The organism is Rhizobium mongolense subsp. loessense, from assembly GCF_900099775.1.
Classification (GTDB): Bacteria; Pseudomonadota; Alphaproteobacteria; order Rhizobiales; family Rhizobiaceae; genus Rhizobium; species Rhizobium loessense.
In genome coordinates this window covers 1063766-1175796 of sequence record NZ_FMTM01000001.1, presented here as the reverse complement: position 1 = coordinate 1175796, position 112031 = coordinate 1063766, and the positions used below count along the sequence as shown (strand labels likewise).

The 112031-nt window shown below is 60.2% G+C and carries 112 protein-coding genes (2 of these 112 running past the window's edge); 40 read left to right on the top strand and 72 right to left on the bottom strand.

All coding sequences use genetic code 11. The features are described from left to right. From BLP23_RS05895 to dnaN, 3 genes are all read right to left on the bottom strand, one after another. Nucleotides 1-308, bottom strand: partial view of a histidine phosphatase family protein gene (locus BLP23_RS05895; RefSeq protein WP_092583916.1) — the 5' portion only. Its footprint begins 280 nt before the window's first position; only the first 308 of its 588 coding nucleotides appear in the window; it begins with the start codon at nt 306-308; its stop codon lies beyond the left edge, outside the window. A gap of 1 nt (nt 309) precedes the next feature. Further along, on the bottom strand, nt 310-903 hold the full coding sequence (gene pmtA, locus BLP23_RS05890; protein WP_092583915.1) for a phospholipid N-methyltransferase PmtA: 594 nt from the start codon (nt 901-903) through the stop codon (nt 310-312). Between the two features lie 112 nt (nt 904-1015). Next, nucleotides 1016-2134 (bottom strand): DNA polymerase III subunit beta, encoded by a 1119-nt coding sequence (gene dnaN, locus BLP23_RS05885; RefSeq protein WP_092583914.1) that lies wholly within the window; start codon nt 2132-2134, stop codon nt 1016-1018. A 243-nt stretch (nt 2135-2377) separates the two neighbouring features. Between dnaN and rsmI the strand changes: the two genes are divergently transcribed. The 5 genes from rsmI to BLP23_RS35060 all read left to right on the top strand — a co-directional run bounded on the left by rsmI (nt 2378) and on the right by BLP23_RS35060 (nt 6025). Further along, a complete protein-coding gene (rsmI, locus tag BLP23_RS05880; protein ID WP_233426631.1) occupies nt 2378-3298 on the top strand; it encodes a 16S rRNA (cytidine(1402)-2'-O)-methyltransferase in 921 nt (306 codons plus the stop codon). A 31-nt stretch (nt 3299-3329) separates the two neighbouring features. Beyond that, complete coding sequence (locus BLP23_RS05875) at nt 3330-3647, top strand: hypothetical protein (RefSeq protein WP_139187033.1); 318 nt, start codon at nt 3330-3332, stop codon at nt 3645-3647. A gap of 61 nt (nt 3648-3708) precedes the next feature. Then, nucleotides 3709-4212, top strand: coding sequence for a cupin domain-containing protein (locus BLP23_RS05870; RefSeq protein ID WP_039843655.1), 504 nt, complete (start codon nt 3709-3711; stop codon nt 4210-4212). Nucleotides 4213-4307: 95 nt separating this feature from the next. Next, a complete protein-coding gene (gene gshB / locus BLP23_RS05865; RefSeq protein ID WP_092583912.1) occupies nt 4308-5255 on the top strand; it encodes a glutathione synthase in 948 nt (315 codons plus the stop codon). Between the two features lie 353 nt (nt 5256-5608). Further along, nucleotides 5609-6025: a hypothetical protein gene (locus BLP23_RS35060; protein WP_324613720.1), complete on the top strand. Its 417-nt coding sequence runs from the start codon at nt 5609-5611 to the stop codon at nt 6023-6025. A gap of 169 nt (nt 6026-6194) precedes the next feature. Here BLP23_RS35060 and cysK read toward each other — a convergent pair whose 3' ends face one another. Together cysK and BLP23_RS05845 are read right to left on the bottom strand one after the other, a co-directional pair. Then, nucleotides 6195-7157 (bottom strand): cysteine synthase A, encoded by a 963-nt coding sequence (gene cysK / locus BLP23_RS05850; RefSeq protein WP_092583910.1) that lies wholly within the window; start codon nt 7155-7157, stop codon nt 6195-6197. Between the two features lie 133 nt (nt 7158-7290). Continuing rightward, nucleotides 7291-7908 carry a LysE family translocator gene (locus tag BLP23_RS05845; RefSeq protein WP_092583909.1) on the bottom strand — a complete coding sequence of 206 codons (618 nt, stop codon included), beginning with the start codon at nt 7906-7908 and terminating at the stop codon, nt 7291-7293. Between the two features lie 103 nt (nt 7909-8011). Here BLP23_RS05845 and BLP23_RS05840 point away from each other — a divergent pair, with 103 nt between their 5' ends. Further along, nucleotides 8012-8572, top strand: coding sequence for a cysteine hydrolase family protein (locus BLP23_RS05840; RefSeq protein ID WP_092583908.1), 561 nt, complete (start codon nt 8012-8014; stop codon nt 8570-8572). Here the strand turns inward: BLP23_RS05840 and BLP23_RS05835 are convergent. Then, nucleotides 8559-9455, bottom strand: a complete 897-nt coding sequence (locus BLP23_RS05835; RefSeq protein WP_092583907.1) for a DMT family transporter — start codon at nt 9453-9455, stop codon at nt 8559-8561. The genes BLP23_RS05840 and BLP23_RS05835 overlap by 14 nt on opposite strands. Nucleotides 9456-9563: 108 nt before the next feature. On the opposite strand from BLP23_RS05835, the gene BLP23_RS05830 reads away from it, so the two are divergent. Beyond that, nucleotides 9564-10028: an Lrp/AsnC family transcriptional regulator gene (locus BLP23_RS05830; RefSeq protein ID WP_407691767.1), complete on the top strand. Its 465-nt coding sequence runs from the start codon at nt 9564-9566 to the stop codon at nt 10026-10028. A 25-nt stretch (nt 10029-10053) separates the two neighbouring features. Here BLP23_RS05830 and BLP23_RS05825 read toward each other — a convergent pair whose 3' ends face one another. Beyond that, on the bottom strand, nt 10054-10953 hold the full coding sequence (locus tag BLP23_RS05825) for a GNAT family N-acetyltransferase (RefSeq protein WP_092583906.1): 900 nt from the start codon (nt 10951-10953) through the stop codon (nt 10054-10056). Beyond that, nucleotides 10950-11420 carry a dUTP diphosphatase gene (gene dut / locus BLP23_RS05820; RefSeq protein ID WP_092583905.1) on the bottom strand — a complete coding sequence of 157 codons (471 nt, stop codon included), beginning with the start codon at nt 11418-11420 and terminating at the stop codon, nt 10950-10952. The genes BLP23_RS05825 and dut overlap by 4 nt, the downstream gene beginning before the upstream one ends. 90 nt (nt 11421-11510) lie before the next feature. Here dut and BLP23_RS05815 point away from each other — a divergent pair, with 90 nt between their 5' ends. Then, nucleotides 11511-13094, top strand: a complete 1584-nt coding sequence (locus tag BLP23_RS05815) for a peptide chain release factor 3 (protein WP_092583904.1) — start codon at nt 11511-11513, stop codon at nt 13092-13094. A gap of 7 nt (nt 13095-13101) precedes the next feature. On the opposite strand, the gene BLP23_RS05810 is transcribed toward BLP23_RS05815, so the two are convergent. Next, nucleotides 13102-13488: a RidA family protein gene (locus BLP23_RS05810; RefSeq protein WP_092583903.1), complete on the bottom strand. Its 387-nt coding sequence runs from the start codon at nt 13486-13488 to the stop codon at nt 13102-13104. Nucleotides 13489-13570: 82 nt separating this feature from the next. On the opposite strand from BLP23_RS05810, the gene BLP23_RS05805 reads away from it, so the two are divergent. Next, nucleotides 13571-14098, top strand: a complete 528-nt coding sequence (locus tag BLP23_RS05805; RefSeq protein WP_092583902.1) for an Lrp/AsnC family transcriptional regulator — start codon at nt 13571-13573, stop codon at nt 14096-14098. Here the strand turns inward: BLP23_RS05805 and BLP23_RS05800 are convergent, their stop codons facing one another. Further along, nucleotides 14099-15037, bottom strand: coding sequence for a threonine/serine dehydratase (locus BLP23_RS05800; RefSeq protein WP_092583901.1), 939 nt, complete (start codon nt 15035-15037; stop codon nt 14099-14101). 50 nt (nt 15038-15087) lie between these two features. Here BLP23_RS05800 and BLP23_RS05795 point away from each other — a divergent pair, with 50 nt between their 5' ends. Continuing rightward, nucleotides 15088-15390, top strand: coding sequence for an ArsR/SmtB family transcription factor (locus BLP23_RS05795; protein ID WP_092583900.1), 303 nt, complete (start codon nt 15088-15090; stop codon nt 15388-15390). 9 nt (nt 15391-15399) lie between these two features. Here the strand turns inward: BLP23_RS05795 and BLP23_RS05790 are convergent, their stop codons facing one another. After that, nucleotides 15400-16296, bottom strand: a complete 897-nt coding sequence (locus tag BLP23_RS05790; RefSeq protein ID WP_092583899.1) for a LysR substrate-binding domain-containing protein — start codon at nt 16294-16296, stop codon at nt 15400-15402. A gap of 113 nt (nt 16297-16409) precedes the next feature. Here BLP23_RS05790 and BLP23_RS05785 point away from each other — a divergent pair, with 113 nt between their 5' ends. Beyond that, nucleotides 16410-17117, top strand: a complete 708-nt coding sequence (locus tag BLP23_RS05785; RefSeq protein ID WP_092583898.1) for a glutathione S-transferase family protein — start codon at nt 16410-16412, stop codon at nt 17115-17117. 25 nt (nt 17118-17142) lie between these two features. Here BLP23_RS05785 and betC read toward each other — a convergent pair whose 3' ends face one another. Together betC and BLP23_RS33000 are read right to left on the bottom strand one after the other, a co-directional pair. Beyond that, the gene (gene betC, locus BLP23_RS05780) at nt 17143-18657 is read right to left on the bottom strand and encodes a choline-sulfatase (RefSeq protein ID WP_092583897.1); all 1515 of its coding nucleotides are present in this window, start codon (nt 18655-18657) and stop codon (nt 17143-17145) included. Nucleotides 18658-18677: 20 nt separating this feature from the next. Further along, entirely contained in the window at nt 18678-18842 is a 165-nt protein-coding gene (locus tag BLP23_RS33000) for a hypothetical protein (protein WP_407691766.1), read from the bottom strand. Nucleotides 18843-18953: 111 nt separating this feature from the next. Here BLP23_RS33000 and BLP23_RS05775 point away from each other — a divergent pair, with 111 nt between their 5' ends. Beyond that, entirely contained in the window at nt 18954-19874 is a 921-nt protein-coding gene (locus BLP23_RS05775; RefSeq protein WP_092583896.1) for a choline sulfate utilization transcriptional regulator, read from the top strand. Here BLP23_RS05775 and otsA read toward each other — a convergent pair. The 6 genes from otsA to BLP23_RS05745 form a co-directional block, all read right to left on the bottom strand. After that, the gene (otsA, locus tag BLP23_RS05770) at nt 19855-21228 is read right to left on the bottom strand and encodes an alpha,alpha-trehalose-phosphate synthase (UDP-forming) (RefSeq protein WP_022713424.1); all 1374 of its coding nucleotides are present in this window, start codon (nt 21226-21228) and stop codon (nt 19855-19857) included. The genes BLP23_RS05775 and otsA overlap by 20 nt on opposite strands. A 44-nt stretch (nt 21229-21272) precedes the next feature. After that, complete coding sequence (gene otsB, locus BLP23_RS05765) at nt 21273-22070, bottom strand: trehalose-phosphatase (protein WP_092583895.1); 798 nt, start codon at nt 22068-22070, stop codon at nt 21273-21275. A 37-nt stretch (nt 22071-22107) separates the two neighbouring features. After that, entirely contained in the window at nt 22108-22509 is a 402-nt protein-coding gene (locus BLP23_RS05760; RefSeq protein ID WP_092583894.1) for a GFA family protein, read from the bottom strand. 7 nt (nt 22510-22516) lie between these two features. Next, the gene (locus tag BLP23_RS05755) at nt 22517-24013 is read right to left on the bottom strand and encodes a S10 family peptidase (RefSeq protein ID WP_092583893.1); all 1497 of its coding nucleotides are present in this window, start codon (nt 24011-24013) and stop codon (nt 22517-22519) included. Between the two features lie 99 nt (nt 24014-24112). Then, on the bottom strand, nt 24113-25402 hold the full coding sequence (locus tag BLP23_RS05750) for a CynX/NimT family MFS transporter (RefSeq protein WP_092583892.1): 1290 nt from the start codon (nt 25400-25402) through the stop codon (nt 24113-24115). After that, nucleotides 25399-26076, bottom strand: coding sequence for a FadR/GntR family transcriptional regulator (locus tag BLP23_RS05745; RefSeq protein ID WP_092583891.1), 678 nt, complete (start codon nt 26074-26076; stop codon nt 25399-25401). The genes BLP23_RS05750 and BLP23_RS05745 overlap by 4 nt, the downstream gene beginning before the upstream one ends. Before the next feature lie 520 nt (nt 26077-26596). On the opposite strand from BLP23_RS05745, the gene BLP23_RS05740 reads away from it, so the two are divergent. Next, nucleotides 26597-27406 carry a class II glutamine amidotransferase gene (locus tag BLP23_RS05740; protein ID WP_092583890.1) on the top strand — a complete coding sequence of 270 codons (810 nt, stop codon included), beginning with the start codon at nt 26597-26599 and terminating at the stop codon, nt 27404-27406. Here the strand turns inward: BLP23_RS05740 and coaBC are convergent. Both coaBC and BLP23_RS05725 read right to left on the bottom strand, forming a co-directional pair. Then, complete coding sequence (gene coaBC / locus BLP23_RS05735) at nt 27393-28604, bottom strand: bifunctional phosphopantothenoylcysteine decarboxylase/phosphopantothenate--cysteine ligase CoaBC (RefSeq protein WP_092583889.1); 1212 nt, start codon at nt 28602-28604, stop codon at nt 27393-27395. The two genes, BLP23_RS05740 and coaBC, sit on opposite strands and share 14 nt — an antisense overlap. Before the next feature lie 433 nt (nt 28605-29037). Continuing rightward, nucleotides 29038-29802: an SDR family oxidoreductase gene (locus tag BLP23_RS05725; RefSeq protein WP_092583888.1), complete on the bottom strand. Its 765-nt coding sequence runs from the start codon at nt 29800-29802 to the stop codon at nt 29038-29040. A 121-nt stretch (nt 29803-29923) separates the two neighbouring features. Between BLP23_RS05725 and BLP23_RS05720 the strand changes: the two genes are divergently transcribed. Beyond that, a complete protein-coding gene (locus BLP23_RS05720; protein ID WP_092584291.1) occupies nt 29924-30829 on the top strand; it encodes a LysR family transcriptional regulator in 906 nt (301 codons plus the stop codon). A gap of 1 nt (nt 30830) precedes the next feature. Here BLP23_RS05720 and BLP23_RS05715 read toward each other — a convergent pair whose 3' ends face one another. Next, complete coding sequence (locus BLP23_RS05715; RefSeq protein ID WP_092583887.1) at nt 30831-31703, bottom strand: LysR family transcriptional regulator; 873 nt, start codon at nt 31701-31703, stop codon at nt 30831-30833. Nucleotides 31704-31815: 112 nt separating this feature from the next. Here BLP23_RS05715 and BLP23_RS05710 point away from each other — a divergent pair, with 112 nt between their 5' ends. Further along, entirely contained in the window at nt 31816-33054 is a 1239-nt protein-coding gene (locus BLP23_RS05710) for an MFS transporter (RefSeq protein ID WP_092584290.1), read from the top strand. Next, nucleotides 33051-33434 carry a VOC family protein gene (locus BLP23_RS05705; RefSeq protein WP_092583886.1) on the top strand — a complete coding sequence of 128 codons (384 nt, stop codon included), beginning with the start codon at nt 33051-33053 and terminating at the stop codon, nt 33432-33434. Before BLP23_RS05710 ends, BLP23_RS05705 begins: the two co-directional genes overlap by 4 nt. A 35-nt stretch (nt 33435-33469) precedes the next feature. Here BLP23_RS05705 and BLP23_RS05700 read toward each other — a convergent pair whose 3' ends face one another. From BLP23_RS05700 to ubiE, 8 genes are all read right to left on the bottom strand, one after another. Beyond that, nucleotides 33470-35131: a urocanate hydratase gene (locus BLP23_RS05700; RefSeq protein WP_092583885.1), complete on the bottom strand. Its 1662-nt coding sequence runs from the start codon at nt 35129-35131 to the stop codon at nt 33470-33472. 14 nt (nt 35132-35145) lie between these two features. Next, nucleotides 35146-35490 (bottom strand): TfoX/Sxy family protein, encoded by a 345-nt coding sequence (locus BLP23_RS05695; protein ID WP_092583884.1) that lies wholly within the window; start codon nt 35488-35490, stop codon nt 35146-35148. A 4-nt stretch (nt 35491-35494) separates the two neighbouring features. Then, nucleotides 35495-36592 (bottom strand): DUF917 domain-containing protein, encoded by a 1098-nt coding sequence (locus tag BLP23_RS05690; protein ID WP_092583883.1) that lies wholly within the window; start codon nt 36590-36592, stop codon nt 35495-35497. Continuing rightward, nucleotides 36573-37853, bottom strand: a complete 1281-nt coding sequence (locus tag BLP23_RS05685; protein ID WP_092583882.1) for a Zn-dependent hydrolase — start codon at nt 37851-37853, stop codon at nt 36573-36575. The genes BLP23_RS05690 and BLP23_RS05685 overlap by 20 nt, the downstream gene beginning before the upstream one ends. Beyond that, complete coding sequence (locus tag BLP23_RS05680) at nt 37850-39232, bottom strand: dihydroorotase (protein ID WP_092583881.1); 1383 nt, start codon at nt 39230-39232, stop codon at nt 37850-37852. Before BLP23_RS05680 ends, BLP23_RS05685 begins: the two co-directional genes overlap by 4 nt. A gap of 28 nt (nt 39233-39260) precedes the next feature. Then, nucleotides 39261-40844 carry an aromatic amino acid lyase gene (locus BLP23_RS05675; RefSeq protein ID WP_092583880.1) on the bottom strand — a complete coding sequence of 528 codons (1584 nt, stop codon included), beginning with the start codon at nt 40842-40844 and terminating at the stop codon, nt 39261-39263. A 95-nt stretch (nt 40845-40939) separates the two neighbouring features. Continuing rightward, nucleotides 40940-42514, bottom strand: coding sequence for a 2-polyprenylphenol 6-hydroxylase (gene ubiB / locus BLP23_RS05670; protein ID WP_092583879.1), 1575 nt, complete (start codon nt 42512-42514; stop codon nt 40940-40942). Nucleotides 42515-42519: 5 nt separating this feature from the next. Then, nucleotides 42520-43296, bottom strand: a complete 777-nt coding sequence (ubiE, locus tag BLP23_RS05665) for a bifunctional demethylmenaquinone methyltransferase/2-methoxy-6-polyprenyl-1,4-benzoquinol methylase UbiE (RefSeq protein WP_092583878.1) — start codon at nt 43294-43296, stop codon at nt 42520-42522. Between the two features lie 151 nt (nt 43297-43447). Between ubiE and mutM the strand changes: the two genes are divergently transcribed. From mutM to BLP23_RS05640, 5 genes are all read left to right on the top strand, one after another. Next, the gene (gene mutM / locus BLP23_RS05660) at nt 43448-44338 is read left to right on the top strand and encodes a bifunctional DNA-formamidopyrimidine glycosylase/DNA-(apurinic or apyrimidinic site) lyase (protein ID WP_092583877.1); all 891 of its coding nucleotides are present in this window, start codon (nt 43448-43450) and stop codon (nt 44336-44338) included. 10 nt (nt 44339-44348) lie between these two features. Beyond that, nucleotides 44349-45122, top strand: a complete 774-nt coding sequence (locus tag BLP23_RS05655; protein WP_092583876.1) for an enoyl-CoA hydratase — start codon at nt 44349-44351, stop codon at nt 45120-45122. A gap of 193 nt (nt 45123-45315) precedes the next feature. Further along, nucleotides 45316-45594, top strand: a complete 279-nt coding sequence (gene rpsT / locus BLP23_RS05650; protein ID WP_092583875.1) for a 30S ribosomal protein S20 — start codon at nt 45316-45318, stop codon at nt 45592-45594. Nucleotides 45595-46464: 870 nt separating this feature from the next. Further along, nucleotides 46465-48018: a chromosomal replication initiator protein DnaA gene (gene dnaA / locus BLP23_RS05645; protein ID WP_092584289.1), complete on the top strand. Its 1554-nt coding sequence runs from the start codon at nt 46465-46467 to the stop codon at nt 48016-48018. Nucleotides 48019-48139: 121 nt separating this feature from the next. Further along, a complete protein-coding gene (locus BLP23_RS05640; protein WP_092583874.1) occupies nt 48140-49222 on the top strand; it encodes a saccharopine dehydrogenase family protein in 1083 nt (360 codons plus the stop codon). On the opposite strand, the gene BLP23_RS05635 is transcribed toward BLP23_RS05640, so the two are convergent. The 4 genes from BLP23_RS05635 to gcvA form a co-directional block, all read right to left on the bottom strand. Then, complete coding sequence (locus BLP23_RS05635; RefSeq protein ID WP_092583873.1) at nt 49219-50340, bottom strand: ABC transporter substrate-binding protein; 1122 nt, start codon at nt 50338-50340, stop codon at nt 49219-49221. The genes BLP23_RS05640 and BLP23_RS05635 overlap by 4 nt on opposite strands. Further along, nucleotides 50337-51068 carry a siderophore-iron reductase FhuF gene (gene fhuF, locus BLP23_RS05630; RefSeq protein WP_167363830.1) on the bottom strand — a complete coding sequence of 244 codons (732 nt, stop codon included), beginning with the start codon at nt 51066-51068 and terminating at the stop codon, nt 50337-50339. Before fhuF ends, BLP23_RS05635 begins: the two co-directional genes overlap by 4 nt. 28 nt (nt 51069-51096) lie before the next feature. After that, entirely contained in the window at nt 51097-53283 is a 2187-nt protein-coding gene (locus BLP23_RS05625; protein WP_092583871.1) for a TonB-dependent siderophore receptor, read from the bottom strand. Nucleotides 53284-53408: 125 nt separating this feature from the next. After that, nucleotides 53409-54293 (bottom strand): transcriptional regulator GcvA, encoded by an 885-nt coding sequence (gene gcvA / locus BLP23_RS05620; RefSeq protein ID WP_092583870.1) that lies wholly within the window; start codon nt 54291-54293, stop codon nt 53409-53411. 211 nt (nt 54294-54504) lie between these two features. On the opposite strand from gcvA, the gene BLP23_RS05615 reads away from it, so the two are divergent. Continuing rightward, nucleotides 54505-55419: a DMT family transporter gene (locus BLP23_RS05615; RefSeq protein WP_092583869.1), complete on the top strand. Its 915-nt coding sequence runs from the start codon at nt 54505-54507 to the stop codon at nt 55417-55419. Nucleotides 55420-55422: 3 nt separating this feature from the next. On the opposite strand, the gene hemW is transcribed toward BLP23_RS05615, so the two are convergent. Genes hemW through rph form a run of 4 tightly spaced genes read right to left on the bottom strand, consistent with a single transcriptional unit; the run spans nt 55423 to nt 58420 of the window. Then, nucleotides 55423-56625, bottom strand: a complete 1203-nt coding sequence (gene hemW, locus BLP23_RS05610; RefSeq protein ID WP_092583868.1) for a radical SAM family heme chaperone HemW — start codon at nt 56623-56625, stop codon at nt 55423-55425. Between the two features lie 9 nt (nt 56626-56634). Beyond that, on the bottom strand, nt 56635-57279 hold the full coding sequence (rdgB, locus tag BLP23_RS05605) for an RdgB/HAM1 family non-canonical purine NTP pyrophosphatase (RefSeq protein WP_092583867.1): 645 nt from the start codon (nt 57277-57279) through the stop codon (nt 56635-56637). A gap of 8 nt (nt 57280-57287) precedes the next feature. After that, the gene (locus tag BLP23_RS05600; protein ID WP_092583866.1) at nt 57288-57704 is read right to left on the bottom strand and encodes a VOC family protein; all 417 of its coding nucleotides are present in this window, start codon (nt 57702-57704) and stop codon (nt 57288-57290) included. Further along, nucleotides 57701-58420 (bottom strand): ribonuclease PH, encoded by a 720-nt coding sequence (rph, locus tag BLP23_RS05595; RefSeq protein ID WP_028739408.1) that lies wholly within the window; start codon nt 58418-58420, stop codon nt 57701-57703. The genes BLP23_RS05600 and rph overlap by 4 nt, the downstream gene beginning before the upstream one ends. Before the next feature lie 184 nt (nt 58421-58604). Here rph and hrcA point away from each other — a divergent pair, with 184 nt between their 5' ends. Further along, nucleotides 58605-59693, top strand: a complete 1089-nt coding sequence (gene hrcA / locus BLP23_RS05590) for a heat-inducible transcriptional repressor HrcA (protein WP_092584288.1) — start codon at nt 58605-58607, stop codon at nt 59691-59693. A gap of 101 nt (nt 59694-59794) precedes the next feature. Further along, complete coding sequence (gene grpE, locus BLP23_RS05585; RefSeq protein ID WP_092583865.1) at nt 59795-60427, top strand: nucleotide exchange factor GrpE; 633 nt, start codon at nt 59795-59797, stop codon at nt 60425-60427. A gap of 37 nt (nt 60428-60464) precedes the next feature. On the opposite strand, the gene BLP23_RS05580 is transcribed toward grpE, so the two are convergent. Further along, nucleotides 60465-61409 (bottom strand): nucleoside hydrolase, encoded by a 945-nt coding sequence (locus BLP23_RS05580; protein ID WP_092583864.1) that lies wholly within the window; start codon nt 61407-61409, stop codon nt 60465-60467. A gap of 270 nt (nt 61410-61679) precedes the next feature. On the opposite strand from BLP23_RS05580, the gene BLP23_RS05575 reads away from it, so the two are divergent. Both BLP23_RS05575 and BLP23_RS05570 read left to right on the top strand, forming a co-directional pair. Beyond that, nucleotides 61680-62105, top strand: a complete 426-nt coding sequence (locus BLP23_RS05575; RefSeq protein ID WP_022713463.1) for an Hsp20 family protein — start codon at nt 61680-61682, stop codon at nt 62103-62105. 47 nt (nt 62106-62152) lie between these two features. Further along, the gene (locus BLP23_RS05570; protein ID WP_022713464.1) at nt 62153-62410 is read left to right on the top strand and encodes a BQ00720 family protein; all 258 of its coding nucleotides are present in this window, start codon (nt 62153-62155) and stop codon (nt 62408-62410) included. 10 nt (nt 62411-62420) lie between these two features. Here BLP23_RS05570 and trmB read toward each other — a convergent pair whose 3' ends face one another. The 16 genes from trmB to BLP23_RS05490 form a co-directional block, all read right to left on the bottom strand. After that, nucleotides 62421-63122, bottom strand: a complete 702-nt coding sequence (trmB, locus tag BLP23_RS05565; RefSeq protein ID WP_092583863.1) for a tRNA (guanine(46)-N(7))-methyltransferase TrmB — start codon at nt 63120-63122, stop codon at nt 62421-62423. After that, a complete protein-coding gene (metK, locus tag BLP23_RS05560) occupies nt 63119-64372 on the bottom strand; it encodes a methionine adenosyltransferase (protein WP_092583862.1) in 1254 nt (417 codons plus the stop codon). The genes trmB and metK overlap by 4 nt, the downstream gene beginning before the upstream one ends. A gap of 180 nt (nt 64373-64552) precedes the next feature. Next, the gene (locus BLP23_RS05555; protein ID WP_022713467.1) at nt 64553-64972 is read right to left on the bottom strand and encodes a helix-turn-helix domain-containing protein; all 420 of its coding nucleotides are present in this window, start codon (nt 64970-64972) and stop codon (nt 64553-64555) included. Between the two features lie 150 nt (nt 64973-65122). After that, the gene (lnt, locus tag BLP23_RS05550; RefSeq protein WP_092583861.1) at nt 65123-66727 is read right to left on the bottom strand and encodes an apolipoprotein N-acyltransferase; all 1605 of its coding nucleotides are present in this window, start codon (nt 66725-66727) and stop codon (nt 65123-65125) included. 78 nt (nt 66728-66805) lie between these two features. Then, the gene (locus tag BLP23_RS05545) at nt 66806-67939 is read right to left on the bottom strand and encodes a hemolysin family protein (protein ID WP_092583860.1); all 1134 of its coding nucleotides are present in this window, start codon (nt 67937-67939) and stop codon (nt 66806-66808) included. Next, a complete protein-coding gene (ybeY, locus tag BLP23_RS05540; RefSeq protein WP_092583859.1) occupies nt 67936-68451 on the bottom strand; it encodes an rRNA maturation RNase YbeY in 516 nt (171 codons plus the stop codon). Before ybeY ends, BLP23_RS05545 begins: the two co-directional genes overlap by 4 nt. Then, nucleotides 68451-69503, bottom strand: coding sequence for a PhoH family protein (locus BLP23_RS05535; RefSeq protein ID WP_092583858.1), 1053 nt, complete (start codon nt 69501-69503; stop codon nt 68451-68453). The genes ybeY and BLP23_RS05535 overlap by 1 nt, the downstream gene beginning before the upstream one ends. Before the next feature lie 18 nt (nt 69504-69521). Next, nucleotides 69522-70943: a tRNA (N6-isopentenyl adenosine(37)-C2)-methylthiotransferase MiaB gene (gene miaB, locus BLP23_RS05530; protein ID WP_092583857.1), complete on the bottom strand. Its 1422-nt coding sequence runs from the start codon at nt 70941-70943 to the stop codon at nt 69522-69524. A gap of 49 nt (nt 70944-70992) precedes the next feature. Continuing rightward, nucleotides 70993-71790: a lyso-ornithine lipid O-acyltransferase gene (locus BLP23_RS05525; RefSeq protein WP_092583856.1), complete on the bottom strand. Its 798-nt coding sequence runs from the start codon at nt 71788-71790 to the stop codon at nt 70993-70995. Between the two features lie 30 nt (nt 71791-71820). After that, complete coding sequence (locus BLP23_RS05520; protein ID WP_022713474.1) at nt 71821-72249, bottom strand: Fur family transcriptional regulator; 429 nt, start codon at nt 72247-72249, stop codon at nt 71821-71823. Nucleotides 72250-72286: 37 nt separating this feature from the next. Then, entirely contained in the window at nt 72287-72781 is a 495-nt protein-coding gene (locus BLP23_RS05515) for a GNAT family N-acetyltransferase (protein WP_092583855.1), read from the bottom strand. 2 nt (nt 72782-72783) lie between these two features. Next, on the bottom strand, nt 72784-73443 hold the full coding sequence (gene tsaB, locus BLP23_RS05510) for a tRNA (adenosine(37)-N6)-threonylcarbamoyltransferase complex dimerization subunit type 1 TsaB (RefSeq protein WP_092583854.1): 660 nt from the start codon (nt 73441-73443) through the stop codon (nt 72784-72786). 77 nt (nt 73444-73520) lie between these two features. Beyond that, on the bottom strand, nt 73521-74087 hold the full coding sequence (locus tag BLP23_RS05505) for a NifU family protein (protein WP_092583853.1): 567 nt from the start codon (nt 74085-74087) through the stop codon (nt 73521-73523). A gap of 124 nt (nt 74088-74211) precedes the next feature. Then, nucleotides 74212-74703, bottom strand: coding sequence for a universal stress protein (locus BLP23_RS05500; protein ID WP_092583852.1), 492 nt, complete (start codon nt 74701-74703; stop codon nt 74212-74214). 77 nt (nt 74704-74780) lie between these two features. Beyond that, entirely contained in the window at nt 74781-75845 is a 1065-nt protein-coding gene (gene trpS / locus BLP23_RS05495) for a tryptophan--tRNA ligase (RefSeq protein WP_092584287.1), read from the bottom strand. 90 nt (nt 75846-75935) lie between these two features. After that, nucleotides 75936-76394, bottom strand: coding sequence for a VOC family protein (locus BLP23_RS05490; protein ID WP_233426630.1), 459 nt, complete (start codon nt 76392-76394; stop codon nt 75936-75938). Between the two features lie 329 nt (nt 76395-76723). Between BLP23_RS05490 and BLP23_RS05485 the strand changes: the two genes are divergently transcribed. After that, nucleotides 76724-77149, top strand: a complete 426-nt coding sequence (locus BLP23_RS05485; protein WP_092583850.1) for a YcbK family protein — start codon at nt 76724-76726, stop codon at nt 77147-77149. A 16-nt stretch (nt 77150-77165) separates the two neighbouring features. Here the strand turns inward: BLP23_RS05485 and murJ are convergent, their stop codons facing one another. The 4 genes from murJ to mutS form a co-directional block, all read right to left on the bottom strand. Then, nucleotides 77166-78740: a murein biosynthesis integral membrane protein MurJ gene (gene murJ / locus BLP23_RS05480; RefSeq protein WP_092583849.1), complete on the bottom strand. Its 1575-nt coding sequence runs from the start codon at nt 78738-78740 to the stop codon at nt 77166-77168. Continuing rightward, complete coding sequence (locus BLP23_RS05475; RefSeq protein ID WP_092583848.1) at nt 78737-81634, bottom strand: [protein-PII] uridylyltransferase; 2898 nt, start codon at nt 81632-81634, stop codon at nt 78737-78739. Before BLP23_RS05475 ends, murJ begins: the two co-directional genes overlap by 4 nt. A gap of 111 nt (nt 81635-81745) precedes the next feature. Then, complete coding sequence (locus tag BLP23_RS05470) at nt 81746-82021, bottom strand: hypothetical protein (RefSeq protein WP_092583847.1); 276 nt, start codon at nt 82019-82021, stop codon at nt 81746-81748. A 9-nt stretch (nt 82022-82030) separates the two neighbouring features. Beyond that, the gene (mutS, locus tag BLP23_RS05465) at nt 82031-84757 is read right to left on the bottom strand and encodes a DNA mismatch repair protein MutS (protein WP_092583846.1); all 2727 of its coding nucleotides are present in this window, start codon (nt 84755-84757) and stop codon (nt 82031-82033) included. Between the two features lie 111 nt (nt 84758-84868). On the opposite strand from mutS, the gene BLP23_RS05460 reads away from it, so the two are divergent. Beyond that, a complete protein-coding gene (locus tag BLP23_RS05460; protein WP_092583845.1) occupies nt 84869-87151 on the top strand; it encodes an NADP-dependent malic enzyme in 2283 nt (760 codons plus the stop codon). Nucleotides 87152-87360: 209 nt separating this feature from the next. Here BLP23_RS05460 and BLP23_RS05455 read toward each other — a convergent pair whose 3' ends face one another. From BLP23_RS05455 to BLP23_RS05435, 5 genes are all read right to left on the bottom strand, one after another. Further along, nucleotides 87361-88239, bottom strand: a complete 879-nt coding sequence (locus BLP23_RS05455; RefSeq protein WP_208603129.1) for a l-ornithine N(alpha)-acyltransferase — start codon at nt 88237-88239, stop codon at nt 87361-87363. A 99-nt stretch (nt 88240-88338) separates the two neighbouring features. Then, a complete protein-coding gene (locus tag BLP23_RS05450; RefSeq protein WP_092583843.1) occupies nt 88339-90576 on the bottom strand; it encodes a hybrid sensor histidine kinase/response regulator in 2238 nt (745 codons plus the stop codon). Nucleotides 90577-90631: 55 nt separating this feature from the next. Beyond that, nucleotides 90632-91135 carry a signal peptidase II gene (lspA, locus tag BLP23_RS05445; RefSeq protein WP_092583842.1) on the bottom strand — a complete coding sequence of 168 codons (504 nt, stop codon included), beginning with the start codon at nt 91133-91135 and terminating at the stop codon, nt 90632-90634. Further along, nucleotides 91132-91992, bottom strand: a complete 861-nt coding sequence (locus BLP23_RS05440; protein ID WP_092583841.1) for a TrmH family RNA methyltransferase — start codon at nt 91990-91992, stop codon at nt 91132-91134. The genes lspA and BLP23_RS05440 overlap by 4 nt, the downstream gene beginning before the upstream one ends. Beyond that, on the bottom strand, nt 91989-93086 hold the full coding sequence (locus BLP23_RS05435) for a class I SAM-dependent methyltransferase (RefSeq protein WP_092583840.1): 1098 nt from the start codon (nt 93084-93086) through the stop codon (nt 91989-91991). The genes BLP23_RS05440 and BLP23_RS05435 overlap by 4 nt, the downstream gene beginning before the upstream one ends. 116 nt (nt 93087-93202) lie before the next feature. Here BLP23_RS05435 and BLP23_RS05430 point away from each other — a divergent pair, with 116 nt between their 5' ends. Further along, a complete protein-coding gene (locus BLP23_RS05430; RefSeq protein ID WP_092583839.1) occupies nt 93203-93655 on the top strand; it encodes an SRPBCC family protein in 453 nt (150 codons plus the stop codon). Between the two features lie 23 nt (nt 93656-93678). After that, on the top strand, nt 93679-94113 hold the full coding sequence (locus BLP23_RS05425; RefSeq protein ID WP_092583838.1) for a GNAT family N-acetyltransferase: 435 nt from the start codon (nt 93679-93681) through the stop codon (nt 94111-94113). 7 nt (nt 94114-94120) lie between these two features. Here BLP23_RS05425 and BLP23_RS05420 read toward each other — a convergent pair whose 3' ends face one another. The 3 genes from BLP23_RS05420 to sppA form a co-directional block, all read right to left on the bottom strand. Continuing rightward, nucleotides 94121-94453 (bottom strand): LapA family protein, encoded by a 333-nt coding sequence (locus BLP23_RS05420; RefSeq protein ID WP_092583837.1) that lies wholly within the window; start codon nt 94451-94453, stop codon nt 94121-94123. 111 nt (nt 94454-94564) lie between these two features. Further along, nucleotides 94565-94864, bottom strand: a complete 300-nt coding sequence (locus BLP23_RS05415; RefSeq protein WP_022713495.1) for an integration host factor subunit beta — start codon at nt 94862-94864, stop codon at nt 94565-94567. 29 nt (nt 94865-94893) lie between these two features. Then, on the bottom strand, nt 94894-95844 hold the full coding sequence (gene sppA / locus BLP23_RS05410; RefSeq protein ID WP_092584286.1) for a signal peptide peptidase SppA: 951 nt from the start codon (nt 95842-95844) through the stop codon (nt 94894-94896). 219 nt (nt 95845-96063) lie between these two features. Between sppA and lptC the strand changes: the two genes are divergently transcribed. The 6 genes from lptC to ptsN all read left to right on the top strand — a co-directional run bounded on the left by lptC (nt 96064) and on the right by ptsN (nt 101235). Next, on the top strand, nt 96064-96729 hold the full coding sequence (lptC, locus tag BLP23_RS05405; protein WP_092583836.1) for an LPS export ABC transporter periplasmic protein LptC: 666 nt from the start codon (nt 96064-96066) through the stop codon (nt 96727-96729). A gap of 14 nt (nt 96730-96743) precedes the next feature. Further along, a complete protein-coding gene (locus BLP23_RS05400) occupies nt 96744-97349 on the top strand; it encodes an LptA/OstA family protein (RefSeq protein ID WP_092583835.1) in 606 nt (201 codons plus the stop codon). A gap of 39 nt (nt 97350-97388) precedes the next feature. Continuing rightward, nucleotides 97389-98177 (top strand): LPS export ABC transporter ATP-binding protein, encoded by a 789-nt coding sequence (lptB, locus tag BLP23_RS05395; protein ID WP_092583834.1) that lies wholly within the window; start codon nt 97389-97391, stop codon nt 98175-98177. 156 nt (nt 98178-98333) lie between these two features. Continuing rightward, the gene (gene rpoN / locus BLP23_RS05385) at nt 98334-99872 is read left to right on the top strand and encodes an RNA polymerase factor sigma-54 (RefSeq protein WP_092583833.1); all 1539 of its coding nucleotides are present in this window, start codon (nt 98334-98336) and stop codon (nt 99870-99872) included. A 255-nt stretch (nt 99873-100127) separates the two neighbouring features. Further along, a complete protein-coding gene (gene hpf / locus BLP23_RS05380; RefSeq protein WP_022713501.1) occupies nt 100128-100700 on the top strand; it encodes a ribosome hibernation-promoting factor, HPF/YfiA family in 573 nt (190 codons plus the stop codon). Nucleotides 100701-100770: 70 nt separating this feature from the next. Continuing rightward, nucleotides 100771-101235 carry a PTS IIA-like nitrogen regulatory protein PtsN gene (gene ptsN, locus BLP23_RS05375; protein WP_022713502.1) on the top strand — a complete coding sequence of 155 codons (465 nt, stop codon included), beginning with the start codon at nt 100771-100773 and terminating at the stop codon, nt 101233-101235. Nucleotides 101236-101310: 75 nt separating this feature from the next. On the opposite strand, the gene BLP23_RS05370 is transcribed toward ptsN, so the two are convergent. The 3 genes from BLP23_RS05370 to BLP23_RS05355 form a co-directional block, all read right to left on the bottom strand. Next, nucleotides 101311-103644: a methyl-accepting chemotaxis protein gene (locus tag BLP23_RS05370; protein ID WP_092583832.1), complete on the bottom strand. Its 2334-nt coding sequence runs from the start codon at nt 103642-103644 to the stop codon at nt 101311-101313. A 231-nt stretch (nt 103645-103875) separates the two neighbouring features. Further along, on the bottom strand, nt 103876-104775 hold the full coding sequence (locus tag BLP23_RS05360) for a ribokinase (protein WP_092583830.1): 900 nt from the start codon (nt 104773-104775) through the stop codon (nt 103876-103878). A gap of 50 nt (nt 104776-104825) precedes the next feature. Continuing rightward, complete coding sequence (locus BLP23_RS05355; RefSeq protein ID WP_092583829.1) at nt 104826-106049, bottom strand: DNA recombination protein RmuC; 1224 nt, start codon at nt 106047-106049, stop codon at nt 104826-104828. A gap of 206 nt (nt 106050-106255) precedes the next feature. Here BLP23_RS05355 and BLP23_RS05350 point away from each other — a divergent pair, with 206 nt between their 5' ends. The 4 genes from BLP23_RS05350 (at nt 106256) to truA (ending at nt 110791) form a co-directional block, all read left to right on the top strand. Then, on the top strand, nt 106256-107752 hold the full coding sequence (locus BLP23_RS05350) for a globin-coupled sensor protein (RefSeq protein WP_092583828.1): 1497 nt from the start codon (nt 106256-106258) through the stop codon (nt 107750-107752). 86 nt (nt 107753-107838) lie between these two features. Beyond that, nucleotides 107839-108357: a peptide deformylase gene (gene def / locus BLP23_RS05345; protein ID WP_092583827.1), complete on the top strand. Its 519-nt coding sequence runs from the start codon at nt 107839-107841 to the stop codon at nt 108355-108357. Nucleotides 108358-109052: 695 nt separating this feature from the next. Then, nucleotides 109053-109988: a methionyl-tRNA formyltransferase gene (gene fmt / locus BLP23_RS05330; protein ID WP_092584284.1), complete on the top strand. Its 936-nt coding sequence runs from the start codon at nt 109053-109055 to the stop codon at nt 109986-109988. Continuing rightward, complete coding sequence (gene truA, locus BLP23_RS05325; protein ID WP_092583826.1) at nt 109988-110791, top strand: tRNA pseudouridine(38-40) synthase TruA; 804 nt, start codon at nt 109988-109990, stop codon at nt 110789-110791. The genes fmt and truA overlap by 1 nt, the downstream gene beginning before the upstream one ends. A 24-nt stretch (nt 110792-110815) precedes the next feature. Here the strand turns inward: truA and BLP23_RS05320 are convergent, their stop codons facing one another. Together BLP23_RS05320 and dapE are read right to left on the bottom strand one after the other, a co-directional pair. Beyond that, nucleotides 110816-111412: a hypothetical protein gene (locus tag BLP23_RS05320; RefSeq protein WP_092583825.1), complete on the bottom strand. Its 597-nt coding sequence runs from the start codon at nt 111410-111412 to the stop codon at nt 110816-110818. Beyond that, nucleotides 111399-112031 carry the 3' portion of a succinyl-diaminopimelate desuccinylase gene (dapE, locus tag BLP23_RS05315; RefSeq protein ID WP_092583824.1) on the bottom strand. The gene runs 561 nt beyond the window's last position, so 633 of the gene's 1194 nt are visible here — the last part of the coding sequence; its start codon lies beyond the right edge, outside the window; it ends in the stop codon at nt 111399-111401. The genes BLP23_RS05320 and dapE overlap by 14 nt, the downstream gene beginning before the upstream one ends.

Genomic DNA, 112031 nt, shown 5'->3' with positions numbered 1-112031 from the left:
GGATGCGCGAAGAACCAGTCGGCAGCTTTCTCGAATTCCGGTGGCGGCAGGAACCCTGTTGCGGACCGGTCGTTCTCATACATGCCATGTCTGATTTCGATGGCCACGCCTGCCGTCGCAGCCAGTATTTCCGCGGTCTCGATGGCTTTCGTCTCGTCGCTGGAAATAATACGGCGCAGTTGCCTCGCCCAGCTGCTTTCAGCCGCCTTGCGCGCGCGAGCCTCGCCGATCTCGGATAAACCCCATTTGGGCACCGCGACGTTCGGATCGATTTTCACTTGCGGGTGGGTGATGTACAGCCCGTACATATCAGCTGCGTCGGTAGATCCAGAGCTGGGCCGGCGGGATATTGCGGACGATGAAATCGAAATGCTGGATGTGGTAGCGCTCCGGCCGTGCGATGATCGGCGAGACCGGACCATAGGAAATCTGCACGACCGGCCTGCCTGCCGGAATACGGTCGAGCAGACTTTCGAGAAGCGCAATTCGCGCCTGCATCGGGAAGTTGAGCAACGGCACAGCCGAAACGACGGAATCGAACGTCTGATCCTTGAGGTGACCGAGCGTCTTGTCGATGTCGAAGGCGTCGCCATTGATGAAGCGGACACGGGGGTAGAGGCGGACGAGATGCTCGTAAAAATCCGTCGAATATTCGATGGCGACGAGATTTTCCGGCTTCACGCCGCGCCCGAGGATCGCCTTGGTGATCGCGCCCGTGCCGGGACCGAGTTCAAGAACCGGGAGGCCGGAATTCAGGTTGATGACGCTTGCCATCTTGCGGGCGGTGATGGAGGAGGTGGGAACGATGGAGCCGACGGTTTTCGGCCCCTGCATCATGCCCTTGAAGAAACGGATTTCTTCATCGAACTTCTTGCCGAGCCGTTCTTTCAGCCGCAACGCCATGCCGTCCTCCACGAATAATGTACCGCTAGGTATCTATTTGCCATCCTCTGGCGCAAAAACAAGACCAAACGTCGCAATCGGCAAACTTTACCGCGGCAAATGCGACGTGCGTTTACACGCGCATCGGCATCAGAACGTAAAGTGCATCATCGCCGGCGGTATCGCGAATGAGCGTCGGCGAGCCTGCATCGGCAAGCAGAAAAATCGCCTGATCGCCGGAAAGCTGCGCCGTGATGTCGAGCAGATATTTGGCATTGAAACCGATTTCCATGGAATCCGTGTCGTAACCGACGGCGACTTCTTCCGTCGCGCTGCCGGAATCCGGATTGTTGACGGTGAGCAGAAGCTGGCCATCTGAAAGTGCGAGCTTTACGGCGCGACCGCGCTCGGAAGAAATCGTCGAAACGCGGTCGACAGCTTGGGCGAATGTTGTGCAATCGACGCGCATTTCCTTGTCGTTGCCGGTGGGGATCACACGCTGGTAATCCGGAAAGGTGCCATCGATGAGCTTGGAGGTCATGACGATCGAGTCGATGGCGAGGCGGATTTTGGCATCTGAGACTTCGACGGTGACCATCGCATCGGGATTGTCGACGAGCTTCTGCAGTTCACCGACCGTCTTGCGCGGAATGATGATGCCAGGCATGCCTTCGGAGCCGGAAGGCGCCTTCACGTCGGCACGCGCGAGGCGGTGGCCGTCGGTCGCAACCGCGCGAAGCTTCAAGTCGCCGTCGCTTTCGATCGTGTGGAAGAATATGCCGTTCAGATAGTAGCGCGTTTCTTCGGTCGAGATCGCAAACTGCGTGCGGTCGATCAGCATCTTGAGATCGGCTGCCTTCAGCTTGAAGGAATGCGTGAACGTGCCGGCGGTCAGATCCGGGAAATCGGATTCGGGCAGGCACTGCAGCGAGAATTTCGAGCGGCCGGACTGGACAGCCATCGAGCCGCCATCCGTCGACGTTGCCAAAAGAACTTCCGAACCGTCCGGCAGTTTGCGCACAATGTCGTAAAGGAGATGCGCCGGAACCGTTGTGGCACCGCCCTGCTCGACATTGGCTGGCGTGGCTTCAGTCACTTCGAGATCGAGGTCCGTCGCCTTCATGTCGAGGTTCTGGCCATCGGCGCGCAGCATGATATTGGACAGGATCGGGATCGTGTTGCGACGTTCGACCACGCGGTGAACGTGGTTCAGCGACTTCAAAAGGTTTGACCGCTCAATAGTTATACGCATGGGATGCTACCGCTTTCGACCGTTACTGCCCCAGCGCGCAAAACGCGCCGGAAGATGCTGTCCGGCTCCGGGCCGGAGGAGTGGACAGGCAAAATGGCAGAACTTTGCTGACGAATGCAAGGGGTGCGAGACGCAGCAGCGCTGCAATTGCCGTTTTCCGGGACAATGCTCACAGAAATCCGAACGCTTGCTGCGGGCCAAACGCCCGCGCATAAAGGCAGAGAGCCAAAGGAGCCATCGAAATTGAATAATGAGGAAACAGCGGGCGAGGGCGGCAGGCAGCGCGGCTATCGCCTGCACAATGTCGCCATCCCGGCCCGCCCGCTGGAAGCGGCGCTTTATCTTGTCGCTACGCCGATCGGCAATCTGGGCGATATCACATTGCGGGCACTGGAAACGCTGGCGGGTGCCGATGTGCTCGCCTGCGAGGATACGCGCGTGACCCGCGTTCTGCTTGACAGATACGGCATTCAGAACCGGCCCTTTGCCTATCACGAGCATAATGCCGATGAGGCCGGTCCGCGATTGCTGCAGGCTCTGGAGGCGGGCAGGTCAGTTGCACTTGTCTCCGATGCCGGGACGCCGCTTGTCTCTGACCCCGGTTATCGCCTTGCACAGTCGGCGATCGAAGCAGGATACCGTGTCGTTCCAATTCCGGGAGCATCGGCACCGCTTGCCGCGCTTGTCGGCTCGGGCCTGCCGAACGACGCCTTTTTGTTTGCGGGGTTCCTCCCGGCAAAGGACAAAGCGCGGCGCGAACGGCTGGCGGAATTTGTCGCCGCTCCAGCGACGCTCCTCTTCTTTGAATCGCCGCACCGGATCGGCGCGACACTGGCTGCTGCTGCCGACGTGCTCGGGCGCACCCGCAGGGCGTCCGTTTGCCGCGAACTGACGAAGACATATGAGGAGTTTCGCCGCGGCACGCTCGGCGAGCTTGCCGCGCATTATGCTGAAAACCACAATGTGAAGGGCGAGATAGTGCTCGTTGTCGGCCCCCCGGAAGAGCGGCCGGCGGACGAAGCGGATGTTGGAGCCATCCTTGCCGACCTTGCGACTTCCATGCCGACGGCAAAGGCAGCCGCCGAAGCAGCACGCGTCACCGGATTGCCGCGCAAGGAACTCTACCAGCGCTTGCTTGATATGAAGGCCAAGGAAGGACGATAGCTACGACCATTGGCTGGCGAAAGATACATCGGTGACCGTCGGCATTCGGGCGGAGAATCTGCGGATGGCAGGTACAAACGAATATGCGATGCCAGTGATGGTGGAATATGTCGAAGAACTCGGCTCGCAGCGGCGCATGCATGGTCTTTCGGGCGATCAGCCGCTGACGGCGGTCGTCTCCCGGACGGTGCTGGCATTGGAACTGCGTTTCGTGATCACGCCGCACATTTCTTCGCGCATGGCAAGCACGTCGGTGCCGGTGCTGCAAAGACTGCCCATCATCCGGCAGTCGCAGACGGCGTATCGTACAGGTTTGAAATGGATTGCTAAAATTTTAACGGCCGCTTGAACGCCTCCGTTACGAGTCTCTGCTATTCCGCAATGATTGGGGTAGTAAATTTGGGGGGTCCATGGCCATGAAGCTCATGCTCGCAAGCGCAGTCGCAATGGCCGCGCGTTCGCTGCCGTATGCGGTCGCGCCAACACGCGGCAGGAATTTCGTCGCACACTCCAGCGACCACCTGCCGATGAAATCGACGCCGATCAATCCTGACTGGATTGTCGATGGCAACCCGCAGGCGCGCACGGCCGAACATTCCCGCGGCCATGACGACGCATCGCTCACGGCGATCTGGGATTGCACAGCCGGCGAATTCCGCTGGTTCTTCGGTTGGGACGAGACGGTGATGATCCTCGAAGGCGAGGTGCACGTCACCGCCGAAGACGGAACGGAACGCACGCTGCGCGCCGGTGACGTTGCGTTTTTCGCCGGCGGCACATGGGCAAACTGGCGGGTGGACAACTACGTCCGGAAGGTCGCTTTTCTACGTAAGCCCTTCCCCAGGCCTGTGGCAATCCTCTACCGGCTTCGCAACCTATTGCGCAGCAGCGGCCAGCAGGGCCTCGCGGCCTGAAAATCCTTGATGCCCGCACCTGGAAGTCCTTGATTGGCCGTTGCGTTTGCTTTGCTTGCGACCTACATCTGTCCGGCACTCACTGAGGGACGGAAATGGCCAAGATCAAGAACGTAGCGGTCCAGATGGACCATGTCGCGGGCATCAACATTGCAGGCGATTCTACCTTCGCCATCAGTCTCGAGGCCCAGGCCCGAGGCTACAAGCTTTTCCACTATACGCCTGAGCGGCTGAGCCTCCGCGACGGCAAGCTTTACGCTTCCGTCGAACCGATGCTGTTGCGCGACGTGAAGGGCGATCATTTCGAGCTCGGTGCGCCCGAACGGGTCGATCTTTCGACCATGGATGTCGTGCTGCTCCGCCAGGATCCGCCCTTCGACATGGCCTACATCACCTCCACGCATCTCTTGGAGCGCATTCACCCGAAGACGCTCGTTGTCAATGATCCGGCCTGGGTGCGCAATTCGCCGGAGAAGATCTTCGTCACCGAATTTGCCGATCTCATGCCGAAGACGCTGATCACCAAGGATGTGGCCGAGATACGCCGCTTCCGCGACGAGATGGGCGATATCATCTTGAAGCCGCTTTACGGAAACGGCGGTGCCGGCGTCTTCCACTCGACGAGGGACGACCGCAACCTGTCCTCGCTGCTCGAAATGTTCGGCCAGCTCTTCCGCGAACCCTTTATCGCCCAGCAGTATCTTCCCGATGTCCGCAAGGGCGACAAGCGCATCATTCTTGTTGACGGCGAGCCGGCAGGCGCGATCAACCGGGTTCCGGCCGACCACGACAGCCGCTCCAACATGCATGTCGGCGGCCGCGCGGAAGCGACCGAGCTCACGTCGCGTGAAAAGGAAATCTGCCAACGCATCGGCCCGGCTCTCAGGGAACGCGGCTTCCTGCTCGTCGGCATCGATGTCATCGGCGACTATATGACCGAAATCAACGTCACGTCGCCGACCGGAATTCGCGAGGTCCGCAAGTTCGGCGGCGCTGATATCGCAAGCCTTCTCTGGGATACGATCGAGCGCAAGCGCCCATAAGCGTTCCGGCTTCTGTTCCCTTTCGTTCACGCCCTACAACCCGCTGCAACCTGACTGCAGCTGAGACGTGAACCCGCTCCCTTATTGTTATTGCCGATCTCCCGAAGGAAGCTCGCACTTCGGCCTATGATTGGTCTTGGCCTGAAGGGGCTCGGCGCTATGCCGGCGGATGCGCTTGCCGATTTTATCGTGCTTGGCGAAGTGCTTTTTCAAAGTGTTATCTTGAGTCATGAGGCATGCCGAAGCGGTGCCGCGGGCGTCGCGCGTGCTGTATATCCGATGGGTCTCGAGTATCTGCAACAAACACTCCTGGGTCGGCGTTTAGTAGAAATAAGGTAAACGAAGGCGAACCAATGCCCTACAAGCGGTACGGCTTAGAGGAAAACTCCGACGGCACTTGGCGTGTGATAGACTACCGCGAAGGAAAGGCCGCGGAAACGGACGGAGCGGTTCTCGATCGGTTATCCCACGATACGGCGAGCAACCTTGAATTTATCCTTAATGCACAAGACAAGGGAATGGAAAAGCGGAAGGGGAAGAGGAGGGCTAAGGCCTCGCCGCAGCACCCAAAGGAACACCTCATGGCAACCGCGCGGTATAGCCATCGCAAGAACTTAAACATCTACTGGACGGTAGTCGATGCAGTTACCGGACAGGCGGTCGTGATCGATGGGGTGGTCATGGATATGCTCACCGAAGAGGATGCCGAGGAGTTGGTCGATCGGCTGAACCGTAAGGATGAGGAAGGGAAACCGTTTAGTCGTCCCTGAGCCGCCCCTGAATAGTGCCACGCCGCGGAGAAGTTGCAGTTCTCAGCCCGCGGCTATCACAGCGCACTCAAGGTGGCGCGGAAGCAGTTTCCTATCATATTGCCGGCGAACGGCTGCGGCGGCGGCCCGACGGAGAAAGGGCGCCGAAGCGCCCGATTTTTGCCGAAGGTCAGTTTCCAAGACCCTCGAAGAGGGCAGTCGAAAGATAGCGCTCGGCGAAGGATGGGATGATGACGACGATGTTCTTGCCGTCATTTTCCTCGCGGCTGCCGATCTTGATTGCCGCCGCCAGTGCCGCGCCTGAGGAAATGCCGACCGGAACGCCCTCAAGCCTGGCGACCAGACGCGCCGTTTCCATCGCCTGCGCGCTGTTGATTGTGACGACTTCGTCATAAATCTTCGTATCGAGGATCGCCGGGGCAAAGCCGGCGCCGATGCCCTGGATCTTGTGCGGCCCCGGCTGACCGCCGGAAAGAACCGGAGATTCCTCGGGCTCCACGGCGATTACCCTAATGCCCGGCTTCTTCGACTTCAGAACCTGGCCCGCACCGGTGATCGTGCCGCCGGTACCGATGCCGGAAACGAGGATGTCGACGGCACCCTCCGTATCGTTCCAGATTTCCTCGGCCGTCGTCTTGCGGTGGATTTCCGGGTTTGCCGGATTCTCGAACTGTTGCGGGATGATGGCGTCGGGAAGCGTTGCGGCAAGTTCCTCCGCCTTGGCGATTGCGCCCTTCATCCCCCGCGGCCCCTCGGTCAGTACGAGTTCGGCGCCGAGCAGCGCCAACATCTTGCGGCGCTCGACGGACATGGTTTCCGGCATGGTGAGAATCAGTTTGTAGCCCTTGGCGGCGGCGGCAAAGGCGAGCGCGATGCCGGTATTGCCGGAGGTCGGCTCGATGAGGGTCGTCTTGCCAGGCGTAATTTTGCCTTGCGCTTCGAGGCTTTCGATCATGGCGACGCCGATGCGGTCCTTGACGGAAGCAATCGGATTGAAGAATTCGAGCTTGGCGAGCAGATTGGCCTTCACGCCCTTTTCCTTGGCCAGCTTGTCGAGGCGGACGATCGGCGTATCGCCGATGGTTTCCGTGATCGACGAGTAGATGCGGCCGCGGCCCGGTTTTCTCGACATGGTGCGCTCCCTTACTGATTGTTGCGCGAGAGAATAGGGTCAAAGGGCGAAGCAGGCCAGTGGGGCTTGATCCACGGAAGCGTCGTCCGAGAGAAAAAATCGTTTGGAAACGATGCTTTGCCGAATGATTTTTTCAGGCTGCGCGCGCAGCGATAAAGGCTGCGGTTCCGGCCAGGATGCTCGCCGCAACCCGGTTGAGCGCTTGCAGCGAGCGCGGCTGTTTCAGCATCGTGCGGGCGCGCGACGCAAGCAGCATGTAAGGGATCAAAACCAAAAGCAGCACAACGAAGGTTGCGACCAGAAGCATGCCGTATTCTCGAAGGCCGATCTGGTTGATGTCGATGAGCGTCGGCACGAGGGCGACGTAGAAGAGCATCGTCTTCGGGTTGCCGAGCGTCACCAGAAGGCCGGACAGGAAGGATATGCCGATGCTGCTCGATCTGCGCGCGACAATATCCTGCGGCAAAAGACCTGCCGTCCAGAGCTTGTAGGCAATGTAGCAGAGGTAAAGCACGCCGGCGAATTTGATGAACAGGAATATTCCGGTAAAGGTCTGCGCCACGAATGCAAGGCCGAGGATCACCGCCGTCAGGTACGTGATGTCGCCGAGAACAAGGCCGAGACCCATGAAGAAGGTCTCGCGAAAATTCGAGCCGAGCGCGCGGGCGACGATCGCGGTGATTCCGGGTCCGGGAATGATCGCAGCGATAAAAAGGGCGCCGCTATAGGCAAGCAGGGCTGCAACGGTCATCTTGCTCTCCTCAGGAGCTTCTCTTACTGAAGCTACAGTCCGCTTTCAAGATGAAGTCACACGCTCGAATCAGATAGAAGTGCGCCGAAAGGGAAGAAAGCCGATGACAACCGGACTGCTGCTGATCGATGTTCAGAATGCCATCTTGAAAGGCCTTGGAAGCACCGCGCGCCAGCCTTTGATCGACAAGACGCTAGACGAAACGGTAGCGCGTCTTGCAGAGGTTCTCCAAAAGGCCCGCGCGGTCAATGCACCGGTCGTCATCGTCCAGCACGACGGACACGCATCCCACCGCCTTGCGGAAGGCAGCCAAGGCTGGCAGTTGCGCGACGAGATTGCGCCTCAAGATCGCGAGATCGTCGTGCACAAGCGCAGCTGCGACTCGTTTTTCGAAACCGATCTCCAAGCGCGCCTCAAGGAGAACGGCATCACCAGGCTGGTGGTCGGCGGCTGCATGACCCAGTTCTGCGTCGATACCACCGCGCGGCGCGCTGTTTCGCTCGGCTACGATGTGACGCTGATGTCCGACGGACATATGACGGCCGACATGGGCGAACTCCGCTTCGAACAGATCATTGCCCACCACAATGCCGTGCTCGACGAGTTTGATGCCGGCAGCCACGAAATCCGGCTTGCAGCGGCCGCGGCGATCAATTTCGGATAGGCCGCAGCCAACGCCCAGGCGTCCAACCGAGATTCATTCCCGCTGCCGCAATGAGGATGATTGCCGCACCGAGGATCTGCAATGGCTGCAGTGCGCGGCCAAAAGCAAGGCCGTCCACTGCGATCGCAACGATCGGGTAAATGAAGGAAAGTGCGCCGGTGAGATGTGTCGGCAGCTTCTGGATTGCGCCGTAGAGCAGTACATACATCAGGCCGGTATGGACGACGCCCATCGCCACCAGGATGCACCACGATCCGGCTGTTACAGGCAGGTCCGAAAAGTCGGTCACGGGCGCCAGCATGAGAATGCCGGTCGAAACCTGAATGAGCGCGATCAGGTGCGGCGGCGTGCCCTTCAGCCACTTTGCAGCAAGAGCCGCCAGCGCATAGAAGAAGGCCGCTCCAAGGGCCAGCACAATACCCAGCCCGTAGCTGCCTGAAATGCCGCCCGCCTCAGGTTTGGCTTCGACAATCGCCACCATGCCGGTAAAGGCGAGCGCCAGCCAAAAGAGTTTCGCCAAAGTGATCTTCTCGCGGAGGAATGCGGCGCCAAGCGCCAGCAGCATGAAGGGTTGGGTATTGTAGACGGTGGTCGCGATCGAGATCGATGCGTGCGAATAGGAGGCGAAAAGCAGCAGCCAGTTCGCCACGATGGCGATCCCGCCGAGCACGGCGATGCCAAAGGTTCTCGGCGAGAGGAGGCCGGGTTTCAGGAATCCGAGAGCGCCGCAAATGACAAGAAGGCTCGCAGCACCAAACAGGCAACGCCAGAAAACAACTCCGCTCACAGGCTGGCCGGACATGACGACGAACCAGCCGATCGTCCCCGAAATCACCATTGCGGCTGTCATCTCAACTGTGCCTTTACCTATATCGTTCTGCATCGCGATCTCCTTTTTGTGTCTTGGAGATTATTGTGTTTGGATACCAATCTCTATAATCTGCAATGCGTGATAATCGAATTTATCCTAATAATGAAAGGTAAACTCGCGTTGGCGGCTAACGAAGCATCTCGCCTGGACAGCATCGACCAGCGGCTCCTCGATGCGCTGGCGCAGAACGCGCGTATTTCGCTAAAGGAGCTGGCGCAAGTGGCCAACCTCTCCTCGCCAAGCGCGGCGGAACGGCTGCGCAGGCTGGAGGAGCGCGGCATCGTCACGGCTTTCACGATCGATATCGATCCGTCTGCGCTTGGCTATCCGCTACAGGCAATTGTCCGCGTCCGGCCGCTACCGGGACAGTTACACCTCGTCGAGCGCATCATCCAGGAGACGCCGGAATTCATCGAATGCGACAAGGTGACCGGCGACGATTGCTTCATCGCCCGTCTCGTCGTCCGCTCGATGGGAGAACTCGACGGTATTCTGGACAAGGTGGCTGAAAAGGCTGAGACCAACACCTCGATGATCAAGGCTTCCCCCGTCAAACGCCGCCTGCCGCCGCTTTCGAGCCGCTGAATGGATGCCTTGCGAACCGTTCTGTCTAGAAGTCCCCCATCGGCGAGAGCATCGCGGGCGACGCAGGCGCGAGATCGGTCGTACCGCGGACCATGAAGGCCGTACCGCTGTCAAAGGCGAGAGCCTCTCCTCGCCAGTCAAGCTTATCCGGCGAAAAGAAGACGTCGACGTGTTCAGGCCCTTCGCCGAGTCTGCCAAGGATGACGGCAAGCGGCGGAATTTCCGTAGCGACGACGTCGAGCAGGCTGAAGCGGCCAGCCCCTCCGGCTTTCCACGCGATGGCGGCTTTCTCTGCATCGAGCCAGCTCAAACGAATCTCGGGATCGAGTTGGGTATTTACGAGAAACATTGCCGCATTGCCCGAAACAGCCAGCACATCCGAAACCGGTGCCCGCGTCTTCAGCGCCTCCTGCAGCAAAGCGAGATCGGCCTTATTCCATGGATCGAGCTGTCGGGCAGGTCTTGTCGCGGAATGTGGTTTCGGTGCTGCCCCGCAGTAACGGTGCATCGGCAGGCTGCGGAAGCCGTAGGGTTCGTAGAGCAAAGGCTTGTCGGTATAGAGCACGATAGCCTCGAACTGCCGACTCTCGCACCATTCAAGCGCCTTACAGGTCACGTCGCGGTAAAGCCCGCGTTTGCGCCATGGCGGGCGAACCGCGCCGGATTGAAAGGCGGCCGCGTTGATCTGACGGCCGTTGACGACGAGTGGCATGGCAAAGGCGGATAGATTGGCGGCAAGCGTGCCGTCGGCGGCAAACCAGCCGAAAGGCATGCTTGTCGGATCCGGGCCACCGAGCACTTGAAGCGGCCCGATATCGATGCCGAATGTATCGTCGAGGAGAGAGACAAGCGCTGCCCATGCTGCCGGATCGTCGAAATAGTCCTGACGAAAGGTCAGCCCGGCACTTTCGAACGACTTGCTCACACGCCGGTCGAGCCGAAGCCGCCGGCGCCGCGTGCCGTGCTCGTGCTTTCTGTGATCTCTGCAACGCGCACCTGAGTGACCGGCGCGATCACCATCTGCGCGATGCGCATGCCGCGCGTGATTCCGAACGGCTCATCGCCGAGATTGACGAGCAGCACCTTCACTTCGCCGCGGTAGTCGCTGTCGATCGTGCCGGGAGTGTTGAGGCAGGTGATGCCGTGCTTGAAAGCGAGGCCGGAACGGGGCCGAACTTGCGCTTCGTAGCCATCGGGAATTTCGAAGATGAAGCCGGTCGGCACCAGCGCGCGCTTGCCGGGCGCGAGCGTCATCGGCTCGTTCTCGGCAACGGCTGCCCGAAGGTCCATGCCCGCAGCACCGCTCGTCTCATAGGAGGGCAGGTCGAGACCTTCGCCATTGGGCAAACGGACAAGGTTGAGCTGCGGACGGATGTCATTGTGAATGGTCATGCGACATTACTTTGCGCCGGGACGCCCAAGGTCAATTGCAATGGCGGGCTTTAATCGCTAGATACGCCGCAATTCCACAGGATTCACATCATGGCCGAAAGTCTCGCCGAGGCGGTTTCTCGCCGCCGCACATTCGCTATTATCGCGCACCCGGACGCGGGCAAAACCACGCTCACCGAAAAGCTGCTTCTGTTCGGCGGCGCAATTCAGCTCGCCGGCGAAGTCAAGGCGAAGAAGGATCGCATTCAGACCCGGTCGGACTGGATGAAGATCGAGCGCGAGCGCGGCATCTCTGTGGTGACCTCCGTCATGACCTTCGAATATGACGACAACGTCTTCAACATTCTCGACACGCCCGGCCACGAAGACTTCGCGGACGACACCTATCGCACGCTGACAGCTGTCGACGCTGCCGTCATGGTGATCGACGCCGCCAAAGGCATCGAGCCGCGTACGCTGAAGCTCTTTGAAGTCTGCCGCATGCGCGATATCCCGATCATCACCTTCATCAACAAGATGGACCGCGAAAGCCGCGATCCGTTCGAAATCCTGGATGAGGTGGAGGAAAAACTGGCGCTCGACACCGCGCCGATCACCTGGCCAATCGGCCGCTCCAAAACTTTCTGTGGCTCATATCACCTGGCCACAAACACTGTGCGCGGTTCAGATACCGAAGTGGAAGCAACACCGGTCAACGGACCTCAGAGCGTCGCTGATCGGTTGCCGGAAAACGAGCGGGTTGCCTTTATCGACGAGACGGAACTGGCGATGGAGGCTTGCCGGCCCTTCGACCGCAAGGCTTTCCTCGAGGGTCACATGACGCCGGTCTTCTTCGGCTCGGCGCTCCGCAATTACGGTGTCCGCGATCTCATAAACGCGCTCGGTGAATTCGCCCCGCCGCCGCGCGACCAGATAGCCGATACCCGCAAGGTGCATGCAAGCGAAGACAAGATGACGGCCTTCGTCTTCAAGATCCAGGCCAATATGGACCCCAACCACCGCGACCGCATCGCCTTCGCCCGCATCTGCTCCGGCAAGCTGGAACGCGGCATGAAGGCACGCCTCGCGCGCACGGGCAAGCAACTGGGTCTCACAGCGCCGCAGTTTTTCTTTGCCTCGCAAAGACAGCTCGCCGATACCGCCTATGCGGGCGACGTCGTCGGTATTCCGAACCACGGCACGCTGCGCATCGGCGATACGCTGACGGAAGGCGAAGCGCTGGTGTTCCAGGGCGTGCCTAACTTCTCGCCGGAAATTCTCCGTCGCGTCCGTCTTGAAGACGCGATGAAGGCGAAGAAGCTGAAGGAGGCCCTGCAGCAGATGGCCGAAGAAGGGGTCGTGCAGCTCTTTTCCCCGGAAGACGGTTCGCCGGCGATCGTCGGCGTCGTCGGGGCTCTGCAGCTCGATGTGTTGAAGGAGCGCCTGCAGGCGGAGTACGGCCTGCCGGTCTCTTTCGAAATGTCGCGCTTCTCAGTCTGCCGCTGGATATCGTCCGATCAGCCGGCGGACCTCGAAAAGTTCCTGACGGTCAAACGCGGCGATATCGCCCGCGATCTCGACGGCGACCCAGTGTTCTTGGCGCAGGACAGCTTCTCGCTGCGCTACGAGGCGGAGCGCTATCCGGCAATCAAAATGGTCCCAATCAAGGAGTATCACGTCGCCAAGGCGGCGTGATTTCCACTTACGCGGCGGCAATGATCTCGATTTCGACCAGCCACTCCTCCTGCAGCGTTTCGACGACGATGGCTGTTGTGGGCACCCGACGCGCTCCGAGCGCCGCCACCCGCGCAATCTGGTTTGCCTCGGCAAAGGATGCATCGCGCAGGTAGCTGGTCAGCCGCACGATGTTGTCTGCGGTCATTTGTGTCTCTGCCAGAATTCGCCTGAGGTTCGACCAGATCAGTTGGAGTTGTGAGTCTAGATCGACGCCGGCTGCGCCAGCCTCATCAAGGCCCATCGTTCCGCTAACGAAAACAAGACGGTCAGGATGGCGCACCTCCATGGCATGCACGTAATCAGACGTGGCTGTGTAGATGCCGTCGTGAGGATTGCGAACGATCATTTCCATTTCTGCTCCTCTGGAATTTCATATGGCTTTTCAGCTATTTTGCCGAATAAAGTTCGGCTGGAAAGTGCAGGAGTAGGAACCGATGGAAAATACAGAAGGCATTCGGCAAAAGCGGCGGCACAGGGCCTCCCTCGATCCGTTCGACCGAAAGATATTAGCCGCTCTCGCCGCCGATGCGGGTCAGAGCTATGCCGTACTGGGAGACAGGGTAGGGCTTTCTCCGCCGTCGGTGCACGAACGGGTCAAGCGGCTGAAGCGGTCCGGTGTCATCCGGGATGTGGTCGCCCGGCTTGATGGCACAGCAGTCGGCAAGCCGCTGTTGGCCTTCGTGCATGTGGAGGCGGCGGGTTGGGGCAAGAGCGAACGGCTGATGCAGATCAGCCGGTTTCCGGAGGTGGAAGAGATGCACTCGGTCGCCGGGGATGCCAGCATGATCCTCAAGGTGCGGTTGGAAAATCCGCAGGCGCTCGAGTTTCTCCTCGGCCAGATTCATTCCGTGCCGGGCGTCAGCGGCACGCGCAGCTATGTCGCGCTTTCCACGTATCTCGAGCGGCCGGTACAGGCGCAAGTCACGGCCGAGTGGCCCTCTGTGCCGTTGCCGTCGGAATAGTCAGTCGAATTTCACGGCAGCCGTGTTGGCGCCGCAGACCAAGACGCAGACGCGTTCATTCCGTTCCGGAACATATTTACCGGAAAGCAGGGCTGCGAATGCCGCTGCACCTCCGGGCTCGGCAACGACCCTCGCCCCTTCCCATAGGGCGTTCTGAGCAGCACGGATTTCATCGTCCGTTACCAGCACCGGCGGCTGCACGAACTGCTGCGCGAGAGGAAACATCAGTTCACCAACCCGTTTCGGGGCAAGCGAATCTGCCGCAATGCCACCTGCCGGAGCATCCATTGGTTTACCCGCCCTGAAGGCCTCGTAGAGGGTCGGCGCTCCATCGGATTCCACGGCCACGATCTTCACCCGGCCGCGAAACCAGGCAGCGATGCCGCCGACCAATCCGCCGCCGCCGACCGCGACCAGCAACGTGGTGATGTCCGGCATGTCCTCCTCGATCTCCTTGCCGAGTGTTCCCTGACCGAGCAGCGTCTCCACCTGGTCATAGGCATGTATGGCAAGCGCGCCGCTTGCCCGCTCATGGGTCTGGCTCGCCGCGAGCGCATCGGCATAACGCTCTCCGCCGATGACCAGATTGGCACCGTAGGCGTGGATTTTCTCAGCCTTGGCAGGCGAGGTGACGCTCGGCACGAAGATGGTAGCCGGCACGCCAAGCCGCGATGCGGCATAGGCAACGGCCGCGCCGTGGTTGCCGCCGGAGGCTGCCACGATGCCGGCTTTAGGCACCTCCCGCGTAAGGAGGTGGGAAAAGGCGCCGCGTGCCTTGAAGGAGCCGGAATGCTGCAGGCATTCGAGCTTGAGATCGACCTTGATGGCCGCTCCGCCGAAATCCTGCATGTCGACGCACATTACGGGTGTGCGACGGATATGTGGGCGGATCAGTCCTTCGATTTCGGCAATGCGTTCGGCAGAAAGGGCGATCGGCATGCAGGCTCTCCATGGATTGACAATATTTCGTTACTTGGCAAAATGACGAAATGCAAGATGTAGATATTCTGAAAGCCTTCGCCAATGAACGACGCCTCGTCATCCTTGAATGGTTGAAAGAGCCGCGGAAGCATTTTTCGCCTCAGGTGGATGGCGACCTAGAGGACGACGGTGTCTGCGCCGTGCTCATCGCCGAAAAGCTGGGAATAACTCCGGCAACGCTTAGCGAACATATGCGTATATTGGTGCAGGCGGAGCTGCTACACGCAAAACGTATAAAGCAATGGATCTTTTATCGGCGCAATGACGACCGCATCGCGGCGCTGAAGCAGGGGCTTTTTGCACACATATGATCGGAGGGGTCACGGCTGCCCCAGCCGCTCGCTTATGAAATCCACCACGGCGCGCACTGATGGCAGTTGGCCGCGCCGGTGCGGCAGGAGCACCGTTGTCGTGATGTTGCCCGCCGTCCATTCTGGCAGGATACGGATCAATCGCCCTTGCTCTATGGCCTCTCGGCAGACGGAAGTCGGAAGAATGGTGATTCCCATTCCCGCCGCCGCGGCCCTCAGAAGGACGAAAGGTTCGTCAGCCGCCATCACCGGCGGTGGCTTGACCAGCGTTTCGTCCCCTGCGGCGGAGAAAAGCCGCCATGCCGTCTCGGTGAGGCTGGGCATGACGGCAGCATGTGCCACGAGATCCTCCGGCCTTTGTGGAGCCCCGTGCCTGTCGACATAGGATGGCGCGGCGACGAGAAGAAATTCATGCTCTGCCAATTTACGCTGCACGAGGCTTGAATCGGCAAGCGGCAGCTGATGGCTGCGCAATGCAATATCGAAGCCCTCTTGTACGATATCGACGAAGCGATCGGTGACATGCAGAAAGACCTTAAGCTTCGGATATCGGACCGCCAGGTCCGGCAGATGCTCGGCCAGCATGAACTGCGAAGCCGGCACCGAGGCCGTGATGCGCACGGTGCCGTTCGGCTCGCCGAGGCGTGACCGGACAATGCTTTCCGCCATCTCCGCTTCGATGACTGACGCCTGCGCGTGCTCGAAGAAATCGCGTCCCAGATCCGTGAGTGAAAAGCTGCGCGAGGTGCGTTGGATCAGTCGCGCGCCCAGCTTCGCCTCCAGTTCCGCAACCCGCTTGCTCACCGTGGATTTGGGAACGCCGAGGCGCCGTCCAGCGGCCGTGAAGCTGCCGCCTTCGACTGCGTGAACGAAAAGGTTGAGATCGTTGAGATTAAAGGAGTTCAACTCAATCTTCCATACTTGTAGACTTTGATGTGCATTTTGAGCAGCTGTTCGTCGATCGTCCACAAAACGATATTCTGATCGTGAATTCAGTTCAATCTCGAAAGGAACGAGGAATGTCTCCGATTTTGTTTTACGGCGTGCCGGAAGGCTGCTCTTTTGCCTCCATCGTCGCACTCGAATGGTCAGGCGAGCCCTATCGTTTGTGCCGGATCGAGATGCCGGAAGTCGTCTCGAGCGAAGGCTATGGGCGGATCAACGCGATCGGCGAAACACCTTCGCTCATGCTTGGCGATGGCCGGATCATCAGCGAGAGCATGGCAATCCTCAACCACATCGCTTCCGGCCACATCCGCAACGGTCTCGGCTTTGCACAGGGCAGCGCCGAGTTTGATAGGCTGAACCAGATGCTCGCCTATCTCAACACCAGCTTTTTCAACGCATTCAGCTCGCTCTGGTACACGATCGAGCATGAGCTGGAGCCGGATGCCAGGAAGGCGCTGACCGCTTATGGCGTTGCCAAGGTCGAGAAGGTCCATACGGAACTCGAGCAACTTCTTGGCGGGCGCAAGTGGCTGCTTGGCAAAGGACCGAGCCTTGCCGACGCATATTTCGCCGGCATCGCACGCTGGAACGACTTCCATAATGTCGTGGATCGCAAGCAATTCCCGGCACTCAACAGCCTCTATGAAAGGCTGCAGGAAAATTCAGCAGTGCGCTTTGCCCTGGCGATCGAACACGAAGAACCGGCTGAAAGCACAGGTGGCTTTCGTGGCCATGTCACGCTAGAGGAAGCGCTCGGCTATCTGAAAAACGCAGCCTGATGCCTTGCAAAATTATCCGCGCGGGTCACTCCCCGCGCGGATATCGCTGGTTCTCTTCCAGAACGTTAAGGTCCATGTGGTTGCGCATATAGCGTTCCGAGGCCTTTTGCAGCGGCTGGTAGTCCCAGGGATAATAGGCGCCATTGCGCAGCGCTGCATAAACGACCCAGCGGCGTGCCTGACTTTCCCGCACGGATTGGTCGTAGTGTGCGAGGTCCCAGCGCCTATTTGCCTGTTGGGTCAATGCCGTGAGCGTCGCGGTATGGGCCGGGTCCGTAGCAAGGTTCTTGAGCTCGTGCGGATCGGCATCGAGGTCAAAGAGCATCGGCGGGTCTTTTTCGCAGAGCGACAGCTTGTAGCGCCTGTCGCGCAGGCAGACGAGCGGCGCGATCGAGCCTTCCGCAGCATATTCCATCGGCACCGGGCCGCGACTGCCGGTGCCCGTGGCGAGGGGGGCCAGATCCTCGCCGTCGGTCCATTTCTTGAGCGAACTTATGTCGAGACCGGCAAGTCCCGCCAGCGTTGGCGTCACGTCCAGCGTTGAAACCGGCTGATCGATTCGCGCTGCCTTCCAGCCGGGTGCGGCAATCATCAGCGGTACCCGCGCCGAACCGTCGAAGAAGCACATCTTGAACCACAGCCCGCGTTCGCCGAGCATGTCACCGTGGTCGGAGACAAACAGGATGATGGTGTTATCCGCCATCCGTCCGCGCTCGAGCACGTCGAGAATCTCACCGATTTTCTCGTCCACATAAGAGATACTCGCGAAGTAGCCCCTGCGCGCCCGGCGGATGTGTTCGGGCGTAATGTCGAAAGCCTTGTAGTCGCAGGCCTTGAGCAGGCGCTGCGAATGCGGATCGAGCTCATCGAACGGGATTGGTCCGATCTCGGGGTCGAGCGCCGGGCAGTCTTCGTAGAGATCAAAAAATTTCCGCCGTGCCACGTAAGGGTCATGCGGGTGCGTGAAGCTGACGGTCAGACACCATGGACGCTCGTCCTGCCGGCGCGAAAGATCGTAGAGTTTGCGGGTCGCGTGGTAGGCGACCTCGTCGTCATATTCCATCTGGTTGGTGATTTCGGCGACGCCGGCGCCGGTGACCGAACCGAGGTTGTGATACCACCAGTCGATGCGCTCTCCGGGTTTCGTATAGTCGGGCGTCCAGCCGAAATCGGCGGGATAGATATCGGTCGTCAGCCGCTCCTCGAAGCCGTGAAGTTGATCTGGCCCGACGAAATGCATCTTGCCGGAAAGCGCTGTCTGATATCCGGCGGCCCGCAGATGGTGCGCGTAAGTCGGGATATCGGAGGCAAATTCGGCGGCATTGTCATAGACGCGTGTCCGGCTGGGGAGTTGGCCCGACATGAAGGAGGCTCGCGCCGGAGCGCAGAGCGGGCTTGCCGTATAGGTGTTGGCGAAACGCACGGAACGCTCCGCCAATGCCTTCAGATGCGGCGCGTGAAGAAATTCGGCCGGTCCGTCCGGAAACAGCGTTCCGTTGAACTGGTCGACCATGAGAATGAGGATATTCGGGCGCGCCATGTGGTGTTTATCCTTGGAAATTAGAGACCGAGCGAGCTTTTCACGGCATCAGCAGCAGGCTTCCCCGTAAGCGTGGTGACGCCAAGGAGCCACGGATCGATGGTCTTTGGATTTGCCTTCAGCCATGCAGCTGGAGCGGCACCAGCAAGGAGAGAGAAGAGGAGGCTGGCAGCGAACCGGTTCATGGGCGAATTCTTTCCATTGCGGTTCCCCTGTTATTCGAGCAATTTATTGAACACCAGGTTAGTTCCCCTTGTGAAGCTGGCTTTTTTCAATAGGTAATCAAAGGATTTCTTATGGCAGAGCGACCAATTGACCTTGGATGGGTTCGCGTATTTGCCGCGGTGGGGAAAATGGGCAGTCTCTCGTCTGCGGCCGGAACGCTCGGCCTGACCCAGCCTGCTGTCAGCTATCAGATCCGCCGCCTGGAAGAGCACCTGGGCGTCAGCCTCCTTCAGCGACAGCACCGCGGTGTCGAATTGACAGCGGAGGGCCGCAGGCTTTTCGACGTTACTTCTCGCGCGGTTGACGATATCGACATGCTGGTGCGCAGTTTCCGCAGCCAATCCGAACGTCCGGCGATCAGGCTGAGGACGGATTACGCCTTCTCATCGCTCTGGCTGATCCCACGTATGCATAGCTTCCGCCTGCTTTATCCCGAAATGGACATCCAGATCGTCGCGACACAGCGCATGGAGCACGGCCCGCCGGATGGCGACATTGCCGTCGTCTTCGGAACGCGGCAGGAATTCGGCAGCAACGCGACGCTCCTTCTGCCAGAAAGGGTCGTCCCGATTTGCACCCAAGGCTTTCTGGATCGAAACGGCCCCTTTTTCGATCCGTTCGAGATTGCCAGCGCGCGTCTTCTGCATCTCGATACGCGCGCACCGTCGCCGTGGTTCGATTGGAAGAGCTACCTCGCCGAGCTCGGCATCAATCGTGATGCGGCCGTAGGGCAGGGCGAGCTCAGTTTCAACACATATTCGCTTGTCGTCCAGGCGGCGATCGGCGAGCAGGGGCTGGCGATCGGCTGGATGGGTCTGGTCGATTCGCTGCTCTCGTCGCGTATGCTGGTTACAGCCGGGCCGATGTTGGAGGCCACGGACCGCGGCTACTGGCTTTTGCCGCCGAAAGCGCAGAGTGCGGAGACTGATCGGCTTGCCGCCTGGCTGATCTCCGAGGCCGGCATAGACGCGCTCAAGGCGCAAGATCTTTGAGAAAGTCCCGGCACCAGCGCGACACATCGTGTTCCAGCAAATGGTCCATCATCATCTGCCAGCGCTCTTTCCGCTCTTCCAGCGGCATGCTGAGCGCCCTCGCCATCGCGTTTGCCGTACCCTCGATGTCGTAGGGGTTGACCAGCAGGGAGCCTTTCAGCTCGCGGGCAGCACCGGCGAAGCGCGAAAGCACGAGCACGCCCGGATCGTCCGGGTTTTGCGCGGCTACATATTCCTTGGCGACAAGGTTCATCCCGTCCCGGAGCGGGGTCACCAAACCGACTTTGCCGAGCCGGTAGAGCCCCGCAAGAATGTGGCGTCCCACGGATCGGTTGATATAGCGTATCGGCACCCAATCGACGGCGCTAAGAGCGCCGTTCACCCTGCCGGCCTGCTCGGCCACGGTGCGTTGCATGGCTTCGTATTCAGGCACTTCGGAGCGGGACTTCGGGGTGATCTGCAGATAGGTGACGCGCCCCTGCTGTGCCGGATTGGCCAGGATGAAGCGCTCGAAAGCGTCGATGCGCTGCGTGATTCCCTTGGAATAATCCAGGCGGTCGACGCCGATGATCAGGCTGCGGCCCTCGATGCTTAGACGCGCTTTTTTGACCATGCTGTTGCTCGCGGCCCTTTGGGCGAATTCGGCAAAGGCTGCAGTCTCGATGCTGATCGCATAGGCGCCGCCCTTGAAAGTCCGACCATGGGAGCTGTAGCGGCCTTCGCCGAGTTCGTCGCCGATGCCTTCCCGTCTGAGACAACCGGCGAAATTCTCAAGGTCGTGATCCGTCTGAAAGCCGACAACATCGTAGTGCGAGAGGCCGCGCATGATCTGCTCGTGAACCGGCATTGTGAAGAGCACGTCCGCAGGCGGCCATGGAATATGGAGGAAGAAGCCGATGCGGTTCTTCAGGCCCATTTGACGCAGTTCCGCGGCGAGCGGGATCAGGTGGTAGTCGTGCACCCAGATGAGGTCATCGGGTTCGATCAGCGGCGCCAGCCGATGAGCGAAAAAACGGTTGACGCGGAAATAGCCGGCCATCTCCTTGCGGCCGTATTCCGCAAGATCCAGACGGTAGTGGCAGATCGGCCAGAGAACGCGGTTGGCAAAGCCGTGATAGTATTCTTCCACATCGGTATCGGTCAGATCCGTCAGTGCATAGGTGATGTTGCCTTGCTGCAGCCGTGCAAGCGGCTGCGGCTCATGTTCGCCGCTCGATTTTCCCGACCAGCCCATCCATATGCCGCCGCGCTCTTCAAGGGCTGCCTTCAGGGCGACGGCCAGTCCGCCGGCGGGCGCAATGCCGCCCTTGTCGGGAACGGGCACGCGATTGGAAACAATGACGAGACGGCTCATGCCAGTTCCTTTCATGCAATAAAATACGTCGGGTGCTCAAATCTTCACGAGGCCAATGTCTCGATGATGCCGCGCAGAGCTTCGGCAGAAGGGATGGAGCCGCGCGCTTCGCTCGCAGGCGAAAGCGGCCCGACGCGGATCGAATGGCCGCCAAGCCGGTTGACCGTGCGAAACATCGCTTCGTCGGTCACATCGTCCCCGATCGCAATGGCGCGTCTTCCGGCAAAGACCGGATGTGCGAGAAAGGCTTCGACCGCGTTGCCCTTGTCGGCGCTGGCCGGGCGAATTTCGATCACCATCTTGCCGTGCTGGATCGTCCAGTTCGGTCCGGCTCGACTAAGCGCCTGTTCCATCAATGGTTCGAGTTCGAGCTCCCTGTCCGGGGCAAGCCGATAATGTGCGGCGACCGCTGCTCCCTTATCCTCGATCAGAACCCCCGCCCAACCTGCAGTCTCGGCGGCGAGATCCGCCTTCAGCCGCTCGAATTGCGCTGTTACTTCGGCTTTGCGCAGGCGTCCGTCCGGGTCGCGCCGCTCGGCACCGTGAAGTCCGGCGATCGGAAAGTGGAACGGCGAAAAAAGCTGGTCGGCATAGTCGAGCCCCCGGCCGGTCACGAGGGCCAGCGCACCTCCGAGCCTTGTCGCCAAGGCGTCGAGATTTGCCGGCAGCGACGGTGGAACGACGATGTCGTCGGGCGTCTCGGCCAACTCGAGCAAGGTCCCATCGATATCCATGAAGAGAGCCCATTTTTCCGGCTCGGCGGAGAGAACAGCGAGAATAGAGTCTTCCCCTGAAACCGCATCCGGTTTCGAGGCGCTGAGAGACTGCTTCTGGTATGACATGAGGCTCTATCTATGTCAGGCCCCGCTTCAGGCAACCCTAACTTTCTGTTTCGAAGCGGGGCAGGGCTTCGATATTGCCGGTCCAGGGCAGCGCGGAGCGGCACCAGATCTGCTTGCGCGGCGGCAGTTCGGCCCGCTCATTGATCGTGCCGACGCGGATGCCGACGAAGGCGGTGTCCTCTCCCATGCGATAGAGATGCGAGCCGCAATCAGGACAGAAGAATTGCCGGCTGTATGCTCCGCTTTCGCCCTGCTTGACGTAGGTTTTCGGCGTACCGCGAAGAAGCCGGAAATCTTCCTGTCGCGCAACCGTGCTGACGCGATAGGCCGTCCCCGTCAGCCGTTGGCAATCCGTGCAATGACAGATGCTGACGCGCTCCGGATCGATCTCGGCCTCATAGGCAATCGCGCCGCAATGGCATCCACCGGTAACGTGCATCTGCTCCTCATTCGGCTATCTGCGCCGCCGGATGCTGACCATAGAAGGCCTTGGCATCAGCGGTAAAAGCGGCCCGCGCCTGCGCATTGGTGTAGAACATATGGCCGCCGCGATAGACGTCCAGGCTTACACGGCCTCGCGTCAGGCTCTCAGGCAGATGGTCCACGACATAACGGCTGACCCCATAGGGCGTAACGATATCGCTGTAGCCATGTGCGATCAGCAAATGAAAGCTTGGATTGGAACCCAGCAATTCGCGGATATCGTCCGTTATGCTCGCCTGCAGCCGTGAGCCGCTGCCGTGTCCACCGCCCCATTCCCACTGACGGCTGACGTCGCTTTCGAGTAGCGTATAGGTCATCTCGGTCCTGAAGCCGAGCTCGTTGCGTGCGTAATCGGCAAAAGCGCCGCCATAAGCACGGGTAAAGCCGTCGAGGACCGCATCATCGCCACGATCGGAATCTGACTCCGGATAAGGGTCGGGCGTTGCGAACGAGGCATCGTAGGGGCTCATCACCTCGCCCTGCTGCTTGGCGGAATTCTTGGCAAAGGCATTGCCCAGGAAGCCGCGGTTTCGGGCGACGACGTCTTCGGGAATGCCGGTCATCGTCGAGACCTTGCCATAGAATGCCTTCGCAGCGTCCCCCGCCGGAGCTGGTCCCGCCAAGGTCGTCAGATATTCGCCGAGCGCGAACTTCTCCGCGTCTCGCTGCGCATTTTCGTCGAAGGTCTTGCGGCGCTCGGCTTCAGCGGCGGCGAGGGACGGGAACTCGAGAGCAGCCCCAAGCGCAAACCGGTCTGCATTGAACATCAGCTGGCCCTCAAGCAACGGCGACAGCATGACCGCGCCGGCGATGATGATGCCTTGGCTTTGCCGAAGGGCAGCGGCGACCTTTGCGGCACGGAAACCGCCGTAGCTTTCGCCGAGAAGATATTTTGGTGAGCCAGAGCGATTTTTGTGCGCGACATAAAGCGCGATCGCCTTTGCAATGCTCTGCGCATCGGCGTTGACGTTGTAGTAGTTCGAAGCGTCGTCGGCTTTCGCCGTGCGACTCCATCCTGTGCCGATCGGATCGATCAGCACGAGATCGGTGAAATCGAGCCAGCTCTGCGGATTGTCGACGAGCTTCGCATTTGCGCCGTCCCGGGCCTGCGGACCGAAATCCAATATGCGCGGCCCGACGAGCCCAAGGTGCAAAAATGCGGAAGCCGCGCCCGGACCGCCGTTGAAAGCGAAGGTAATCGGCCGGTTGGCCGCACCCCCCTTGGCGGTATAGGCGGTGTAGAATATCGCGCCGGTCCGAGCGCCGTCCTGCCCGAAGAGATCGAGCGTGCCCGCCGTCGCCGTATAGGCGAACCTGCGGCCGCCGATATTTTTTTCATGCTGGGTCACGGAATCGGACGGCAACAGCTTCAACACGCCGGGCCGTTCCTGGGCATTCGAGACGGCAGGTGCGGCGAGAGCCAGCAGCGCGAACAGGATGGCGGCAGATCGGAACGACACTCTTTCCTCCTGGGCGATGGAACGCGATCATAGATAGCGTAACATCGGCCATCTCGCAGAGGTATCAAGAGATGGTGATGCGCAGGTGAGGAAAGACGCTTAGGGCTTCTTGGTCTCGCGCGCCTTGACGTGCAGCGCACGTCCTGCATTCCAGCCGTTGAGCGCGGCTCCAAATCCGAGCAGAACGAAGAGTACTGCGCACCAGGCAAAGCTTCCGGTTGTGCCGCGAATGAGCCCGACGATCAGCGGTCCGACAGCGGCCAGCAGATAGCCGACGCATTGCGCCATGCCGGATAGGTGAGCTGCGACATGCGGATCGCGCGAGCGCAGCACGATCGTTGTCATTGCCACAGCAATCAGGCCGCCTTGTCCTATTCCCTGCAGCACTGCCCAAAGCCAGACGGTCGAAAGCGGCGCGAAGAGCAGGCCAAGCAGGGCCGCCACGGCAATGACGCACAAAGCAGCGTTGATCAGCCGCTGGTCTTTGCCGCGTACGGCAATCTGCGGTGCCACGAGGCAGGCGGCGGCCTGCACCATGACTGATACCGAAACGATGGCGCCGGCAGTCACGCCGTCGAGGCCGCGCTCGCGCAGGATCGGCACGAGCCAGCCGAAGACGCAATAGGCGAGCGCTGATTGAAGGCCCATGAAAAGGGTGACCTGCCAGGCAAGCCGGTCCCGCCAGAGGCCCTCGACCCGGAAGCCGCTTCGCCGCGTCCGAGCCGGAATTCTCAGAACCTGCGGAAGCCAGATCAAGGCGACGACGAAGGCGGGCAATGCCCAGGCGGCAAGAGCGCCCTCCAGCGATCCGTCGAGCGAGTGCTCGATCGGCAGTGTGAAACCGGCAGCGCTCGCTGCGCCGGCGCAGAGCGCCATCGTATAGCATCCGGTCATCAGCGCTGTGCGATCGGCGAAGTCGCGCTTGACCAAGCCAGGAAGCAGGACGTTTCCGACGGCGATACAAGCGCCAGCAAGCGCGGTTCCGAGAAAGAGAAGCGGAACCGAGGATAGCCCGCGCATGGCCGTGCCGAGTGCCAGCAGCACGAGCACGCCGAGGAGCGTTCGCTCGGCACCCAATCGCTGTGCCAGCTTTGGCGCGAGCGGCGAAAAAGCACCCAGGCAAACGACGGGAAGCGTAGTCAGCAGGCTCGCGCCGAGGGCTGACAGGCCAAGCCCCGCGCGAATTTCCGGCAGCAGCGCGGATGCGCTCGAAAACACGGGGCGAAGGTTGAAGGCGATGAGGACGAGGCTGACACCGAGAATGAGACGGCTTGCCACGGTCGACTGTGCCGGAGCCTGCGGTGCGGGAATACTGTCTGCCTCGGCATCGATCAACTGCTCGTCGATAGCCTCGAGAGCCTCGGCTGCATCAGAAATGGGGGTGGTCACGAGAGAATCATCCGTTCAAGGGCGGCAAACACCGGCTTCATGAAGCGGCGTACGGCGGCATCCGCTCTTGCGGGGTGACCGCTCTCGATGGCATCGATGATATCGGCGTGCGCTTTCATGTCGGGCTCGGGAATATCCTGTCCGAGCGTTGCCTCGATGGTTTCGGCAATCGAGGCCGAGAAGAAGTCATAGATCTCGATCATCGCCCGGTTGCCGGCGGCAGCGATGATCGCTTTGTGAAAGGCAAGATCGCGCTCGACGAAGGCCCCCTTGTCGCCCCCTTCGTAATTGCCGCGCTTGGCCAGCAGGTCGCGCAGCAGAGTTATAATTTCCGGCGTCTGCCGCAACGAGGCGAGGCGGGCTGCCTCGACGTCCAGGGCGCAGCGCGCTTCGAACTGATCGCGCAGACTTGCCCGCCGGGCCATCGTCAGTGGTCGACTGGCATCCCTCGTCGAAAGGACGTAGGTTCCGGAGCCTTGTCGCGTTTCGAGCAGGCCCTGAGAGACAAGCACGCGCACGGCCTCGCGGATCGTGCCCCGGCTGACTGCCAGCGAGGCGGAAAGAGCGGCTTCGTTCGGCAGCTTGTCGCCGACACTCCATCGCTTTGCGAGGATTTCGCCGCGGATCGCTTCAATCGCGGTCTCGGCCAGATTTGTCTTGTTGAGCGGCTGCATGTCATATTCATAAAGTCATCTGATGACTTTATGAATATGACATGGCTCGGTTGCCGTCAAAGAGATTCTGCAAAAATAAAAAAGGGCCGCCTCAGCGACCCTTTCCATGAGTTTGGCCTGTAGCTGGCCTGGACCGTCAAAGCGGCCCCAGGAAGGCGGGGATTAGAGCGAGGGCTGCCTCGCTTTCGTCACCTCTCCCATGCCTGTTACGAGGTCCGAAATCTCACTAGACATTGGATCACCTTCCTTTCGTTCTGTTGCTGATGCTTAAAAGGTAAGGAAAAATTTCGATGATGCAAGAGAAATCCTTGCGATGACGGCTGTGACACAGCCAAGAGGCAATGTTCACAAAAGAAGATGCGTGCTCAACGAATGTGATCGCCTGAAGTGTTTCCAACCCGCATGCCGCCTTGCAAAATTTGTAATCGTTAAGTTTTTATTCACCATCGCGCTCGACAATCGATCGGGCATTTCCAACCAGTCCCGTCGCCAGGACGACGGGTTACGGAGTCAGAAAAGCATGTGTCGCTGGGCAGCCTATCGTGGAGACCCCCTCTATCTCGAGGAGCTGGTTTCCTCGCCCGCCCACTCGCTCATCGAACAATCCCATTGCGCCACCCGCGCCAAGACCGCAACAAACGGCGATGGGTTCGGTATTGCCTGGTACGGCGACCGGCCGGAGCCGGGCCGCTACCGCGATATCCTTCCCGCATGGTCCGACTGCAATTTGAAGAGCCTGGCGCGCCAAATCCGCTCGCCGCTTTTCCTGGCCCATGTGCGCGCAGCCACCGGCGGCGGCACACGGCGCGACAATTGTCATCCGTTTACGCATGGGAATTGGTCTTTCATGCACAACGGCCAGATCGGCGGCTTCGAGCGCCTGCGCCGTTCCATGGAGGCAATGCTCGATGACGAGCTCTTCAACGTCCGCAGCGGCACGACCGATTCCGAGCTGATGTTCCTGCTCGCCCTGCAATTCGGTCTGTGCCGGGCGCCGCTTACCGCGATGGCGGAGATGGTAAGCTTCGTCGAAGGGCTTGCTGAAAACATCCTGGGCCACGCCCATGTGCGTTTCACCGCCGCGTTTTCCGACGGTCGCTCGCTCTTCGGCATTCGTTATGCGACCGATCGAAAGGCGCCGACACTTTATGCCTCACCGATGCGCCAGGGACATTGCCTTGTTTCCGAGCCGTTGAACGACGACATCGATGCATGGGCCGAGATACCGGACGGCAGCGCCGTCACGATTGGCGAGAACGGCATCGAGGTCGCCGCCTTCAAGCCGGAAAAGCGTATCAGCGCAGCGGCGGGTATCGCTATCCCTGCCTGAAGCGTTCGGCGATCAGCGCCGCCAGCTTTTCCGCAACCTCTTCCTTGCCGAGATCGGGCCATTGCTCGACGCCGCTTCGGCTAATCAGTTTCACGCTGTTGCGCGTGCCACCCATGACGCCCGTCGCCGGCGAGACGTCGTTCGCAACGATCAGGTCGGCGCCCTTGCGCTCGAGCTTCGCCTTGGCGTTGTTTTCGACATCCTGCGTCTCGGCCGCAAAGCCGATCACCAGCCTCGGCCGCATCGTGTGGTGGCCGACCGCCTTCAGGATGTCCGGGTTTTCGGTCAGCGCCAGCGTCGGGATGGATTCGCCTGGATGCTTCTTGATCTTCTGATCGGCGGCAGAGGCCACGCGCCAGTCGGCTACCGCTGCCACCATGACGGCAATATCGGCCGGCAGCGCAGCGAGCACCGCATCGCGCATTTCTTCGGCGCGCTCGACATGGATCGTCCTGACGCCGACGGGATCGGCAATTGCCACCGGTCCGGAGATGAGTGCGACATCCGCACCGAGCTTGGCAAGTGCTGCGGCAATCGCATGCCCCTGCCTGCCGGAAGAACGATTGGCGATGTAGCGCACGGGGTCGATTGGTTCGTGGGTCGGTCCCGAGGTGACGATCGCCTTGCGTCCGGCAAGCGGCTTCGGCCCGTCGTCAAGTAACGCTTCGGCGGCGGCAACGATCTCCAGCGGCTCGGCCATGCGGCCGATCCCTGCCTCCTTGCTCTCCGCCATCTCGCCTGCCATCGGGCCGACGAAACGGATACCGTCACCTTTCAGGATGTCGAAATTCCGTTTCGTCGCCGCGTGCGACCACATCTTCGGGTTCATCGCCGGCGCGGCAAGAACCGGCCTGTTCGTCGCGAGCAAAACGGTCGAGGCCAGGTCATCCGCGAAACCGTTTGCCATCTTGGCCATCAGATCGGCCGTTGCTGGTGCGATCAGGATGAGGTCGCAGTCGCGAGCAAGCCGGACATGGCCCACATCCTGTTCGTCCTGCCGCGAAAAGAGATCGGTGAAGACGTGGTCTGCGGCAAGAGCGCCGACAGCAAGCGGCGTCACGAATTCCTGCGCGCCCTTCGTCATCACCGGACGCACCGAAGCACCGTACTCGCGCAGGCGCCGGATCAGGTCGAGGCTCTTGTAGGCCGCGATGCCGCCGGAAATGATGAGCAGGATGCGTTTGCCTTTGAGAGCCATGGCCTTCTATCCGTCGCCTTGTTGACCACTGCCGACCCTAAGCCTTTGGCGGATAACATGCAATCACCGCAGTACTCTGCGACCATTCGCGGTGAAGATCGCAATCGCAAGCCAGACGCCGCCGAGTTGGAGAATGGAGCCGCCTGCTTCCGCGACCGTCGGCAGGCGTTTCTCGAAAAACAGGCCAAAGACCGTTTCTGCGAACGATCAACTGTGCGGCAAGCGCAAGCGGCAGCCGTTTTGATGCGATCGTCCAGAGTAGCCTCGCAAGCCAAGCGCCCGCAAGGCGCATCGCTAGCGCCCAGACAAGACGTCGGAAAAGATCGAGACATTCATCCAACAGATGCCGAGGCCGATCAAGATCAGCGGTATGGCGAGCCGCCACCAGGCGACGGAGTGGTCGGCGAAGTTGGCGAAGATGATCGCGTTGCGGCTAGGTGCGCGTGATTGAAGCGCCGCCGTCGAGCAGCGAAGCCGTGCCTGTTACGAAGCTCGAGTCGTCGGAGGCGAGGTAGAGGACGGAGCGGGCGATCTCTTCCGGCGTTGCGACGCGCTTCAGTGCGTGCAGGTTGGTGATGAAGCCCTGTTTGTCCGGCGTATCGTTCATCTCGCGATACATGTCGGTATCGACTGCACCGGGCAGGATGGCATTGACGCGGACATTCTGCGCGCCGAATTCGGCGGCAAGCGCCTGCGTCAGGCCGATCAGGCCGGACTTGCTGGCGGCATAGGCGGCGACGCCCGGGAAAGCGAAGCTGTAGCCGACGAAGGTGGACGTGAAGATCACCGAACCGCCGCCGCGTTTCGCCATTTCCGCGATCTGGTGTTTGGCGGCGAGGAAAGAGGCGGTGAGGTTGACCGCCAGAGCTTGGCTGAAGCCTGCCTCGGAAACGCCCGTGCTCGGACCAGCTTCGCCGAGCATACCGGCATTGTTGAAGGCGATGTCAAGCTTGCCGTAATATCGGATCGCGGCAGCGACAAGTGCCTTCTGATAGTCTTCCGAGCGCACGTCGCCAATGACAGCTACGGCTTCGCCGCCGGCCCGCTTGATTTCCGCGGCGAGGCTGTCGAGTTCTGCCTGGCGGCGGGCGCCGACGACGACCTTGGCGCCTTCAGCGGCGAAAAGCTTTGCCGTCGAACGGCCGATGCCGGAGCTTGCGCCGGTGACGATTGCGACTTTGTTGTTCAAGCGATTCATTGTTCCATCTCCTGGTTGGGAGGGACAGCCTCTGCGGCCCCGTTCGACAAGATGGCATTTTCCATGCGTTCGGATTAGTCTTCAGATGATGGAACTCGAATTCGGAAATACCGAACGAACGATGATCAAGATCGAAGGGATAGTGGCTTTCGTCGCAGTGGTGGAATCAGGTTCCGTGAGCGAGGCTGCTAGGCGCCTCCGCATATCGAAATCCGTTGTCAGCGAAAGACTGGCGGATCTGGAAAAGACGCTCGGCGGCATGCTGCTTCACCGCACAACACGAAAGTTGACGCTGACGGAGGACGGCACGGCCTTTATGGAGCGTGCACTTCGGATCGTGCATGAGATAGAGGGGGCCGCAGCCGACATGGCCGAGCGCCGCGGTACGCTCGCCGGTCCCTTGCGAATTGCAGCACCCGTCACCTTCGGTCGCATGCATCTTGGTCCGGCCCTCTATCCGTTTTTGGCAAAGCACCCCGAAATCGCGCTGACGCTGGACATTGATGACCGCCGTGTGGACGCTTCGTCGGAAGGCTACGACGCCATTATCCGCCATGGGCCGATCGCCGATTCGCGCCTGGTGGTCTGGAAGCTCTCGCGCAGCCGCCGTGTGCTGACGGCTTCGCCAGCCTATCTCGACCGCCACGGGACGCCGACGACATTAGCCGATCTCGATGCTCATCGAGGCCTGTTCTACACCAATCGTGGCATCGCAGACTGGCGCTTTCAGACCCCGACGGGTGCAATCGTCGTGCGTGCGAAGCTGGCGATGGGTATCAACAATGGCGACATGCTTCGCGATGCGGCAATTGCTGGTCTCGGGATCGCGCTGCTGCCGACCTTCATTGCAGGTCCGGCAATCCGCGACGGCAAGCTCGTCGAGATTGATGTCGGCTACCGGCCCGAAGCCGAGTCCATCTACATGGCACATGCGCAAGGCCGCAACCCTTCCGCCAAACTCCGCGCCCTAGCCGATCACCTGAAAAATGCCTTCGGCGATCCGCCTTATTGGGATCTTTCAGGCTAAGTCAAAGCAGGCTCATCAGATTTTCCGTCACCGGCGAGCGTTGCGTCTTCAGCACCGCGAGGGCCAGCCGCGCGACCGCAGGCGGCCCGTCGATTTGCCGGTAGGCGACGCCATCGAGCCTGATCTGTGCGATCGATGCCGGAACGATCGACACTCCGAGCTCTGCCGCAACCAGATTGACGACAGAGGAAATCTGCGGCGCTTCCTGTGCCACCGTCAGCTCGAAACCCGCCTTCCTGCAGGCGAGCACGACATCGTCGAAGAGGCTGAGGCCAACCAGCCGCGGGAAGAGAATGAACGGCTCATTTGACAGCAGTGCCAGGGACAGGCGCTCGGACTTCGCCAGCGGATGGTTTGCGGGCAGGGCAACCACCATCGGCTCGTCATCGAGACGTTTCAGGCGCACGCCCGGCGGATCGTCGAGGCTCGGGCGCATGAAGGTCGCATCCAATTCGCCGCGATTGAGTTTCTCCATCAGTGCCAACGTATTCATCTCCGTCAGAGACAGTCGTACTTCCGGCCACCGCGCGCGAAACCGCCTGATCGTCGCGCTGACAACCGGATTGAACGCGGAGGAGGCTGTAAAGCCGAGCGCCAGCTTGCCCGTCTCGCCGCGATTGGCACGCTGGGCGGCAAGTTTCGCCTTCTCGGCAAAAGCGAGTGACGCCTTGGCTTCACCGAGAAACGCCTCGCCCGCCGCCGTCAATTCCGCGCCATGCGGCACGCGGTGAAACAGGGCCGCGCCTATTTCCGTTTCGAGATCGCGGATCTGCTGGCTGAGCGGCGGCTGGCCGATGCCGAGTTTCGTTGCGGCCCGCGTAAAATTGCCTTCCTCCGCGACCGCCAGAAAATAGCGGATATGCCGAAGCTCCATGCGGTATCTCCAAAACCTATCAAAAACGTCAGTTCCATATATTGGACAGCTTGTGCCCTTCTGGCTAGATGTATGGAGAAAGGCTTGAGCCATGCACAAGACCGCAGCCAGAATGAGCGACATTACCCCGATCGAAACACCGGCGGCGTCCCCGGCGAAAGAATATCTGCAGCGTGGCACGGCTTCTTACCGCCGAGCCAGTCTTGCACTCTTTCTCTCAGGCTTTTCCACCTTCTCGTTGCTCTATTGTGTCCAGCCGCTGTTGCCGATCTTTGCGGACGAATTCTCCGTCAGCCCCGCGCAAAGCTCGCTTTCGCTTTCGCTGTCGACGGGCTTTCTCGCCATTGCCATTATATGCGCAGCCGCCATCTCGGAAGGTCTTGGCCGCCGCAGCCTGATGTCAATCTCCCTCGTCGGTGCGGCGGCACTGACGATTGCAGCGGCCTTTGTGCCCGACTGGCACCTGCTGCTTGTCATCCGTGCCCTCCAGGGCTTTGTCCTTGGCGGCGTTCCGGCCGTTGCGATGGCATATCTCGCGGAAGAAATCGACCCGCGCGGCCTTGGCGCTACAATGGGACTTTATGTCGGCGGCACGGCCTTCGGCGGCATGTCCGGCCGGGTACTGACCGGTATCTTCGCGGAATACCTGACCTGGCGGCCGGCGATGTTTCTGATCGGCGCGATCGGCTTGGCTGCGGCAGGCGGCTTCATTGCGCTGCTGCCCGCCTCGCGCAATTTCATCCGCCGCCCGGGCTTCGATCCGAGGTTTCATCTGAAGGCCTGGCTCGCGCACATCCGCAATCCGGCGCTTCCGTTCATTTTCGCCATTGCCTTTCTGGCCATGGGCTCCTTCGTCACCATCTACAACTATGCCGGCTTCCGGCTTGTCGCAGCACCCTATGACCTGACGCAGACCGGACTCGGCTTGATCTTCACCGTCTATCTCTTCGGCATCGGCGCCTCTTCGGTCGGTGGCATACTGGGTGATCGCTTCGGCCACTTCGCTGTCCTTTTGACGGGAATTGCAATTACCGCCGTTGGCAGCGCCCTGACGCTTTCCGCCTTCCTGCCGGTCATCATTTTCGGCATTATCGTGCTCACCAGCGGCTTCTTCATGAGCCATTCGATCGCAAGCGGCCTCGTCGGGAAGCTTGCCCGAGGCACGAAGGGGCACGCCTCGTCGCTCTATATGCTTGGTTATTACCTCGGTTCGAGCGTCATGGGCTCGGCAGGCGGCTGGTTTTTCGCCATCGAAGGCTGGACAGCGGTCGTCTTCTTCACGCTCGGCATGCTGGCCCTCGCCTTTGCGGCGGCCTGCGCCGCGCGCAGCCTTTCGAGGAGAAAATTTTGATCCGCATCAGCCACCTCGATCACCTTGTCCTGACCGTCGGCGACATCGAGGCGACGTGCGAGTTCTACCGCCGAACCCTCGGCATGACCGTGGAAACATTCGCAAAAGGCCGCAAGGCGCTGAAATTCGGCAATCAGAAGATCAACCTTCACCAGGCCGGCCGCGAGTTCGATCCCAAAGCCAACCAACCGGTACCGGGTTCGGCGGATCTCTGCTTTATCGCCGAAACAGCACTCGCCGATGTCATCGCGCATCTCGAAGCAGCAGATGTTGCGATCGAGGAAGGACCCGTCGAACGCGCCGGCGCCACCGGGACGATCCGCTCGATCTATTTCCGCGATCCGGACGGCAATCTCATCGAGGTATCCAATCCCATCTGAGGGAATCCCTAGGTCAAGGCGCCTGGTCTTGCGTGCTAACTCAATCGAATATACGGCACATCCTTTTTTTGCACTTCGTCCAGCGCTTCCTCGTATCCGGCATCCGCATAGCGCATGACGCCGAGCGCCGTGTCGTTGGTAAGCGCATGATCGAGCCGCTCGTCGGCGGCCTCGGTGCCGTCGGCAACGACAGTCACGCCGCAGCTGGTCATGTAGCCGGCATAGCCGCCTCCGCCGGAATGGACGACGACGAGGTCAGCCATCGAGGAGCAGAGCATCATCGCATCGATCAGCGGCCAGTCGGCAATGGCATCGGAGCCATCCTTCATGCGCTCGGTCATGATGTTTGGATGCGCCATGGCACCGGCATCGAGATGGTCGCGGGAGAAGGCGACAGCGCCTTTCAACTCTGCGCTTGCGACCAATTCGTTGACGCGACGGGCAAGCGCGGTGCGCTCGCCATGGCCCAGCCAGGCGATCCGCGCCGGCAGGCCCTCGAAAGGCACATGCTCGCGGGCAAGCCGGATCCAGTTGGTGATGATCTTGTTATCCGGGAACATTTCGAGCAGCAGATCGTCGATCCTTGCAATGTCGCTTGCTTCTCCCGACAGCGCCATCCAGCGGAAGGGACCGATAGCGCGCGCGAAAAGCGGGCGCAAATAGGCTTCGGTGAAGATCGGAATGTCGAAGGCATTGGCAACGCCGCCTTCTCTGGCCTGTGTACGGATCAGGTTGCCGTTGTCGAAGACCTCGGAGCCCTTCTTCTGGAATTCCAGCATCGCCGTCACATGTTGAACGATCGAGGCGCGGCTTGCCGCCATCAACTGGCCCTGGCCGTCGTCGCGAAGTGCCTTGACCTGGTCAAGGCTCATGCCCTTCGGAACATAGCCGTAGACGAGATCGTGTGCCGAGGTCTGGTCCGTCACGATGTCCGGCGTGATGCCGCGCCGGGCGATCTCTGGATAAATCTCGGCCGCATTGCCGACGAGGCCGACGGACAGTGCGCGCTTTTCCTTCACGGCCGTGTCGATCATTTGTAGTGCGGCATCAAGATCAGGTGCAATCTCCTGCAGATAGCCGACTTGCTGACGCTTCTTTGCCCGCTCCGGATCGATATCGACGCAGAGGATTGCAGCTCCCGCCATGCGTCCAGCAAGCGGTTGAGCCCCTCCCATGCCGCCAAGGCCGGCGGTGAGCACGAAGCGGCCGAAGAGGTCGCCGCCGAAACGCCGCTCGGCAATGCGCATGAAGATTTCGTAGGTTCCCTGGATGACGCCCTGGCTGCCGATATACTGCCAGGCGCCTGCCGTCAGCCCGCCCCAGCAGATCAGCCCCTTGCGCTGCAATTCGTAGAAGACTTCGGCCTTCGCCCACTGTCCGACGATATTGCAGTTCGCCATGATGACGAGTGGTGCCTTGGCATGAGTCTTCACCAGGCCGATCGGCTTGCCGGACTGGATCAGCAGCGTCTGGTCCTCTTCCATCTCGGTCAGAGCCTTGACGATGCCCTTGTGCGCCGCCCAGTTGCGCGCCGCCTTGCCGAGCGCGGCATAAACGACGAGATTGTCAGGGTCTTCGCCGACGGCAAGCACGTTTTCGAGGAGGCGCAGCAGCGCCTCTTGCCGCCACCCCTTGGCCCGCAACTCCGGCCCGCCAGGAATCGGAAATTTCGGATGACGTGGATTGGGCTTCGGCATGGGGATGTCCTTCCTCAAGTCCTGTCTTGTTGTTTCACCTGCAGGGTTTGCACATAGTCGAGTGCGGCATTTAGCAGATGCTTGCGCAGCGCATCGTCGCCATAGACGCGGGCGTCCGCGCGAACCCAGCCCTGCATCGCCCGTTCGCCTAAGATCATCTGGACGACGCCTGGCAGCTCCAGCGCCCAGCCGTCATTGCCTTTGCCGAGCCGGACCAGCATGCCATCTTCTCGCGCACCACAAAGAAGGTTGCCGTTCAGCAGAAAGGCCCAGCCGCCGAACATCGGCTTTTCGCTGAGACCGGGCAGGCCGCCGAACTCTTCGCGCAGCAGTTCCTCAAGGCCACCATCTCGTGCCATCGCGTCAGGCCCTTGCCGCCAGGGCGTAGCGCGCAATCTCGATGCCCATTGCCTTTTCCACGGGCGGATAAACGGTCGGATCGAGCACGCTTGCGGAAAGCGGTATGATCTCCATCGGCACATGCAGGATGAAGACATGCATACCCTCCTTGAGCTGGCCGACGCTGAGCGGCTCACCGTCTGGAGAAAGCGTCGTGATGACCGACGGAAAAGTTGCCATGCGCGCTCCGTCGGCGTCGTCGACAGCCATGTACTCGTTCATCACATGCATCGTCACGGCCTTGGTGCCGGAGCCGACGACGATCGTGCCGATATCGAAGGCTTCCTTGGTGTAGACGACGTCCTTCTTGGCAATCACGCCTTCTGCGAGGATGCTGCCGCCGGTTGTCTTGCAGATTGCATCGATGACGGCGGGTCCGTCCTTCTTTTCCGCCGCAATGATCGCTTCGCCGAGGGCAAGCGCCATCGAGATGCCGCCGAGTGCTGCATGCTTGCGCACATACGATGTCCGCACCGGATTGCGGCAGCTGGCAATGAAGCCGCCCGATTGGTCGGAGGCAGCGCGGAGGATCGGCGAGATCTTCGCGGTCGCACCCTTCACCACGAGCTCGATGTAGCGGTTCTCCGCGCGGTTGCCGCCGACCGCCGTCTGGATCATCTGCTCCGGTGAGCCCGCCATGCCGATCGAGCCCATGTCGCCGGTCGGATGTGCTCGGATATCACCGACGGCATCGACAACCTTGGTGCCGAGAATTGCCGAGGGCAGCCAGCCGTTCAGCGTCGAGGATTTTCCGTTCTGCCCGATGATAAGCCCAGAAAGCCTTTCGCCAAGTTCGTCCTGCAAGAGCTGCACGGCCTTCACATAGTCGATGCCTTGCATTTCCCAAGGTGTCGTGGAAGCCGGCGCACCGATTGCCGCTGCTGTCGCGATCCAGTCGGCGTCCTTCAATTCATCGACGGAAACGAGCTCCGGCTTGCCGATACTGACCGCGGCATATCCCAGCATCCGGCCGTGATCGGCCCAGCCGCCGCCGCCCGCTGCATAGACCGAGCCGCCCTTGACCGCCGCCTCGACGTCTTTCTCAACGAGTATGCGCCCCATCCTCAGCCTCCTTTTCCAACGTTCTGTCCATCTCGCGCACAGCCGCAAAAAGCACGGCAGCGCCAAGTGCGATGTCGTCGTTCTTTGCCCATTCGTCGGCCGAGTGGCTGCGTCCTTCCTTGCATGGCACGAAGATCATCGCGGCCGGTGCGACCTTCGCGATCCATGCCGTATCGTGCCCTGCGCCCGACGCCATGCGTCGATGTTTGGCACCGACGGTTTCACAGGCCTTTTCCAGCGTCTTCAGCAGGGTGGGATTGCCGGGTGTCGGATAGTTGTCGGATACGCGATTGGGTGAGTTGATCATGACGCCGTGGGCGATCGCAAGCTTGATGACATGTGCATCGAGCCACATACAGAAGGCTTCCATGTCGCTGCGAATTTCCGCGCGCCCGTCGATGAGCAGAACCACCTTGGAAGGCACGACGTTAGCCGCATTCGGCTCGATCCGGAATTCGCCAACGGTCGCTGCGAAATGACCCGGCGTCTTCGCCCGCTCCGCTGCCGCATCGCGGATATCGAGCACCAGTTGCGAGGCCGCCACCAGCGCATCCGCGCGGGCATCCATCGGCGTCGTTCCGGCATGGTCCGCCCGACCCTCGACGGTGACTTCAATCCGGGTGATGCCCGCGATCGCCGTCACGATGCCGATATCCTTCTTCTCATTCTCAAGCACCGGCCCTTGCTCGATATGCAGTTCGAGGAAGCCTTTGAGGTCCGGACGCCGCTGCGCGAGAAGCGTCTCCGGATCGCCGCCGACACCAGAGATGCCTTGTGCCAGATCGCGGTCGCCGCTCTTGCGCGCAAGCCAGGCTTCGGGAAGTTGTCCAGTCATGCCGCGGCTGCCGACGCATGAAACGCCGAAGATGCTGACCTCTTCCGCAAGGAAATCGACGATTTCCAGATCATGCTCCAGTGTGATCGCCTGGTCCTTGAGCGCGCGGGCGACTTCCAGCGCCGAGATTACACCGGCGATACCATCAAAGCGTCCGCCGTCCGGCACCGTATCGGAATGCGAGCCGACCATAATCGTGCCAAGACCTGGTTTTGTCCCTGGACTGCGCCCGATCAGATTGCCGGCGGCATCGATGCGCGTCTCCAGCCCGGCCGCCTTCATGCGCGTTTCGATATAGGCGCGGCCGTCAAGAAAGAGCGGCGAGAAAGCCCGGCGTGTCCATGGATGATCGGGTTCGGTGATCTTCGCCAGCGCATCGATATCCTCGGCGATGCGATCGGCGTTGACGGGCAGGTTGCGGTTCATGCAGCTTCTCCGGAAATGATCTGACGCGGCAGAGGGCGGACGAATTTTCCCGTGCCGGGCTCTGCAAGCACCTTCATACCATCGGTTATCTGGCTGCCGCGCAGATATACTGCCGAAATCGTCCATGGCAGACGGATGCCGTTATAGGGGCTCCAGCCGACGACATTGTTGCCGTTCGCGGCAGCATCATAGACGGCTTCGCGCGGTTCAAGCACGACGATGTCGGCATCCTTGCCGGGCGTCAGCGCGCCCTTGATGTGGTCGAGGCGGAAATGTTTCGCCGGATTTCCCGCCATCAGTTTCGCAGCCCACGAGAGCGGGATGCCTCGTTCGAGCGCACCTTTGACGAACAACGGCACCATAACCTCGAGCCCGGGCACGCCGGAGGCATTTGCCAGCATATCCGGATTGGTCTTGCGATTTTCCGACCAGCTTACATGATCGGTCGAAACCAGCCAGACGTTGCCTTCCGCCACTTTCCGCCACAGCGTTTCCACCTCGGCGCGTGGCCGGATCGGCGGATTGATCTTTGCTTTTCCGCCGAGGCGCCGCACATCGTTTTCCTCGTCAAGCGTCAGGTAGTGAATGCAGCATTCGACCGTCGCCTCGAACCCGTCGCGGCGGTAGGCGCGGGCGATGTCGTAGCCGCGGCCGAGCGAGCAATGAACGACATGCGCCGGGCAGCCTGTATGGGCCCCGGTCTCGAAGATCGTGTGCATGGCAAGCAGCTCTGTGATCGGCGGACGCGAGAGACCGTGCGCGCGCCAATCCGTCACGCCGCTTGCCTTGACCTTCTCCATGTAGGTGCGCACTGCCTCATCGTCTTCATTGTGGACACCGGCCGTCAGCCCGGTCGGCGTGATCGCCGCAAAGCATTCGTCGAGAAGGGCGGGGGGGATGCGCGGGAAACGCTTCGGATCGGTCCCGAAAGTCGAGAATTTGAACGCGGCAACGCCGGCATCCGCCATTTCGCGGATTCGGGCCGCACCTTCTTGCGGATTGACCGTGCCGTAGAGCGCGAAATCGACACGCGCCTGAGGGCTCGCGTGATCGATCTTCTTCTTCACCGCCTCGGCCGAGCAGACGAGATTGCCTTCGTCATAGGGCATGTCGACGATCGTCGTTACGCCGCCAGCCGCCGCCGAACGCGTCGACCAGATGAAGTCCTCCTGGTCCTTCTGGGAGAGCGAATGCACTTGCGCATCGATCGCACCCGGCAGGACCAGCGCCTTGCCGAGCAGATGCCGCTCCCTGGCCGCAGGCGGCACGCCGATGCCGACCTCGGCGATCTTGCCATTGCGGACTGCAACATACCCCTCTTCGAGGATGCGCTCCGGCAGCACGACGGTGCCCTGCAGAACGAGGTCGAAATCAGCCATGCTGTTCCTCCGCTTGCGGTTCAAAAGCTCAGATGACGAGGGCGTCCTGCGTCAGTCTCCGTTCGATGCGCTCGAGCGAGCCAAGCGCGAAGAAGTCGTCGAATGAGGCGATCGGCACCTGCTCGATCAGCTTCGAAGCGAATTCGTCGGATCCGAGTTCTTCCTCAATCGCTTCGACCTCGGCCGAAAGCGGCCGGTCTACGGTGTAGAAATCGGCGTGCTTGCGGACGACATCGTAGATCATGCCCGCAACGCCCTCGGGCCGGTCGCCTAGAATGTCGGCCGCCTGTGCTGCCAGCAGGGCCTCGAGGGCAGCAAGACGCTTCAGCGCCTGCATCTGCCGCTCGAAGCGCTCGATGACCAGCGGCAGGAAAGCCGCTTCGTCCTCAAGCCCCGCCGCAACCACCAGCGACTGGGCAGATACCGGGTTGGACATGGAAAGCACGCGTGAAAAGATCTCGCCGGCGAGCTTGATGATCGGGCCGAAACCAGTTGCGATTCGGCCTGGCGGCACGAGGTTCACCGGAAGGTCGCGCCGCTGCCCGTTGCCGAGCAAGACACAGCGGTTGAAGGCGTTGCGCGCCGCATGCGCCATGCACAGTGCCGCCGATTCCAGCAGGATCGTCACATCGAGGGGCAGCGAACCGCCGGACGTCATCACCCGGCCCTCGACCACAACCGGGTTGTCGTCAGAGCGGCCGGTGGCAGCAAGGATCTTGTGACCGGTCGAGAGCAGGTTTTCGATCACGGCGCCGAAGACCTGCGCGATCATGCGAAGGCTGAGCGGATCCTGCACGTGGGTTGCGACCGGCCATTCCCAGGCGTCGGAGGCATTGCATAGCCACGAACCGATCAGCGCTTCGCGCGGGGTCCCGACATGGCGCACCGCCCTCCAGGGATCGCGGGAAGCGCCAAGCGCACCGGCCGCCATCATACCGGTTGCGAGCAGAATGCGGATCGAAGCCGCCGCATTGCGCGTTGCCTCGGCGGCGGCTGCAAAGCTCACGGCATTGATGCTGAGCGAAGCGAGGCTGTCGCGCGGCGCCATGGTGACCGGTTCCAGCCCCGCTGCCCTGAAGGCATCGGCCGCTTGCATGCGCTTGCCGCGATAGACGGCTTCGCCGACGCCGGTCAAAACAGCGCCGATCTGTCCCATGAGCCCGATATCGGCGCAACCGATCGAGCCCGTGCGCCGCACGAGCGGGATGAGGTCGGCCCTGAGCAGCCGCAGATAGGTTTCTATGAGTTCCGGCGTACACCCGACCTGGCCCGTCAGCGCGGTATTGACGCGGATGGCCATGGCATTTCGCACGACAGCGCTGGAAAATGGTGTGCCGGTGCCGAAGTGATGGGCCCGCACGAGGCCGAGGTTGAAGGTGTCGAGTTCCTCCGCCGACCATTCGACATCCTTCATCGCGCCGACCCCGGTGGTGGAACCGTAAACGGGAATGCCAGCCTGGATCGCTTCCTCGACGACGGAACGTGCGATCTCCACGCGTGCCATGCCTGTCGCCGAAGCAGAAAGCGCTACCCTGCCGGAGCCTATCCTTACCATCTCGGCAAAGCCGAGTGGTTGGCCGGAAAGTTCGATGCCGGGGCGTTCATGCTTCATCTGCAGGTCTCCTTGAATGCGAGACTAAGCGAGCACTGCGCATTATGAGATATCCCAAATGCCGAACACAGCATGTAATTGTTTGTGCCTGAGCCTCAGCTCAACATCCAGGCTATATAGAGAAGCGTCAACGCGATAATCCAGAGCGCCAGGCGGCCGGACCGGCTGTAGCGTGCCTCGGATTTGCCGATCGCATCGGCCGTTTCGGCGTCAAAGCGCAGTCCATGCTCGCTCATATGCAGCAGCTGATGATGGAATTTCTCGGTCTGCGCAGCGATTTCCGGAACGGCTTCTGCAAGCTTCACGGCAGCTTTCAGTCCATCTTTGAGGTCGGTGACAACCCGCTTCGGACCGAGATTGTTGCGGATCCAGTCGCCGACGACCGGCTCCGATGCCTTCCACATGTTGAAACGCGGGTTCAGCATGCGCGATACGCCTTCGACGACCACCATGGTCTTCTGCAGCATGACCAGTTCAGGCCGGGTCTGCATGTCGAAAAGTTCCGTCACCTCGAAGAGCAGCGTCAACAGCTTGCCCATCGAGATCGTTTCAGCAGGCTGGCCGTGGATCGGCTCGCCGATCGCCCGGATTGCCTGCGCGAAACTTTCAACATTGTGATGGCCTGGCACATAGCCCGCCTCGAAATGGACCTCGGCAACACGCACGTAATCGCGCGTAATGAAGCCATAGAGGATCTCGGCGAGGAAGCGCCGTTCCTTCTTTCCGAGCCGGCCGACGATGCCCATGTCGACGGCGACGATCATGCCGCCTGAATCGACGAAGAGATTGCCGGGATGCATGTCGGCATGGAAGAAGCCGTCGCGCAGCGTGTGGCGCAGGAACGATTGGATGAGGACATCGGCAAGCGTGTTGAGGTTGTGCCCGGCAGCGCGCAGCCCCTCGACATCGGACATCTTGACGCCGTCGATCCACTCCATCGTGATGACGTCGCGGCCCGTGCGTTCCCAGTCCACCTTCGGAACGCGAAAGCCTGGATCCTGTCCCGTGTTTTCGGCGATCTCCGAAAGTGCAGCCGCCTCAAGGCGCAGGTCCATCTCGACTTTGGTCGACTGCTCGAGCGTTTTTGTTACTTCAACCGGCCTCAGCCGCCGGCTCGAGGGCATGAAGCGCTCCTGCATACCGGCGACGAGATACATTGCCTCGATGTCATGGGCGAAACGCTGCCGCACACCGGGGCGCACCACCTTGACGGCGACCTTCCTGCGGCCATTGGGGGTGTTCACCTCTGCAGGATGCACCTGCGCAATAGAGGCTGCGGCAATCGGATCGTCGAAAGTCGCATAAAGCTCTTCGATCGGGCGACCGAGCGAGCCTTCGATACTCGCCTTTGCCGCCGCAATCGGGAAGAAGGCCATCCGGTCTTGAAGCTGCGAAAGGTCGTCGGCGAATTCGACGCCGACGACGTCCGGCCTGGTCGCCAGAAACTGACCGATCTTCACATAGGAAGGTCCGAGCCGCTCGACTGCCTGGGCCAGCCGATCGCTGCGTTTCTTCGCTTTTGCGCGGCTGCGCGCAAACAGCCCGACAAAGGATTTCGCAAGGCTTACGGAAGGCGGCAGGCCTTCCGAAGGCAGCGCCGAAACAACGCCCTCGCGCACCAGAATCCAGCCGACCCGCACGAGCCGTAAATATGCTCCGAAAGCACTCATTTAGATCAAAGCTTCCAGCCCGAGTGCAAGGCCGCGATGCCGCCGGTGTAGCTGGTGTAGGTCACGCGCGAAAAGCCGGCTTTACGGATCATTTCCGCGAAATTTTCCTGGTTCGGGAACTTGCGGATGGATTCGACAAGATACTGATAAGGCTCGGCGTCGCCGGTTATCGCCTTGCCGAACCTCGGAATGGCGTTGAAAGACCACGCCTCGTAAACCTTGTCCAGAAGCGGCATGTCCACTTCCGAAAATTCCAGCACGAGCAGCCGGCCGCCGCGCTTCAGCACGCGATAGGCTTCCGAGAGCGCCACGTCGATGTGCGGCACATTGCGGATGCCGAAGGCGATCGTATAGGCATCGAAGGTGCCGGCCTCAAAGGGCAGGTCCTCTGCATTGGCCTCGATGAAGGTGAGATTGTCGGAGAGTCTCTTCTTGTCCGCCCGCTCGGCGCCGACGCCGAGCATGGAGCCGTTGATGTCGAGCACGGTCGCATGCGCCATGCGGTTCGATGCTTCGACGATACGAAAGGCGATATCGCCCGTGCCGCCGGCAACATCCAGCACTTTGTAGCCCGGTTCCTTGCGCGGATTAAGCGCCGCAACCATCGCATCCTTCCAGACGCGGTGCATGCCCATCGACATCACATCGTTCATGATATCGTAGCGTTTGGCGACCTTATGGAAGACGTCGTTGACGAGACCCTGCTTCTCACCACTCGGCACCTCGCGGAAGCCGTAGGATGTTTCCATGCCGCCATTGGCGGAAGTACGGCTTTCTGACATCGGACTACTCCGTTACTCGAAATCGGTACCGCGACCATAGCGAAAGGCCGCTTGAGACGCTATCTGTGGAGGCGGGTAATACCCGCGGCTTACTGGCGCTATAACCCACATCGTCCGCAGTTGAAACACGTTTAAATACAGATGGGTTAAGATGCCGGAATTGCCAGAAGTCGAAACGGTGAAGCGTGGTCTTTCGCCCGCCATGGAGGGCGCACGCATCGAGAGGCTGGAGCTTCGCCGCGGTGATCTGCGCTTTCCCTTTCCGGCAAATTTCGAAGACCAGGTTAGTGGCCGCACCATTATCGGGCTTGGCCGCCGCGCTAAATATCTGCTGATTGACCTCGACAGCGGCAAGACCATCATCTCCCATCTCGGCATGTCTGGCTCCTTCCGCATCGAGCAGGGGCCAGTCAGCCAAACGCCAGGCGATTTTCGCCACGAGCGGTCGAAGGACGAGAAGCATGACCATGCGATTTTCCATCTGGAAGGCAAGGGTGGTGAGCGCCGCGTCATTTATAATGATCCACGGCGCTTCGGATTCATGGACATCGCCGATCGCTGCGAGCTTCAAAACAATCCCTTCCTTTTCGGCCTCGGGCCGGAGCCGACCGGTAACGAACTGAGTGCCGCCTATCTGGCAGAACGCTTTGCGGGAAAGGCACAGCCCCTGAAGGGCGCCCTGCTCGACCAGAAAAATGTTGCTGGCCTCGGCAATATATATGTGTGCGAAGCGCTCTGGCGCGCGCACCTGATGCCGGCACGCGCCGCCGGAACTCTGGTCACCAAAACCGGAAAGCCGAAGGAGCCGCTTAATCTTCTCGTCGCGTCCATCCGCAGCGTCATCGCCGATGCGATCAAGGCCGGTGGCTCGTCACTTCGCGACCATATCCAGACCGACGGCTCGCTCGGCTATTTCCAGCATTCCTTCTCGGTCTATGACCGCGAAAGTCTGCCTTGCCGCACACCCGGTTGCGGCGGTACGGTCTCGCGCATCGTGCAAGCAGGACGTTCCACCTTTTATTGCCCGGACTGCCAGAAATAGGGAGACAAGCATGGCCTATGAAACGCTGATCGTCGAAACCCGCGACAATGTCGGTCTGATTACGCTGAACCGGCCGCAGGCACTGAATGCGCTGAATTCCACGGTACTCAAGGAACTGCAGCAGGCCTTTGCAGATTTCCACGCCAACGAGGCGATCGGTGCGATCGTTCTGACCGGATCCGAACGCGCTTTTGCAGCCGGCGCCGATATCAAGGAAATGCAGCCGCTGCAGTTTGCCGATATGTATAAGGCCGAATTCATCAGTGGCTGGGACGAGATTGCCAAGGCCCGCAAGCCGGTGATCGCTGCCGTCAGCGGCTTCGCCCTCGGGGGCGGCTGCGAACTGGCCATGATGTGCGACTTTATCATAGCGTCGGAAACTGCAAAATTCGGTCAGCCTGAAATCACGCTCGGCGTCATCCCCGGCATGGGCGGCTCGCAGCGCTTGACGCGTATGGTAGGCAAGTCGAAGGCCATGGACATGGTGCTGACCGGCCGGATGATGGATGCGGGGGAAGCGGAGCGTGCCGGGCTCGTTTCGCGCGTGGTCGCGCCCGAGCGTCTGCTCGACGAAGCGCTGGCGGCGGCCGCCAAGATTGCGTCGCTGTCGCAGCCTTCGGTGCTGATGGCCAAGGAGGCGGTCAATCGGGCGCTGGAAACCACGCTGGAGGAGGGCCTGCGTTTCGAGCGCCGGCTGTTCCACAGCCTTTTCGCAACGGAAGATCAGAAGGAAGGCATGGCGGCCTTCATCGAGAAACGCAAACCGGCCTTTAAACACCGCTGATCTTCATTCCACGGAGAAAGGCGGCGTTTCCTTGAAAATGCGCGTTGACGCGGGCCGGCTTTAGAGTTATATGCCCGCCCACGGTTCGGGAAGCCGATCAGGTTTTCCGTTTATGCTCCCGCATTGCTGAAGATTGTGGCCGCAGGGCCCGCGGTGATGGTGGAGTTTGTTCGAATTCTTGAGAGAGGCATCCATGGCCAATACAACTTCGGCGAAAAAAGCGACCCGCAAGATCGCCCGCCGTACCGACGTCAACAAGGCTCGTCGCTCGCGCGTTCGTACTTTCGTTCGCCAGGTCGAAGAGGCACTTGCAGCTGGTGATGCTGCCAAGGCAAAGGAAGCCTTCCTTGCAGCGCAGCCGGAACTCGCGCGTGCTGCAAGCAAGGGCGTCGTTCACCCCAACACGGCATCACGCAAGGTCTCGCGGCTCGCTGCCCGTGTAAAGGCTCTGTCGGCGACTGCGACCGCATAATCTTTCATTAACAAATTGATCGTTATGATTAGCCCGGTAATTAAGCCGGGCTTTTTCGATTCCGGCGATCATCTCCGGATTGGTTAATTTGGCGACTGTTTCGTGTCACTGAGGTGACATGAAAAATTGTTTAAAATCAAATAGTTGCGCAAGGATGTTTCGAGCTTGGGCGACTCTTCTGCGTTCCGGCGGGCTTAGTTGTGAGTCAAGCGGATTTTTATTTTTTTTCTTTCAATGCGTGTCCAAAATACCCACTTCGGGAATCTCCTTGATTCTCCTGCGATTCTTTTTTGACATTGGCGTGACGCCCAAAAACGGGCCCCGGAGTCAATGGTCGCTTCTTAATTTTGCGTAAAATTCATCATTGATATCCGCAACCGATCCTGCCTAAATGACTTCCAGCAAAGGGCGCGGACATCACCTGCAAAGGCTCAGTCTAAACTGCCACACCGGCAGGGCGATGAGTTTGTGTCATTTGTCACGGAGTAGCTATCTCTCCGTTTTTTCAAGCACTTGAGCTATTTGCGCCGGGACCGTGGCTGGTCACGGAACGAAGATGCTTTGTGCGCTCGGCGGCTCCATGTTCATGGGAGCTGAAGGGGATGGGGACAGTAAAATTTGCGTTCGGGCAGGCTGGCCGGAAAACGAGGTCCGGTAGCCGGCTTGGCGCGGCGAGCATGACGGAGGCCGCATGAAGGCGGTATCCGCCACGGCTCTCTGCGTCGGTCTCGATTTGCGGGACAGTGTTTGTGTGAACCGGCATGCATGATGGTCCATGAAAGGGCCGCCAGCATGCCAGAACGGGGAAAATTGATCGGGCGGCTGTTTGACTGATGTCCGCCCGGTGAAATGAATTTGGAAGGCGGCATGATGCAAATGAATTCATTGACGACGGGTGCTCTTGAAAATGGGGATAAGGCACCGCAGGCGTTTGGCTCTATTTGCCCGGATGCGGCGGGGGAAAAAGGAGACATGAAGCATGGCATACTTTTCGAGCGTGTTGGTGCGCGTCTGAAGGCCCAGGTCGGTCCGGACGTTTATGCAAGCTGGTTCGCACGTCTGAAGCTGCATTCGGTTTCAAAGAGCGTCGTGCGTCTTTCGGTTCCCACTACATTTCTCAAGTCGTGGATCAACAATCGTTATCTTGATCTCATCACCAGCCTTTTCCGGCAGGAAGATGCTGAAATCCTGAAGGTGGAAATTCTCGTCCGCACGGCAACGCGTCCCGGCATGAAGCCGATGGACGAGGCGGCTTCCCAAGAGCCGGTCTCACCGGTCACGCCAATGCGTCGCCCCCTTGCTGCTCAGCCAGCTGGTCAGGCGGTTCAACAGGCCGTTTCGGCCGCCGCTGCCGCCCGTCCCGCGACGCTCGGCCAGCCACTGTTCGGTTCGCCGCTCGACTCGCGCTTCACCTTCGACACCTTTGTTGAAGGCAGCTCGAACCGCGTTGCGCTTGCTGCGGCAAAAACAATTGCGGAAGCAGGGCAGGGCGCGGTGCGCTTCAACCCGCTTTTCATTCATTCGAACGTCGGTCTCGGCAAGTCCCACCTTCTGCAGGCGATCGCCAACGCAGCGGTTCAGAATCCGCGGGCCCTGCGTGTCGTTTATCTGACGGCCGAGTATTTCATGTGGCGTTTTGCAACGGCAATCCGGGACAACGATGCACTGACGCTGAAGGACTCGCTCCGCAATATCGACCTTCTGATCATCGATGACATGCAATTCCTGCAGGGCAAGATGATCCAGCACGAGTTCTGCCACCTGCTGAACATGCTGCTCGACAGCGCCAAGCAGGTAGTGGTTGCCGCCGACCGTGCGCCTTGGGAGCTGGAATCGCTTGATCCGCGAGTACGTTCCCGTCTGCAGGGCGGTGTGGCGATCGAGCTTGATGCGCCGGACTACGAGATGCGCCTCGAGATCCTGAAGCGCCGCCTGGCTGCGGCCCGTCTGGAAGATCCATCTTTAGAAATCCCGGCCGAACTGCTCTCGCACGTCGCCCGCAGCGTAACGGCAAGCGGCCGCGAACTTGAAGGCGCCTTCAATCAGCTGATCTTCCGGCGCTCCTTCGAGCCGAACCTGTCGATCGAGCGGGTCGACGAACTGCTTGCGCATCTGGTCGGCTCCGGCGAGCCGCGCCGCGTGCGCATCGAAGATATCCAGCGCATCGTCGCACGCCACTACAATGTGTCCCGCCAGGAGCTGGTTTCGAACCGCCGCACGCGCGTCATCGTCAAGCCGAGGCAGATCGCCATGTATCTGTCGAAAACGCTGACGCCGCGCTCCTTCCCGGAAATCGGCCGCCGCTTCGGTGGACGCGACCATACGACAGTGCTGCACGCGGTACGCAAGATCGAGGAGCTGATTGCAGGAGACACCAAGCTTTCGCACGAGATCGAGCTTTTGAAGCGCCTGATCAACGAATAATCGGCGATCCTCCACCTGAAATTTGCGGCCGGAAGCAATTCCGGCCGTTTTCTTTTATTGGTTTTTTCCATACAGCCTCACGAAGAGCGCCGCGGCTTCGACGGCGCATGGGAGGGTAAAGATGAGTTTTAAGAGGATCGTCGTTCTCGGACTTGGTAAGGTCGGACGGCTTGCGGCAACGCTTTTGCATGAGGGCGGCTTCGACGTGACGGGCGTCGATGCGCAATTGCCGCCGGCCGAGGTGCCGTTCACGTGCCGCGTCGGCGATGTTTCCAACTCGGCCTTTGTGACGGAGCTGCTATCCGGCGTGGAAGCAGTGCTCTCCTGCCTGCCGTACCATCTCAATATCGAGCTTGCGCGGGCTGCCCACCTGGCAGGCATCCATTATTTCGACCTGACGGAAGACGTTCCGACCACCAATTTGATCATCGAACTCTCGAAGACGTCGCGTGGCCTGATGGCGCCGCAATGCGGACTGGCGCCGGGCTTCGTCGGCATTGTTGGTGCAAGCCTTGCCGATGGGTTCGACCGTTGCCGCTCGATCCGCATGCGTGTCGGTGCTTTACCGCAGAACCCGACGGGCTTGTTGGGCTATGCCTTCAACTGGTCGCCGGAAGGCGTCGTCAATGAATATCTCAACGATTGCGAGGTCATCGAAGGCGGTGTGCGCAAGTTCGTCTCGCCGATGGAATGGCATGAAACGATCTATGTCGAGGGCGTCAAGCTTGAAGCCTTCACCACGTCTGGCGGGCTCGGCACGATGTGCGATACGCTCTGCGGCAAGGTCGACAATCTCGACTACAAGACGATGCGCTATCCGGGCCATATGGACCTGATGAATTTCTTCTTCCATGAGCTGCTGATGCGGGAGCAGCGAAAGCTGGCCGGCGAAATCCTGACCAATGCCAAGCCGCCCGTCGACGACGACGTGGTCTATGTCCATGTCGCGGCCGAAGGCACGCAGGCAGGAAGCCTCCGCCGCAAGGAGTTCGTGCGCGCTTATTATCCGATCGAGATTGCCGGCGCGCGCCGTACGGCGATCGCCTGGACGACCTCGGCATCCGTCGTCGCCGTCATCGAAATGGTCCGCGACGGCCTGCTGCCGGCAACGGGCTTCCTGCATCAAGAGCACATCCCGCTTGATGTGTTCCTGCAGACGCCAACAGGCAGCCTGTTCAAGGCGAGCGCCTCAAGCCGCCACTAGGCCGTGAGGCTCGTCCAATAGGCGCCTTCGAAGGGCACCGCGGCAAAACGTTCGTTGATCTCGGCAAGACTGCTTGCCGGATCGACGTCGTCGAAAAGTTCGGGCCTGACCCAGGTCGCCACCGCTTCGGCTGCCAGAATGTTCAGCGGCACGGCATTGAAAAAATTCCACATACCGTGCACTTTGCCTTCGCGAACCGCCTTCAGCGGGGCAAGATTTGGCATCTTCACCGTTTCACCGAGCGAGCGCTGGGCTTCCGATGGATCGACGCCTGGACCGATGGAAAAGGCCGTATAGGTGCCGCCGGGTGATCCGGTAGCAATGTAGACATCGGGATCGGCTGCGAGGATATATTCCGCAGTCACCGGTCCGCCCTGGGGTGGAAGGTTCTTGGCGGCGGCGTTGCGGCCGCCTGAAAGGGTTATCAATTCACCGAGCCCAGTGCGGCCGATTGCCCAGCTTCCGCGGACATCGCTTGGAAAGGCATCCATCAGCACGACGGGGCCGCTGTCCATCGCCGCCTTGGCTTTGATGCGATCAAGCCGCGTCTCGAAGAACCTGGCAAAATCTTCGGCTTGCTCATTCCGCTCGAAAATCCGGCCGAGGAGGCGCATGTCGCGCGGCGTGGTCTTCAGCGGGTTGCGATTGAAATCGACAACAACGACCGGCACACCGACGGTGTCGAGATACTGTATCGCACGCTGGCCGAGTTCGCTGTCGGCCTGCCACATGGCCATGATCGCAAGGTCGGCATTAAGCGAGAGCGCCGCCTCGAATGACAGTCCATCCGCCTGGCCGTTGCCGACGAAAGGCACGTTCTCGATCGCCGGAAATTTCTTTCGGAAGGCCTCATAAATAAAGGGATTGTCTCCCTTCATGTCGTTTGCCCAGCCGGCGAGCAGGCTGACGGGATCGGGATGGATCAGCGACAGCGCGACAAGGTTGAATCCTGTCCCAAGGATTACGGCTTCCGGCTTTTTCCTGATCGTCACCTTGCGGCCGATCGCATCCGTGATGGTGAGCGGCCAGGCAGATTGCGCTTTTGCAACATGCGGAGCACAAAGAACGACGGAAGCCACGGCGAGCAGATTTCGTCGTGTCATGAGACGCTCGGTCATTGCGGGTTCCTCTGGCTCGGCAATGCGCAGAGTTTGCCGCAGCTTGGAATTCCGGGAAGCATGTATCGAAGGCAGCAGATCTTGCGCCGTGCGACCTGCTTACCCTCTTCATCCAGATAGCTGACGCAGCCGCAAAACGGGTTTACGCCGCCATCCGGCAGGTAGCCGCGCACAAAGAGCGGAAGGTCGGGGCCGCCTGATGGTTCTCCTCCAGTCAGCCGCAATGCATAATCGATATAGACGGCAGCGTTGTTCCAGCAGAGCTTCGCCGAGATGCCGCAAGCCTGCAACCGCAGGACGGCCTCGCCAAGGTGGGTTTCGAGCAGGGGACCCACGGCCGTGAAACCTTCGGTCTCGACCTCGCTTTCGATCGTGCCGGCATGCGGGACGCCGAAGGCGCGCGGCAGGCCGTTGTCCTCCAATGCGATCGTCATCTCTTCGAATCCGACCGGAAGCGCCTGGCCGCCCAGGCGCCGGGCAAGCAAGTAGGGGATAGAAAGAGCGGAGAAATAATAGAGCGACCACATGGAAACGACGGCGCGCCGGTCGCTGCCGCCGGATAATTCCGCATAGCGATCAATCGCGCGCTGAAAGCCTCCGTCCCGGAAAAAAGCAGGCAATGACACGCCGCCGGTAAGCTCCTTGCTCATCATCATCTTGTCCCGGCACCAGGCATGCTCGCCGGAAAAGGCGGACGATAGGCCAAGCGGCGCGCCCTCCATTGTCATGTTTCGATGCGACGCGCTTGCCATCGGCCTACCAAGTGTAGCGCAGCGTGCCGATCACCGAGCGGCCCTGGTCGCGGTAGCAGAAGCCTGCCGAGCAGACGGGTTCGCGGCGGTCGAATAAATTGGTGGCGTTCACCTGCAGGCTGAGACCGTCGTACTTCTTGTCGAGTGCAGCAAAGTCGTAGCTGACTGCTGCATCGAAAAGCACGCGGGCGCTGTTTTCCCTCGTGTTTTCGTCATTGCCGTAGCTCTTGCCGATGTAGCGGGCGCCGAGGCCGACGCCCGTTCCATAAACCGGGCTGCTTTCCTGGAATTTGTAGTTGGCCCAGAGCGATGCCATATGCTTCGGCACGGAGGAAACATAGTTGCCGACGGTGCCCGTCGGGCCTTCGAGGATCTTGGCGTCCGTAAAGGTATAGGACGCGACCAGCGACAGGCCGTTGTCGAGGCTCGTGTTCGCCTCGATCTCGAGGCCACGGGAACGAATCTTGCCACGCTGGACCTGAATGTTTTCTGGGCCGCTCGGCAGATTCACAACCTCGTAATAAAGACTGTTTTTCTGATCGATATTGAATAGGGCGGCAGAAAGCATCGTATTGCTTTCCGGTAATAGGTATTTGACGCCAATCTCTTCCTGTTCACTCTCGGTCGGCTTGAAGGGAGCGTTGGTCTCCCTGTTGATACCGGCATTCGGCGCAAAGGCGGTCGAGTAGCTGATATAGGGCACGAGGCCGAAGTCGGTCTCGTAGCTCAGACCGATCCGGCCGGAAAATTCCTTGTCCTTCTGAGAGATGGTGTCCACTGTATCTGCAACGAGATCGGTATTTTCCGTATCAGTCCAAACCCAGTCGTAGCGCCCGCCGAGGGTCAGCAGCCAGGCGTCATAGCGCATCTGGTCCTGCAGGTAGGTGCCGGCCTGCCACTGGTCCTGGACGGTGCGGGTCTGGAAGTCGATGTGCGGGACTGAAGCGCCTGCGTTCGGATTGTTGGTATCAAGCGGCGGCGAGACGCCGCGGCCGTCGAGCGAACGCCAACGAAGCCGGGTCAAGTCGAGGCCGGCAAGCAGCGTATGGTCGATATCGCCCGTGTCGAATTTCGCCTCGAGCTGGTTGTCGATAACAAAGGCCGTCAGGCGTTCGTCAAACGTGCCGGCGCTGCGATCCAAAAGCGTTGGATCGACCGCATTTGGTGCGTAGGCAAAGGCCCAATCGGTGTCGATGTTCAATGTCGAAAAGCGAGCATTCTGACGGAAGACGAAGGTGTCGTTGAGCCTGTGTTCGAACTCATAGCCGATGCGGCCCTGGTTCTGAACAGAATCGTTGAATGCAGGGTTACCCGCGAAATAGTCCGTCACTTCGCCGGTGACTGGGTCGTTGTAGTAAGCGGCCGTGCCACCCGTCTTCGTGCGCGAATATTCGCCGAGGATGGTAAGCTTTGTGTCCTCGTCCGGCTTCCATGTGAAAGCCGGCGCGATATAGACGCGGTCGTCCGGAACGCTGATCTGCTCCGTATTGGCGTCACGATAGAGGCCAGTGAGGCGATAATAGAAGGGATCGCGGTCGTTGACAGGGCCGGAGAAATCAAATTGGCCCTGGTAGCGCTGCTCCGTGCCGTATTGCAACTGGAGTTCATGATAGGGGTCTTCCGTCGGGCGCTTGGTGATCAGGTTGTAGAGACCGCCGGCGCCGGAGGCGCCATAGAGAGCCGACGAGGGGCCGCGCAGAATCGAAACACCCTCAAGGCCGTAGGGTTCGGTCTTGAAGAGAGAAGAGCCGGCGCCGGGCTGGCGCAGGTTGTCGCGAAAAACACCCGTGTAGGTGACGTCGAAGCCGCGCACCGCGAAGCTGTCGAATCGTGGATCGAAACCATAAGCACCCACGCGCGTGCCAGGCGTGTAGGCGAGCGTGTCGAGCAGCGTTTGGGGGTTGCGGTCCTTGAGTTGCTGTTCCGTCACGGACGAGATCGACTGCGGCGTTTCGATGAAGGGCGTGTCTGTCTTTGCACCTGTTGCGCTGCTCTTGCCGACATAGCCATCCGCCTGGATGACACCGCCGCTGCCGCCCCTGACGACGATCTCCTTTAGCACTGTCGCGCCATCATCCGGCTGGTTTTCAGAGGCCGCGTCCTGCGCAGCGGTGGGAAGGACGAGAAGGGCCATGGCGGCGCCGGTCAGTGCGGATGCCCGCAGCGACCTGGCAAAAACATGTATTTTCATCAGCTTACAACTCTTGGCGGTTCACTTCATAATTCATGAGTGTAATAGTCAACAAAAAGCCGGATGAAAACCCTTTTTATGAGTAAATCTATCCACTTTTTTTGGGGAGGCGACCGCGAGGATCGTCAGCTCTTCGCTTCCGAAAGCAACCAACGCCGGAAGGCCGCGACGGCCGGGCGTTCGAGTGCGGCCCCCGGATAGACGAGATGAAAGGCGAGGCGGCTCGCAACGCCAAGCGGGAAGGGGGCGGCCACGGCGCCTTCGGCGAGTTCCTTCTCCAGAAATGACCGCCGCATCAGTGCAAAACCGAGGCCAGCCTTCATAGCTTCGTAGGCGCCATTGCCATGCATGAAGATCGGGCCGCGCGAGGCGTCCACCTTGGTCGCCCCTGCTGCCTCCAGCCAGAGCTTCCAGTCGTGACGGTAAACATCATGGATCAACTGGAAGCCGGCGAGCGTGTCTGGCGAAGGGTGGTCTCCAAGCTGCGCCGCCAGCCGTGGAATGCAGACAGGCACCAGCTCATCATCCACTAACCGCTCGCTGACGAGGCCGTCATAGCCGCCGAGCCCGTGCCGGATGGCTAGATCGATGCCGTCGCGTTGAAAGTCGAGCACGCGATGCGAGGCACTGATGCGCACGTCGATCTCCGGATGGATCTCCTCGAAACGCCCGAGCCGCGGAACCAGCCAATAGGTCGCGAAGCCTGCCGTGCAGGTGACGTTCAGCACAGAGCCGCGTGCCCGCGCCGCAATCGCAGCCGTCGCCTCTCTCATCAGCCGGAAGGCGGTCTGCAGTGTGGCGAAGTAATCCGCGCCCTCGACTGTGAGGGCGAGCGCCCGCGTCTTCCGCTCAAAAAGCCGTACGCCGAGTGCGGCTTCCAGATCGCGGATCTGCAGGCTGACGGCGCCGGGCGTCACATGCAGCTCCTTGGCTGCCAGTGTCATGCTGAGATGCCGCGCTGCAGCTTCGAAAGCCCGTAGGGCCGAAAGGGATGGCAGAAATTCGCTCATGGTTTAGTCCAGCTAAAGCATATGCCGAAAAAGACTCGTTTGCCGAAGTGGGATTATAGAAATAATATCAGAACGAAAGCGATCACTAAACAGAATCGTGAAGCGACATTCATCGAGCAAAAATCGTAGTTGGCCGTAACTGGTGCGCAAGAAACGGGTGGCGAAATCATCCGCCGTATCGTAAGCCCGCGAACAATGAAGGGAGAAAGACATGCAGAAACAAATGGGCTTGGCCGAATGGAGTATGCTTTTGGTCCTGTCCCTCCTTTGGGGCGGCTCCTTCCTCTTCAACGGCATTCTCGTCAAGGCACTGCCGCCGTTTACGATCGTCACGGGCCGCGTGCTGCTGGCAGCGCTCGCGCTCAATATCATCGTGCGGCTCATGGGTCATACGATGCCGCGCGACGGCAAGAGCTGGGTCGCCTTCTTCGGCATGGGTGTGCTGAACAATATGATCCCTTTCTGCCTCATCGTCTGGGGCCAGACTCACATTGCAAGCGGCCTTGCCTCGATCCTGAATGCCACGACGCCGCTCTTTACCGTCGTTGTTGCCCATATCCTGACCACCGACGAGAAGATGAGCGGTCACCGCCTGATCGGCGTGCTCGTCGGCTTTGCCGGCGTGGCTTATATGATCGGCTTCGATGTGCTCCATGATCTCGGCTCGAATGTTCTGGCGCAGCTCGCGGTCCTTGGTGCTGCCATCTCCTATTCCTTCGCCGGCATCTGGGGCCGCCGTTTCCGGGCGATGAGCATGCCGCCGCTGCTGCCGGCCGCAGGCCAGGTCACGGCCTCCACCATCTTGATGCTGCCGATCGCGCTGATTGCCGACCGTCCATGGGCATTGCCCGCTCCTGGTATCGAAACCTGGCTGGCGCTGCTCGGTCTCGCACTGCTTTCGACCGCCATCGCCTATGTGCTTTTCTTCCGGGTTCTCGCAACGGCGGGCGCAACGAACCTTGCGCTGGTGACCTTCCTCATTCCTGTCAGCGCCATTCTGCTGGGTACGGTCATCCTTGGCGAGCAGCTGCAGGCAAAACATCTGATCGGCATGGCGACGATCGCGGTCGGCCTTGCGGCGATCGACGGGCGGTTGATGTCGCTTGGGAAAAGGCGGGCAGCCTGAGGCTCAGCAGGCGAGATCGGCGACGACCGAATCGAGGATCAGCATGCCCGACGGCGTGCAGCGAAGTCGGGAATTGCCGATCCGCTCGATGAAGCCGTGCTCCAGCAGAAACTCTTCGCGCTTCGGATCCGGATCCCGGCCGGACAGCTGCTGCCAGCGGGCAAGATCGACGCCTTCCTTCAGCCGCAGCCCCATGAGCAGCAATTCGTCCGCCTGCTCGTCATAGCCGAGCCGTTCCTGCTCCAGAATGCCATGCCCGTCGCGCTCGACAAGCTCGAGCCAGGTCTCGGGCTTGCGCTCGGTCGCCGTTGCGATCTTCTCAGGCCCGCGCGTCAGGCGGCCATGTGCGCCGGGGCCGATCCCGGCATAGTCGCCGTAGCGCCAGTAGGTGAGGTTATGGCGGCTCTCGGCGCCGGGCCGCGCATGGTTGGAAACCTCATAGGCCGGCATACCCTCGCGCGCCATGATCTCCTGAGTCGCCTCGTAGAGGATCGCCGATTGGTCCCCATCCGGCACGATCAGTTTGCCGGCTTTGTGCAGGCCGTAGAAAGGCGTGCCCTCCTCGATCGTCAGCTGGTAGAGCGAGAGGTGATCGACCGCGTATGAGATCGCTTCCTTCAACTCCTTTTCCCATTCTTCGACGGTCTGGGCGGGACGGGCATAGATCAGGTCGAACGACATGCGCGGGAAGATGTCGCGCGCCAGCTTGATGGCCTTCAGTGCATCGGCGACGTCATGCAGGCGGCCGAGGAATTTCAGATCCCGGTCGTTCAGTGCCTGAACGCCGAGCGATACGCGATTGACGCCTGCGGCGCGATAGCCGCGGAAGCGCTCGGCCTCCACGCTCGAAGGATTGGCCTCCATCGTGATCTCGATGCCGTTCGGCACATGCCAGTGCTTGGAGATACCGTCGAGAATGGCCGAAACCGTTGCTGGGTGCATGAGCGACGGCGTGCCGCCGCCAAGGAAGATGCTCGTCACCGTCTTTGGTCCACTCATCTGGCGAACGGCGGCCATCTCCTTCAGGAAAGCAGCGGCGAACCGCTCCTGGTCGACCGGCTGATGACGGACATGGCTGTTGAAGTCGCAATAGGGGCACTTCGCCGCGCAGAAGGGCCAATGCACATAGACCCCGAAACCGGGCTCGCCGGTATCGGGCAGAAGCATCGCATCGCGCGTCAAGCTTGGCGTATCGAGAATCTCCACGAACCGACCTTACGCTTCCAGGCAGGTTTCGACAAAGCGTTTGAATGCGCGCGCCCGATGCGACAGGGCCTGCGGCTTGCCAATGTTCCAGCCGTGCTTTTCCTCGGCATTCATCTCGCCGAAGGTGATGTCGTAACCTTCCGGTTGGAAGACCGGATCGTAACCGAAACCCTGGGTACCGCGCGGCGGCCAGACGACCCTACCTTCCACCTCACCGCGGAAAAGCTCCGTATGGCCGTCTGGCCAGGCGAGGCAGAGCACGCTGACGAAGCGTGCGCGTCGTTGCTCCGGCTTTGTGGCCCCGGCTTTCTCCAGCGCCTGGTGCACCTTTTCCATCCCCATTGCAAAGTCGCGCGTGCCGTCTGCAGTCTCGGCCCAGTTGGCCGTATAGACGCCCGGATCGCCACCAAGCGCATCGATCACCAGTCCAGAATCGTCGGAAAGCGCCGGCATTCCTGCTGCCTTGGCAGAGGCGAGAGCCTTGATCGTCGCGTTTTCCTCGAAGGTTGTGCCGGTTTCGTCAGGCTCGAGGAAGTTGAGGTCCGCTGCCGATTTGGCGGTAAAGCCGAGCGGTCCGATCAGATCCTGGATCTCGCGGATCTTGCCGGCGTTGTGGCTGGCGACGACGATCGTCTTCGTTTCAAGCGTGCGCATGGTCGGTCCTATTCAATGCCCCAGATTCTGGCTTCGGCGCATTCGAGGCTGTTTCCCGCGGGATCGCGGAAATAGATCGAGCGGCCGCCATTCGGCCAGTGGACTTCGGATTCGATTTCGATGCCCGCGGCTTTGAGCTTCACCGCCATGGCATCGATGTTCTCACCAGACACCCGGAAACATGCGTGGCCCTGACCTTTCGTGCCGTGGGGCGGCACCTGCAGGGCGTCGGCCGCTGGCGGTTTCACCGTTTCATCGGGGTTGAAGATCAACAGCACGCCTTGCCCGCAGCGGAAGAATACATGCCGGTTTGCGGCGCGCGTGATCTTGGCAAGGCCGAGCACGCCTTCGTAGAAAGCCTCGGCCTTGTCGAGATCCTTCGCATAAAGCGCGGTCTCCAGCATGCCTTCCAGCAGGGCAGTCATCCGGCGATGGCCTGTTTCTGCATGTCGACGAGCTCAACGATGCCGGTTTTCGCCAGTGTCATCAGCGCGGCAAATTCCCCGTCCGTGAACGGTGTGCCTTCGGCGGTCCCCTGAATTTCAACGATGCCGCCCGCGCCCGTCATGACGAAATTCGCATCGGTTTCGGCAGAGGAATCTTCAAGATAATCGAGGTCGATCACCGGCTGGCTGGCGAATATGCCGCAGGAAATCGCAGCGACATGATCCTTGAGCACGCGCTCGACCTTGATCATGTTGCGGGTTTCCATCCACTTCAGGCAGTCGTAGAGCGCAATCCAGGCGCCCGTAATGGAGGCCGTGCGCGTACCGCCGTCGGCCTGAATGACGTCGCAGTCGAGCGTGATCTGGCGCTCGCCGAGTTCCTTGAGATCGACGACGGCCCGAAGAGAGCGGCCGATCAGGCGCTGGATTTCCTGTGTGCGCCCGCCCTGCTTGCCGGCGGCGGCCTCGCGTTTCATGCGCTCGCCGGTTGCTCGCGGCAGCATGCCGTATTCGGCCGTGACCCAGCCCTTTCCAGTGTTGCGCAGCCACGGTGGCGTCTTGTCTTCCAGGCTTGCGGTACACAGCACATGCGTATCGCCAAATTTGACGAGGCACGAACCTTCCGCATGCTTTGAAAAATTGCGCTCGAAAGTGACTTTGCGCATCTGGTCGGTTTTTCTGCCTGAGGGCCGCATTGTGATCTCCTGAAGCACGATGCAGAAAACCGTGAAGCGGTTCTCGCAAAACATCATGCATGCTTGAATGGTGTCGACCGCTTCTACGATTGGCCGCAGCCATTTGCAAATTCCCTTTTGCTACGAGGGCGAGAACGGCTATATTTTAAGGATCGTCATCAGCAGCGCAGGTCTAAGGAAGTTCATGGGGTTCAGGTCGACGTCGGTTTCGGATGCCGTTGCTGCGCTGGATGAACGCTCCAAGGAAATCTTCCGCCGCATCGTTGAAGGCTATCTGGAAAGTGGCGAGCCGCTCGGCTCGCGCAATCTCTCCCGCCTTCTGCCAATGTCGCTATCGCCCGCGTCGGTGCGCAACGTGATGAGCGACCTGGAAGAGTTGGGCCTGATCTACTCGCCGCATGTCAGCGCCGGACGCCTGCCGACGCAGGGCGGCCTTCGCTTCTTCGTCGATGCCTTCATGCAGGTCGGCGACCTTTCCGCCGAGGACCGTGCGAATATCGACCGCCAGGTTCGCCCCGAAAGCCGCGACAATCCGGTTGAATCGATGATGAACGAGGCAAGCCGGATGCTGTCGGGCATTTCGCGCGGCGCAGGGCTCGTCATCACCTCAAAGAGCGATCCGGTCCTTAAGCATGTCGAATTCATCCGCCTGGAGCCCACCAAGGCGTTGGCGGTGCTGGTCGGCGATCACGATCAGGTCGAAAACCGCATTATCGAATTGCCGGCAGGCGTTACGTCGTCGCAGCTGACGGAGGCCGCGAACTTCCTCAATGCCCATATGTCCGGGCAGACATTGCCGGAATTGCGCAAGCAGCTCAGTCGCTTAAAGGAGAACGTCCGCCACGAGCTCGACGCGTTGTCCCGGGATCTCGTCGAGCGCGGTATCGCGGTGTGGTCTGGCGATGCGGATGAAGGCAAGCCGCCGCAGCTTATTATTCGAGGCCGATCCAATCTGCTCGAGGGCCTGGCGGGCGCGGAGGACCTTGATCGGCTCCGCATGCTCTTCGATGATCTCGAAAAGAAGGACAGCCTGATCGAGCTGCTGAACCTTGCCGAAACCGGTCCGGGCGTGCGCATCTTCATCGGGTCTGAGAACAAGCTCTTTTCGCTTTCCGGCTCGTCGCTGATCGTTGCGCCCTATCGCGACGATGACGACCGCATTGTCGGCGCCGTCGGCGTCATCGGGCCGACGCGGCTCAATTATTCACGCATCGTGCCGATGGTGGATTACACTGCCCAGCTGATATCCCGGCTTGCGCGCGGCACGCTATAAAAGACCCGGAATGTTTTCTTCTTTGTCACGCAGACTTGATTTTTTGCGGTCAAAGCTCGATATCGGGCGCATCCCAAGAGAACCCACTACCGGAGACCGTCATGACTGACGAAACGACGAAAAACGGATCTGACGCTGCCGCGGCTGAAGCCGCAGACGACGTTGCCGCAAACGTCGAGAACGAAACCACGGTGGAAGCGCCGCGCCAGCCGGATCCGCTTGAAGTGCTCAAGGCCGAAAATGCCGAGCTGCGCGACCGCTATCTGCGCCTTGCCGCCGAAATGGACAATCTGCGCCGCCGCACGGAGCGCGACGTGAAGGATGCAAAATCCTACTCAGTCGCGGGCTTTGCGCGCGATATGCTTGCCGTTTCGGACAATCTGCGCCGCGCGCTCGATGCCATCCCGGCCGAGGCGAAGGAAGCGGGCGAGACGGGCCTCGACACTTTGATCGAAGGTGTGGAGATGACGGAGCGCTCCATGCTCTCAGCGCTTGAGCGCCACGGCGTCCGCAAGTTGGATCCGATCGGCCAGAAGTTCGATCCGAACTTCCACCAGGCGATGTTCGAGGTTCCGAATGCCGAAGTGGCGAATAACACCGTCGTCCAGGTCGTTCAGGCAGGCTTCACGATCGGCGAGCGCGTTCTTCGTCCTGCAATGGTCGGCGTGGCCAAAGGCGGCCCGAAGGCAGCGGATGCAGACCTCAACACAGCGTTCACCGAAAAGGACGCCTGACCTTCGTCTCAGGCGCCTTTCATAATCAGTGAGAAAATCAGATGCGGGCGAAGCGCTCGATCAGCAGATCGAAGAAGCCGTCCGCATCCACATAGCGCATCACCTTGGCATTGCGCTTGCGGTCGGTCACATGCCACCAGTCGACCACCGTCATGCCCACGGTCAGCTCCGACTTCACCTCGATCTCGACATTGCAGTCACGGCCCTTGAAGAGCTCAGGCTTCAGTAGGTAGGCGACGACTGCCGGATCGTGCAGAGGCCCACCGTCCGAGCCATACTTCTCGACGTCGAAGCGCTCGAAGAATTCCAGCATTTCGACCATAGCTTTGGCCGGTGCCGTGCCGAGATCGGCCATGCGCTTCACGCGATCCTTCCGTGTCAGCAACTGATGCGTCACATCGAGCGGCATCATCACGATCGCTATGCCGGAACGAAAGACGATGTCGGCTGCTTCCGGATCGACATAGATGTTGAATTCGGCGGCGGGCGTTATGTTGCCGCCCTCGAAGAAGCCGCCTCCCATCATCACCAGTTCACGGATGCGCGGAATGATGTCTGGCGCCTTTTTCAAGGCCATGCCGACATTGGTGAGCGGTCCCAGCGTGCAGAGCGTCACCGTGCCTTCCGGCTCACGGCGAAGCGTCTCGATGATGAAGTCGACCGCGTGCTGTGCCTGCACAGGCATCGTCGGCTCATCGAGCTCCGGTCCATCGAGGCCGGTCTTTCCGTGCACGTGCTCGGCGGTGACCAGCTTGCGCGCAATTGGCGCGTCGGCGCCTGCGAAAACCTTCGTGCCGGTCCGTCCGCAGAGCTCGCAGACGATGCGCGCGTTGCGGCTCGTGTAGGAGAGCGGCACATTGCCTGCGACGGTCGTGATGCCGAGCAGCTCCAGCTCTTCGGGACTGCCGAAGGCAAGCATGATGGCCGCTGCATCGTCCTGGCCGGGGTCGGTGTCGATGATGATCTTTCTGGGGTTCGCCATTGCGTTGCTCCGTCTCAAGGTGCACGTTCTCGTGGCAGGCACCATTCGTTTATTTTTCCGTCGCAGATCGGCGCAGCCGCTGCGGTCGACGATGTGATGCGAGCCGCCATGATCTTTGTCAAGCAAGGGCCTCAGTCCAACCGTCTTAAATTCATGTGACTGCGATGGGCCGCATATGTCTTGCGCGAAAGGCACACACTTCCCATATTAACGACGTCCGGATGCTACGCTTAGGTCCGGAAAGGTCGCTTGCATCAAGGACTTTGACAGATGAGCCGCATGACACCTTTCGCCAGCCCGCTGCTTCTGGGCTTCGACGCCATGGAAAAGACGCTTGAACGCATTTCCAAGGCAAGCGACGGTTACCCACCCTACAATATCGAACGTATTGCCCCCGGCCAGGGAGCGCCTGAGCGCCTGCGCATCACGGTCGCCGTCGCCGGTTTCAGCGAAGATGAGCTGGACGTTACGACGGAAGAGAATCAATTGTTGATCCGCGGCCGCCAGGTCGAGCATGGCGAACATGAATATCTCTATCGCGGCATTGCTGCGCGCCAGTTCCAGCGAACCTTCGTGTTGGCAGACGGCATGCAGGTTCTGGGCGCCAGCCTCAAGAACGGATTGCTTGCCGTCGATCTCGTCCGTCCGGAACCGGCGCGCATGGTGAAGAAAATTAACATTTCGGTCTCACAGTAGGACAACGGCCCATTCGGCTGTTGGTCCCTTCTCCCGGAGGTACAGGAATGTTGATGAAAGAAGCGAATTCTCACCTGACCAAGTCCGAACTTGCCGGTATCGGCAACGGCGAGGTCGCCTATATCCGCAAAATGCGCAACGACGAGGTTTCGAAGTGCTTCCCCGAAGCACCGGATATCGATCCGAGCGTGGACCTTTGGGCTCTTTTCGGCGCAGACGGAACGCCGATTCTGCTCACGGACAATCGCTCCAGCACCTTCTTCAAGGCGGCTGAAGACGAATTGAAGACGGTCAGCCTGCACTGAAGATGCAGGCTTAGACCCTTTTGAATGTCAGATAGGCGGAGGATCTGCCCTCGCGCCGGGCTTTGGCCTCGTAGCGTGTGCTCGGCCAGCCCTCATAGGGCGTCAGCCAGTCGGCAGCGTTTTCCGCAAGCCAGTCGAAGCCGCCGTGATCGCGGCACTTCAGCAGCGTCCAATTCACGTAAGTATCGATGTCCGAGGCAAAGCAGAAGAGCCCGCCCGGCTTCAGCACGCGATGGAAACGGTCGAGATTGGTCTTGGAAACGAAACGCCGTTTCCAATGTTTCCTTTTGGGCCAGGGATCGGGATAGAGCAGATCAATGTGATCCAGGCAGCCGTTTGGTAACCAGTCGAGCAGCTGCGTTGCATCGTCATCATAGACGCGGATATTCTTTGCACCCTTCGTCTCGATGCTTGCCAGCAGTTTCTGCATGGAATTGATGAAGGGTTCGACGCCGATGAAGCCGGTCGAGGGCATTTCCAGCGCACGGTGGATCAGATGTTCGCCGCCGCCGAAGCCGATTTCCAGGCGCAGCCGTTCAGCCGGAACCGGAAAGAGGTTTTTCAGCGGCTCTGGTGGAGCCGCCGAAAGGTCGATGAGGAATGCCGGGAGGAGGGTGTTCAGTCTTTCCGCCTGATGTTCGCGGAGAGCCTTTCCCTTGCGGCGACCGAAGAATGCCTCGGTCGCGCGCCCCCGACGCTCCATATCCGTCATGCTGCTTCCCGGAGCTTTACGGCTTCCTTCAGCGCCTTGACGAGGTCGGTGCGCTCCCATGAGAACGAACCGTCACGGCCAGCCTTCCGGCCGAAGTGGCCGTAGGCCGAGGTCTTGGCGTAGATCGGCTTGTTGAGGTCGAGGTGACGGCGGATGCCGGTCGGCGACAGATCCATGTTCTTGCGGATCGCCACTTCGACTTGGTCTTCCGTCACACCCTTGCCGGTGCCGTGCAGGTCGACATAGATCGACAGAGGCTGAGCAACGCCGATTGCATAGGAAAGCTGGATCGTGCAGCGGTCGGCGAGGCCTGCGGCAACGACGTTCTTCGCAAGATAACGGGCAGCATAGGCCGCCGAGCGGTCGACCTTGGTCGTGTCCTTGCCGGAAAACGCACCGCCGCCGTGCGGAGCGGCACCGCCGTAGGTGTCGACGATGATCTTGCGGCCGGTGAGACCAGCATCGCCGTCAGGACCGCCGATGACGAACTTGCCGGTCGGGTTGATGTACCAGTTGCAATCCTTGGCGATCGGCAGATCGCCCAGCGCTTCGCGGATGTAGGGCTCGACGACATCGCGAACCTTCTTGGAATCCCAGCTCTCATCGAGATGCTGGGTCGACAAAACGATCGAGGTCACCTCGGCCGGCTTGCCGTCGATGTAGCGCACGGTTACCTGGCTCTTGGCGTCCGGACCGAGCTTGGCGACGTCGCCGTCGCCCTTCTTGCGGGCTGCGGCAAGAAGCTGCAGGATCTTGTGGGAATAATAGATCGGCGCCGGCATGAGGTCCGGCGTTTCCTTGCAGGCGTAGCCGAACATGATGCCCTGGTCACCGGCGCCTTCGTCACCTTGCTGGTCGGCGGCGTTGTCGACGCCCTGAGCGATATCGGCAGACTGCGAGTGCAGCAACACGTCGATCTTCGCCTTCTTCCAGTGGAAGCCGTCCTGCTCGTAGCCGATGTCCTTGATAGCGCGGCGTGCGGCAGCCTTGAATTTCGACGGGTTGATGACGTCCTTGCCATCCTTGCCCTTCTTCATCAGGCTTGGCGGCAGACGGACTTCACCCGCGATCACGACGCGGTTCGTCGTTGCCAGGGTTTCACAGGCAATGCGCACGCCCCAGGGGTTGACGCCGGTCTTGGCCGCTTCACGATAGACCAGATCCACGATCTCATCCGAGATGCGGTCACACACCTTGTCCGGGTGACCTTCGGCGACTGACTCACTGGTGAAAAGATAATTCGCGCGCATTTCGGGATTCCCCTCAAAGAACAAAAGCCGTTAGTTGGTACTCATTTCGCGTTCGAAAAACAAGCACAGAAGGACATAAATATATCTTTATATCTACCATTAAATGTTAAATTTTGCCCTTAAAACGCAAAAAAGGTGGCCTTTCGACCACCTTCTAAAAAACTGGAAGCATCAAAGCGTTCAGTCCGTGTCGGCTTCGGCGGCCAGTGCTTTCACAAGCTCCACGACCTTGCGGCGAACCTTCGGGTCGGAAATCTTCACGAACGCCCGGTTGAGCTGAAGCCCCTCCGAGGAAGAGAGGAAATCAACGACATAATTTGAGCTTGACGCTTCTGCCATGCCGGTCAACCCACCGGTGTGATCGCCCGGGGCGTCCTCGAAGAAAAAGGAAACCGGGACGTTGAGAATACTCGAGATGTTCTGCAGGCGGCTCGCACCGACGCGGTTCGTGCCCTTTTCATATTTCTGGATCTGCTGGAAGGTAATGCCGAGGCTCTCGCCCAGTTTCTCCTGGCTCATACCAAGCATTGTACGGCGAAGCCGAATGCGGCTGCCAACGTGTATGTCGATCGGGTTAGGCTTCTTCTTGTTTTCAATCATGGTCGTGCCCTAGCAAAGAATTTCAACCTGGTTAAACCGGCAGTGCCCAGACCCATCCGTAACGCCACGTTGTAAGCGGCGCAAACCCTATCATCAAGCATACGTTAACAACGCCGATCGCCACCACTATGCAATTTTAGGGGTTTTCGGTCAATTCGGCTTGAAAATAAAACCAAAGCGGGAAATCGACGCAATCAAAATCAACAACGTTTCAGTCAACCAGAAGTAAGCTTGCTGTGAAAACAAGTTCCCGGAAGCGCTTCCGAATCCCTCAAGGGTTGCGTCGATGAACCCTCTCTCATTGAGGCTGAGCCCTGCAACAATCTGCCCGCGCGCATTCACGATCGCCGAGATGCCGTTGTTGGCGTCACGAATCAGCGGCAGACCGGTCTCGACGGCGCGCACCCGCGCTTGCTGGAAGTGCTGATAAGGACCGGGCGTATTGCCGAACCACGCGTCGTTCGTGATGTTCAAGATCGCACCGGCATCGGGGATGTCGCCGGTCATCTCGTCGGCGAAGATGATCTCGTAACAGACCAGAGGATAGAGCTTCAGGCCCGTCGGCAGTTCCAGGAGATGGCGCGTTGCCGCGGCAGAGAAGCCGCCCGGCATTTCGACGATATTGCGGATGCCGAAATCGTCGAGGATATTTTCGAACGGCACATATTCGCCGAATGGAACGAGATGCACCTTGTCGGAAGCCGCGACGATCTGGCCGCGTCCATCGAACACGTAGATCGAATTGTAGTAACGCACCGGGTTTCCCGGCCCCATCTCTTCGGCGCGCACGGCGCCTGCAATCAGAATCTGATTGTCGTCCAGCGTATCGGCGATCCGGGTAAGGGCATCCTGGTTGTCGGTGAGGATGAAAGGGATCGAGGTCTCCGGCCAGACGATGATGTCCGGCTTCTTTCCGCCGTCCTGCGGCGCTTCGGCGGAGAGCTTCAAATGCATCTCGAAGATGGCCGAGCGGTCGGCGTTGCTGTCGAGCTTGGCCGCCTGATCGATCACCGGCTGCACGAGCCGGATCACTGGCCGTCTCTCCTCCGGCAGCATGGGAGCTTCGGGCGCGAGATACAACACATAACCGCCATAGCCGACATGAGCTGCAAAAAGCAGCGCGGCCAGCCCCGCACCCGCCGTCGCACCCTGCCGTGTCCCAAGAAGAGCGGGCGCTGCGAAGACGAAGACGGCAAGCGCAGTCACGCCCGTGGTGCCGACGATGTGTGCGGACTGCATCATCAGCGGCATCGGCATGATGCCGTAGCCGACCGCATTCCATGGAAACCCCGTGAAGGTGACACCGCGCAACCACTCGAAGAGGCCGAAGCTTGCGGCAAGTGCTGCAATGCGGCCCATCCCGTCCGACCAGAAGATGCGGGCGACAGCCGCCGCAAGGCCATAGTAGATCGACAGCACTGCCGGCAGGCCGAGGATTGCCAGCGGCAGCGCCCAGGCAAACTCTTCCGAGTCGATCAACAGCGCATGGCCAAGCCACCAGAGGCCTGCGACGAAATAGCCGAAGCCGAAGAGCCACCCGATCGCGAAGGACGGCCACAGGCGGCCGAGGACACTTGCCTCGGGGGAGGCGGCTGCGCCATCGATCAGCCAGACGAGGAGCGTGAATGAGAGGAACATCGCCGCAAAAAAGCCGATCGGCGGAAGTGCCAGAACGGCAAATGCACCGGCCAGGACAGCCAGCAATGCTCGTTTGAAACCCCAGGCCAGGATGACCCTGTCCGCAAGCCGCTCCATGCGCACTCCAATCAAGCCGCGAATCAACCCGGTCCGCAGTCTTTCAAAAAAGCGGCGCTTTGTCGTGCCATGCGAAAATCAGTTCGACGTGGATTCGGCAGTCCGGTCGTCTGTTGCCTCAGCTCCGTTCGCACTGTCGCCATCCGCCTTGACACGGCGGCGGATCGCCTGACGCTTGCGGGTGATGCGCACGCGCTTGATGCGGCGCGGATCGGCCTCGAGAATGTGAAATTCGAAATCCGGCAGCGCCTGGACCACTTCGCCGCGAACCGGAATGCGGCCGAGGGCCGAGAAGATGAGACCGCCTAGCGTATCGACCTCGTCCACCTGCTCGCTGATGTCGAAATCCGGGCCGATCGCCTCTGCAATCTCTTCCAGTTCGACGCGGGCATCCGCCACGAACACGTCTTCGGAAATGCGCTTGAACATGACTTCTTCGTCGTCATGCTCGTCGTCGATGTCGCCAACGACCATCTCGACGATGTCCTCGTGTGAGGCGAGGCCGTCGGTGCCGCCATATTCATCGATGACGAGCGCCATCTGCGTGCGGTTCACCTGCATGCGGCGAAGCAGATCGGATGCCAGCATCGACGGCGGCACGAAGAGGATCTTACGGATGATACCGGCCTCGGCGAGCGTCTTTTGCAGGTCGACGCGGGCGAGATCGAAATTCGGCTTTGCCGAGCGCACCGGCTTTTGAATGTTCTCTGTAGCGATCTCGACGAGCGGCTTGGCAGTCTTGGAACCTGCCCGGCGCTTGTTGCGTGCCTGCTTTGCGACATAGGAAAGCAGGTCGCGGATGTGCACCATGCCGCGCGGATCGTCGAGCGTATCGGCATATACGGGCATGCGCGAGCGTCCGGATTCCTCGAAGAGGATCATCAATTCGCCGATGGTGATATTCTGGTCGACCGCCTCGATGTCGGCACGCGGGACCATGACGTCGGCGACACGCACTTCGCGGAAACGCAGGATGTTGTGAAGCATCGCCCGCTCGTCGGGCGAAAAGGCATCGTCGCCAGTATCGTTGGTCATAAGCGCGTCGGCGAGATCTTCGCGGATGCGCGAACCTTGCTGGGGCCGGAGAATGCGGGCGGCACGCGCCCAGAATGATCGTCCTGAATGCCTGCTACTACTGCCCGCCTCATCTGAGGAGGAGGATTGATCGGCGTCCTTGGTTTCCGCCGCCGGTTTCGTCGTAAAGTCGCTCATGGTTCCATTTTAAGGTCTTGACCCTCGTATGGGTCAGATAGGCCGAGTACTGCCAAAATGCGAGTCTCCAACCCCTCCATAATTTCGGCTTCGTCGTTATTCATATGGTCGTAGCCGAAGAGATGCAAGAAACCATGCACCATCAGATGCGACAGATGGTCCTCGAACGATTTTTCGAGCTCCCGCGCTTCCCGTTCGACGGTCTCCCTGGCGATGATGATATCACCAAGCATTGGACCTGGCATCTGTCCCGGCGCTATCGGAAAGGCAGGGAAGGAAAGGACATTGGTAGCCTTGTCTTTCTTGCGCCATTGAGCGTTGATGGCGCGGATGGCCTCGTCATCCGTGAAGAGGAGCGAAAGCTCCGTCGCCGTCTTGGGAAACTTCTGCCGCTCGTCTTTTTCGAGAACCTTCGCTGCCGCTTCCAGCACGCGCTCGGCCAAAGCCTGAAGTTCATTCTCCGAGGGCCAGTCGCCCTCCTCGATGCTGACCTGGATATCGATGTCGGCCATCAGACCTGCGGGCCGGCGTCTTCCGGCCGCGCCGTATAGGTGGCGTCATAGGCTCTTACGATCCGTCCGACCAGCGGATGGCGCACGACATCGACATCCTTGAAGCGGATCGTCGAGATTCCTTCCACACCGTCGAGCAGATGCAGTGCTTCGACAAGTCCGGACTTCACGCCGCGCGGCAAATCGATCTGGCTCGGGTCGCCCGTGATGATCATGCGCGAATTCTCGCCGAGACGCGTCAGGAACATCTTCATCTGCATCGATGTCGTGTTCTGTGCCTCGTCAAGGATGATGGCCGCGTTCGAGAGGGTGCGTCCGCGCATGAAGGCGAGCGGCGCGATCTCAATGACGCCGGCCGTGATCGCGCGCTCGACTTTGTCTCCAGGGATCATGTCGTAGAGCGCATCATAAAGCGGCCGGAGATAGGGATCGACCTTCTCCTTCATGTCGCCCGGCAGGAAGCCAAGACGCTCGCCGGCTTCGACGGCTGGCCGCGAAAGGATGATCTTCTCGACGGCGCCGCGTTCCAGCATCTGGGCCGCATGCGCAACGGCGAGATAGGTCTTGCCCGTGCCGGCTGGGCCGACGCCGAAGACCAGTTCTGCGCGCTCCATGGCGCGTATATAGGCATCCTGCGTCGGCGTGCGCGCAACGATTGTCTTCTTGCGTGTCGAAATCTGCGCCATGGTCAGCTTGGCTTTTTTCTCCATGGTCGGCAGGCTCAACTGATCGTCGGCGGCAACCGCCATGCGGATAGCGCCTTCCACGTCGGATCGTTCCACGCTGCCGCCTTTCTGGAGCTTTTCATAGAGATAGTCCAGCGTGCGCCGGGCTTGGTTGGTGGCGACGATGTCACCGGTGATAACGACGGAATTGCCGCGCGCACGCGCATCGATATGGAGCCGCTCTTCGAGAAGCTTCAGGTTCTGATCGAATTGGCCAAATAGCTCGCTGGCGAACCGGTTGTTCTCGAACGTCAGGACGAAGTGATTGGCGTCGCTCGCAATGCGTGGGTGGCGCGGTGAAGAAGAAACCAATTCTTGTCCGTTCAAGCGGTCGAGCTCCCTAGGTTAAACCTCAGCCTCTGCAAACTCGGCAAACAGGCTGTTCGTTCCGGTTCCGGTGATTCGCACTTTGATAATGTCACCGATTTGCGATGCTTTTGCATCAACATTCACGGACTGAAGCCAGGGAGAACGGCCGATAAGCTGTCCTGGCATGCGGCCGGGCTTTTCAAGCAACAAATCGATCTCCTTGCCGATGCAGGATTCGTTGAAACCCTGCGTCTGCTTGAGGAGAAGCGCTTGCAGGCGCTCGAGCCGTTCTGCCTTGATCTCTTCCGGCACCTGGTCCTTCAGTTCCGCCCCGGGCGTACCCGGCCGCGTCGAATATTTGAAGGAGAAAGCCTGCGCATAGCCAACCTCCTCCACCAGACGCAGTGTAGCTTCAAAATCCTTGTCTGTCTCCCCAGGAAAACCAACGATGAAATCGCCCGAGAGCGCAATATCGGGGCGGGCTGCGCGGATGCGCTCGATCAGCGCTATGTATTCGGCTGCCGTATGGCGCCGGTTCATGGCTTTCAGGATGCGGTCCGAGCCCGCCTGCACCGGCACGTGCAAGTAGGGCATCAGCGCCCGCAGGTCACGATGGGCCTCGATCAGACGGTCGTCCATGTCGCGCGGATGGCTGGTGGTGTAGCGAAGCCGCGCAAGCCCCGGAATTTCGGCGAGGCGATAGAGTAGATCGCCAAGGCTCCATTCTTCGCCGTTGGCCCCAGCGCCGTGCCACGCGTTGACGTTCTGGCCGAGCAATGTGATCTCGCGCACTCCGCCTTCGACGAGTTTTTGCGCCTCCTCGACAATCTGGCTGACCGGCCGGGAGATCTCCGAACCGCGCGTGTAAGGCACGACGCAGAAGGTACAGAACTTGTCGCAGCCTTCCTGCACCGTCAGGAACGAGGTCACGCCGCGCGAGCGGATCTTCTTGCTTTCGGCAATCGGCAGATGCTCGAATTTATCTTCCAGTGCATATTCCGTATCGACGACGCGATGGCCCTGCTTGGCGCGCCGCAGCGCGTCCGGCAGGCGGTGATAGGTCTGCGGGCCGATGACGACATCGACGGCAGGCGCGCGGCGGAGGATTTCTTCGCCTTCGGCCTGGGCAACGCAGCCGGTCACGCCGATCATCATCTCGCGCCCGTCGGCGGCTTTCTTCTTTTTCATCTCGCGCAAGCGACCGAGCGCCGAATAAACCTTTTCGGCCGCCTTTTCGCGGATATGGCAGGTATTCAAGAGAACGAGATCAGCCTCATCCATGTTCTCCGTCGGCTCGTAACCGTCGCGGGCGAGTGCATCGCTCATCCGCGTCGAGTCGTAGACGTTCATCTGACAGCCATAGGTCTTGATGAAAACCTTGCGGCTGTTGCTGCCATCGCGAAGGTCCTCGCTGGGGATGGTCTCCGGGGCCGGAAGAAGGGCGCTGTCTTGGGTCATGGCGGGCTATTTAGTGGTTTTTTGCCCTCTAGAAAATCGAAATCTTCCCTCAAGAGATTTCGCGGCCGCGCAGGCGGCTGTTGAGCATTGTACGGATACGCCGTGCGATGGTGGCGCTGACATCCTTCCGGTTCGAATCGGAACGGTATTCGACCGCCTCGCCGAAGGAGACTTCGGCATCGAGCGCCGCGCATTTCACGACGTCAATCAGGTGCGGCACGAGTTCCACGTCGCCTGGCCAGCCGGCCAGCGGGCGGTGATAGCGGCCCATCGCAACGCCGTGCGCCTTTGTATAGGCAATCGCAACCGGCTGGACGACGACGGAACCGTTCGGCGAGTGCGGCACAGCCATGGCGGCTGCTCCGAAGAGGGAGGATTTGACTTCCAAAAGGCGATTGCCGTCAGAGGTCGTGCCTTCGGGAAAGAGCACGATGATCTCGCCGTCCGCCATGCGGGCTGCGATCTCGCTTGCCTGATTGCCAGTCTTTCGCTTCTCTTCGCGGACGATGAAGACGCTTTTCTGCAGCCGGGCAAGCAGGCCGAAGATGGGCCAGTCGCGCACTTCCATCTTGGCGATGAAAGCGACATCGGCAACCGAGGACATGACCATGATATCCATCCACGATGCATGATTAACGCATAGCATGAGCGGTCGGCGCCCCTCGAGCTTGCCGTGGACCTTCACGCGAATGCCGAGGGCGTGGCAGGCAGCGCGATGCCATAGGCGCGGAAGAATGCGGCGAAGCTTCCAGTCGAAATGGAGGCCGAGAAGCTGGAGGGGCATCAGCAGCATGCTGGCGGCAGCGACGACGACCGTGGCATAGGCAATGCGCAGCCAGACGATCAACGCGAACTCCTTGCGGCTGCGGTCATCGGCTCAGCGTTCGTCTTTCTTCAGCGGGATGCCGTAAAGCTCCAGCCGATGATCGACAAGCTGGAAGCCATGCTCACGGGCAATGCGCTCCTGCAGCGCTTCAATCTCCGGCGAGCGGAATTCGATGACCACGCCGTTCTTCAGGTCTATCAGGTGGTCGTGATGTTCTTCCGGTACCGTTTCATAGCGCGAACGGCCGTCGCGGAAATCATGGCGGGCGATGATGCCGGCATCCTCAAAAAGCTTGACGGTCCGATAGACGGTGGAAATCGAAATCTTCGCGTCGACCTTCGCGGAACGGCGATAAAGTTCCTCGACATCCGGGTGATCTGCCGACTCTTCCAGGATGCGGGCGATCACGCGGCGTTGTTCGGTCATTCGCATGCCGCGCTCGGTGCAAAGCTCCTCAAGGGTCTTGGCTGCGTCGGTCATTGGCGGCCTTCATTCCAGATTCCAATTCTCAACGGAACTAGCGAAGAACGCGCTTCATGACAAGCGCCGTGGAAACGGCGCCGTTCGCGTCCTTGTAGTATCCGCGGCGCTCGCCGACTTTCTCGAAGCCGAGCTTGTGGTAGAGGCCGAGGGCGGCTGCATTGCCGTCGTCGACTTCCAGGAACATGCTCTCACCCCCGCGCAGCTTGGCTTCACGCATTGCCGCCTGCATCAGCCGCCAGCCGAGGCCGGCACGGGCAACCTTCGCCTGTACGGCGATCGACAGGATTTCCGCCTCGCCTGCGACCTGGCGTGCAAGCACGAAGCCCGGCAGCGGTTTTTTCAGGAAAGCGTTGGTCTGGTGCGCCACGAAGCCGAAGACATTGTCCTGGCTGAGCAGGCTGTGGAATTCGCCGTCACCCCAGGGGCGGGCAAAGCGTTCGCCATGCAGCGCAGCGACCGCGCGGCAATCATCGCTGCCCATTGCGATGATCTCGAATTCGGGCTTCAGAGTGAGATAGGATTCCAGCATGGTCACACTCGCGCGATCGCGAACCCGGCCTGCGGTTTGGCGTCGGGTCCGCGCAGATAAAGAGGCTTCGGCTTTCCTGAACCGGGATCGGCGGCGGCTCCAAGGCGTGCCACGATGGAGATTGGAAACTTATTGGCGTGTTCGCCCGTCGCGTCCGGCTTCAGCAGCGGCGTGGCGGAGCCTGTGATCTCGCCGGCAAAGGCCGCTGCAATAGTTTTCGCCGCCTCGATCGTCACGGCACGAGGTTCATCGAGCGCCGGGCCGTCGGCGGAAAAACTCTGGAGATAGATTTCGCCGCGCTTTGCGTCCATGGCGGCAAGAACGGGGCGGCCGGGTGTCTTTTCGCGCTGGGCGGCGGCCATAGTCTCCAGCGTCGTGATGCCGATAGCGGGGATGTTGAGTGCAAGGCCGAAGCCACGAGCTGCGGCGACACCGACGCGGATGCCGGTAAAGGAGCCAGGACCGATCGTGACGGCAATGCGTTCGACCATTGCGAGTTTCATATCCGCCTGATTGAGCACGCGGTCGACGATTCCCATCAAATGTTCTGCATGGCCCTTACCGATCAGGTCGCATGCCTCCCCCAGCACCGTATCCCTGCCGCCGTCGTAGAGAGCGGCAGCGCAATCCACACCAGCCGTGTCGAGCGCCAGAACAATCATGCCATCAATTTCCGAATAAAAGCCTACCACAAATTCGGCCGGTGCAATGCTGAACCGGCCGAATTTTGGACAAACCGTCAGGCGGCGATGACTTCCTGCACTTCGGGAACGAAGTGACGAAGCAGGTTCTGGACGCCATGCTTCAGTGTTGCCGTGGACGAGGGGCAGCCGGAGCAGGAGCCCTTCATGTTGAGGTAGACCTTGCCATCCTTGAAGCCGCGGAACGTAATGTCGCCGCCATCCTGGGCAACCGCCGGGCGAACGCGGGTTTCAAGTAGCTCCTTGATGGTGAGCACGATGGTTTCGTCGGCCTCATCGAAGAATTCACCGCCGGCATCGAGCTCTTCCGAAAGCACCGATGCATCACCCATGACCGGCTTTCCAGACATGAAGTGTTCCATGATGGAGCCAAGGATGGCGGGCTTCAGGTGCTGCCACTCCTGGTCCTCCTTGGAGACGGAAATGAAGTCATAGCCGAAATAGACACCGGTTACGCCCGGGATTTCAAAAAGGCGCGCAGCAAGCGGCGAAGCCTGGGCTTCCGCGGCGCTGCGGAACTCGGCGGTGCCGGTCTCCATCACAACCTTGCCCGGCAGGAATTTCTGTGTGGCCGGATTCGGTGTGGCTTCGGTCTGAATGAACATTTCGCTCTCCATGCGGGCCAGCTCGCAGCTCAGGCCGTCTTTAGAATTCTTCAAAAGAAAATAAGCCGATTGACAGCGCTAATCAAGAGACAAAGACTCCAGAAATAGCCGCATTCATCGGGCCCTACGCCAGCGCATCCAGTTCTTCGTTCGTCAGCGTGTCAGGCAGCACGGTGACGGGGATCGGGAAAGCTGCGGCTTTTCCTACAACGGACGACACCAGCGGTCCCGGACCTTCCTTGGCGGAGCTTGCGGCCAGCACCAGGATCGCGATGTCGCGGTCTTCTTCGATCACCGCATTGATTTCCTCGACCGCACTTCCCTCGCGGATAACGACTTCCGGCTCGATGCCGATCGTTTCGCGAACCACCTGTGCCGATTTGGCGACGATGGCCTCGGCCTCCTCACGGGCTTCGGCGCGCATGATTTCCTCAACGCCCAGCCATTGCTGAAAATCGCCTTCGGGAATCACGTAGACAAGCACCAGGCCGCCATTGGAATTCTTGGCGCGCCGGCCGGCATAATGCACAGCACTTTGACATTCGGGTGTGCCATCGATCACCGCCATGAACTTGCGGCGATGCCCTTCGAGCCGTGAGAGTCGCTTTGATACCATGGCGCGGACTCTGACACCCTAACCGGGAAATTTGCAAGCCCCCGTCATCGCACGGGAGCTCGCCGTCAGCGGCATGCCTAGTAGAGGAAGCCGATGATGTCACGGACATCCTTCATGGTTGCTTCGGCGCGCGCCCGGGCACGCTCGCCGCCGCTGCGCAGGATTGCGTCGATATGGCTCGTATCGTCCATGAGACGGCGCATTTCGCCGGTGATCGGCGAGAGTACCTGAACGGCGAGATCGACCAGTGCCGGCTTGAAGACGGAGAACTGCTGGCCGCCGAATTCGGCAAGCACCTCAATCTTCGTCTTGTCGGCAAGCGCCGCATAGATGCCGACGAGATTGTCGGCTTCCGGGCGGCCCTTCAGGCCCTCGACCTCGCTCGGCAAGCCGTCCGGATCGGTCTTCGCCTTGCGGATCTTCTTCGAGATGGCTTCCTCGTCGTCCAGCAGATTGATGCGCGAGAGATCGGAGGGATCGGATTTCGACATCTTCTTGGTGCCGTCGCGCAGCGACATCACGCGCGGAGCAGGGCCTTCGATCAACGGTTCGACCATCGGAAAATAGGCGTGCACCGGCTCGTCGCCGACGGTGATGTCGATGCCGCGGCCGGCACGGCGAATGTGGTCCTGATAGTCAAGATTGAACTTCATCGCGATATCACGGGCGAGTTCAAGATGCTGTTTCTGGTCATCACCGACCGGAACATGCGTGCCGCGATAGACGAGGATGTCGGCCGCCATCAGGCTCGGATAGGCAAGCAGGCCGAGGGAAGCATTTTCGCGGTCCTTGCCGGCCTTGTCCTTGAACTGCGTCATGCGGTTCATCCAGCCGATGCGGGCGACGCAATTGAAGATCCAGGCGAGCTCGGCATGCTGCGGCACGGCCGACTGGTTGAAGACGATATGCTTTTCCGGATCGATGCCTGAGGCGATGAAGGCTGCGGCAATTGAGCGTATCTGGCCCGGCAGGTCGTCGTGCACGAGCTGCGCCGTGAGGGAGTGCAGGTCGACGACGCAATAGATGCAGTCGTTGCCTTCCTGCAGCGCCACGAACTTGCGGATCGCGCCGAGATAGTTGCCGAGATGGAGATTGCCGGTCGGCTGAACGCCAGAAAATACGAGCTCTTTGAATTCGGTCACATTGTCCTCGATTAGGCTGGTGGAGGGCCCCAGGGCAAAATCGCCCATGTTGCTTAACGCGGCGGCTTATGCACGCGCTCCGTGCTGCAATCAAGAGGCGGTCGGCGCGGCATGCCGGATCAGGTCGAAAGTATTGCCGTAAGGATCGGAAAATACGGCCACGGTGCCGTAAATCTCATTCCGGGGCCGTTCCAAAAAGCGCACGCCCCGGGCCAGCATGGCGGCATGATCTCGCGCAAAATCATCGGTCTTCAAAAAGAACCCCACGCGGCCGCCGGTTTGATTTCCGATCGCCGCTTTCTGTGTCTCGTTGACTGCTTTGGCAAGGAGGAACGCCGCTCCATCCCCTCCCTTCGGTTTGACCACCACCCAGCGTTTGCCTTCCGGCTGCACTTCGTCCTGCAGGCAGTCGAAGCCAAGCGCTCCGCAATAGAAGGCTTTTGCACGATCATAGTCGTCGACGAGGAGAGTGACCAGGAAGAGGGATTGGGACATCTGCAAGCCTCCAGTTGCCGGGGTTTCTTGATCTGTCGCGGCGTCGTAGGGCATGTACGAGCGCCGTCCGAAAGGATTGGCATCTTTTTATTGCCCCAATCTCCAGGGTTTAAAGGCCGCTAATTCGCATTATGGATGCCGTTCTTCGGTTTCACAGGCCTTCTAATACAAGCTGTCGCAAGGCCTTGTTTTTCATCGAAAGGTAGAGAGTATTTTATACTCAATTTGAGTTATGGCTGTTATGTCGAATCCAGCAATATGAGGATGATTCATCTTTCATATAAGTATAAAATTTCACAAATTGGCCATTTTTTGAATGAACGTTCTCGGCGCCAATCCGAGCCCGGCGGGAGACCCACCGCGCTCCACCTGGAGGGGACGTCATGCATGCGATTTTATCACTCGTTCTTGCTGGCTTGTTCGCTTTGTCCTGTTACGCCGAAGCAGGCGCGCAGAACGCTAAAAAACCCCCAGTAAGACTTCTTAAACATACCACGTCACAGCCCTATACCGTTCAGACCGTCAGCGTCAAAGTCGGCTGCTTCCCGCCGAAACTCAGATCCATTCTCGCGCATATCGCCGCCAAGACCGGCCGAACACCGATGGTCACGTCCGGTCTCCGGCATTCGGGACGTGCGCATTCTCAGCATCGCCATTGCAACGCAGCCGACATCCGCGTGCCGGGCTTATCTGAACGGGCGATCGTCGCGGCAGCGCAGACGGCGCCGGGTATCGGCGGTATCGGGCGCTACTGCAACGGCATCGTCCACGTCGATATCGGGCCGAAGCGGCGCTGGCGCCATTGCTGACAACCAAAGCTGTGGTTCAACCCTTGGGCGCAGGCTTCCGGTTGAGGTTTCGCCGGATCATGCCGAGGTCGGCGCCGCCGATCAAAAAGGCGGTCGCAAAATAGACGATCATCGAAATGGCGATCAAAAGGCTGAGAGTACCGACCTTTGTTGCCAGATGGGCACTGGAAGCGAGCCAGGGTTCCCAGCGATGCTGCAGGAAGACGATGACGCCGCTCATCACGGATGCCGAAACGACGAGCAGACCAGCCCGGCGGGCGAGCGCCCATTCCCAGGCGAGATGGCCGCGGCGAAGCAGCGTGGCGAAAAGCAGAACCGTGCTGATCCAGCCCGCGGTTGCTTCGGCCACCGCGATGCCCGGTGCGCCAAGATACGGAAAAAGCGTTAGAGCCGTGGCGCAGTTGACGCCGACAGCAACGGCTGAAAAGCGCATCGGCGTCTTGGTGTCCTCGCGGGCGTAAAAGCCCGGCTGCAGCGCCTTGATGAGCACGAAGGCCGGCAGGCCGATGCCGTAGATCGCGAGGATCGAGCCGACAAGCGCTGTGTTCTGCTGATCGAAGGCGCCACGTTCGTAAAGCACGCGGATGATCTCGTCAGCGAGGACCCAAAGGGCGAAGGCGGCGGGGATCGTCAGGAATAGCACGAATTCGATCGAGCGGTTCTGAAGGTTCCCGGCTTCGCGCAGATTGCCACCCTTCAGTGCGCGGGCAAGCTCCGGCAACAATACGACACCGACGGCAACGCCGACGACACCGAGCGGCAGTTGGTAGATGCGATCCGCATATTGGAGGGCGGCGATCGCTCCATCGCGGGATGAGGCGATCGCCTGGCCGATCAGTTGGTTGATCTGAGTGATGCCGCCTGTGACGGCGGCGGGGACTGCGAGGATCAGCAGCCGCTTGACGTTCGGCGTCATTCGCGGGAAGCGAAAGCCAATGCTCATGCCTGCGTGGAGGACGCCGACATAGACGACGGCGAGCTGCAGGACACCAGCAGCCAGCACCCCCCAGGAGAGATACCAGGCGGTCGCGAGCGGCTCGGCGCCAGAATAAAGCGCGTAGACGAGCGCACCAATCATCACGACATTGAGGAAAATGGGCGCGACCGCTGCGGCGAAGAAGTGGTGCAGTGAATTCAGCATGCCGCTCATCATCGCCGTCAGCGACATGCACATGAGATAGGGGAACATCACCGCCGCCATGCGGATGGTGATCGAGAACTTATCCGGATCGTCGGCAAAGCCCGGCGCGATGATGAAGCGTACGAGCAGCGGCATGCAAAGTTCCATCACGATAGTGATGAGCAACAGCACCGAAAAAAGCACTCCGAAAACCTCTTCGGAAAACCGCTTGGCTCCTTCCGTGCCGTTCGCTTCGATCTCCTTGGCGAAGAGCGGCACGAAGGCTGCGTTGAAGGCGCCTTCGGCAAACAGCCGGCGGAAGAGGTTGGGAAAGCGGAAGGCCGCGTAGAAGACGTCAGCCATGGAGCCGGTGCCGAGGGCTGCCGCCATCAGCGTCTCGCGGGCAAAGCCGAAGATGCGGCTGCCGAGGGTTGCGCCGCCGACGGTGGCGAATTTCTTGACGAGGCTCATGCGGGGGGCCCGGCTTTCTTTTCGCCCGGCTGCGATGTCCGCGCGGAGGCGGCGGGCGCGATGATGCCGGACGGCATGCGTTCGCGAAGCTCATCTTCTTCGCCGGCCATCACCGCCTTCAGCCGGGCGGTGATATTGGCCCGCTTGGTGTCGCTGGAGATTTTCTGGCCAACGAGGTCTGTGACATAGAAGGTGTCTATGACTTTTTCGCCAAAAGTGGTGATGCGTGCTGACTGGATGTCGAGCGAAAGATCAGAAAGCATCGCGGTGATTTCCGAAAGCAGGCCGGTGCGGTCAAGGCATTCGACTTCGATGACAGTGAACTTGTTCGATAGGTTGTTGGTGATGGTGACCGACGGCGGAATGACGAAGGCCTTGCTCCTCTTGCGGTTCTTCGTACGCGTAGCGATGACTTCTGGCAGCCGCTTTCGTCCCGACAGTACGTCTTCGATCATGCGACCGATCGTGCCGGCGCGGCGAAGCTCGTCAGCATCATCCTGGAATTCGCGGCTGACATGGATCGTATCCAGTGCGCGTCCGTCCGACGTCGTGAAGATCTGTGCATCGACGATGTTGGCTCCAGCTGCCGCACATGCGCCGGCAATAACGGCGAGCAGGCGCGGGTGGTCTGGCGAGAGCACGGTGATTTCGGTGATCGCGTGGAAACTGTCCGTTCGCACGGTTGTCGCGAGCGCCTGGCCGTTCTTGTCCGCCTGGCGGATGAAATCCGCGTGACGGACTTGGTCTTCCAGCGGCACGGAAAGCAGGTAAGGCTGGTAGTGCAGCTTGCTGTAGGTCTTGCGATCCTTCTGGCTCCAATCGGAAAGCGCGTTGAACAGCGCGTCGGCCGCGGAATTGGCGCGCTCCTTGCGCGACACCTCCGAAAAGCCGCCGGCAAGCAGCAGTTCGGTCTCGTAATAGAGCGTCCTCAGCAGCTGGCCCTTCCAGCCGTTCCAGACGCCGGGGCCGACGGCGCGGATGTCGCAGATCGTCAGGACCAAGAGCATCTTCAGGCGATCGAGCGATTGAACGCGATCGGCAAAGTCGGTGATCGTCTTGCGGTCGGTGAGATCGCGGGTCTGGGCAACCATGGACATCGTCAGATGCTCCTCGATCAGCCAGACGACGAGTTCCGTCTGCTTCTGCGACAGGCCGAAGCGGGAGCAGAGCTTGCGGGCGACGCGGGCGCCGGCGATCGAATGGTCTTCCTGGCGGCCCTTGGCGATGTCGTGGAGAAGGACTGCGACATAAAGCGCCTCCCGGTCTTCGATCCCCGGCATCAGCTTGTTGGCGAGCGGATGCAGGTCGTCGGCCTTGCCCTTGTCTATTTCCGAGAGCACGTCGACGGTGCGGATCAGATGCTCATCCACTGTATAGTGGTGGTACATGTTGAACTGCATCATCGCGACGATCTTGCCGAATTCCGGAATGAAGCGGCCAAGTACGCCTGCTTCGTTCATGCGGCGCAAAATGAGCGCCGGGTCGCCCTTGGAAGTGAGGATCGACATGAAGAGGCGGTTCGCTTCGTCGTTTTCGCGCAGGTTGTTGTCGATGAGGTTGAGCGATCGCGTGACCCGCTTCAGGGCATCGGGATGGAACTCGAGGCCATTGATATCGGCAACGTGGAAGAGGCGGATGATGCTGACGGGATCGTGCTTGAACACGTCCGGGCTGGCGAGCGCGATGCGGCCGCGATCCTCCATGAATTCCGTGCTGCCGGCGATCTTGCGGCTGCGATGGGCAAAACGGCTGATCACCCCGGTGAGCCCCGGCGTCGATTTTGCCTGCTGGTCTTCGAGAGCCGCGCAGAGGATGCGCGTCAGGTCGCCGACGTCCTTTGCCACCAGGAAATAGTGCTTCATGAAACGCTCGACGGCCGAAAGGCCGGGGCGCGAATGATATCCGAGCGCTTCGGCAATCTCTCGCTGGATGTCGAATGAAAGCCGTTCCTCTGCCTTACCGGTCAGAAAGTGCATGTGACATCGCACCGCCCAGAGGAAATCGTCGGCCTTCTCGAACACGCGGTACTCATGCTTGGAGAGTACGCCGAGCGCTACGAGTTCCGCCGTGTCGCGGACGTGATAGTAGTATTTCGAGATCCAGAAGAGCGTGTGCAGATCGCGCAGCCCGCCCTTGCCCTCCTTGACGTTAGGTTCGACGAGGTAGCGTGTGTCGCCTGCCTTGCGGTGGCGTTCGTCGCGTTCGGCAAGTTTGGCGGCAATAAATTCCGGTCCTGTTCCGGTCACGATCTCCCTGTCGAAGCGGGTCTCCAGCTCCGTTGCAAGTGGTTTCAGGCCGCAGATGTAGCGCATCTCGAGGATCGCCGTGCGGATCGTCATGTCGGACCTGGAGAGCGCCATGCACTCCTCGATGGTCCTTGTCGCGTGACCGACCTTGAAGCCCATATCCCAAAGGACATAGAGCATGAACTCGACAGCCTTGTGCGTCTCCCCTGCCGGTCTTGGCTGAAAGAGGAAGAGCAGGTCGATATCGGAGCCCGGCGCCAGCGTATCGCGGCCGTAGCCGCCGACCGCAGTCACGGCGAACTTGTCCTTCTGCTGCGGGAACATATGTGCGGTGACGAACTCGTAGAGTACCGTGATGATCTGGTCCTGCAGCCAGGAGATGCGCCGGGCGCAGCCAAGCCCGCTGCCATCGGCAGACAGAAGCTCGCGGGCCTTTTGGCGGCCGTCGCCGCTTGCTTTCTTGAGCATGGCAAGCAGATCGGAGCGCATGACGTCCGGCCGGGTCTTGTTGGCTTCGGCAACGGCGTCGCAGAGCCTTTGCAACAGGGCCGTGTCGAGAATTTCCGAGAAATCGATGTCACTCATCATCGCCATGCGCGGAGCGGCTTCCTGTTCGCGCGGTGCGACCGCGTCTCGTTTCGTCTGCATGCGCTATAGCCTCTTTACCCCGCGTTTGACACGGGTCTTCATACTGCAAGAACCCTTAATTTTGGCGAAAAGGTGATTGCCTTCCACTTGCGGAGGCGAAGAGGAACAGCTTCAAGCCGCGCCTTGCATATTCACCGAATAAAGGACCTTGCGTGCCTCGCTGGTAATCTCCTCCAGCGTCGGCCTGTCGCATTCGCGGTAGCCCGCTTTGGCAATGGCCGCCGCAAGGTCGCAGATGATGGCGCAGGATTGAGTGATTTCGAGCAGGCCGACCGGCGAATTCCAGCTGCGCGGATTGCCGTGCTCGTCGGCGTTCCGCAGCGCTTCGAGCACGGTGAACATATCGGCGAGGCGCTGTGTTTCACGGATAAGGCTGCGCATGAACATGACCGCGTCCTACTTCAGCTGCTTCTTGAGACCGTAAAGTGCCTCAAGCGCCTCGCGCGGCGTCATGTCGTCGAGGCTCATTGCCTTCAACGCTTCCTCGATCTTGGACGGCCCGCGATTGACATCCTCGCGCCGTACGGCGACTTGGAACAGCGGTAGATCGTCGATCAGTTGGCTTGCCGGGTTCTTGCGGTCGGCATCTTCCAACCGCGTCAGCACGTCGCGGGCGCGCGCGACGACAGACGCTGGCAGACCGGCGAGCCTGGCCACCTGGATGCCATACGAACGGTCGGCCGCGCCCGGTCCCACTTCATGCAGGAAAATGACGTCGCCGTCCCATTCCTTGACGCGCATGGTAGCGTTCGATAGCCGCGCAAGTTTTTCCGACAGCACCGTCAGTTCGTGGAAATGCGTGGCGAAGAGACCGCGGCATCGGTTTGCCTCATGCAGATGTTCCACGGCCGCCCAGGCAATCGACAGGCCGTCGAAGGTCGCAGTACCGCGGCCGATCTCATCGAGGATGACGAGAGAGCGGTCGGTCGCCTGGTTGAGGATCGCGGCTGTCTCGACCATCTCGACCATGAAGGTCGAGCGGCCCCGCGCCAGGTCGTCCGAGGCGCCGACGCGGGAGAAGAGGCGGTCGACGATGCCGATGTGAGCGGAGGTCGCGGGCACGAAGGAGCCCATCTGCGCCAGGATAGCGATCAACGCGTTCTGGCGCAGGAATGTCGACTTACCGCCCATATTCGGACCGGTCAGCAGCCAGATCGCCCCGTCTTTGCCGTCCGCGACAGGCGAGAGATCGCAATTATTGGCAACGAAAGGACCGGAGGACTGACGCCGCAGAGCCTGTTCGACAACCGGATGGCGCCCGCCTTCGATTGTAAACATTTTCGAGGCATCGACGAGCGGGCGGCAATAGGCCTGTTCCTCCGCCAAAAGTGCCAGGCCGGCAGCAACGTCGATGATGGCAAGCGCGCGGGCGCCGGCCTTGATCGCCTCGGCTTCAGCGACGACGGCGGCCGTCATCCGGTCGAAGGCTTCGAGCTCGATCTGCAACGCGCGGTCCGCCGCGTTTGCGATCCGGCTTTCCAGGTCGGCAAGCTCGGTCGTCGTAAAGCGCATGGCATTTGCCATCGTCTGGCGATGGATGAAGCGGGCCTTGGCCTCCGGCGCATCCGTCATCGGCCCGGCATTGCCGGCCGTCACTTCGATGAAATAGCCGAGGATATTGTTGTGCTTGATCTTCAGAGACTTGATGCCGGTTTCGTCGGCATATTGGAGCTGCAATCCGGCGATCACCCGGCGCGACTGATCGCGAAGCGCCCGCACTTCATCAAGATCGGCATTGGCACCGTCCCGCAGGAAACCGCCGTCTCGCTTCAACAGCGGCAGTTCGTCGGCGAGCAATTCCGCAAGCAGTGATTGAAGAGCTGCAGGTAAGGCTTGCAACCCGGAAAGGGCCGCATTGAGTTCTTCGGGCAAAAGCGCATTGCCGAGCAGCTTTGCAAGACCGGAAGCTGCGCCAAGTCCTTGCCGGATCGCCCAGAGATCGCGCGGGCCACCGCGGTCGAGCGCAAGGCGGGAGAGTGCGCGTGGCATGTCCGGCACGTGCTTCAGCGCGTCGCGCAGATCGCCGCAAAGCCTAGGCTCCTCGATGAGGAAGCCGATCGAATCCAGCCGCTCGTTGATGCAGGCAGGATCGGTCAGCGGTGACATCAGCCGTTCTGCGAGAAGGCGGGCTCCTCCACCGGTGACCGTCCGGTCGATTGCTTTGAGCAGGGAGCCGTTGCGCTCGCCGGACAGCGTGCGGGCAAGCTCCAGATTGGCGCGGGTCGCGGGATCTATGAAGAGCGTCGAGGCGCCGCTTTCGCGCTCCGGTTTGCCAAGCGGCGGGCGTTCGGCGATCTGTGTCTTCTCGACATAGGCAACGGCCGCCGCCGCCGCCGCAAGCTCGGCGCGGGAGAAAGTGCCGAAGCCGTCGAGCGTCGAAACGCCGAAATAGCGCGCGATGCGGTTTTCTGCTGTTGCACTGTCGAAAAGCACGGAGGGCTGCGGCACGGCAGTGCGGCCGAGCACGTCGAAGACCGGCTTCAGCTCGGGATCGTGAAACATCGTATCCGGCAGGATCAGTTCGCGGGGATCGATGCGCAAAATATCGGCAAGCAGCCGTGATGCCTCAGTTTCGGCCAGCCGGAAAACGCCGGTAGAGATATCGATCCAGGCGAGCGCCATCAGCGGTTCGGACGCGCCTCGAATCCGGGTAAGCGCCATCAGATAGTTCGATTCAGAGGGTGATAGCAGCTTTTCTTCGGTGATGGTTCCCGGCGTGACAAGGCGGATGACGTCGCGTTTGACGACGGATTTCGAGCCCCGCTTCCTCGCCTCCGCCGGGTCTTCCACCTGTTCGCAGACAGCGACACGGAACCCCAGTCCAATCAGCTTCTGCAGGTAATCGTCTGCGGCATGCACGGGAACGCCGCACATCGGGATATCTTGCCCCATGTGCTGACCGCGCTTGGTGAGCGTAATGCCGAGCGCACGCGAAGCTTCCAGGGCGTCTTCGAAGAACAATTCGTAGAAATCGCCCATTCGATAGAAGAGCAGCGAGTCGGGATTGTTCGCCTTGATCTCGATGAATTGCTCCATCATCGGCGTGGCCGAGGCACGGCTTTCCTCCGTGGATAGCTCGGCAGCCGAAAAGGCTTCGTTCCTGGCGTCTATTCGTTGGTTCACGGAGGTGCAATTTTCCAAAAAAACAGGTGCCAACCCTAGCCGCCCGCCGCTATAGATGACAACCGCCATTGAGGAAGAGCAAGGCGTCACCCACAGGACGTTGGAGGAAGAATGCCCGATATCGAAAAGAAGCCGCAACCGGTGACGTCCGTTACCGACAATGAAGCGCTCGAGTTTCATGCAATGGGGCGGCCAGGGAAGCTGGAAATCAACCCGACGAAACCGATGGCGACGCAGCGCGATCTGTCGCTGGCCTATTCGCCGGGAGTCGCGGTGCCGGTAAAGGCGATCGCCGCCGATCCGGGCACTGCCTACGACTACACAACACGCGGCAATATGGTTGCCGTCATTTCCAACGGCACAGCAATTTTAGGCCTCGGCAATCTCGGCGCCTTGGCATCCAAGCCGGTGATGGAAGGCAAATCCGTCCTTTTCAAACGCTTTGCCGATGTCGATTCGATCGACCTCGAGGTCGACACGGAAAATGTCGACGAGTTCATCAACTGTGTGCGTTTCCTTGGCCCGTCTTTCGGCGGCATCAATCTGGAGGACATCAAAGCGCCAGACTGCTTCATCATCGAGCAGCGCCTGCGAGAGCTGATGGATATTCCGGTCTTTCACGACGACCAGCACGGCACGGCGATTATCGCAACGGCCGGCCTCATCAATGCCTTGGAGCTGACGGGACGTGACCTGAAGACGACGAAACTCGTTTGCAACGGCGCAGGAGCTGCCGCAATCGCCTGTGTCGAGCTCATCAAGTCGATGGGTTTTGCGCCTGACAACATCACCCTTGTCGACACCAAGGGCGTAATCTATCAGGGCCGCACCGAGGGCATGAACCAGTGGAAATCGGCACATGCGGTAAAGACAAAGGCCCGCACGCTGGCAGATGCGATGAAGGGTGCCGACGTCGTGTTCGGTCTATCGCAGAAGGGTGCCTTTTCGGAGGAGATGATCCGTTCGATGGCCGACCGGCCGATCATCTTTGCGATGGCAAACCCCGATCCGGAAATCACGCCGGAGGAAGTCGCGCGCATCCGCGATGACGCCATTATGGCGACAGGGCGATCGGACTACCCGAACCAGGTGAACAACGTTCTCGGCTTTCCCTATATCTTCCGCGGCGCGCTCGACGTGCGGGCAACCACGATCAACGATGCGATGAAAATCGCCGCCGTCAAGGCGCTTGCCAATCTGGCCCGCGAGGATGTACCCGATGACGTCGTTGCCGCTTATCAGGGCAACCGTCCGCGCTTTGGTGCGCAATATATCATTCCGGTGCCCTTCGATCCGCGCCTCATTTCGGCAATTCCGGCCGCCGTGGCGCAGGCTGCGATCGAAACTGGCGTTGCCCGCAAGGTGATCACCGACATGGACGGCTATCGCCGCGAGCTGTCGGCAAGGCGTGATCCGATCGCTTCGACGCTTGCGAGCCTCTACGAGCGGGTTCGCCGCCGTCCGAAACGGATGGTTTTTGCCGAGGCGGAAGAAGAGCAGGTCATGCGCGCGGCGATGTCCTACGCCAACCAGCAGCTCGGCACGGCAATCCTTCTCGGCCGCGAAGATCTGATCAGGGTGACGGCGGAGCGGGCAGGGATCGATCTCAACCGGCCGGGCCTTGAGATCGTCAATGCACGCATCTCGACCCGCATTGAGGCTTACACCGACTACCTCTATGCCCGGCTGCAGCGGAAAGGCTATCTGCACCGCGATGCACAGCGCCTGATCCACAACGATCGTAATCATTTCGCCGCGACGATGGTGGCGCTTGGCGATGCCGATGGCATGGTGACCGGTATCACGCGCAATTATTCGACGGCGCTGGAGGACGTGCGGCGCTGCATCGACGAGAAGCCGGGCCACCGTGTCATCGGCGTGTCGCTGGTGATTGTCCGCGGCCGCGCGGTCTTTGTCGCCGATACCGCGGTTCACGATATGCCTACCGCCGAGGAGCTGGCCGATATCGCCGAAGAAGCGGCAGGCCTTGCGCGGCGCATGGGCTATCAGCCGCGCGTTGCGCTGCTCGCCTATTCCACTTTCGGTCATCCTTCGGGCGAACGTTCCGAGCGCGTGCGCGAAGCGGTGAAGATCCTCGACAAGCGCCGCGTCGATTTCGAGTATGATGGCGAAATGGCAGCCGACGTGGCGCTGAACCGAAAGGTGATGGAGCAGTACCCGTTCTGCCGCTTGTCGGCTCCCGCCAACGTGCTGGTCATGCCGGCTTTCCACTCCGCTTCGATCTCGACGAAGATGCTGCAGGAACTCGGCGGCTCGACGGTCATCGGCCCGATCCTTGTCGGCCTCGACAAAGCCGTTCAGATCACCTCGATGGGCGCCAAGGACTCCGACATCGTCAACATGGCGGCGATTGCGGCTTATTCTGCGGGGTAGCAGTCAGGCGCGAGCCCCTTCATCCCTGCCGGCACCTTCTCCCCGCTGGGGAGAAGGGACTGGCGACGCTGCTTGTGAGTTCTCTTGAATTTATCTCGTCGTGCGGATGCGGCCCAATCTTCCCCGAGAAGGCCCCGAGGGTCGGATGAGGCGGCGGCACTGCAGACATCAGAGATAGCGCGTGCTCGCTAGCTCGATCTTCTGGAAAATCAGCTCGCGAAACGGCCGGCGTCAGCGCCGTAGTAATTCAAATAGCGATCCGAAATGCTTGCGATCGGCAGCACGATCAGCACGTCCGTCGTGTTGAACGCATGGTCCACCACCGCGGTTGAACCGACCATGGCGCCGAGGCGAAGGTAGCCTTTGATCAGCGGCGGAAGGGCCATGAGCGCCTTCTTCGGGTTGACGGCCTCCGGCGGCATCAGATCCATGCTGCGGGCTTGGCCCGGCAGAGCGCCGACCGCCCATTCGCCCTTGGCACGGACCGTGTGGTGCAGGAAGGAAAGTGCCAGAGCATGGCTCTCCGGATGCACGCCTGGGAAGGAGGCACAGCCGAACATGGCGCTCATGCCGTGCTTCAACGCATAGGCCCAATTGCCCTGCCAGAGCAGTTCGACCGTACGCTTCGTGCGGTATTCCGGCAGCACGCAGGAGCGGCCGAGCTCCATGAAGCGCTTGTCTGGATGACGCGCGAGAAGCTCGCCGATCGCGAATTCGGAGGCCGAGTAAAAACCGCCATTTGCCATCGCCACGTCCTGGCGCAGCAGGCGGTAGGTTCCGACGATCTGGTCTTCGCTATCACCTTCGATCGAGCGGTCGAGGACGAGAAGGTGATCGCAGAATGCATCGTAGGCGTCGAAGTCGCGTTCGCGGCGCATGGCCTCTGGCGGAAGCTGCGCCTGCATTTCCTGAACGAAAACGCGGTAGCGCACATGCTGGGCAGCATCGATCTCGCGAGCAGTGCGGGCAAGGCGGGTCTCCAGGTTGCCGATGCGGCCCAAGACGTCGCCTTCCTTCGGCGCGACGGCCGCTGCAGGCCGGGAAACCTCCGGCGTTGTGTCGCGATTAAGGATGTCGATGGACATGATGATTCTCCCGTTGCCGGCTCATGGCGTGTCATAAAACACTTCTGTACGACAGGAAAGTGACATGGACTTTACGGAAAAACGACGCTTATGTCACTCTGCTCAGAGCGCTTCGGCTCGGCGGGCAGAAAGAGCTGCGACGGCATGGACTTCCGTCAGTAGCCGGATTGGGTCGACAGGTTTCAGCATCACGCGGTTTGCACCGGCAAGCAGGACCTGGCGGCGCGACTCGTCGCGTTTGTCGGCGGTCAGAACGATGACCGGTACCGGAACGACCTGCAGCCGCCGTTCGTGACCGCGCAGCCGGCCAATCATTTCAACACCTTCGCCGCCCGGCATCGTGAGATCGCTGATGATGATGTCGGGGCGCATGCTGCCTTCGGCAAGTGCGCAATCCAGCAACGTCTCGAAGTCTTCGACATGGTGAACCTTATGTCCGCCCTTCTCCAGCACGGCGCGGACAAGCATCGCGTTGATCGGGTCGTCTTCTCCGAGAAGGATATTCATCCCGCCTGGCATATTCGCTTCGGGAATGGCGGCGGTAAAGCCGGGCTGGTTGTCGTTCAGCGCATCGCGCTTTTCCATGCCGCGCATGCGTCCGCGAAGCACGTCGATCAGCGACTGTTCGCGAAGAGGCCGAATAAGCCAGGCATCGAAGAGATCGAGTGGATGGGCGTTACGCTCTTCCGGATTGACGAGAAGGGTCTTGCGCAGGCCAAGCGCGGCAATCTCAACGCGGTCGGCAAGGTGCTCTGTAAACTCCGCGGACATGCGATGATCGACGATGATATCCGTCGGGCGATGGTCGATGCCGGCAATGTAGAGAAGCGTCTCCCGGGCTTTTTCGCCGTCGGCTACCAGATGGCAATCGCCGCCGAGAGCGACGATGGTCTCGGCGATTGCGGCACGGGCTGCACCGACCGGCGCAAGAAGCACGACGATATTGCCGGCAAGCAGCGATTTGCGGCTGCCGCGAGCCTCTAGAGGAATGTTTACAGGAAAGTGGATCGTGAATTCGCTGCCCTTGCCCTTTTCGCTGGCGACCGTCAGCGATCCGCCGAATTCGCGCATGATGCGGGCGGAGATGGTGAGCCCGAGCCCGGTGCCGCCGCTCTTTTCCGTCATGGTTCCTCCCTGCTCGAATTCGCCGAAGATTCGGGCATGCTCCTCCGCTGTCATCCCTGGGCCGGTGTCCGTCACCGTTATCATGAGGTCGTCGTCGCGCAAGGATACGCGGATGAAGACGCCGCCCACCTGGGTGAACTTCACCGCATTGCCGATGACGTTGAAAAGTACCTGGCGCAGCCGCGCCGGATCGAAACTCATGAATTCCGGCACGTCGGAAGAGACCGTCGCACCGATCTCGATGCCCTTTTCGTGTGCCCGGTGTGCCAGCATTTCGACGACGCTTTCCAGCAGTTGGCGCAGCGATTCGGTGCGCGGACGAAGCTGGAAGCGGCCGACTTCGATTGTAGAGAAATCGAGGAGGTCTTCGACGAGTTGGGCGAGGGCATGGCCTGACTGGCGGATGCCGTCGATATAGTTCTGCTGCTCCTGGGTCATCTGCGCCTGGCTGAGCAGATGAGTCATCCCGAGAATGCCGGATAGTGGCGTTCGGATTTCATGGCTGACGGTCGCAAGCAAGCGGGATTTCGCCGCACTGTTGTACTCGGCCTTTTGGCGCGCCTCCTCGCGCGCCTGCGCTGAAAGGCGCTCGGCGGTCACGTCACGGGCGACGCTCTGGACGAGCAGACGGCCATTGGACGGATCGCGGGTGACGATGTCATGCCAGGCGAAGATGCGTTGGCCTTCCGGCGTCGAGATCTCGACATCGAAGCGATACGGCTCGGCGCCAGGACGGAAGGCAATGCCGAGTTGTTCGCAAGTCTGTCCCTCCGGCTTCACTCGGCCCGTCAGGCGGCGGAAGGTGGCATTGGCGCCGATGATCCGCCGGTCAATGGTACGGGTAACGGTTATGTCGCCGAGGGCGTCATGAACATTGGCGAAAAGTTGTGCGGCATCGCTTGCGTGCGGCTGGTTGCCGGTCCGCTGACGCAGCTTCATCAGCAATACAAAAGCTGGAAGTGCTACGGCAAGGATTGCAAGGCCGGCGGAAAATAACCAAGCTCCGCCCGCTTGCCCGAGTGCAAGGAGTGCGATCGCAGCAAAAAGGCCAAGGCCGCCGAGCCAGGAAAAGAGCAGGGTACGCAGCGGATGCTTTTGCTTGGGAGCTGCCGGCGCCGGCGGCACAACATCGTCCGCCGGCCGCGGATCATGCGGCTTGGCGGCCGCGCCGAATGCGGCGGCGAGACGTTCCTGCAATTGAGCCAGACTGTGCATAATTGCTGGCTAACATATGCGCCGTTCCGAATGCCTTCAGGAAAAGCGTAAGATTTTAGCTTTCCGTCTTTTTCGGCTGCAAAAGCTCGTCGAGAATGACGCAACCGGCGCCCACCGTGATGAAGCTGTCGGCGAGATTGAAGACGGCGAAGGACCAGCTTTCGGTGTGGAAGAGAATGTAGTCGATGACGTGGCCGTAGAGGAAACGGTCGATCAGATTGCCGAGCGCACCGGCAATGATGAGCGCAAATCCGCTATGCGCAATCCAGCGGTCCTTCGAGGTGCGATGCCAGAGCCAGATGACGAAGGCCACGATGACGATCCGCATGCCGACGATGAACCAACCGTCCATGCCCGACAGCATCGAAAAGGCGACGCCGAGATTGTAAGTGCGGTAGAGCGCCAGCATCGGGATCATCGGCACGGCTTCCTGCAATGGCAGATAGCGATCGACTGCAATCTTGACGATCTGGTCGATAGCGACCGCGACGAGAATGAAGATGAGGATCGGCAGCGGGCGCGACAGGAGCGCCGGACGGTTAAGCGTCGTTTCGGTCATTTGCCCTCGCAAAGCGAAAGGAGATGGCGCCGCGCTTCGAAAAGCATCACGGCACTTGCAACGGCGAGATTGAGGGAGTCCGCGCGACCCTGCTGCGGGATGCGTGCAAGCGCGTCGGCTTCCTTAGCCAACTGGTCGGGCAGGCCGGACTGCTCGTTGCCCATGAGGAGAACGACCGGCTTCTTCTTGTAATCGATCGTGCGGTAATCGACCGAACCTGCAAGGTGCGTGGCGACGACAGCCACGCCGGCCGATTTCTTCCAGCCGATGAATTCCTCTGGCGTCGCCTTCGATATGGGCACGGCGAAGACGGAGCCCATCGTGGCGCGCACCGTTTCAAGGGAGAAGGGGTCGGTCGTTTCGCCGACGAGGATGACGCCGGCGGCGCCTGCGGCATCCGCCGTGCGGATGATTGTGCCGAGATTGCCGGGATCGCGTACGCGATCGAGCGCGATCCAGGTCTCCCCGTCCTTTGGACGGATGTCCTTCAGCGGCTTCCAGCGGCTCTCGAAAATACCGACCACCATCTGCGGATTGTCACGCCGCGTGATCGAGGAAATGATCTTCTCGCTGACTTCGAGGACGAGGCCACCGGAGGCTACGGTTTTCGCCGCCATCTGCTCGACCAGCGGCTTGCCCTTGGCCGCCTTGGCATAGACCAGAGTGCGGATCGCCCAGCCGAGCTCGATCGCGTCGATGACCAGCTTCAGGCCCTCGGCCATGAAGGTGCCGCTCTCCTCGCGCGACTTCTTGTTGGTCAGCGCCTTGATGTCCTTGATAATCGGATTGGCGAGCGAGGTCACCTCTTTCACATGTCCGACCTTGTGAGGGCCATGGCCCCGATGTTCATGGCTCATTTCGGCACCCAGCGGGAGAAGAGGGAGGTTGATAGCGCGCGGCCCCGCGTCTTGCCGTCAAGGCCCGCCTCGCGGATCACGAGCTCGCCGGATTCGACCACGCCGCCTGCGCCGCGCATCGTCTCGCGCATCAATTCGTGGATCGAATAGAAGCTGGCACGGATCGAATAGGCGGTCAGCACCAGGCCAAGCGCCTGAGGCGACAGGATCTCGCGGCAGACATCGAGCATCAATGGCAGGTGTTCGAAGAGATGCCAGACTTCGCCGTTCGGGCCACGGCCGAATTTCGGCGGATCGGTAAGGATGATGTCATATGTATTGCCGCGGCGCTCCTCACGGAGGATGAACTTCATCGCGTCTTCGCAGATCCAGCGGATCGGCAGTTTCTCCAAGCGGCCGAGCGCCTGATTTTCACGGGCCCAACTGATCGCCTTCTTGGAGGCGTCGACATGGGTGACTTCCGCACCGGCGGCCGCCGCGACCAACGACGCGACGCCTGTATAGCCGAAAAGATTTAGGACTTTCAGCGGTCGGCCGGCGGCCTCGACCTGCTCTTTCATCCAGCTCCAGTGGACGATCTGTTCCGGAAACACGCCGACATGGCGGAAGGAGGTAAAGCGCCCATAAAAGTCGACGCCCAGAAGATGCAGCGGCCAGGTCTCGCCGAGCGCTTCCTTCGGAAAGCGCCAGCGGCCGGTGCCTTCCTCGTCCGTATCGCCGGTAAAGATCGCATCGACCTTTTCCCACACATGCGATGCCAGCGACGGCTGCCAGAGCGCCTGACCCTCGGGGCGGACGATGCGATAGGGGCCATATTGCTCGAGCTTCAGGCCGGTGCCGCTGTCGATGAGGTGAAAGTCGCCTGCGCCGAGGGATTCCAGAATGACAGGAACGCGCTCGTGAGGACGGTTGCCCGTGCGGTCCTTTAGCGGCCGCTCGCTTGCACCAGGCGCGGCCGCCTCTCGCACGGTCTCCCGCGCGGCCACAGGTTTGACCGCTTTTGGCGGGTGGCTCGAGCGTTCGTCATTGCGGCGATTGCCGGGGGAGCCGGCAGGTTGCGCCTTATGGCCCGGCCGGCGCTCTTTCTGTCTCAACGTGATTTCCGCGTCTCAAGTTTGATAGAGCCCGTGCAAATAGCATCCCCAGTCACCTTGGCAAAGTGCTTTCCCGCTGTGATAAGTTTAGAGAATTGAAACGGGAGGATTTCGATATGGACATGACCGGCGAGGAACGCATCAATGCGTCGCGCGATGCGGTGTGGGTAGCCTTGAACGATCCAGAAGTCTTGAAGCGATGCATCCCCGGCTGTCAAAGCCTCGAGATGAGATCGCCAACCGAGCTTGCGGCGGTCGTCAAGGTCAAGATCGGACCGGTCTCGGCGACCTTCAACGGCGAGGTGACTCTGACGAATGTCAACGCGCCGGAAAGCTACACGATTTCGGGTGAGGGCAAGGGCGGAGTTGCAGGCTTTGCCAAGGGCGGGGCCGACGTCACCTTGAGGGCGGAAGGTGCGGAGACAGTGCTGCAATATGCGGCAAAGGCACAGGTCGGCGGCAAGCTTGCCCAGCTTGGAGCGCGGCTGGTGAATTCGACATCGCAAAAGCTTGCGCAGCAATTCTTTGCAGATTTCAATGCTGTCGTCAGCGAAAAGGCCGCGGAATAGTGGCTGTTGGCTAAATCGCATCCATGAATTACACCGTTAGAAATTCCCGCCCTTCGGACAATGGGCAGCTCGGCGACATCTATCTCAACGAGCGCAGACAGACCTTCACCTGGGTCGATCCCGGCAAGTTTAGCCATGAGGATTTCCTCGCCCATTCGCAGGGTGAAATTGTCTGGGTTGCCGAAGCACCTGATGGCGAGATTGCCGGCTTCATGACGCTGTGGGCCGCGGATGATTTCATCCACATGCTCTACATCCGCAAGGAATGGCAGGGCAGGGGCGTTGGTACCGCGCTGCTGACGGCTCTGCCGGAGTGGCCGCGCCGTAAATACCGGTTGAAGTGCCTGATCAACAACAGAAACGCCAAGACATTCTATGCCGGCCGCGGTTTCGTGGTCACTGGCGGCGGCACGTCGGCTGAAGGCGACTACGAGGAACTGAGCTTTATCCCTGCCTGACGGTCGATCAGCGGGAAGGCAATTGACTAGCAATCTCTTCGGCGCGGGTCTTGTGCCGGTCCGCCTCGCTGTGCCAGCGAACGGCCTCTTTCGCCTCGATTTTCGCGCGCTTGCGGTGTTTGCCCTGCGTGAGCCATGTGGCAGCCGATCCGATCAGCATGCCGATAATCAGCGCGATGAAGATGAAAACGAAGAACGGCGCAGAAAGCGCGAGAACCTGATCTTCGGGCCGGAAGGGGTTGAATGCCAGCGTCACGCTCTGCCGGTTGGCAACGCAGAAGGTGATGAGAATGATGCCGAGCGGCAACAAAATCAAAAGGTTAATGATCTTCTTCGCCATCCGTGGCCTCCGCGCGTGGTTGCGCCGCCTCGATACGGCGCATGACTGCTCAGCACAATAGAAAGGTGCGCGCGAGGTTCAAGCGCGATTTCGACGCAGTCTCGATGAAGCTCAATCTTCGTGATCGGCCTGGCCGGGGTTCAGCCGTTCGCGCAACTCCTTGCCGGTCTTGAAGAAGGGCACCCACTTCTCCTCGACGAAGACGGTGTCGCCGGTGCGCGGATTGCGGCCGGAGCGCGAAGGGCGATTCTTGACGGAAAATGCACCGAAGCCGCGAAGCTCGACGCGGTTGCCCGCTGCGAGCGCATCGGTGATCTCGTCGAGAACCGCGTTGACGATATTCTCGACATCCCGGTGATAAAGATGCGGGTTGCGCGCGGCAACGATCTGCACCAATTCCGACTTGATCACGGTCGCCCCCTTAAATTATTGATTTCTTATCAATCGCGGCCAACCTGCCAAACTGAAACGAGCCCGTCAAGGAGCAACTTTTGTGGCAGAATGCCCTCAATGTCCTGGCTCTTCACGAGATCGCCATAGCCGAACAGAACTGCGAGCTTCGAAACAGCCCCCGCGAGCAGAAAAGGCGTATTGCTCTTCCTGTCCCAATCCACGACCGGAAGATCCTTGCCGACGTCCCTCCCAGCGAGATAATCCCGGATTTCCGGGTCGCCGCCGACCCGGTCGATGAGCTTGACCTTCGCCGCTTGGCGACCGGTGAAAATAGTGCCGTCGGCGAGCTTCAGCACCTCCTCGCGCGGCAGCTTGCGGCGGTCGACGACCAAGTCGACGAACCAGGCGTAGCTGTCCATGACCATATTGTTGATCATGGTTTTCGCTTCTTCGCTGGCAGCATGGAAAGGCGATGGCTCTGCCTTTAGCGGCGACGACTTGATCTCTTGCAGCGAGACGCCGAGCTTGTCGAGCAGCGGTTGGATCTGCGGATACTGAAAGATCACGCCGATCGAACCGGTGAGCGAGCTTTCTCCGGCAATAATCGTATCGCCAGCGGCAGCGACCATATAGCCTGCGGAAGCGGCAAGGGTTCGGATATCGGAGGCAACCGGCTTCTTCGCCGCAATCGCCCGGATCGCTTTGAATATTTTTTCGCCGCCATAGGTCGTGCCGCCCGGCGAAGAAATAGAGACGATGACGCCTTTGACTCGGTCGTTTTCTTCGATCTTCTTGAGCCTCTCGAGCAACTCGTCGTCGTCGGTTATGAGGCCGGAAATCGTCACATGGGCGATATGCGGCCGCTGCGTGGCGATGTCGCCTGCGACGAATTGGTAAAGAGCAAAGCCGAGCGCGACCAAGAGCACCACCGCTGCAATACGCCAGAAGCCGAGTTTGCGGCGAAGCCTGCGGCGATCCGCGATCGTCGAACTGTCCATAAGGTCCTCCAGAGCCGGCGCGCCGGCTTCATGCAACATGGCATCAGATAAGGCAGCATTCCTTCTTCGGAAATGCCGCTTTACCTCGGTTTCGTGCCTTATTTGCTAGTTGCAGAAAAAAATCCATATTGGCAAGCTAGTGTAATAATGCGAAACGATCTGTGATCGGTGGATGTAGTTCCTATATAGGGTTCCCGATCAACAGACACGGACATGTTAATGCTCAACACATTAAACAGCAGCGGGAAGCCTGCCTTTGCCAGGCCTGCAAGGAGCGCCTATGCGGCTGCGCTCTTCCATTCTGCACGTGTCCGCCGCCTGAAGATATTGCTGCCAGTCGCTGCCGTCATCATTTCGCTTGCCTTCATTGCAGTCTCGATGATCCGGGCTTACCTGCCCGAGAATCTCAAGATCGAGGGCGCTAAGATCGAAAACGGCAAGATCGTCATGGAAAAGCCGGCGATCGCCGGGCGCAATGCCGACGGCATCAACTATTCGATGCTTGCCGAGCGCGCGCTGCAAGACATCAAGAACCCGAACCTTATCACGCTCGAAACGATCAAGGCTGCGGTGCCGGTCAACGACGATCTGATCGCCCGCGTTGAGGCTGTCACGGCCGACTATGACCGATCGACGGACAATCTTGCGCTGAGGGACCCATTCACGATTTTGCTGAGCAACGGTCTGACGGCGAAATTTCAATCTGCCAAGCTCGACATCAAGGGCGGCAAGATGACGACAGATGATCCTATCGAGATTCAAAAAGACGGCGCTTCGATTGTTGCGCAGTCGCTCAAGATGACGGATAAGGGGCGCGTGATCACATTCGAGGGGAATGTTCGCATGAATGTCGATCCATCCGTCATCCGTAAACAGGGCACCTAACAGCCGGGTCACTCATGACAAAAGATTGTCACTTTTCACTTCGTAAGTCTGGCGTAACACTTGGCGCCAGCGCCCTGGGACTTTTACTGATGGCAGGGGCGGCCTTTGCGCAGGCGACGACCAGCCAGATGGATGGCCTGAAGCTCGACAGCAATCAACCGATCCAGATCGAAAGCGACAAGCTCGAGATTCACGATCAGGAGCACAAGGCAGACTTCACCGGCAATGTGAAGGTCGTTCAGGGGAAGACGACCCTGCAGGCCGGTCATATGACGGTCTTTTACAAGGCACAGGGCAGCGACGCCCAACCAAACGGCGCAAAGGCCGACGCCGGAGCGGCGTCCATCTCATCCGGCAATGCCGACATCGACCGTATCATCGTCACCGATAAGGTTTTCCTGAGTTCAGGCACGCAGACGGCGACCGCCGACAACGGCTCCTTCGACATGGCCCAACAGCTCTTCGTCCTGAAGGGTGAAAAGGTTGTGCTTTCGGATGGGCCGAACGTCTTCACGGGCTGCCAGCTCACGGTTCATATGCAGACCGGGCAGGCGCAATTGGATAGCTGCGGGGGGCGCGTCCAAATTCAGCTCGATCCGAAATCCCAGAAAAAGAACTGAGACCGGCCGCCCGACGTGAAATTATTCTCGCTTTCAACCATGTTCGGCCGGGCCGGGCCGCAATCTGCCGCGGGCTCTGCCGCCGGCGGAGACAAAAGCCGTTACCACGGCACGCTGATTGCGCGCGGCCTGACGAAGACCTATAGCACGCGGCGTGTCGTCAACGGCGTTTCGCTGGTCGTCAGGCGCGGCGAAGCTGTCGGCCTTCTGGGGCCGAACGGTGCCGGCAAGACGACCTGTTTTTATATGATTACCGGCCTCGTGCCGGTGGACGAAGGCACAATCGAGATCGACGGCAATGACGTGACGACGATGCCGATGTATCGCCGGTCGCGCCTCGGCGTCGGCTACCTGCCGCAGGAGGCCTCGATCTTCCGCGGCCTGACGGTCGAAGAGAATATCCGCGCCGTGCTCGAAGTGCACGAGAAGGACAAGGCGGAGCGGGAAAAGAAGCTCGATGAGCTTCTGGAGGAATTCCATATCTCCAAGCTGCGAAAATCGGCGGCGGTCGCATTGTCGGGCGGTGAGCGCCGGCGTCTGGAAATCGCGCGCGCGCTCGCAACCGATCCGACCTTCATGCTGCTTGACGAGCCTTTTGCGGGCGTCGATCCCATTTCGGTCGCAGACATCCAGAACCTCGTCCACCATCTGACGGCGCGCGGCATCGGCGTCTTGATCACCGATCACAATGTGCGCGAGACGCTTGGCCTCATCGATCGGGCCTATATCATCCATGCCGGCGAAGTGCTGACGCATGGACGCGCGAACGACATCGTCAACAATCCGGAAGTACGCCGGCTCTATCTTGGCGATAAATTCAGCCTTTGATAGGATCGAAGGCGACGGAAATTCACCTTCCTGTCATACTTGCGCTTGACCAAATAGAATAAAAAAGCAATTTTTGGGCCAAGTTGGATTTCCGCGGCCCGAACTCTGTTCGATCGCGGTTTCCCGGAGGAATTGAACGGGAGTTTCGCGTCCGCTATGGCCCTGTCTGCCAATCTTTTCCTGCGACAGAACCAGTCCCTGGTGATGACGCCGCAACTGATGCAATCCATCCAGTTGCTGCAGATGACGCACTTCGAGCTTGTCCAGTTTATTGCGCAGGAAGTCGAGAAGAACCCATTGCTCGAATTTCCGTCAGATGACGCGGAAACGGGCAGTGACAACGATGCGCAGGATGAGCCGCAAGGCCGTCAGCCCGACGATGATGATGATCGTACCGAGGCGCTTTCCGGGGACTGGTATGACAACGGCAGTGACGGCGGCGCCAGCCGGCTGAGCGAAGAGCTGGACGTCAATTACGCAAATGTCTTTCAGGATGATGGGGTGCCGCCGCGGGCCGATGCGCCGGAGCTGATCAGCCAGTGGAAGTCGATGCCGGGGGGCGGCGACGGAGAGAATTACGATCTCGACGACTTTGTTGCAGGCCAGGTCTCGCTCAGGGATCACCTTGCACAGCAGATTCCATTCATCCTGCCGGATGCGGGAGACCGGTTGATCGCGCAGCAGTTGATCGACCAGCTCGACGAGGCGGGTTACCTGCAGAGCGACCCTGCCGACATCGGCGAAAGGCTGGGTAGCGATCCTGCGGCCGCCGAACGTGTTCTTGCCGAGCTGCAGACCCTCGATCCGCCCGGTGTCTTTGCTCGCAGCCTAGCCGAATGCCTGTCGATCCAGCTGAAGCAGAAGGACCGCTTCGATCCTGCCATGCAGGCCCTCGTTTCCAACCTCGAATTGCTGGCACGGCGCGACTTCGCGACGCTCAAGCGGCTTTGCGGCGTGGACGAGGAAGACCTGCTTGATATGCTCGCAGAGATTCGTCAGCTCAATCCCAAACCCGGCAGCGGCTTTGAAACCAGCGTTTCCGAAGCGATCATGCCGGATGTCGTCGTACGTTCGTCGTCAGACGGGAGCTGGCTGGTGGAGTTGAACCCGGATACGCTCCCGCGCGTGCTCGTCAATCAGTCCTATTTCGCCCATGTCACAAAGAACGGCGGTGATTACACGTTCTTGTCCGAATGCCTTCAGAGCGCCAACTGGCTCACCCGCAGTCTCGATCAGCGCGCGAAGACGATCATGAAGGTCGCAAGCGAGATTGTCCGCCAGCAGGATGCCTTTTTGATGCATGGCGTCGATCACCTGCGCCCGCTGAATCTGAAGACAGTTGCCGATGCCATCAAGATGCATGAGTCGACCGTCAGCCGCGTCACCTCGAACAAGTACATTCTGACACCGCGCGGCCTCTTCGAACTCAAATATTTCTTCACGGTGTCGATCAGCGCGGTGGAGGGCGGCGATAGTCATTCGGCTGAGGCCGTTCGCCACAGGATACGCTCCCTGATCATGCAGGAAAGCACGGAGGCAGTCCTTTCCGACGACGATATTGTCGACATGCTGAAGAAGGATGGCATTGATCTGGCTCGCCGTACGGTTGCAAAGTACCGCGAGGCGATGAATATCGCATCCTCCGTTCAGCGGCGGCGCGAAAAGCGGGCATTGGCGAAGGTTGCGGGTTTTTGAAAGTCGAGCTAAATCAACCCTTGCCTGCATCTCCATATCAGTGCAGCGGCACACCCGTTGACATTTCGGCAGTCTGCCGCTAGAAGCCCGCCGCAGTTGGCGCTGCAAACAGCGTTTGGACTTATCCCCATCATCCTCAGGGCGATTGAAGCACACGACTTAAGCCGATATTGCTTGAGTTTGCGTGAAGTGCTTGGATGAGGTCTGGCCTTGGCGTAAACTGGTACCGCAAACCACTATAAGAAGGGAAACTCCATGAGTGTGCGTGTATCCGGTAAACATATGGAAATTGGGGACTCGTTCCGTCAAAGGATCGAGGACCAAATGGACATGGCCATCACGAAATACTTCGACGGGGGATATTCCGGTCAGGTGATTGTGGAGAAATCGAGTTCGCGGTTCTCGGCGGATTGCAAGCTCCATCTTGATAGCGGGGTGGTGCTGCATGCGGCAGGCGAAGCGATGGACCCGCAGCTTGCATTCGATGCCGCTTCGGAGCGCATCGAAAAGCGTCTGCGCCGCTACAAGCGCAAGCTCAAGGATCATCATGCCGGAAACCATCTGAACGGTACGGAAGTCGCCTATACGGTCATGGACGCTGTCCCGGATCATGAAGACGAGGTGCCCGACGATTTCGCCCCGGTCATTGTTGCCGAGAGCACGAAGCAGTTGAAGACCATGTCCGTTGCGACTGCCGTCATGGCGCTCGATATGACGGATGAGCCACTGCTTTTGTTCCGCAGCCCGGGCAAGGAACATTTGAACATCGTTTACCGCAGGCATGACGGTAATATTGGCTGGATCGACGCCGCCAATATCAAGAGCTGACATCCGGGCGATGAGCGGTAGCCACGCCGCTCTCCCAATCATCCGGTTTCGGCGACAGAAGGAAAAAGAAATGGCATTGGCAGATCTGCTGCACCAAGATGCGATCATTCCCGCCCTAAAGGTAAATTCGAAGAAACAGTTGCTTCAGGAATTGGCGGCAAAGGCCTCCAAGATCACCGGCCTTTCCGAGCGGGAAATTTTCGACGTCGTTCTGCAGCGCGAGCGTCTCGGCTCGACGGGCGTTGGCAATGGCATCGCCATTCCGCACGGCAAGCTCGCAAGCGTCCGCTCGATTGTCGGCGTCTTCGCACGGCTGGAAAGTCCGGTCGATTTCGAAGCGCTGGACGACCAGCCGGTCGACCTGGTGTTTCTGCTTCTCGCTCCGGAAGGGGCGGGCGCCGACCATCTAAAGGCGTTGTCGCGCATTGCGCGCGTGCTTCGCGATCACGATCTCGTCGCGAAGCTGCGTGCCACAGATTCCGCATCGGCGATCTATGCTTTCCTCAATGAAGAGCAAGCATCGAACGCTGCCTGAGCGGCGGACGATCATCTAAAATGAAAGGGGCGCCCGATTGTCGGGCGCCTCTTTTCACGTGTGAAGACTTGTGCCTCAGAACTCTTCCCAGTTGTCCTGGACAACGGCAGCCGAACTGTTCGACTGTGGCGCAGCGCGGCGCGGCACGGGAGCCGGGGAACGGTAGGCTGGCGTCGGGGTGCGCATCTGCTGCGCCGTCGCGCGCAGCGCCGTGGCGTTTCCCTGACCGGACACACGGAAGCGAAGGACGAGGTCTTTCAGCGTCTGCGCCTCGTCGTTCAGCGCAACACTGGCTGCTGTCGCCTCTTCCACCATTGCCGCATTCTGTTGGGTCACCTGGTCCATCTGGTTCATGGCCTGGTTAACTTCCTTAAGGCCGATCGCCTGTTCGCTCGCGGAGGCGGAGATCTGGCGGATGAGACCGTTGATGCCCATCACCTGTTCGGCGATCTTATGCAGCGTACCGCCAGCGCGGCCGACGAGATCGACGCCTTCCTTGACCTGGATGGCCGAGGTGTTGATGAGCGTCTTGATCTCCTTGGCTGCAGTTGCGGAGCGTTGCGCCAGCTCACGGACTTCCTGAGCAACCACAGCGAAGCCCTTGCCCGCTTCGCCAGCACGCGCCGCCTCGACGCCGGCATTGAGTGCCAGCAGGTTCGTCTGGAAAGCGATTTCGTCGATGACGCCGATGATGCGCGAGACTTCCGTCGAGGACTGTTCGATGCCGTGCATGGAGGCGATTGCTTTCTGCACCACCTCGCCGGATTTTTCCGCATCTTCACAGGCGAGATTGACGTTTTCTGCAGCTGTGCGGGCATTCTCGGCACTTGAATTGACCTGAGCGGTCAGCTCGTTGAGCGCCGCGGCGGTTTCTTCCAGGCTTGCTGCCTGCTGTTCCGTGCGCTTGGCAAGGTCCGAGGCGCTATTGCTGATTTCGCTGGTGCCGGAGCCAATGTTCACGACGCTGAGGTTCATCGTGTTGATCGTCTCTTCAAGGCTGGCTAGCGCAGCGTTGAAATCCTGCTTCAGTTTGGCGTATTCGCCGGGGAACTCCTCCGTAAGGCGATGACCGAGGTTGCCCTGTGATAGTTCTGAGAGCCCGGCACCGACGATGGAAACGATCTGGCGTTGCAGCGCGACAGACGCCTGCCGCTCGCTTTCCGAGCGGCTGCGTTCGGCTTCTGCGGCACTGCGCTGGTTGTCGGCCTCTGCCTCGAGCCGTTGCGTATCGGCAAGCGTAAACCGGAACCCTTCGAGGGCCTTGGCGACGGAACCGATCTCGTCTGCGCGCTCCTGGCCAGTGACCGGCTCTTCATACCTGCCGTCGCTGAGTGCCTTGACACTTGCAACGAGCAAGCCGAGAGGCTTTTGCACCAAGGAGCGGACGGCAAAATAGAGAGCCAGCATGACGGCACCAAGGACAACAATGCCGCCGGCGATCATCATGAAGGTTTGATCTCGCACCGGAGCATTGATGGCGCTGTGGGGAACATCGACGAGTACGACCCAGGTGGCATGAAGATCCGGTACGGCAAACGGATAGACGACGCGATCGAAAGGTTCACGGCCATCAAAGTTAAGGTTGCGAACCACACTCGGGGTCATCGAGGCCAGCGCTGTCTTAACTTCGGCTGCGCCTTCGCCGTTGCCGTGGGGTTTCGACATCAGTTCCTTCGTCGGCGCCACGATCCAGTTGCCGTTTTGCGCAACGAGAGTGACACGGCCCGAACCGAAGGGTTGCAAAGCCTGCAGTTTGTCGGTGAGGGACTTGAGCGAGATGTCGACGCCTTCGACACCAATCATCTTGCCGCCGGACATGACCGGATAGGCGATGGAAGTCAGCAACGTCGGAACGTCGGTGCCTTCGGCAAGATAGGGCGAGGTGATGGCGCCCTTAGAGGTGTCGGCGGCAAGTTTCCACCATTCGGCGGTATAGTCGTTGTCGAAGGTCGAAAACTGGATGGCACCATCCCTCGTTTTGGACCAATAGGGCGTAAAGGCGCCGTTCTTGTTCGTCCCCTCATCGAGTTTGTCGGCGATCTCGGCTGTTTTGCCGTCAAAGGCGCCGAGCTGTTCGCAGAACCAGCTTCCGAAGGCAAAGGCATTCTGCTCGAGGTTGGCCTTCAGGATGTTAATAATGCCCTTTCGGTCGAAGGTCTTGCCTTCGTGACCGCGACCGAGGACGCCCGACATCGAGCGCGCGGCGCTCGCCAGCTCGCCGACATTCGCGGCGATCTCGTTAGCGATTGATTTCGCTTCGAGGTTGGCTTGATCCATCGTTAACGCATGAACGCGATCGCGGGTCTGGCCAATCAGGAAGAAGTTCGAAACCAGTAGGACAAGCGCGATGGCCGCGCCTGTAATGAGGATGAGCTTTGCGGCAAGCGACTTCATGCGGAAGATGGACATGGGTTCCTCGGCAGGGGCGACGCACCGGAGTCGCATTCTCAGGCACGGGGAGGAAATGCCGCACCTTCATGGAGCAGCCGTGACGTTGCCGGGGCCTTTCAAGAAAAGCCTGGCGATCAAAAGAAAGATCGCCGGAAATCTCTTAAATTTGAATGAAACTATACGGATTCATTCCGCTAATATATTGAGTTGATTCATATTTCTTCGAGTGTCCCGTCAAATTAGACAAGACTATATCTTGTTTGCGACTTCGGCGGACAAGGGAATGGATGGCTGTGCTCCGGCCTTGAGGCAGGCAAGCGAGCCGGCGACGGCGGCCCGCCGCAGCGAAGCCTTAAAATCGAGGCCTTCATCAAGGCTTGCGGCAAAGTAGCCGCAGAATGTATCGCCTGCCCCGACGGTATCCACCGGATCGATCTTCAGTCCTTTCGCTCGTGTGATGACGCCATCCCGGATTGCGATCACGCCGTCGGCGCCGAGCGTCACGATCAACGTCTGTCCGGTCTCTCCGTGCAGGCGTCTCAACGCCGTTTCGCGATCAGTCGGGGTCATGTTGTCCTGGCCAGCAAGCCGCTCGAACTCCGTCTCGTTGGCAATGACGATATCGGCGAGACGTCCAAGCCGCGGGGCGTCTGCGATGAGCGGCGCGAGGTTGAGGACGGTCGTGACGCCCTTGACCTTGGCTGCGGCCAGCGCACGTTCGACTGCCGGGGCGGGCACCTCGAACTGCAGCATCAGGGTATCCCCATTGCTCATGGCTTCGATCGCCGCATCGGCATCCTCGGCCGCGATGGTCCCGTTTGCCCCCGGCACGACGGCGATCATGTTCTCGCCGTCTCCACCAACAAGGATCAGCGCAGTACCGGTTGGCCCATCGACATGCTTGACGCCTGCAAGGCGGATGCCCGCCTGATCGAGCAGCATGAGCGCCGGTGCAGCGAATTCATCCTTTCCGACTGCGCCCACCATATGGACCACGCAGCCTGCACGTCGCGCGGCCAATGCCTGGTTGGCTCCCTTGCCGCCCGCCGCGGTTGCAAAACCGTTGCCGGCCACCGTTTCGCCGGGCTTTGGCAGGCGATCGGTCGTGGCGATGAGGTCCATGTTGATGGAGCCGAAAACTGTGATCATAAAGGGTGTCCTGTCATGCTTCTCATGGCGACGGACACTGCCCGATGGGCTCACTCTTCGTCAACCACCCTCAGTTTGAGAAGGCCGGTGCGGCTTTCGACCGACTTCGCCGGAGGTCCGATTTCACGCTCCGCCTTGAGCGCTTCTGCACCCTCGAATTCCAGCGCTTCGATTTTTGCGCCGCGTTTGGAGAGTTTGTCAGTGGACGTGATGATCTGATCAACATCCCGCTGCGCCTGGGAAAAATGAGTCTGCAGTTTGCGCACGCGCTCATCGAGCCGCCCGAGATCATCCATCAGGATCGCTACCTCGCCCTGGATGACGTGTGCCTGCGCCTGCATGCGCTGATCCTTCAAAACGGCCTGGATGACCTGGATCGACAGCATCAGCAGTGAAGGCGAAACAATGACGATGCGGGAACGATGCGCCTTCTGGACGATCGGCTCGAAATTCTCATGAATTTCAGCGAAGATCGATTCAGAAGGAACGAAGAGAAAAGCCGTATCCTGCGTCTCACCCTGGATAAGATACTTTTCCGATATATCTCGGACATGGATTTCCATATCGCGGCGGAATTGCTGCGAGGCAAGCTTGGTTGCGTCCGCCGTGCCCGCGTCGCGAATGGCATTCCAGGCTTCGAGAGGAAACTTGGCATCGATGACCAGCGGCGGCGCACCGTTCGGCATGCGCACGGTGCAGTCGGGCCGCGAGCCGTTTGAAAGCGTTTGCTGGAAAGCATAGGCGCCCATCGGCAGACCGTCGGCGACGATGGTCTCCATGCGCGACTGGCCGAATGCGCCGCGCGTTTGCTTGTTGGAGAGGATGGCCTGAAGCCCGACGACATCCTTTGCCAGCGTCTGGATATTGTTCTGAGCTGCATCAATGACCGCGAGCCGCTCTTGCAGGCGCTGAAGGTTCTCATGCGTCGATTTCGTCTGTTCGCTGATCGTCGTGCTGACACGCTGTGACATGCCGTCGAGGCGCTGACCGATCGCCTGGTTGAGTTCGGCCTGACGCATTCCGAAGACCTCAGCCATGGTCGAAATGCGTCCCTGCATCTCGGCCTGAATTTTCAGGAGCTCGGCCATGCGGGCATCGGCTTCCAGGGCCCGGATCGCTGCCTCCTCATCCTGTTCGCGCCGCAGGTTGCTGTTCCTGAGCAACAGGAACACGAGCCCCACGACAACGACAGCCACAGCGCCACCGGCAAGGGCGAGGATGGCCGGGCTGAGCCCGGCGATCGAAATTGTCAGCGATTCGGTAACATTGTTCATTCGCGCACAATAACAAACCCGCCGGCGATGACTAGATCAAAACGTGAACGGATCCATGGCCCAATTTCGGGGGCAAAGTGCCGCAGCGCGGCGGCACGAAGCTCGTGACGACCGACGCCTGATTTTAACGAATACTCAACTATATTTTCGAATTGTCGTTTCCGAAAAGACCTCTATCGCACCATGCGCCAGGACAGAAATACAGCATGACCACTCAGCAATCCGAAAACGCACTCAAGCAGCGCCTTGATTTCATCGAACTCGACAGCGAGGCGAGAATGACCATACGCGAACTGCGCCCGGTCATCGGCGAGCTGATCGGCGGCGCGCTGGACAAGTTTTATGGCAAGATCGCCAGGACCCCCGCGGTGGCCGGCTTCTTTTCCGACAAAACGCATGTCGGCCAGGCCAAGAATCGCCAGGAGCATCACTGGGCGAACCTTGCCGGCGGCAATTTCGACGAGAGCTACGTGAACGGCGTCACCGCCGTCGGGAGGGCGCATGCCCGCATTGGCCTTGAACCGCGCTGGTATATCGGCGGTTATGCGATCGTCATGGCAGAACTCGTCAAAGGCATCATGGAAAAGCAGTGGCCGTCACGCTTCGGCCGCCAGCAGGGCAAGGCGCTTGCCGAAAAGCTCGCCTCGCTCATCAAGGCCAGTATGCTCGACATGGACTATTCAATTTCCGTCTACCTCGAGGCGCTGGAAGAGAAGCGGCGCAAGCATGAAGAGGAGCGTGCCAAGGCAGAAGCCGATCAGGCGATTGCGCTCGAGCATCTGCGCCGCGGATTGGAAGCTCTTTCAAAGGGCGATCTCGAAGCAACGCTGCCGGCGGATCTGCCGGGCAATTTCCGGCACATGGCGGAGGACTATAACCGCGCTGCGGCGGCGCTACGGGCCTCATTCGCATCGGTGCGCAGAAGTTCCGGGGAAATTTTGAGCGGCACCGAGGTGATTTCCAAGGCAACCGACGATCTGGCGATGCGCACGGCGCAACAGGCGGCCGGCATTGAGGAGAGCTCTGCTGCGCTCCAGCAGCTCTCCGTCAGCGTTGGCCAGACCGCAGCAAATGCCGAGAAGGCATCCGGTGCGGTGCGCGAGACGCAGGAGAAGGCGAAGAGTTCAGGTGAGCTCGTGACAAGCGCGGTGTCGGCCATGGCGGGTATCGAGAAGTCGTCCGCCGAGATAGCCAAGATCATCGGCGTCATTGACGAAATCGCCTTCCAGACGAACCTTCTGGCCCTTAACGCCGGCGTCGAGGCCGCGCGTGCCGGCGAGGCGGGCAAGGGTTTCGCAGTTGTCGCCCAGGAAGTGCGCCAGCTCGCGCAGCGCACTGCCGACGCGGCCAAGGAGATCAAGAATCTGATCTCGGAAAGTTCCATACAGGTGAACGAGGGCGTCGGCATCGTCAGCAGTACCGGCGAGGCACTTAGCGATATGATCAGCCGTATCAACATCATCAACAGCTTCGTCGCCGATATCGCAGCGGCAGCGCGTGATCAGGCGACAGGGGTAAACGAAGTCAGCATTGCGATCCGCAACATGGACACGATCACGCAGCAGAACTCAAGCATGGTAGAACATACCTCGGCAGAGAGCCGTCACCTGCGCGCGGAGGTGGACAACCTCGTGGCACTGCTGCAGCACTTCAATATCCGCTCGCAGGAGCGTCAGGCGCCGGCATCCCGCCGCGCAGCCTGACCAAATTCCGCGGGGCTGCGCAAAAAAGCACTTTCCGGAGTTTCAGGATAATTCCCTAGCTGGAAAAGATAGGTTATGGGAACGCGATGACCATCAAGCCACTTATCATTCTTCCAGATCCCGTCCTCCGCCAGGTTTCCAAACCGATCGAGCGGATCGATGCCGATCTCAAGCGTCTTGCCGACGACATGCTGGAAACGATGTATGATGCACCGGGCATTGGCCTGGCCGCAATCCAGGTCGGCGTGCCGCGCCGTATACTGGTGATCGACGTTTCGCGGGAGGGCGAGGAAAAGCAGCCGCAGGTCTTTATCAATCCTAAGATCGTCAAATCTTCCGACGAGCGATCGGTCTACGAAGAAGGCTGCCTTTCCATTCCGGACTATTATGCCGAGGTCGAGCGTCCGGCGACCGTCAGCGTCGAATATCTCGACCGTGACGGCAAGGAGCAGACCGTTGAGGCCGACGGCCTCCTAGCCACGTGCCTTCAACACGAGATCGACCATCTGAACGGTGTACTCTTCATCGATTATATTTCGCGGCTGAAGCGGGAAATGGTGATCAAGAAGTTCACGAAGGCGGCGAAGTCGGCGAAGGCTCTCTGAGTTGCGTTGAAGCTATGGACGCAAGCGCATGATGATATCGCTGATATCGTAAAGGAGGTGGCCTATGGGCGATCTTCGGATGCGGGATATTTCCGATGCGATGAGGCAAAACATCGCTGTGCGTGCCGAGCGAAGGGGTCGCAGCCTTTCCGACGAAGCAAACCGCCTTGTGCAAAAAGGCATGATCGCCGAAGAACCTGTTGCAAATGATGACGACCTAACGGCATGGGACAGTCTGCGTTCAGTTTCTCGGGCCGGAGAACGACGACGAGGCCGAGGCGTTCGCGAAAATCATGGATGAGATCGAAGCGGAGCGAAAGCGTGATTTCGGCCGACCTGTCGAGGATTTCGAGTGATCGTCCTTTCTCTGCAAAATTGTCGCGATGGAGCAGTCTTGCGCTGCCGAGCCTTTCTGGCCCGAACGAAATCAAAGCGTTATATCGACAGATCCGCCAGCCTGCTTGTCGCTTATCGGAACAAGATACTCGCCATTGACGACCATGCAGCGATTGCAACGGGCCGTCTGCGGGCAAAGCGCAAGAGCAAGGGGCGGCCGATATCGATCCAGGACGCTATGATCGCCGCCATCTGACGGCGCGACGCTGGCGACACGCGACATAAAAAATTTCGAAGGGCTTGATCTCAGGCTCGTAAACCCGTTTGAAGACACCTGTCCTGAAACCTGGCGAGAGAGAATGTCGTTTCGCATCATTTTCATGGGAACGCCTGAGTTCTCGGTTCCGACCCTGCGCACGCTTGTGGATGCGGGGCATCGGATTGTTGCGGTCTATACGCAGCCGCCGCGGCCGGGCGGACGGCGCGGTCTTGACCTGCAGAAGTCGCCGGTGCATCAGGCCGCCGAACTGCTCGGCCTGCCCGTCTTCACGCCGGTCAATTTCAAGGAGGCGGAAGAACGGGAGCGCTTCCGGGCGCTCAACGCGGATGTGGCGGTTGTCGTTGCCTATGGACTGCTGCTGCCCGAGGCGATTTTGAGCGGAACGCGCAACGGCTGCTACAATGGCCATGCCTCGCTGCTGCCGCGCTGGCGCGGCGCAGCACCCATCCAGAGAGCGATCATGGCAGGCGACGAAAAGACCGGCATGATGGTGATGAAGATGGACAAGGGGCTGGATACCGGCCCCGTCGCGTTGACCCGCGAGGTCGAGATCGGTCCGAACATGACGGCCGGCGAGTTGCACGACCAACTGATGCATGTCGGCGCCAAGGCGATCGGCGAAGCGATGGTAAAGCTTGAAATGGGCGACCTGCCGCTGACGCCGCAGCCGCAAGAGGGCGTCCTCTATGCCACGAAGATCGACAAGGGCGAGACGCGGATCGATTTCAGCAGGGATGCAAGGGACGTTCACAATCATATCCGCGGACTTTCGCCGTTTCCCGGCGCCTGGGTCGAAGTCGAGATTGGCGGCAAGCCGGAGCGGGTGAAGGTGCTGGGTTCGGAACTTGCGGACGGCCACGGTCCTGCCGGCGAAGTGCTGACGGATGAGCTGGTTATCGCCTGCGCATCCGGAGCGGTTCGGTTGACCAGATTGCAGAAGGCCGGTGGCAAGCCGCTTGCGGCGGCAGATTTCCTGCGCGGCACGCCGCTTGCGCAGGGCACGAGGCTCGCCTGATGCCGCGTTACCGGATGACAGTCGAATATGACGGCGGACCCTATGTCGGCTGGCAGCGTCAGGAAAACGGCCCATCCGTGCAGGGGGCGATCGAAGCTGCGATCCTGTCGTTAAGCGGCGAGACCGTGTCGATCCGGGGCGCCGGGCGTACCGATTCCGGCGTGCATGCGATGGGTCAAGTGATCCATGCCGATCTTTTAAAGGAATGGTCGGCGTTCAAGTTGCAGAATGCGTTGAATGCGCACCTGAAGCTGGCGGGCGAGCGCGTGTCCATTTTGGAGGTGCAGGTGGTGGTCGAGTTTTTCGATGCCCGCTTTTCCGCCGAGCGGCGGCACTATCTCTACCGCATCATCAACCGCCGGGCGCCGCTGGCGCTCGAGGCGGGCAAGGCCTGGTGGGTGCCGAAGGTGCTCGACCATGAGGTGATGCATCAGGCCGCCCAGATCCTCGTCGGCAGGCATGACTTTTCCACCTTCCGTTCCGCGCATTGCCAGGCAAACAGCCCGGTCCGCACACTCGACCGGCTCGACGTGACGAGGAACGGCGAGCTCATCGAAATCCGCGCAACGGCACAGAGTTTCCTGCACAATCAGATCCGCTCCTTTGCCGGAACGCTGAAGCTTGCAGGAGAAGGAAAATGGACGCCGGAGGATGTGCGTGCCGCCCTCGAGGCGCGTGACCGCAAGGCCTGCGGTCCGGTTGCTCCGCCCGAAGGACTTTATTTCATGCAGGTCGATTATCCGGCGGTGATCACCGATCGGCGCAAGCGGACGCAAGAGAATGGCGATGACGATCTGTCGTGACCCGGCCCCTGCCAGAGCGTTGATCTAAACCGGATAAATGCCGAGGAAGCGCTGCAGATATTCGGCGAGGATCATGGTCGGCACCAGCAGCGCCAGCGTCAGCGCCCCGACCATCAGCCCGTGGCCGTGAAAGATCATCCGCAAAATCCTTGCAAGCATGAAGACCTGCGCCATCATGAAGACCAGAAGCAGGATCGACACGACGCTGATGGCGCCGGGAATGAAGAAGACCAGCGCCAGCAGCAGGCTGTTGATGTAGGAAAGCGGCACACCGAGCCAGTTGATGCTGACGACCACGGCGGCAAAGCGATCGCCCATGCGGAAGGCAAACAGCAACAGTCCGGCAAGGACCAGCGGCACGAACCAATTGGCGATTTCGACCAGGCCCAAACGGAAATAGAAGGGAAGGCCGACTTCGACATGGGGCGGCATCGACTGCAGGAAGGCCTGACGCCACCAGAGCCACGAAATGCCCATCGGCGGCAGGCACCAGGCCATCGCCCAGAAGGAGCGGTTGACGCCGCGGTCCGACATATCGAGAAACCGGAAGCCCCGCGTGTCCATACGGATCAGCAGCCACAAACCCGACAGATAGTATTGAACCTCCCTAAGCCCCGGCATTTGCGAACCATCGCTCGATGAAGGTTTCGTAGATCTGCGTCAGCGTCTCCAGATCGCAAACGGCAACGCGTTCGTCGACCATGTGCATGGTCTGTCCGACCAGCCCAAATTCGACGACCGGGCAATAGTCCTTGATGAAACGCGCGTCCGACGTGCCGCCGGTGGTCGAAAGCTTCGGCGCCTTGCCGGCAATGCTCTCGACGGCAGAGGAAAGCGATGCAATCAGTGCGTTGTTGCGGGTGAGGAAGACATGGCTCGGACGATCGGCCCAGGCAATGTCATATCTTACCGCCTCGCGGCCGGGGCGCAGGGCCCCATTCTTGGCGGCCGCTTCAAGACGGCGGATGATTTCCGCCTGCAGCGTGTCGGCCGTCCAGGTGTCGTTGAAGCGGATGTTGAAGCTTGCTGCTGCCTTCGCCGGAATGACGTTGGTCGCCGGATTGCCGACATCGATGGTCGTCACCTCGAGGTTCGACGGCTGGAAGTTTTCGGTTCCATTGTCGAATGGGGGATCCATCAGCGCGCTCGTGAGCTGCAGCATGCCGCGCACCGGATTATCCGCGAGATGCGGATAGGCGGCGTGGCCCTGAACGCCGTGGACAGTGATCTTGCCGGAGAG

Coding starts and splice junctions, on each gene's coding strand:
- pmtA (WP_092583915.1), bottom strand. CDS start 903: ATGGCGTTGCGGCTGAAAGAACGGCTCGGCAAGAAGTTCGATGAAGAA.
- dnaN (WP_092583914.1), bottom strand. CDS start 2,134: ATGCGTATAACTATTGAGCGGTCAAACCTTTTGAAGTCGCTGAACCAC.
- BLP23_RS05870 (WP_039843655.1), top strand. CDS start 3,709: ATGGCCATGAAGCTCATGCTCGCAAGCGCAGTCGCAATGGCCGCGCGT.
- gshB (WP_092583912.1), top strand. CDS start 4,308: ATGGCCAAGATCAAGAACGTAGCGGTCCAGATGGACCATGTCGCGGGC.
- BLP23_RS35060 (WP_324613720.1), top strand. CDS start 5,609: ATGCCCTACAAGCGGTACGGCTTAGAGGAAAACTCCGACGGCACTTGG.
- cysK (WP_092583910.1), bottom strand. CDS start 7,157: ATGTCGAGAAAACCGGGCCGCGGCCGCATCTACTCGTCGATCACGGAA.
- BLP23_RS05845 (WP_092583909.1), bottom strand. CDS start 7,908: ATGACCGTTGCAGCCCTGCTTGCCTATAGCGGCGCCCTTTTTATCGCT.
- BLP23_RS05840 (WP_092583908.1), top strand. CDS start 8,012: ATGACAACCGGACTGCTGCTGATCGATGTTCAGAATGCCATCTTGAAA.
- BLP23_RS05835 (WP_092583907.1), bottom strand. CDS start 9,455: ATGCAGAACGATATAGGTAAAGGCACAGTTGAGATGACAGCCGCAATG.
- dut (WP_092583905.1), bottom strand. CDS start 11,420: ATGACCATTCACAATGACATCCGTCCGCAGCTCAACCTTGTCCGTTTG.
- BLP23_RS05815 (WP_092583904.1), top strand. CDS start 11,511: ATGGCCGAAAGTCTCGCCGAGGCGGTTTCTCGCCGCCGCACATTCGCT.
- BLP23_RS05810 (WP_092583903.1), bottom strand. CDS start 13,488: ATGGAAATGATCGTTCGCAATCCTCACGACGGCATCTACACAGCCACG.
- BLP23_RS05805 (WP_092583902.1), top strand. CDS start 13,571: ATGGAAAATACAGAAGGCATTCGGCAAAAGCGGCGGCACAGGGCCTCC.
- BLP23_RS05800 (WP_092583901.1), bottom strand. CDS start 15,037: ATGCCGATCGCCCTTTCTGCCGAACGCATTGCCGAAATCGAAGGACTG.
- BLP23_RS05795 (WP_092583900.1), top strand. CDS start 15,088: ATGCAAGATGTAGATATTCTGAAAGCCTTCGCCAATGAACGACGCCTC.
- BLP23_RS05785 (WP_092583898.1), top strand. CDS start 16,410: ATGTCTCCGATTTTGTTTTACGGCGTGCCGGAAGGCTGCTCTTTTGCC.
- betC (WP_092583897.1), bottom strand. CDS start 18,657: ATGGCGCGCCCGAATATCCTCATTCTCATGGTCGACCAGTTCAACGGA.
- BLP23_RS33000 (WP_407691766.1), bottom strand. CDS start 18,842: ATGAACCGGTTCGCTGCCAGCCTCCTCTTCTCTCTCCTTGCTGGTGCC.
- BLP23_RS05775 (WP_092583896.1), top strand. CDS start 18,954: ATGGCAGAGCGACCAATTGACCTTGGATGGGTTCGCGTATTTGCCGCG.
- otsA (WP_022713424.1), bottom strand. CDS start 21,228: ATGAGCCGTCTCGTCATTGTTTCCAATCGCGTGCCCGTTCCCGACAAG.
- otsB (WP_092583895.1), bottom strand. CDS start 22,070: ATGTCATACCAGAAGCAGTCTCTCAGCGCCTCGAAACCGGATGCGGTT.
- BLP23_RS05760 (WP_092583894.1), bottom strand. CDS start 22,509: ATGCACGTTACCGGTGGATGCCATTGCGGCGCGATTGCCTATGAGGCC.
- BLP23_RS05745 (WP_092583891.1), bottom strand. CDS start 26,076: ATGCAGCCGCTCAACAAGACAAATCTGGCCGAGACCGCGATTGAAGCG.
- BLP23_RS05740 (WP_092583890.1), top strand. CDS start 26,597: ATGTGTCGCTGGGCAGCCTATCGTGGAGACCCCCTCTATCTCGAGGAG.
- coaBC (WP_092583889.1), bottom strand. CDS start 28,604: ATGGCTCTCAAAGGCAAACGCATCCTGCTCATCATTTCCGGCGGCATC.
- BLP23_RS05725 (WP_092583888.1), bottom strand. CDS start 29,802: ATGAATCGCTTGAACAACAAAGTCGCAATCGTCACCGGCGCAAGCTCC.
- BLP23_RS05720 (WP_092584291.1), top strand. CDS start 29,924: ATGATCAAGATCGAAGGGATAGTGGCTTTCGTCGCAGTGGTGGAATCA.
- BLP23_RS05715 (WP_092583887.1), bottom strand. CDS start 31,703: ATGGAGCTTCGGCATATCCGCTATTTTCTGGCGGTCGCGGAGGAAGGC.
- BLP23_RS05710 (WP_092584290.1), top strand. CDS start 31,816: ATGAGCGACATTACCCCGATCGAAACACCGGCGGCGTCCCCGGCGAAA.
- BLP23_RS05700 (WP_092583885.1), bottom strand. CDS start 35,131: ATGCCGAAGCCCAATCCACGTCATCCGAAATTTCCGATTCCTGGCGGG.
- BLP23_RS05695 (WP_092583884.1), bottom strand. CDS start 35,490: ATGGCACGAGATGGTGGCCTTGAGGAACTGCTGCGCGAAGAGTTCGGC.
- BLP23_RS05690 (WP_092583883.1), bottom strand. CDS start 36,592: ATGGGGCGCATACTCGTTGAGAAAGACGTCGAGGCGGCGGTCAAGGGC.
- BLP23_RS05685 (WP_092583882.1), bottom strand. CDS start 37,853: ATGAACCGCAACCTGCCCGTCAACGCCGATCGCATCGCCGAGGATATC.
- BLP23_RS05680 (WP_092583881.1), bottom strand. CDS start 39,232: ATGGCTGATTTCGACCTCGTTCTGCAGGGCACCGTCGTGCTGCCGGAG.
- BLP23_RS05675 (WP_092583880.1), bottom strand. CDS start 40,844: ATGAAGCATGAACGCCCCGGCATCGAACTTTCCGGCCAACCACTCGGC.
- ubiB (WP_092583879.1), bottom strand. CDS start 42,514: ATGAGTGCTTTCGGAGCATATTTACGGCTCGTGCGGGTCGGCTGGATT.
- ubiE (WP_092583878.1), bottom strand. CDS start 43,296: ATGTCAGAAAGCCGTACTTCCGCCAATGGCGGCATGGAAACATCCTAC.
- mutM (WP_092583877.1), top strand. CDS start 43,448: ATGCCGGAATTGCCAGAAGTCGAAACGGTGAAGCGTGGTCTTTCGCCC.
- BLP23_RS05655 (WP_092583876.1), top strand. CDS start 44,349: ATGGCCTATGAAACGCTGATCGTCGAAACCCGCGACAATGTCGGTCTG.
- rpsT (WP_092583875.1), top strand. CDS start 45,316: ATGGCCAATACAACTTCGGCGAAAAAAGCGACCCGCAAGATCGCCCGC.
- dnaA (WP_092584289.1), top strand. CDS start 46,465: ATGCAAATGAATTCATTGACGACGGGTGCTCTTGAAAATGGGGATAAG.
- BLP23_RS05640 (WP_092583874.1), top strand. CDS start 48,140: ATGAGTTTTAAGAGGATCGTCGTTCTCGGACTTGGTAAGGTCGGACGG.
- BLP23_RS05635 (WP_092583873.1), bottom strand. CDS start 50,340: ATGACCGAGCGTCTCATGACACGACGAAATCTGCTCGCCGTGGCTTCC.
- fhuF (WP_167363830.1), bottom strand. CDS start 51,068: ATGACAATGGAGGGCGCGCCGCTTGGCCTATCGTCCGCCTTTTCCGGC.
- BLP23_RS05625 (WP_092583871.1), bottom strand. CDS start 53,283: ATGAAAATACATGTTTTTGCCAGGTCGCTGCGGGCATCCGCACTGACC.
- gcvA (WP_092583870.1), bottom strand. CDS start 54,293: ATGAGCGAATTTCTGCCATCCCTTTCGGCCCTACGGGCTTTCGAAGCT.
- BLP23_RS05615 (WP_092583869.1), top strand. CDS start 54,505: ATGCAGAAACAAATGGGCTTGGCCGAATGGAGTATGCTTTTGGTCCTG.
- rdgB (WP_092583867.1), bottom strand. CDS start 57,279: ATGCGCACGCTTGAAACGAAGACGATCGTCGTCGCCAGCCACAACGCC.
- BLP23_RS05600 (WP_092583866.1), bottom strand. CDS start 57,704: ATGACTGCCCTGCTGGAAGGCATGCTGGAGACCGCGCTTTATGCGAAG.
- rph (WP_028739408.1), bottom strand. CDS start 58,420: ATGCGGCCCTCAGGCAGAAAAACCGACCAGATGCGCAAAGTCACTTTC.
- hrcA (WP_092584288.1), top strand. CDS start 58,605: ATGGGGTTCAGGTCGACGTCGGTTTCGGATGCCGTTGCTGCGCTGGAT.
- grpE (WP_092583865.1), top strand. CDS start 59,795: ATGACTGACGAAACGACGAAAAACGGATCTGACGCTGCCGCGGCTGAA.
- BLP23_RS05580 (WP_092583864.1), bottom strand. CDS start 61,409: ATGGCGAACCCCAGAAAGATCATCATCGACACCGACCCCGGCCAGGAC.
- BLP23_RS05575 (WP_022713463.1), top strand. CDS start 61,680: ATGAGCCGCATGACACCTTTCGCCAGCCCGCTGCTTCTGGGCTTCGAC.
- BLP23_RS05570 (WP_022713464.1), top strand. CDS start 62,153: ATGTTGATGAAAGAAGCGAATTCTCACCTGACCAAGTCCGAACTTGCC.
- trmB (WP_092583863.1), bottom strand. CDS start 63,122: ATGACGGATATGGAGCGTCGGGGGCGCGCGACCGAGGCATTCTTCGGT.
- metK (WP_092583862.1), bottom strand. CDS start 64,372: ATGCGCGCGAATTATCTTTTCACCAGTGAGTCAGTCGCCGAAGGTCAC.
- BLP23_RS05555 (WP_022713467.1), bottom strand. CDS start 64,972: ATGATTGAAAACAAGAAGAAGCCTAACCCGATCGACATACACGTTGGC.
- lnt (WP_092583861.1), bottom strand. CDS start 66,727: ATGGAGCGGCTTGCGGACAGGGTCATCCTGGCCTGGGGTTTCAAACGA.
- BLP23_RS05545 (WP_092583860.1), bottom strand. CDS start 67,939: ATGAGCGACTTTACGACGAAACCGGCGGCGGAAACCAAGGACGCCGAT.
- ybeY (WP_092583859.1), bottom strand. CDS start 68,451: ATGGCCGACATCGATATCCAGGTCAGCATCGAGGAGGGCGACTGGCCC.
- miaB (WP_092583857.1), bottom strand. CDS start 70,943: ATGACCCAAGACAGCGCCCTTCTTCCGGCCCCGGAGACCATCCCCAGC.
- BLP23_RS05520 (WP_022713474.1), bottom strand. CDS start 72,249: ATGACCGACGCAGCCAAGACCCTTGAGGAGCTTTGCACCGAGCGCGGC.
- BLP23_RS05515 (WP_092583855.1), bottom strand. CDS start 72,781: ATGCTGGAATCCTATCTCACTCTGAAGCCCGAATTCGAGATCATCGCA.
- tsaB (WP_092583854.1), bottom strand. CDS start 73,443: ATGATTGTTCTGGCGCTCGACACGGCTGGTGTGGATTGCGCTGCCGCT.
- BLP23_RS05505 (WP_092583853.1), bottom strand. CDS start 74,087: ATGTTCATTCAGACCGAAGCCACACCGAATCCGGCCACACAGAAATTC.
- BLP23_RS05500 (WP_092583852.1), bottom strand. CDS start 74,703: ATGGTATCAAAGCGACTCTCACGGCTCGAAGGGCATCGCCGCAAGTTC.
- BLP23_RS05490 (WP_233426630.1), bottom strand. CDS start 76,394: ATGCCCTACGACGCCGCGACAGATCAAGAAACCCCGGCAACTGGAGGC.
- BLP23_RS05485 (WP_092583850.1), top strand. CDS start 76,724: ATGCATGCGATTTTATCACTCGTTCTTGCTGGCTTGTTCGCTTTGTCC.
- murJ (WP_092583849.1), bottom strand. CDS start 78,740: ATGAGCCTCGTCAAGAAATTCGCCACCGTCGGCGGCGCAACCCTCGGC.
- BLP23_RS05475 (WP_092583848.1), bottom strand. CDS start 81,634: ATGCAGACGAAACGAGACGCGGTCGCACCGCGCGAACAGGAAGCCGCT.
- BLP23_RS05470 (WP_092583847.1), bottom strand. CDS start 82,021: ATGTTCATGCGCAGCCTTATCCGTGAAACACAGCGCCTCGCCGATATG.
- BLP23_RS05460 (WP_092583845.1), top strand. CDS start 84,869: ATGCCCGATATCGAAAAGAAGCCGCAACCGGTGACGTCCGTTACCGAC.
- BLP23_RS05450 (WP_092583843.1), bottom strand. CDS start 90,576: ATGCACAGTCTGGCTCAATTGCAGGAACGTCTCGCCGCCGCATTCGGC.
- lspA (WP_092583842.1), bottom strand. CDS start 91,135: ATGACCGAAACGACGCTTAACCGTCCGGCGCTCCTGTCGCGCCCGCTG.
- BLP23_RS05440 (WP_092583841.1), bottom strand. CDS start 91,992: ATGAGCCATGAACATCGGGGCCATGGCCCTCACAAGGTCGGACATGTG.
- BLP23_RS05430 (WP_092583839.1), top strand. CDS start 93,203: ATGGACATGACCGGCGAGGAACGCATCAATGCGTCGCGCGATGCGGTG.
- BLP23_RS05425 (WP_092583838.1), top strand. CDS start 93,679: ATGAATTACACCGTTAGAAATTCCCGCCCTTCGGACAATGGGCAGCTC.
- BLP23_RS05420 (WP_092583837.1), bottom strand. CDS start 94,453: ATGGCGAAGAAGATCATTAACCTTTTGATTTTGTTGCCGCTCGGCATC.
- sppA (WP_092584286.1), bottom strand. CDS start 95,844: ATGGACAGTTCGACGATCGCGGATCGCCGCAGGCTTCGCCGCAAACTC.
- lptC (WP_092583836.1), top strand. CDS start 96,064: ATGCTCAACACATTAAACAGCAGCGGGAAGCCTGCCTTTGCCAGGCCT.
- BLP23_RS05400 (WP_092583835.1), top strand. CDS start 96,744: ATGACAAAAGATTGTCACTTTTCACTTCGTAAGTCTGGCGTAACACTT.
- lptB (WP_092583834.1), top strand. CDS start 97,389: ATGTTCGGCCGGGCCGGGCCGCAATCTGCCGCGGGCTCTGCCGCCGGC.
- rpoN (WP_092583833.1), top strand. CDS start 98,334: ATGGCCCTGTCTGCCAATCTTTTCCTGCGACAGAACCAGTCCCTGGTG.
- hpf (WP_022713501.1), top strand. CDS start 100,128: ATGAGTGTGCGTGTATCCGGTAAACATATGGAAATTGGGGACTCGTTC.
- ptsN (WP_022713502.1), top strand. CDS start 100,771: ATGGCATTGGCAGATCTGCTGCACCAAGATGCGATCATTCCCGCCCTA.
- BLP23_RS05370 (WP_092583832.1), bottom strand. CDS start 103,644: ATGTCCATCTTCCGCATGAAGTCGCTTGCCGCAAAGCTCATCCTCATT.
- BLP23_RS05360 (WP_092583830.1), bottom strand. CDS start 104,775: ATGATCACAGTTTTCGGCTCCATCAACATGGACCTCATCGCCACGACC.
- BLP23_RS05355 (WP_092583829.1), bottom strand. CDS start 106,049: ATGAACAATGTTACCGAATCGCTGACAATTTCGATCGCCGGGCTCAGC.
- BLP23_RS05350 (WP_092583828.1), top strand. CDS start 106,256: ATGACCACTCAGCAATCCGAAAACGCACTCAAGCAGCGCCTTGATTTC.
- def (WP_092583827.1), top strand. CDS start 107,839: ATGACCATCAAGCCACTTATCATTCTTCCAGATCCCGTCCTCCGCCAG.
- fmt (WP_092584284.1), top strand. CDS start 109,053: ATGTCGTTTCGCATCATTTTCATGGGAACGCCTGAGTTCTCGGTTCCG.
- truA (WP_092583826.1), top strand. CDS start 109,988: ATGCCGCGTTACCGGATGACAGTCGAATATGACGGCGGACCCTATGTC.
- BLP23_RS05320 (WP_092583825.1), bottom strand. CDS start 111,412: ATGCCGGGGCTTAGGGAGGTTCAATACTATCTGTCGGGTTTGTGGCTG.